Here is a 112,898-nt window from a genome sequence, read left to right on the forward strand (position 1 = left end):
CACACGACAGGACTGGACTTGGGCATCAGCGTCAGTTGCGGGCACTGCAGCACTTCCCGAACCTTGAACACGTTGATCCCGTAGAGCTGCTGACCGTCGAGACGGAACAACAACAGCTCCAGGCGATTCTGCCCCACCAGTTGCGTGCGCTGGTTCACCGAATCCATTACACCAGCCATGCCCAGACTCCTACACCAACGCCAAGTGTTGTTGCGACGCACATTCATTGCTAAACGGCACGGCGCTTGCTTTTTAACTCGTATGAACGCTCAAACGACATTTTTCCGACGCCTGACATCTCCCCTCCGCAGAGGGCTTTGCGCGATGTCCGCCGTTTGCCTGTCTTTCGCTGGCAGCCCTGCCGTTGCTGATGCGGTTACCATGCCTGACATGCTTATCGGCGTCACTCAGGGCTTTCTTGAATTCACCGTAGAAGACTATCTGGCCACCAGTCAAACGGAAGGCCGTTATGAAATCGAGGTCAACCAGCTCGATCCACGCATGCGCATGCCTATGTGCGACAAGGAATTGACAGCGACACTGGAGAGTCCGGCACGTCCACTGGGCCGTGTCACGGTCAAGGTCCGCTGCGAAGGCGCCTCCCCCTGGACGGTGTTCGTGCCCGCTCAAGTCCGCCTGTTTCGCGAGATTGTCACCACCACCCGGCCACTCAAGCGCGCCGGCATCATCGAGCCGCAGGACGTGACCTTGCGCGAGCGCGACGTCAGCACGATCAATCAGGGTTTCCTGACGTCGGTGGATGAAGCCATCGGCCAGAAATTGACCCGACCAACGGTAGCCGATCAAGTCATTACCCTGGTGCATCTGGAACAGGCGGAAGTCGTTCGCAAGGGCGATCAAGTGGTGATCACCGCCCGCAGCGGCACCCTCGCCGTACGGATGCCGGGCGAAGCGCTGGCCAACGGCGGCCTGAAAGAACAGATTCGAGTGAAGAACCTCAACTCCCAGCGGGTCATCAAGGCGCAGGTTGTGGCGCCCGGCCAGGTGGAAGTAGCGATGTAAGCGGCGAGTGAGCGGCAGGATGAACGGATATTTGAAAAGCCCCTGAGCGTTTGGCAGAAAACTGGCGCTGACCAGAGCTGTTCCCTAAACTGTGCCTCAGCAGGACCTGCAACGGCGCATGCAAGCTCATTGCTAAATGGGCCTAAAGTTTTCCAGGGGATGGCCGAGAACATGGCAAGCGTCCAAATTCCCAGAGGTTTTTAACATGGTCATCGATTTCAGCCGTTTGAACAGCTCCTCGTCACTTACGGGCAGTACACGTACCAGCAACGCCAAGGAAACCGCCGAAACCGGCACCTCCGCGCCGCTGAATACCCCGGCCGAACAGGCCAGTACCGCAAAAAGCGGGGAATCGGTACACCTCAGCAATGAGGCTCAACAGTTGCAGAAGGTCACTGACAAGCTGCGTGATCAGCCTGCCGTCGACAAGGCCCGCGTGGCCGAGTTGAAAGCAGCGATTGCCGATGGCAGCTACAAGGTCGACAGCAACCGTGTAGCCAGCAAACTGCTCAATTTCGAAGCCCAGCGCTAGGCCTCGGTCAGCGCCAGGCTTTTGGACGCTTAAAACCCAAGGCCAGCCATGCACGACACTAATTTATTGCAACTGATCATCGACGACTTTGCTCCAGCTCAACAATTGCTGGAGTTACTGCAAACCGAGTCCCTCGCCTTGCACGGTCGCGACATGCCTCTGCTGGAAGAAATTCTGGCGAACAAGCAGGCATTGATCATTCTGCTCGAACAGCATGGCCGCAAGCGCAGCGAAATCCTCGCCAGTCTCAATCTGTCGCTCGACCGCGCCGGCCTGGAACAACTGGCCAGCCAGTCGAGCATCGGCGACCAGTTGCTCAGCCAGAGCGATGTCCTGACCGATCTGATCGCTCAGTGCCAGGCAGCCAATGCCAGGAATGGCCAGTCGATCATCATGCAACAGGCCGCCACGGCCAATCAGCTGAAAATCCTCACCGGCGGCGAGCCACCCGCGCTCTACGATGCCAGTGGCACCTTCTCCAAACTGCAGAAACCGCGCGCGCTCAGCCAGGCGTGATGCTTTCTTCTATGCTTGCGCCCTATCAACGTGCGAAACATGCTGGCAAAATACTGGCCAGCCATAGTCAAATTTTGTCTGGAGATTGATTCAACGTGTCCAACGTCCTCAGCGCGGATGATGCTCCGCAGCCCCCAAAGGTGCTCACTACACCTCTGGAAATCTCCAGCAACCTGCGCCAGCTGCAAGAAAGCCATGATCCTCTGATCATCACCTTCCACGAGCGCAGCCAGCGCTTCCAGAGCTACCTGATCAAGGTTGACCGGGAAACCGCCACGATTGCCCTGGACGAAATGATCCCGCGCGATGGCGAACGCTTCCTGCTGGCTGGCGAGCCGTTCAAGGTCGAAGGTTTTCATGACGGCGTGCGCATTGCCTGGGAATGCAACGGCACGCTGAACATCGAAGAATCCAGTGGCGATCGTTTCTACACTGGCGACCTGCCCACCGAAGTGGTTTATCACCAGCGCCGCAATGCTTTCCGCGCCGCTTTGAAGCTGACCGACCTGGTCAGCGTCGAACTGGGCGGCGAAAAGCTCAAGTCGCCTATCGGCGGCAAACTGCTGGATATCTCCGCCACCGGCTGCAAACTGCGTTTCGAAGGCGACATCACCGACCGCCTGCAACTGGGCCAGGTTTATGATCGCCTGATCGCCGCGCCGCTGTTCGGCAACCAGCCCACCTCGGTCGAGCTGCGTTACCTGCACTTCGAAGAAAAACTCAACATCACCTTCGCCGGCCTGCGCTTTCACAACATCAGCGGCCCGGCGGCGCGCAACGTCGAGCGTTTCGTTTATCAACTGCAACGCGAAGCGCGTCGGTTCGATAAAGACGACCTCTGATCGACTGGCATTAAAAAACGGGCAGTCACTGCGGGGACTGCCCGTTTTTTTATGCCTGAATCACGGTCTGGCGGGGCTGATGTCCGGCCCCTCACCTTCGATTGTCGAATCGGTTGGCGCGACAGGTTCTGGCTCGGGTTCAGGTTCAGGCTCCGGAGCGACCGTATTCTGCATCTGCTCCTGCACCACTTGTTCATCGACCCGCGGATCAAGCGCAGCCACCAGCGGCGAGCTGGACATGCTGTCCGGCATCGCCACGTGATGCAGCGGTGCATCGTCGACCTGGTGCAGATTGGTCACGGCTTTCGGCCGGATCCGCCACACCAGCACCAGCGCGAAAAAGGTGAAGAACGCGTACAGGCTCTGCGGCCCGAACAGCTTCATCAGCACACCGGCCGCCAGCGGCCCGATACTGGCGCCCACGCCATAGGTCACCAGCAGCATCGCCGTCAGCGACACCCGACGCTCGCCTTCGACGTGGTCGTTGGAGAACGCCACCGCCAACGGGTACAGGCAGAACTGCACCAGCGAACAGAGGAAGCCGACCACGAACAGCACCTCCAGCGGCACCTGCGGCAGGATCGCCAACGGCAACGAAGCAACCGCGAGGAACAGCGCGAAACAGCGGATCAACAGCGCCCGGTCATAGCGGTCGGACAACCAGCCCAGCGGCCACTGCACCACCAGCCCGGCAAAAATGCAGCTACCCATGAACAGACCGACCTGCTCGGTGGACAGCCCCTGCTGCGAGGCATACAGCGGCGCCAGACCGTAGAACGAACCGATGATCAGCCCGGCCCCGAGCACCGTGCTCAGCGACTGCGGCACGCGCTTGATAAAGAAGCGCGGCTCCATCGGCGCCGGGTGCAACGGCGCCGGGTGAATCCGTCGAGTCAGCGCCACCGGCACCAGACACAGGGCGAAGCACAGCGCGACCAGCATCAACAGTTCCAGGCCAAGGCCCGGGTGCATGACCAGAATCAGCTGACCGAGCACCAGCCCCAGGTACGACGCGATCATGTAGCCGCTGAACACCAGACCGCGCTGATTGGCGTCGGCCTGCTCGTTCAGCCAGCTCTCGATGACCATGTATTGGCACATCATGCCGAGGCCGACGATGGTCCGTAGCACCAGCCAGGCCGGCAGCCAGTCCACCAGCCCATGACCGAGCACCGCCGCGCCGACGATCCCGGCACACGCCGAGTAGGCACGGATATGCCCGACCCGGGCGATCAGGCGGTGACCGATCTTGCCGCCCAGCACCAGACCGAAATAGTTGGCCGCCATCAACGCACCGACCCACAACCCGTCGACATGGTCGGCAGCCAGACGCAAAGCCAGATAAGTAGATAGAAGGCCCGAGCCGATCAACATCATCAGCGAGGCGAAATACAGCGCTCGAAAGGATTTCCAGATTTGGCGCATCGGCGTTCCGAGCGGCTCCTTGCAGTAAGTATCGGGCTATCAAACGATAGCCCGACGGCGACATTTCGTCAGGCCTGGGCTGCTAGAACACGGCGTTCCCAGGGAGTGATTTCATCAAAGAAACTGGTCAACTCCATGGTCTTCGAAGCGATGTAGCCTTCGATGAACTCCGTGCCGAACAGTTCCTTTGCAAGCTGGCTGCGTTTCAGACGTTCGAGCGCCGCGTGCAAGGTACACGGCAGCGAAAGATTGTCCGGCACTTCGAACTCGCCCTGAATCGCTTCGCTTGGTTCGAGTTCATGCTCGATGCCGTACAAGCCGGCGGCCAGGCTCGCGGCAATCGCCAGGTACGGGTTGGCATCGGCCCCCGGCAAACGGTTCTCGACCCGACGCGCAACCGGCGAACTGGCCGGAATGCGCAGGCCGGCGGCGCGGTTGTCGTGGGACCAGCAGGCGTTGTTCGGCGAGGCAAACGGATGGCACAGCCGTTGATACGAATTGACGTTCGGCGCAAACAGCGCGGTGAAATCAGCCATGCCCGCCTGCTGCCCGCCGATGAAGTGGCGGAACATTGCAGTCGGCTGACCGTCCGCGTCACTGAACACGTTCTTGCCGCTGCCGATTTCGACGATGCTCTGGTGAATGTGCATCGAACTGCCCGGCGTGTGCGCCAGCGGCTTGGCCATGCACACCACGGTCAGGCCGTGCTTGAGCGCGACTTCCTTGAGCAGATGCTTGAACAGAAAGGTCTGATCGGCCAGCAACAGCGGATCACCGTGCAGCAAGTTGATCTCGAACTGGCTGACGCCCATTTCGTGCATGAAGGTATCGCGTGGCAGGCCCAGAGCCGCCATGCATTTATAGACTTCACTGAAGAACGGTCGCAGACCGTTGTTGGAACTGACGCTGAACGCCGAATGACCGTCCTCGCGACGACCGTCGAGACCGACTGGCGGCTGGAACGGTTGGGTCGGGTCGGTGTTCGGAGCGAACACAAAAAATTCGAGTTCGGTCGCCACCACCGGTGCCAGACCGAGGGCTGCGTAGCGGGCAATGACTTTTTTGAGCTGGCCACGGGTCGACAGGTTGGAGCTTTCGCCGGTGAGCTCGTCGGCATCACAGATTGCCAAGGCCCGTGGCTCTTCACTCCATGGCAATGGGTGAATCTGCGCAGGATCGGCCACCAGCGCCAGATCGCCGTCATCGCTGCCATAGAATTTCGCGGCAGGATAACCGCCCATGATGCATTGCAGCAGCACCCCCCGGGCCAACTGCAGACGCCGCCCTTCGAGGAAGCCCTCGGCGGTCATTACCTTGCCCCGTGGCACGCCGTTCAAATCCGGCGTGACACATTCAATCTCATCAATGCCCGTCAATCGCTGCGCGAGTGAACGCTGGCCATCGGTTGTCATGACGCAATCCTTGTTATTGTGCGAGCCGCGAACGGCGACCCGGACAAAATAGGCTTCGGCTGTTCGGAATATCAAGCAGCAGCCAACAAAAAGAATTCCGGTCGATGAATCGGTGATTCAGGGCAGGTAAATACTGAACACGCCGCCGCCCAACGGGCCGCCATTGCGGATCTCGGTACGCCCGCCTACACCGTTGCGCTGATGCAGCGCAGCGATGCGCCCGGCGAAGTACAGACCCAGCCCAGTGCTGCCACTGCTGTGGTTGATGCCCTGCACGTAATCGGCCTGACGCTCAAGCATTTCGGCCGGGTAACCGTCGCCGTCATCGTTGATGCTCAACACCAGTTGCCCCGCCTCATCGCTGACGGTGATCAGCAGCGATTCGCGGGCGTAGCGGATCGCATTGTTGATGCAGTTGCCCAGCACCGAGGCGATCAGCTCACGGTCGAAGAAGCCCAGGGGACTGAGCGGATCGACTTCGTAAGTGGCGAGGATTCCACGACTGGCGAACACTTCCTGATGCGCCGCCAGTTGCGCCTCGATGAAGTCGTCCAGCTCGTGATAGGCCGGCTGCAACGGCATCTGATTCACCCCAAGCTTGTACAGCCCGAGCAGTTGCACCAGCATGCCGTTGAGGTGGGCGAACTCGAAGTCGATCACGCCCTGCTCCGCCCCCTGGCGCTGCGCTGCGGGCAAGCGCGCCAGCCATTGGCTGTGGGCCTGCATCAGCATCGCCAGAGAGTTTTTCATGTCGTGCACGGTGGAGGCGATCACCGTGGAAAAATCCAGTGCCTGCTCGTCTTGGTTCATTCGCCAAACGCCTTGCTTTTCAGCTTCTGATAACGCGGATAACGCGCGTCGGTATCGGGCATCATGCCCACCAGTTTCAGGCAGGCCCGACATTCTTCCAGCTCCGCCGACGGCACATTGGTGTCGGTGCCGTGCAGCAGCGACTGAGCCATGTTCAGCGCAATACTGATGTTCTTCGGTTGCATCTTCAGCGCCTTGCGGAACACCTCGCGAGCCTCCACCAGGTTGCCGGTCTTGTACACGCGCACGCCCTGACGGTTGAGGTCGGCGGCCGCGTTGCTGGAGCTGAGAATAGTCGGATCGTCAGTGAGCTTGGCGATGTCTTTCATCACCGTCGGGTCATCGCCGTAGATTTCCGCGCAGCTCTTGAGCATCGACGTACCCGCCTCGGCCTGACCGAGCATCTGCAATTGCTTGGCCACCAGCAAAGCGGCCTCGGGGCTCATGAACTGCTCCATGCCGTCGAGGCGCATCAGCGCCTGCTCGGTGAGTTTTTCGGCGGTCTCGGCATCGTTGAGCAGCAGGCTCGTGGCCTTCATCAGCCGCGCACGAATCTGCAGGCCCGGATCGGTCGGGTTTTCCTTGGCCACGGCACTGAGGGTGGTGTTGATCTCCAGACGCGTACGGGTGTCGAGCCCGCGTTCGCTGCCCTTACTGATCAAGGCATGCGCCAGGCCCAGATTGCTTTCCGGATCCTTGAACCGCGATTGCGCGCCCTGATTCACCGCCTGGCGATAAGCCCGGGAAGCGGTGTCGAAATCTTCGTTGGCCATCGCCAGCTTGCCCAGCAACGCCTGACGGCGCACCGCCAGCGGCGACAGGCGAATCGCTTCCTCCAGCACTTGCTGCGCGCCTTTGGTATCGCCTTCGGCGACCAGCACGTCAGCCATGCCGTCATACAGCGCCGGCATCATCGGGAAGACCTTCAGGGCTTTTTCGTAAACGCCCTTGGCCTGACTGACCTGCCCGCGCTTGAACAACAACTTGCCTAACCCGGCAAAGGCCCACGGCAACGGCCGGTCAGCGATGATGCTGTCGTAAAGGCGCTCGAGCGCTTCGTTCTGGTTCATGTCGCGCAACGCATCGGCGCGATAACGCAGGCACAGCGGCGAATAACGGATGTCCTGTTTACACAGGGCGATGCAGGCGTTGAGCACTTCCATCGGTTTGCCGCGGTCGAGGGCTTGCAGAATCGGCTTGAGCAGGGTCTTGCGCTGCTCCAGACGCTCCAGCCGCTGAGCGAGGCCGGAGCGATTGAACGGCTTGGTCAGGTACGCGTCCGGTTCGTGCTCCAGGGCACTGAGCACCATCGCCTGACTGGTCTCGGCCGTGACCATCACGAACACCGCTTCGTGGCTGATCAGCTTTTCCATCATCAGGTCTTCCAGCACCTGCTGACCGTTCTTCTTGCCATCACCGAGGTGGAAGTCCTGGAGGATGAAATCGTAGGACTTCTGCGCACACATTTTCAGCGCCTGCTCACCGGTGTCGGCGGTGTCCACGTCCTTGACGCCCAACTCGCGCAACATCGAACGCACGGAACTGCGGAAATCCGAGAAATCATCGACGATCAGAAAACTCTTTTGGTGATACGACAGCATCGAGGATTTCCAGGCAATTGAAGAAGATGGACCATTTCCAGGCGCGCAGATGATAGCTGCCGGCCAAATGCTATCAAGCGATTTCGCGCGACTCTGTAGTCACCGAACGGGTTATCGGCCGGATCAGTGGTTCTCTTGAAGCGGGGGTTCAAGATTCGTTGCGCAGTGACTTAATTGCGCGGCGGTTCTCAACTTCGAACGCGGGTACATCAAGGAATGCTGAATCGTGTCGGCCTGCAAGCTTGCATTTAACCTGCTCGCTCCAACCGCCAGACTGGACTGCACCAAAAACAAAAAAGCCCCACCAGATTTCTCTGCATGGGGCTTTTCAATTCAGGGCGCTTCTCAGACCTCCGCCACCAACACATCGGCAATCCGAATACTCAATGCCGCACCTGTCAGCGTCGGGTTCACGCAGGAGGACGATGGCATGACGCTCGTGCCTGCGATGAACAGGTTCGAATGGTCGTGACTGCGGCAATCGCGGTCCACCACCGAGTCTTTCGGGTCATCGCCCATGATGGTGGTGCCCATGATGTGCTGACGGTTCTGGAAGCCCGTGTCCGTGCTGAGGATGTCGGCGTCGAGCAGTTTTGCAAACTGCTTGAAGTCTTCCAGCGCCTTCTCTTTACCGGCGTGCCAGTAGTCGGGAACGCTGTAGTAGATCTCGGGAACCGGCAGACCGATGGCGTCGAACTTGGTCTTGCTCGGGGTGACCCGGTTTTCCGGCAGCGGCAAGGTTTCGAAGTCGACGGCCCAGTTCAGGGAGCGCGCCGATTGCAGGCGGATCTGCTCATCGAGCTTCGAGCCCAGCACGCCTTTGGCAATCAGGTTCGAAGTGATTTGCGACGTCGGCACGGTGTTGCGCACCTTGATCTTGTAGCTCGGGTAATCGTTGCGGAACGCGCCATCGCGGCTGTTCAGATAGACCAGCAATTGCGTCGGCCCTTCGCCCGGCCACATGTCTTCCTTGGTCATGACGTTCATGCTGATGCCGGTGTGGTCCATCAGGTTGCGCCCGACCTGATCCGAGGAGTTGGCAATCCCGTTCGGGTACTTTTCCGAGGTCGACATCAACAGCAGCTTCGGCGACTCGATACCGTATGCCGCCAGTACAAAGGCCCGGGCGGTCAGTTTGTGTTTGGACTTGTCGGGGCGCATGTACCAGATCGCAGTGATCTTGCCGTCGTCGCCCGCCTCGATCTTGTAGACGACAGAGTTGTCCAGCACCTTGGCGCCATGGCGCTCGGCTTCATCGATGTGCATCGAACCATCGTACTTGGCGGCAATCGGGCACACCGGGTTGCAGTTGTTGTTGCCGGCACAGGGAGGCCGTTTACCATAGGGGCGGGTCGCCCGGCCATTCGGCTCGAGGATCGGGTTATACCCGCCCTTGCCGAGCAATTCGGAAAGGCGCTTGAACATGTAGCTCGGCTTCAGGCCCTCCATCGGATAGGGAATCGAGCGCGGCGGATAGGCGTCCCCGCCCTGCCCGCTTTCGTCCTGGCCGTCGACGCCGGAAACGCCCAGTTCGATTTCAGCTCGAGCGTAATACGGTTCCAGTTCGTCATAACTGATGGGCCAGTCACGACCACGGCCATACAGCGACTTGAGACGAAAATCATTGGGCAGCATGCGCCACAGCGAGGAACCGAAGTGCCAGGTGGTGCCACCCACCACACGCAAATAAGAGGTGTTGTATTTCACCGGCCCTACCTGCTGCAGATAGTCGCCATAGGTAGAGGGCGCGTGGGGCAGGCTCGGATAGGGCGACCCGGCGCCCTGCAACTTGGCGTTGGCCAGCGAGAGTTTCACCGGAGCATTGCGGAACGTTTCCACCACATCACGCCGATTCACCCGGGGACCGGCCTCGAGCACGATCACCGACTTGTTCGCTTTGGCCAGGCCCGTGGCGATCAGACCGCCCATGACACCGGAACCGATGATCACCACATCGGCATCGAATTGATCGCTGCTCATACTGTCGAGTCCTGATTGACTGCTGGCTTGGGACCCCATGAATCCGGGCCGCCACCGTAGGTTGGAATGATGAGAATGCCGTGAGTGGGCTGATACATCATGGCGAGGGAATAGCTGATCAACTCGGCATCCGCCGGCTCACCGACGATGCCCAGATACCAGGCGGAAATGATGCTGGTGGCCGTAGCCCGCAGCGACGGATCCGGGTTCGGTTGCGCCAGGTATTCATCGACATGCTTGTAACCCTGTGCGCCGATCAATTGTTTCAGGGCAATCACGTTGGTCGAGAAATTCGGCGCGCGCTTATCCAGCGCGGCGTAGTAACGACCGGCCAGAACCGGATTGACCGCACGGCTGACCAGAAACTGCGACAGCGCAATGAAATCGTCGCTCGAAACCTGCGCTGCCAGCACCGACTGCCAGGGCAGCGCACTGCCGATCATCGCGGCCAGGCCCAGCGTCACGGAACCGCGCAACAGATTGCGGCGAGTGAGCCCAGTCGAGCTTTCGGTTTGAGTTTTTTCGTGTTTGTGCGTCATTGAAGTGTCCATTGCTCAGGCCTCCTTGCGCCGACGTGCAATCAAGGCCCATGCGCCCAGGCTGATCAACACGCACACGAGAATGATGACCGGGATCGTAAACTTCGCCATCACTGCCAGTGGCGCCTGGGGCCCACCGTTGCGTACCTGTGCCACATCGGCGGCGGTGACAACCGTGTCGGCATTGCCGTAGCGCGACAGCACGTAGTTGCTGACGTCGGCAATCTGCTGGTCGTTCAGGCGGTCGGTGAACAGCGCGTCCGGGCCGAAACCCGGCATGTCGATGGCCACACCGTCGACTTCACGATGCACGCCGTACACGATGGCCGCGATCAGGTTGTCGCTGCGACTGGTGGCGGTGTTGTGAAACAGCGATGGGTATTCCCGCGTGCCTTGACCGTTCGGCTGATGGCAGTTGGCGCAAGTGCCACTGAATATGTGCCATCCCGGATTGTCCCCCGGTTTGCCTCCGCGCAGCGTCAACTCATCGACCGAGGCCTGACCGTAATCGTGGCGGGCTTTGGTTTCCCCGTTGTTGATCGGCACCGTCTGCAACAGATAGGCCGCGATGGCTTTGAGATCCGCATCGCTCAGATGCTGCAGACTGTTCTCCACCGCCTCGGCCATTGGGCCTGCCGCCTGGGCCTTGCCCTCGACGTGACCGGTACGCAGATAGGCCACGATCTCGTCGCTCGACCAGGCACCGATGCCGCTGACTTTGTCGGAAGTGATATTGGGGGCATACCAACTGCCCAGTGATCCGCCGGCCAACGGTTTTGCGCTGTCGGCCGCCATCAGGACATTGCGCGGTGTGTGGCAGGTATCGCAGTGAGCCAGGCCGTTGACCAGATAGTCGCCACGGTTGACCTCGGCGGACTTGGCCGGATCCGGCGTAAAGCGCGCCGTGCTGTGGAACAGCGCGTTCCAGCCAATCATCGATGCGCGGATATTGAACGGGAAATCCAGAACGGTTTTCTGGTTCGGCGTATCGACCGGCGCCACTTCATGCATGAAGTAGTCGTAGAGCGCAGCAATGTCGCTGTCGGTCATCTTCGAATAGGAGGTGTAGGGCATCGCCGGGTAAAGCCGAGTGCCATCGGCCGCCACCCCGTCACGCACCGCACGGGCGAATTGCTCAGACGTGTAATTGCCGATGCCCGCCGTTTTCGAAGGCGTGATGTTGGTCGAGTAGATCGTGCCCATCGGTGAGCCGAGCGGATAGCCGCCCGCAAAAGCCCTGCCGCCTGGCGCCGTATGGCAAGCCACACAGTCAGCCGCTACCGCCAGACGCTTGCCCGCCGAGGCCGTGCTGTCGAGCGTCTCGCCGTACGCGGTGCCAGCTATGGCGATCAGCAGCGTAACCAATCCGGCAGAGGCGTACCCCCTGCGTTTCCCTTTATCAATGCGACGCGACATGAGTCCTACCCTAGGCTGCTTCGTTCTTTTTTTTCACGGTTCTGGAAATCACGAACACAGCGTCCTCGTCATCTTGAGCGACAAGGACGAAGAGGTACGATGTCGTACGTATTTATTGGAATATTCCACACAATGTAACACTTGGCAACAAATAGAAAAGGCCAAGTGCCATCTTTTGTATGTATGTGCTGAATGCTCTAAAACGCTGGTTACAAGGTGGTTTAATGCGGAATATATTTAGATAAGAAACAACTGGTAACCCTACAGTTGTGGACTCCGCAGCCGAAAGATGTACGACGACAAGCCATTTTCGTACGAGCTGCGCTCGATATTGCTCCGCCCCCACATGTCAGCAGGATGCCCCTTATGAGTTGGTTGAATGACGCAAGACTTTCCACGAAATTGATCACGGCCTTCGCGGCGTGCGCCTTCATCACCCTGGGGGTGGGCCTGCTGGGAAGCCGGGGAGTGACCGAACTCTCGACAAGCCTCAGATCGGTGTTCGGCAACAACCTCGTCGCCGTCGCCAACATCGCGCAGACCAAAATCAAGGCTGTCGGACAGACCCGTGACATGTATCGACTTTACGTCGCCACTGTCGCCAACCTGCCCCAGAGCACCAAAGACGAATTTCTCGCCTCGATGAGCGCCAACCAGGTGGCGAGTGAAAAAGCCTTTGCCGAATACCGGAAAACCGAGCTTGCCGACGACGAACGTGCAGCCGGTGACCGGATGGAGAAGGCCTGGCCCGTTTACCAGGCGATCGTGCAAAGGTATCTGGGCCTGATGAAGGCTGGCGACCTGGAAAATGGCCGCGAACTGCTGCTCGGCGACCTGCAGAAAAACTATCGCGTCGTCATGGACGAATTGACCATCATGACCAACTCCAACGACATGCAGGTCAGCGAAGCCGCAAAGCGATCGGTTCTGACGGAGTCCTCTGCCAAGACATCGCTGTACATCGGCATCGTGCTGGCCTTCGTCGCGGCGATTTTGCTTGGCCTGTTCATCAGCCGACTGATCAGCCGCCCCATCTCCAAAGCCGTTGAAAGCGCCCGAAGCATCGCTGGCGGCGACTTGACTCAAAACATCGTCAGCACCGGCCGCGACGAGGCCGGCCAGCTGCTCACAGCCCTGGCCGAGATGCAGGGCAGTCTGAAAAGCACTATTCAGCAGATCGCCAGCGCGGCGGATCAACTGGCTTCCGCCGCCGAAGAACTCACCGCCGTCACAGACAATGGAAGCCGCGGACTGATTCGTCAGAACGACGAGATCCAGCAAGCAGCGACGGCTGTCACGGAAATGACCTCCGCCGTGGAAGAAGTTGCCCGCAATGCGGTATCCACCTCCGAGGCCTCCCAGACCACCAGCCGGGAAGCCAGCAACGGACGCGATCAAGCGCGAAACGCCGTTGCCGCGATCAACCATGCAACCACGGAAATCGCCACCTCCACCACCATGGTCAAGGATCTGGCAGAGAAAGTACGGGACATCGGCAAGGTTCTGGATGTCATCCGGGGGATTGCCGAGCAAACCAATCTGCTGGCGCTTAACGCCGCCATCGAGGCTGCACGCGCGGGTGAGCAAGGTCGAGGTTTTGCCGTGGTCGCCGACGAGGTACGAGCCCTGGCGGCAAGAACCCAAGCTTCGACGGGGGAAATCGAAGGCATGATCAACGACGTTCGCAACAGTGCAGACGAAGCCGTCGGCGCCATGGGGAAAAGCCAGGCGCTGGTCAGCGAAACCCAGTCACTGGCGCAAGCGACCGGCCAGGCATTGGAGCTGATTGCCGACGGCATCTCGCAGATCAATGATCGCAACCTCGTCATCGCCACAGCCTCGGAAGAACAGGCACACGTAGCTCGGGAAGTGGACCGAAATCTGGTCAACATCCAGGATCTCTCCACCCAGACGGCGGCAGGCGCGCATCAGACCAGCGCCTCGACCCAGGAACTGTCCAACCTGGCGGCATCGTTCAACACTCTGGTCAGTCGCTTCCGCTTGTAAACTCGCGACAACAAAAAAGCCCCGCCAGATCACTCTGCGCGGGGCTTTTTCCATAGATGGTGTCCCAGGGCAGGTTCGAACTGCCAACCTTCCCCTTAGGAGGGGGATGCTCTATCCAATTGAGCTACTGGGACACAAATCTGTCGGTGCGACAGACGGCGTGCATGTTAACGGCCGGGCCCTGTTTTGTCATGTCGTCCGCAGGGCTTTTTAAGTGTAGGCAGGCGCCTTGCAAGGGTGCCGGACGTTTTACCGTGCAATTTGCATCATCCGCAAAAGCCATCATTGCAAAATGCAATGTACGGGGCTCGAAAAACCCTTCTAAATGCTTGTTTTTAAAGGACTTAACAGCGGTTAGACTGTTGGCACGACGGCTGCTTTACAGGTTCTTATACAAGAACAACCGGAGACTCGTCTCATGAACAGCGCCCTCGTGTTCGCAAACGCAATCGCACTGACTGTCCTGGTGGGCTTTCACTTCGCCCCCGAGGACAACGAGAAAGTGGCCGGGCGCATGCCGCACTACCTGCAAGTGCAGAAGGCGCCACAATGGGCGGTCTTGAGCGATCAAAGCTTCGCTCCACAAGCAGTCAGCGAGTCTGAACAGGCGTTGCCGACGCATTCGACTGAACGTCTGGTTTTTTGAAATATCTTCAGGAGTACAGCATGTCCAAGTCAGCTGCAGGATTTCTGATCCTCGCCTTATTGAGTGGCCTCGGGCATTTTTCGCTGTTCGAGGAAACCGAAATATCCCTGCCCCTGATCGGTTGCGGTGTGTTTACCGCGCTGTTCGTATTGGCGCTGGTGGCCGGGCGCAAGATCAAGTTTGATCCGGTATTGCGCTGAACCTGACCAGCTCCAGCAGATGATTGACTGCATCGGCCAGAGCGCCCGAGTTGTCGATCAGGTGCACAGGACTATCAGTTGAACGCCTGTCCTTGAACAGCGTATTGCGCGCCAGCCTCGCATCGATCTGCTCAAGCGTCTCCCGGCCACGCCGGAGCAGTCGCTCACGCAGGACATCCTCCCGAACCGTCAGCAACACCGGCACCAAAGTCGGGTAGCTTTCCAGTGCTTGCCGAAGGTTTGCCCGAGAGCCGTTTACCAGGACGTGTTTGCCGGCTTTCAGCCATTGATCCATTTCCACCGGAATGCCATAGGCGAGACCGTTAGCCTGCCACGCCAGTGAAAACTCGCCGGCACGCTGACGTCGCTCGAACTCCTGCGGCGTCACACCGATCGCATCCTCACCCACGGATTCGGCCGAACGGGTGATGACCCGGCGCATGACTTCACAATTCAACGCCCGCAAAGGTTCGCGCGCAGCCTCAATCAGGCTGTCCTTGCCGGAGCCGGAAGGTCCCATGAGATAAATCAAATTGCCATCCATCCTGAAAACGCCCTCCGGCGGGCAGTTGCCCCTAGTAAATCGGCCATTTGCCACTATCCTGTACAAGGTAAGGAACAACGATTCAACCCGCATAGCATGCACGTTCTGAGGCCTTCGGGCATCAGCCGACGTGCTTCAGGAGGCGGTCAGCGATACGGGCCGATGCATTCTTTTCAAACCAGTCCGCATTTCTGATAATTGGTGCTGGCATTACGCCTTTACCCGGATCAATATTTGTCACAGAATTGACGCCAATGATCTGGCAATTTTGAGGCATGATGCGCGCCTCTTAACAATTCAGGTTGAACCATTTGGCGCGGATGCTTGTCCTACCACACATCCTGCGGCCAATCCCGAGAACCGCTCCCCTGAACTAACCGGTTAAATATATGCGCCCATTGAAACAGGCAATTTATTCCAGCCGTACGGCTGACAAGTTCGTCGTACGTCTGCCAGACGGAATGCGTGAACGCATTGCCGAGGTGGCTCGCAATCATCACCGCAGCATGAACTCCGAGATCATTGCGCGCCTTGAGCAGAGTCTTATTCAGGAAGGTGCACTGGGCGAAGAACTGAGCATGCGCCTGGACAGCCCTGAGCTGTCGTTGCACGAACGCGAGCTGCTGCAACGCTTCCGCCAACTCTCCCATCGCCAGCAGAACGCGCTGGTGTCTCTGATCGCCCACGACGCCGAAATGGCCGCAGACGCATCCTGAGCCAAACCGAACATCTCAAGCCAGCATGAATGCTGGCTTTTTTTTGCCTGCAATTTGAGTTTTCCAAGGACGTAAAAAAGCCCGCCAATCGGCGGGCTGTTTCAATGCAGTCGGTCAGAGCAGGAAGATCGTCGCCAGCCCCAGAAAGATGAAGAAGCCGCCACTGTCGGTCATGGCCGTGATCATCACGCTGGCGCCCATCGCCGGATCGCGACCCATCTTCGCCAGGGTCATAGGGATCAACACCCCCATCAACGCTGCGAGTAGCAAGTTCAATGTCATGGCAGCCGTCATCACGACGCCTAGTGACCAGCTTCCGTAGAGCAAGTAAGCAACCACGCCGATCACGCCACCCCAGACCAGGCCGTTGATCAACGCCACGGCGAGCTCCTTGCGCATCAGACGCGAGGTATTGCCGGTGCTGACCTGATCGAGGGCCATGGCGCGAACGATCATGGTAATCGTCTGGTTGCCGGAGTTACCGCCAATGCCCGCCACGATCGGCATCAGCGCCGCCAGGGCCACCAGCTTCTCGATCGAACCTTCGAACAGGCCGATCACCCGCGATGCGACGAACGCCGTGATCAGGTTGATCGCCAGCCACGCCCAACGGTTGCGCAGGGATTTCCAGACCGAAGCGAAAATATCTTCCTCTTCGCGCAGACCCGCCATATTGAGGACTTCGCTTTCGCTCTCCTCACGAATCAAGTCGACCATTTCGTCGATGGTCAGACGGCCAATCAGCTTGCCGTTCTTGTCGACCACCGGGGCCGAGATCAAGTCGTAACGTTCGAACGCCTGAGCGGCGTCGTAGGCGTCTTCATCCGGGTGAAAACTCACCGGGTCACTGGCCATGACTTCGGAAACCTGCTTCTCCGGGTCATTGACCAGCAAACGCTTGATCGGCAGCACGCCCTTGAGCACGCCGTCGTAGTCAACCACGAACAGTTTGTCGGTATGGCCCGGCAGCTCTTTGAGGCGGCGCAGGTAACGCAGAACCACTTCGAGACTGACATCCTCACGGATGGTCACCATCTCGAAGTCCATCAGCGCACCGACCTGCTCCTCGTCGTAGGAGAGAGCAGAACGCACACGTTCGCGTTGCTGCTGGTCCAGAGTCTCCATCAGCTCATGGACGACGTCTCGCGGCAGCTCGGAGGCCAGGTCAGCAAGCTCGTCGGCATCCATGTCCTTGGCCGCAGCCAGGAGCTCGTGATCGTCCATGTCGGCGATCAGGGTTTCACGGACGGAATCGGATACTTCGAGAAGAATGTCGCCGTCGCGATCAGCCTTGACCAACTGCCAGAGCGTCAGACGATCGTCCAGCGGCAGGGCTTCAAGAATGTAGGCGACGTCGGCGGAGTGCAGATCATCGAGCTTGCGTTGCAACTCGACGAGGTTTTGCCGGTGGACCAGGTTCTCGACCCGGTCATGATGCGGGCCTTCCTGGCGATGAGTCAGGTCTTCGACGACCCGTTGGCGCTGCAGCAGCTCGACGACCTGAGCCAGGCGATCCTGCAGGCTTTCCTGTGTTTTCTTTACTTCGATTTCGGACATAGGCGAACTCCACTCCCAGCAGCGGGGCACGCCGGAAGGATCAATCAGTCAATTCATGATTGGTGAAACGGGTTACTGAATAACTACTGGGTAAGTCCATGGAGGTTTTCCATAAGCCCCGGCGGGGCTGACGGGCGCAATGATACACCGCCTGACGGTTTTAAACGTTAAAAAATCGTGGCTGAAACAAGCGCTTGCGAGACAAAGCTGAGCGCTGTCCTGATCCTTCACACTGCGACGACTCATCCTGAAAAGAAAACACACCGGCGGTGAAAAAACTGCCGGCTAAGCTTGAGAAGGATCGTCATGGAGGACGCCGAATGCCATCGAAAACATCCCGATTCATGCTGACCACCCTGCTCTGCCTGCCCACCATCGGGAACGCAACGACACTTCATCGCTGCGAAGCTTCTGATGGTAGCGTCACGTTCACAACGCTGAGCTGTGCGAACGACGAGCACCTTTCGTTGCAGGAAGTTCGCCCCTACTCGCCAGGCTCGACAGTCAACCTGATACCCGAAGCCCGGCATGAAGAAATATCCGGTATGAATATCAGAAAACGAGAAATGGCCGTCGTTGGGCGCACCCAGGACAAATGCGGAGATCTGATCGACGCACGACAGAAGCGCGAGGCGATCATCAATCAACGAATCATCGCCGGCATGAGCCAACAGGATGTTGAAAGCGCTTTGGGCAAACCCGACAAGGTGAGCATCCGCAATTCGGCAACGAGTTATCGTTACGACCTCAAGCGAGGGCGCAGTGCTCAAATCGATTTTGATGAGAAAGGATGCGTGACAGGAAAAGCCAAATCCAGGACAGCAAAAAGCCCGCGTTAAACGCGGGCTTTTCGGTATATGGTGCACTCGACAGGATTCGAACCTGTGACCGCTCGGTTCGTAGCCGAGTACTCTATCCAGCTGAGCTACGAGTGCAATTTGTGTTTTTAGACCAGACCACAACTGGCTGTAACCAAGTCATCCGCATCGCTGCAACTGACTCTTAAATGGTGCACTCGACAGGATTCGAACCTGTGACCGCTCGGTTCGTAGCCGAGTACTCTATCCAGCTGAGCTACGAGTGCATTTTGTGTTTTTAGACCAGATCACAACTGGTTGAAACCGAGTCATTTACATCGCTGCAATTGACTCTTAAATGGTGCACTCGACAGGATTCGAACCTGTGACCGCTCGGTTCGTAGCCGAGTACTCTATCCAGCTGAGCTACGAGTGCATTTGTTGCGCCGCATTATAGCCCGTCTAATCTCTATTCCAACCACTTTTTCTAATAAATTCAACAACTTACAGAAAAAGCCAGATTACAACGTACTAAGCAAATAATGGCGGAGAACGGGGGATTCGAACCCCCGACACCCTTTTGAGGTGTACTCCCTTAGCAGGGGAGCGCCTTCGGCCACTCGGCCAGCTCTCCGCAACACGGGGCGTATATTAACCACCTTCTTCCCCGTTTGCAAACATAAAAATCGATAAAAATTAATGGCTTGGTTCTTCGTCCTTCTCTTTCTTTATACGCAGATAGATTTCTTCACGGTGCACGGCCACCTCTTTCGGGGCGTTGACGCCGATACGCACTTGATTTCCTTTGACGCCGAGCACGGTCACGGTGATTTCGCCATCACCGATAATCAGGCTTTCTGCGCACCGACGAGTCAGAATCAGCATACCTTTCTCCTCACGCGAATCATTTCAGGGACAACAGTCTGCAAAAAAAAGGCACCCGACCTACAACCGGAGCGATCGTAGCCCTACATGCCTGAGTATTGACCAGCGCGAGCAAAAGAACAGTTCGGGGGCTCGCGCCATTCAAAAAATAAAGGGCGCGGTCAGACCGCGCCCTTCAGACAACGCATCACTCGCCCTGACGGGCCGGAGCGTCGAGCTCGAAAGCCGTGTGCAGGGCGCGCACGGCCAGTTCCAGGTACTTCTCTTCGATCACCACGGAAACCTTGATTTCCGAGGTCGAGATCATCTGGATGTTGATGCTTTCCTTTGCCAGGGATTCAAACATGCGGCTGGCCACGCCTGCGTGGGAACGCATGCCGACGCCGACGATCGAGACCTTGGCAATCTTGGTGTCGCCAACCACTTCACGGGCACCGATCTCGCGAGCGGTGTTTTCCAGCACGGTTTGCGCGGACTGGTAGTCGTTGCGGTGCACGGTGAAGGTGAAGTCGGTAGTGTTATCGTGCGCGACGTTCTGCACGATCATGTCGACTTCGATGTTCGCGGCACTGATCGGGCCGAGAATCTTGAACGCCACGCCCGGGGTGTCTGGCACGCCACGGATGGTCAGCTTGGCTTCATCGCGATTGAAAGCGATGCCGGAAATGATCGGCTGTTCCATGGTTTCCTCTTCATCAATAGTAATGAGGGTGCCCGGACCCTCCTTGAAGCTGTGCAGTACGCGCAGCGGAACGTTGTACTTGCCGGCGAACTCCACCGCGCGGATCTGCAACACCTTGGAACCGAGGCTGGCCATTTCCAGCATCTCTTCGAAGGTGATCTTGTCCAGACGCTGAGCAACCGATACCACGCGCGGGTCAGTGGTATAGACACCATCGACGTCGGTGTAGATCTGGCACTCATCAGCCTTCAGCGCAGCGGCCAGCGCCACGCCGGTGGTGTCGGAACCGCCACGACCCAGGGTCGTGATATTGCCGTGCTCGTCGACGCCCTGGAAACCGGCGACCACCACCACGCGACCTGCTTTCAGGTCACCGCGAATCTTCTGGTCATCGATCTGCAAGATACGCGCTTTATTGTGCGCACTGTCCGTCAGGATCCGCACCTGGTTGCCGGTGTACGACACCGCCGGCACACCGCGCTTGATCAGCGCCATGGCCAACAGGGCGATCGTCACCTGCTCACCTGTGGAAACGATCACATCCAGTTCGCGCGGAACCGGTTGATCTTCGCCACTGATTTGCTTGGCCAGATCGATCAGACGGTTGGTCTCGCCGCTCATTGCAGACAGCACAACCACCAGGTCATCGCCGGCATCGCGGAATTTCTTAACCTTGTCGGCGACCTGCTCGATTCTCTCGACAGTGCCGACCGAGGTGCCTCCAAATTTCTGTACGATCAAAGCCATTTCAAAGCCGCCTCTGCCCATGAAGGGCGCCCAATAATCACTCGAACAGCCGCCGGGCCCGCCACTAGACTGCGGGCCCGACGGGCCGTCTTATAAACCCTGCTCGACGAATGGAACGGTCAGCGCCAGTGCGCCATCCAGTGCGCCGGCGTCGACACCGCCGCCCTGCGCCATGTCCGGACGACCACCGCCCTTCCCGCCCACTGCCGCAGCAGCCTGTTTCATCAAATCACCGGCTTTGAGTTGGCCAGTCAGGTCCTTGGTCACGCCTGCGACCAGTACGACCTTTTCCTCATGGACACTGCCGAGCAGGATCACTGCGCGGCCGAGTTTGTTTTTCAGCTGATCGACCAGCGCCAGCAGCGCCTTGCCGTCCTGACCATCCAGACGCACGGCCAGCACTTTCACGCCCTTGACGTCCACAGCCGAAGCCGACAGATCGTCGCCCGCAGCGGCGGCAGCCTTGGCCTGCAACTGCTCGAGCTGCTTTTCAAGCGCACGGTTGCGCTCCAGCACCGCCGACAGCTTGTCGATCAGGTTGTCGCGGCTGCCCTTGACCAGGCTGGCCGCTTCCTTGAGTTGTTCTTCAGCAGCGTTCAAGTAAGCCAGCGCCGCAGCGCCAGTGACCGCTTCGATACGACGCACGCCCGATGCCACACCGCCTTCGCTGATGATTTTCAGCAGGCCGATGTCGCCGGTACGGTTGGCGTGGATACCGCCGCACAGTTCGACGGAGAAATCACCGCCCATGCTCAGCACGCGCACGTTGTCGCCATACTTCTCGCCGAACAGCGCCATCGCGCCTTTCTGCTTGGCGGTTTCGATGTCGGTTTCTTCGGTTTCAACGGCGGAGTTCTTGCGGATCTCGGCGTTGACGATGTCTTCCAGCGCCTTGATCTGCTCAGGCTTGATCGCTTCGAAGTGACTGAAGTCGAAACGCAGGCGCTGACTGTCGACCAGCGAGCCCTTCTGTTGAACGTGGTCGCCCAGCACTTTGCGCAGCGCAGCGTGCAGCAAGTGAGTGGCCGAGTGGTTCAGCGAAGTGGCGTGACGCACGTCGGCTTCGACGTGGGTTTCCACCGGTGCGCCAACGATCAGGCTGCCCGACGCCAGTACACCGTGGTGCAGGAACGCGCCGCCGGTCTTGGTGGTGTCGCGCACGTCGAAACGGCTGTTGCCGGCCTGCAGGTAACCGCAATCGCCAACCTGGCCGCCGGATTCGGCGTAGAACGGGGTCTGGTTCAGCACCACAACGCCTTCCTGCCCTTCACTCAAGACGTCCACGGACTGGCCATCTTTATAGAGCGCAACGACTTTTGCCGAACCGCTGGTGGCGTGGTAACCGGTGAATTCGGTGTCGACGTCTACCTTGACCAGGCTGTTGTAGTCCAGACCGAACGAGCTGGCGGAACGTGCACGGACGCGCTGGGCTTCCATTTCACGCTCGAAACCGGCTTCGTCGATGGTCAGGCTGCGCTCGCGGGCGATGTCCGCGGTCAGGTCCATCGGGAAACCGTAGGTGTCGTAGAGCTTGAACACCACGTCGCCCGGCACCACGTCGCCTTTGAGCTCGGCCAGATCCTGCTCGAGGATTTTCAGGCCCTGCTCCAGGGTCTTGGCGAACTGCTCTTCTTCGGCCTTCAGTACGCGCTCGATATGCGCCTGCTGGGATTTCAGTTCCGGGAACGCTTCGCCCATCTCGGCCACGAGTGCGGCAACGATCTGGTAGAAGAAGCTGCCCTTGGCGCCCAGCTTGTTGCCGTGACGGCAGGCGCGACGGATGATCCGGCGCAGCACATAACCGCGACCCTCGTTGGACGGCAGCACGCCGTCGGCAATCAGGAAGCCGCAGGAACGGATGTGGTCCGCCACGACTTTCAGCGACGCCTGATTGTCATTGCTGCAGCCGATGGCCTTGGCCGATGCGGCCAGCAGGCTCTGGAACAGGTCGATTTCATAGTTCGAGTGAACGTGCTGCAGCACGGCACTGATCCGCTCAAGACCCATGCCGGTGTCCACCGACGGCGCTGGCAGCGGGTGCAACACGCCATCGGCGGTGCGGTTGAACTGCATGAACACGTTGTTCCAGATTTCGATGTAACGGTCGCCGTCTTCTTCCGGCGAGCCCGGTGGGCCGCCCCAGATGTCGGCGCCGTGATCGTAGAAAATCTCGGTGCAAGGACCGCACGGGCCGGTATCGCCCATGGTCCAGAAGTTGTCGGACGCGTAAGGCGCGCCTTTGTTGTCGCCGATGCGCACCATGCGCTCGGCCGGCACACCGACTTCCTTGGTCCAGATGTCGTAAGCCTCGTCATCGCTGGCGTAGACGGTGACCCACAGCTTTTCCTTCGGCAGGTTCAGCCACTTCTCGGAGGTCAGGAAGTTCCAGGCGTAGGTGATGGCATCACGCTTGAAGTAGTCGCCGAAGCTGAAGTTACCCAGCATTTCGAAGAAGGTGTGGTGACGGGCGGTGTAACCGACGTTTTCCAGGTCGTTGTGCTTGCCGCCGGCGCGCACGCATTTCTGGCTGGAGACGGCGCGGGTGTACGCGCGCTTTTCCTGGCCCAGGAAGCAGTCCTTGAACTGGTTCATCCCCGCGTTGGTGAACAGCAGGGTGGGGTCGTTGCCCGGAATCAAAGAGCTGGAGGCTACACGGGTGTGGCCTTGCTCTTCGAAGAAGCGAAGGAAGGCTTCACGGATTTCTGCGCTTTTCATTAGGTTCTTCCACGGAGGCTGCGGCCAAAGGCCTGTACGAAACGTCAACAGACGAAACGACGGCAAAGGGCCGCATTATATCGGCCCTGCGCGCGGGGTACAGCGTGTTTATACGATAGAAACGGTCAATTGGGCCGCTAACGCTGTCACTTGCGCGAAAACTCGACGAATGTCGCGATCACTTGCTCGATTTGCGAGCGATTGACGTCCATGTGCGTGACCATCCGCAGCCGGGCGGCAGCGCTCAACTTGATCCCGCGCTCGGCGGCAAATGCCTTGATCGCCTCGGCACGGTCGCCCATCTGCACGTAAACCATGTTGGTCTGCACCGGCTCGACACTGAAACCGGCCTCGCGCAAGCCTTCAGCCAGCAACTGTGCGTTGGCATGGTCATCGGCCAGACGTTCGACATTGTGATCCAGCGCATACAGCCCCGCCGCCGCCAGCAGTCCGGCCTGACGCATGCCGCCACCGACCATTTTGCGCAGGCGCCGGGCCTTTGCAATCAACGCCGACGAACCGCACAGCACCGAACCGACCGGCGCGCCGAGGCCTTTGGACAGGCACACCGAGACCGAATCGAAATACTGGGTGATTTCCCGGGCATCGACTCCGAGCTTGACCGCCGCGTTGTACAGCCGCGCGCCGTCCAGATGCAGCTGAAGGCCATTGTCCTGAGTGAACTGACGGGCCCGGGCCAGATAGTCCAGCGGCAGCACTTTGCCCTGCATGGTGTTTTCCAGCGCCAGCAGGCGGGTGCGGGCGAAGTGGAAATCATCAGGCTTGATCGCCGCTGCCACCTGATCCAGGTCCAGCGAACCATCGGCCTGCACTTCCAGCGGCTGTGGCTGGATCGAGCCGAGCACCGCTGCGCCGCCACCCTCGTACTTATAGGTGTGCGCCTGCTGGCCGACGATGTACTCGTCACCACGCTCGCAGTGCGCCATCAAGCCCAGCAAATTGCTCATGGTGCCGGTCGGGACAAACAGCGCCGCAGCAAAACCCAGCCGTTTTGCCAGTTCGGCTTCCAGACGATTGACCGTCGGATCTTCGCCATACACGTCATCGCCGGTGTCGGCGCGGGTCATCGCGTCGAGCATGGCGGGGGTCGGTTGAGTGACGGTGTCGCTGCGAAGATCGATAACGCTCATGAACCTGGCCTCAAGTCAGCAGGGAAAATCCCTTTTCGAAGACGAATTACTGCGGGCATGGCGCGGATTAATCAACCCTTGCGCAAGGAAAAGTCGTTTTCACGCTTCGAATAATCCGATGGCAATCATCACAAAGGCGCAATGCACGGCCTGGCAATCTGTGTTAAAAACGCTGCGCCGCCCGATAAAGGGCGGCGAAACGTTCTCAGGGCGGGGTGCAATTCCCCACCGGCGGTAATTGCGCGCAATGCGCATAGCCCGCGAGCGCTTGGTGACGGGCACGGCAAAAGCCGTGAGCGGCGGCAAGGTCAGCAGACCCGGTGTGATTCCGGGGCCGACGGTCACAGTCCGGATGAAGAGAGAACGGGATTGACGCCAAAGGGCCGTCCGCCGTGTATGCGCGAGCGTGCGTACCCTTGAATCCCTTTCGATTCATAACGCCCTGTTTTTCACACAAACAGGAGTCAGAACATGCAACCCACCGCTATCGACAGCAAAAGCAAACACCCTCACGGCGAGCGCGTCGCGTTCATCCAGGCCTGCTGGCACAAGGAAATTGTCGACCAGAGCCGTAAAGGCTTCCTCGCCGAAATGATCGCTCAGGGCTATCAGGAATCGGACATCGATTTCTTTGAAGTCGGCGGCGCCTTTGAAATGCCCCTGCACGCCAAGCTGCTGGCCAAGACCGGTCGTTATGCCGGTATCGTTGCGGCGGCCCTGGTGGTGGACGGCGGGATCTACCGTCACGAGTTCGTCGCCCAGTCGGTGGTCAGCGGCCTGATGCAGGTGCAGCTGGAAACCGAAGTACCGGTGTTTTCGGTGTCGCTGACCCCGCACCACTTCCATGCCGGCGAAGAACACCAGAAGTTCTTCTTCGAGCATTTCGTGCACAAGGGTCAGGAAGCGGCGAAGACCTGCGCCGATACGTTGCAGAAAGTGCGTGCGTTGCGTCGTACCGAGCCGCGTGCAGTTGCGGTGTAAACCGATCCGGAACTGAGTGAGGTCTCAGCCTCACTCAAATCCAAATGTGGGAGCGGGCTTGCTCGCGAAGGCGGTGTGTCAGTAATAGATGTGTCACTGACACACCGCCTTCGCAAGCAAGCCCGCTCCCACAGTGGTTTATGTCGAACCGAAAATAGGGTCAGGCAAGATTTTCGTCAGTGGTCGGCACGATCAGAATGCCCGCTCGCAGGCCGTTCTTGACCTTGGGATTGGGGAAGATAATCCGCGCGCCCTGCTCTTCGATGATCCAGCGGGTATTGGCCAGATCTTCGGCCAGCACATAACCCACATCCAGTTCCGAAAAGTTTTCGATGTCCGCCGGCAGGTTCAGGCGGAACGCATCGCTGTGCTTGATGATTTCCCGGGCCACGCTGAACAGTTGCAGACCATCCAGACCCTGCTCGGCCATCTCTGGCTCGGTGCCTTCGATGATCTGCTTCAGACGGGTTTCCAGCAGCGACACATTGACCCCGGCGTTCTGCCCGAATGGTCGCGCCTTGCCCAGTTCCAGGGTAAAGGACTCGGCCCCCAGCTTGTCGTAGGTGTAGGAGCTGAACACGATCGACGGTTTGTTCTGCAACAGCACCGCTTCCATGCCGGCGGCGCGCAGACGGGCCAGTTCAAGACGGGAATGCTGGCGACCTTCCTTCCACGGATACAAAGCGAACTGCTCGATCTTCGAACCGCGAATCGCCGTGTGCAGGTCGTAGTGCAGGCGCTGACGATCAGGAAGACTGAAGAAACTCGCCGCCAGCCGTTCCAGCTCGCAGGCACGCAGGGCTTCGGAACCGCTGCTTTGTTCGTGACGGCCATTGAACAGCCGATTGACGTCCTGCTCGACGAAACGCTCGCCCTTGCGAATCGCTTCCGGGTTGCCGAACAGGAACAGAATACGTGCGCGCGGCTTCAGATCGCCGCGAGCGATGTCATGCAGCAACCGGTCGAGCAATTCGATCGGTGCCGTTTCGTTGCCGTGGATGCCTGCCGACAGCAGCAGGTCCAGGCCATTGTCGCGCGCTTCGGGTGGCCGGACTTCCAGCGCACCCTCGCTCAACCAGCGCATGCGCACGCCTTCGACAGTCAGTTGAGTCTTCTCCGCCGGTTCGCGGCCGGCGAGGGTCAGTTCAAGCAGTTTGCCGAGGGCGAGCATAGAGCGGTTTCCTTAGTGGTCGTGGTTGCAATCCGGGCCGTGCACGTGGCCGTCGTCGCCGAGGTCAGCCGGTTCCATCTCCAGTTGCAGACTTACCAGATTAGTCGCCAATGGGCGCAACAGCAGGTTGGCGTACTCTTCGTCGCCCTCTTCGACGTCCACGCCGATCAGCAGTTGGCCGCGGCCGTCCTGCTGGATCCACAGCTCTTTGCCTTGCCACATGACCGCGACGCGGGTGCAGGAAGTTTCCAGTTGCTTGCCGTCGGTGTCTTCAAGGATCAGCCGCAGGGAATCGCTCATGTCTTTTTTACGCTCTGTTGGGGGAGAAAAGCCGCGCGCCGCGTTCAGGCGGCGCGCCGGCCATCAATTGATCTGGAATGGATAAACCGCGCCCAGTTTAAGGATTTGCGTCAGTTCATCCAGTGCCGTCCGGCATTCAAGCAGCAACTGCGGATCCGCCAGATCGTTTTCGGTCAGGCGGTCGCGGTAGTGCTTTTCAACCCATGCGGTCAACGAACCGTACAACGGGGCGGTCATGATAACCCCTGGGTTGACGGCCGCCAGCTCGGTTTCGTTGAGCGCGACGCGCAGTCGCAGGCACGCCGGGCCACCGCCGTTCTGCATGCTTTGCTTGAGGTCGAAGACTTTCACTTCACGGATCAGGCCGCCGGAGCTGGTCAGGCCTTGCAGGTAATTCCACACGCGCTCGTTGCCACGGCATTCTTCCGGCACGATCAGCAGCATCGAACCGTCAGGGCGCGACAGCAGCTGGCTGTTGAACAGGTAGGAACGCACGGCGTCGTCCACGGTGACCGCCGAACGCGGCACACAGACCGACTGGAACTTGCCGCCGACCTTGGCCAGTTTGGCTTGCAGTTCGGCCAGCATCTGATCGGTGTCGAGGAACGCGTCCTCGTGATAGAACAGCACCTCGCCGTTGCCCACCGCGATCACGTCGTTGTGGAACACGCCTTGGTCGATAACGGCCGGATTCTGCTGCGCGTAGACCACGCCATCGTCACGCAGGCCGTGCAAACGAGCGACTGCTTGCGAGGCTTCGAGGGTCTGGCGCGCCGGATACTTTTGCGGTGCCGGATAGCGGGTGTCGAACGCACTGCGACCGAACACGAAGAACTCGACGCCAGCCTCGCCGTACTCACGGCAGAAACGCGTGTGGTTCGCTGCGCCTTCGTCGCCGAACTGCGCCACCGCCGGCAATGCGGCGTGGTGTGCGAAGTGCTGCTGGTTGGCGAACATCGCGCCCAGCACACGACTGGTGGTCGGGTGCTCGATGCTGCGGTGATATTTGCAGTTCAGGTTGGCGGCGGTGAAATGCACGCGACCGTCAGCGGTGTCGGCACTCGGGCTGACCGTGGCGGCGTTGGCCACCCACATGCTCGACGCCGAGCAACTGGCGACCAGCAGCGGCATCGCTTCTTTGGCGGCGCGCTCGATCACCTGAGCGTCGGTACCGCTGAAACCCAAACGGCGCAAAGCAGCCACGTCCGGACGCTCCTGCGGTGCGAGCACGCCTTGCTGAAAGCCCATTTCCATCAGCGCTTTCATTTTCGCCAGACCTTGCAGCGCCGCTTCCTTGGGGTTCGAGGATTGCTGGCTGTTGCTCTGGGACGCAACGTTGCCGTAGGACAGACCACCGTAGTTATGGGTCGGCCCCACTAGACCGTCAAAATTGACTTCATAGGATTTCATCAGCGAGGCTCCACGAGAATCTGTTTTTATAGGCATCAAATAACAATCGAGTGCAATCGAGGCGCGACGCGCCTCACACCATCTTCACGCCAGGCGTCAGGGCCGCCGGCAACACCAGGCTTGGAGTTTCCAGCGAGGCTACCGGGTACGCGCAGTAATCCGCCGCGTAGTAGGCGCTGGCGCGATGGTTGCCCGAAGCGCCGACACCGCCGAACGGTGCGCTGCTCGCAGCCCCCGTCAGTTGCTTGTTCCAGTTGACGATCCCGGCACGGCTTTCCAGCCAGAACTGCTGATAGCGCTCTTCGGAATCCGACAGCAAGCCAGCGGCCAGACCGAATGCAGTGTCGTTGGCTTCGGCAATCGCGGCTTCGAAATCGCTGTAGCGAATTACTTGCAGCAGCGGACCGAACAGTTCTTCGTCGGAACGATCGGCAACCGCCGTCACATCAACGATGCCCGGAGTCAGCAGCGCCGACTGCGCCTGCGGCTGAGTCATCGCCAGCAACGACACCGCGCCATTGGCCAGCAGATGCGCCTGGGCATCCATCAACGCTTTCGCCGCGCCAAGGGAAACCACCGAGCCCATGAATGGCGCCGGCTGCTGGTCGAACGCGCCGACCTCGATGGTCGAGCTGACTTCCACCAGACGCTTGAGCAGGCTGTCGCCCCACGCGCCTTGCGGCACCAGCAGACGACGGGCGCAGGTGCAACGCTGACCGGCGGAAATGAACGCCGACTGAATGATCGTGTAAACCGCCGCATCAAGATCAGCGACCTGATCGACCACCAACGGGTTGTTGCCGCCCATTTCCAGCGCAAGAATCTTGTCCGGACGACCGGCGAATTGCTGATGCAGGTGATTGCCGGTACGGCTGGAACCGGTGAAGAACAGACCGTCGATGCCCGGGTTCGCCGCCAGTGCGATACCGGTTTCGCGGGCGCCTTGCAGCAGGTTCAGGACACCGGCCGGCAGACCGGCTTCGATCCAGCACTTGACCGTCAGCTCGGCGACTTTCGGGGTCAGCTCGCTTGGCTTGAACAGCACGCTGTTACCGGCCAGCAGCGCCGGCACGATGTGGCCATTCGGCAAATGGCCAGGGAAGTTGTAAGGGCCGAACACCGCGACTACGCCGTGCGGCTTGTGGCGCAACACGGCGGTGGCGTCGCCCAACGGGCCGCTCTTCTCGCCGGTCCGTTCGCGGTAGCTCTGCACCGAGATCGCGATCTTGTTGACCATGCTGGTGACTTCGGTCGCGGCTTCCCACAGCGGTTTGCCGGTTTCCTCACCGATGGTGCGGGCCAGCTCATCAGCGTGGTTTTTCAGCGCGGCGGCGAACGCTTCGAGCACGCTGATGCGATCTTCCAGGGTACGACGGGCCCAGCTTGGGAACGCCTGACGCGCAGCCTGCACGGCCGACTCGACCTGAGTGGCAGTGGCGCCCTCCCCCGACCACAGCACTTGCTGGGTTACCGGGTTCAGCGATTGAAAGGCCTCGCCCTGACCGGCCAGCCACTCACCTGCGATGTATAGCGAATTCATTATTTCGACTCCCGGGCAGCGGACAACGCCACGGCGCGCACCTGATCGCCAGCGTTGAGTTGAAGACGTTTGGCGGTCAGCGGATCGACCACCAGGGTGCCGGCGGCCAGACGGGCCGGCGCCGCCGTGATGCGGCAATCTTCGCGTTTGCGGTTATGGATGATGAACGGCGTGGCGTCGTCGCCCGGCGTGCCGATGGCCAGCACCAGCGCCTCGCTGTCACGCACCGCGCGGATCTTGCTGGTCTCGCACTCGATGGCCGGGCCGGCGTCGAAGATGTCGACGTAACCCTGATAGCTGAAGCCTTCGCTCTTGAGCATCGCCAGCGCGGGCTCGGTGTCCGGGTGCACCTGGCCGATGACGTTGCGCGCGTCCGGCGACAGGAAGCAGGTGTACAGCGGGAATTTCGGCATCAGTTCGGCGATGAACGCCTTGTTGCCGACGCCGGTCAGGTAATCGGCCTGGCTGAATTCCATCTTGAAGAAGTGCCGGCCCAGGCTTTCCCAGAACGGCGAACGACCGGCGTCATCCGACACGCCGCGCATCTCGGCAATGATCTTGTTGCCGAACAGTTGCGGGAATTCGGCGATGAACAGCATCCGCGCCTTGGACAACATGCGGCCGTTGAGGCCGGTGCGGTAATCGGCGTGCAGGAACAGCGAGCACAGCTCGGAGTTGCCGGTCAGGTCGTTGGCCAGGAACAGCGTCGGGATCTCGCGATAGATGTTCAGCTCCTGCGAGGCGCTGACGGTCAGGCCGACGCGGAAGTTGTACCAAGGCTCGCGCAGACCGACGGCGCCGGCGATGGCGGAAATCCCCACCACGCGACCGTTGTCGTCTTCGAGCACGAACAGGTAGTCCGCGTCGCCACGGCCGGCTTCACCGCGAAAGGTCTTCTCGGCCCAGCCGACCCGGTGGGTCAGGCGCTCTTCGTTGGCCGGCAATGTGGTCAGGCCGGTGCCGGTGCTGCGGGCCAGGTCGATCAGAGCGGACAAATCGCTGCTGCGTACGGGACGAACAATCATGCTATCTCCTCAAACGGGCCGCCGTGGCCACCCGTGAAACTCGCTAAGGCGTTAAACCGCCACCAGGCGCACGCTGGCACCTTCACCGACGCCCAGGGCTTCGGCCGCTTCCAGATCCAGGGTCACCGGTTTGCCCGGCGCGTAATCCAGCTCCAGCAATACCGCGCGGTAATCCTGCAACTGGGCGTTGGCCACCAGATACTGGCGCCCGGCACCTTTGACCGGCTCGCCGAGCTTCACCGGCACCACACGGCTCTGGGCGATCGAACGGATCCCCGAAACACGCGCATGCAGGGTCGGGCCACCGTCAAAGATGTCGATGTAGTGATCGGTCTCGAAGCCTTCACGCATCAGGATGTCGAAGGTGATCTGCGCACGCGGGTGTACCTGGCCCATCGCTTCCTGAGCGGAGTCCGGCAGTAGCGGCACGTAGATCGGGTAGTGCGGCATCAGCTCGGCGAGGAACGTACGGCTTTTCAGGCCACACAGACGTTCGGCCTCGGCGTAGTTCAGATCGAAGAAGTTGCGACCGATGGCGTCCCAGAATGGCGAGTCGCCGTTCTCGTCGCTGTAACCGACGATCTCGGTCACCACCGAATCGGCGAACCGCTCCGGGTGGCTGGCGACGAACAGCAGACGGCCACGGGAGTTGAGCTCGGCCCACGGCGAACCCACCAGCTCGCGCTGCACGTAGAAACTGGTCAGCAAGCTGTTGCCGGTCAGGTCGTGGCATTGCGAGAGGACGTGGATCTTGTTGTGGATCTTCAGCTCGCGGGAAGCATGCACGAAGGTCTCGTTGCGAAAGCTGTAGAACGGCTCGGAATAACCGGCCGAAGCGACGATTGCCGAGCAACCCACCAGTTTGCCGGTAGCAGTGTCTTCGAGGACGAAGAAGTAACTCTCTTCGCCGTTGAAGCTCACTTCGGCCGCAAACGAGGCTTCGCTCGCAGCGATCTTGTCGCTCAAGCGTTCAACGTCATCCGGCAAGGAAGTGACACCAATCGGGCTGTCCGCAGCCAGACGCTGTACCTCGCCCAGATCAGCCATTTGCGCGGGGCGCATCACCAGCATGGTGTCACTCCTTTCTCTTATCAATTCACAGAAAAATAACCGGTCAGCTACTGCATACACAGAGATCAGTGTGGGAGCGGGCTTGCTCGCGAAAGCGGATTGTCAGTCAACATTTTCGCTGTCTGACCCACCGCTTTCGCGAGCAAGCCCGCTCCCACATTTGATTTTGCCCGGCATCAAAATTGGGTTCGGCGCCTGATCAAGTCAGACGCCGAAGGGTCTATCAGGCTTGCGTCAGTTTCGCCGCAGCACGTTCGAAGCGGTCCAGACCGGCGTCGATGTCCGCGTCTTCAACCACCAGGCTCGGGGCGAAACGGATCACGTCCGGGCCGGCCTGCAGAATCATCAGGCCTTCTTGTTCGGCGGCGTTGAAGATGTCCTTGGCCTTGCCTTTCCAGGCATCGCTCAGCACGCAACCGATCAGCAGACCGAGACCGCGCACCTGGGTGAACAGGCCGTACTTCTCGCCGATCTGCTGCAGGCGGGTCTTGAACTTGTCGTGCTTGGCGTTGACGCCGTTCAGCACCTCAGGGGTGTTGATCACGTCGATCACCGCTTCAGCCACGGCGCACGCGAGCGGGTTGCCGCCGTAGGTGGTGCCGTGAGTGCCGACGACCAGATGCTTGGCCAGCGCTTCGGTGGTCAGCATCGCGGCGATCGGGAAACCGCCGCCCAGGCTCTTGGCGCTGGTCAGGATGTCCGGAACCACACCGAAATGCTGGTAGGCGAACAGGTTGCCGGTGCGGCCCATGCCGGTCTGCACTTCGTCGAACACCAGCAGCGCGTTGTTGGCGTCGCACAGTTCACGGGCGCCTTGCAGGTAAGCCAGCTCGGCCGGCAGCACGCCGCCTTCACCCTGGATCGGCTCCAGAACAACCGCGCAGGTCTTGTCGGAAACAGCGGCTTTCAGCGCTGCCAGATCGTTGTACGGCACATGGGTGATGCCGGTGATTTTCGGGCCGAAACCGTCGGAGTACTTCGACTGGCCACCGACGTTCACGGTGAACAAAGTACGGCCGTGGAAGCTGTTGAGCGCGGCGATGATTTCGTACTTTTCGGTGCCGAAACGGTCGAACGCGACGCGACGGGCCAGCTTGAAGGCGGCCTCGTTGGCTTCGGCGCCGGAGTTGCAGAAGAACACGCGCTCGGCAAAGGTGGCGTCGATCAGCTTGTGCGCCAGACGCAGGGCCGGCTCGTTGGTGAACACGTTGGACACGTGCCACAGCTTGTTCGCTTGCTCGGTCAAGGCACCGACCAGCGCCGGATGCGCGTGACCCAATACGTTGACGGCGATACCGCCGGCGAAGTCGATCAGCTCGCGGCCGGCCTGATCCCAGACGCGGGAACCGGCGCCACGCACCGGAATGAAAGCGGCAGGCGCGTAGTTGGGAACCATAACCTGGTCGAAATCGGCGCGTTGTACCGCAGCGTGCTCAACGGACATCGGAGTCTCCTGATGAGGGCCACCCGCCTGAAACTGGCGAGCGATGGGGGGATTGTAAGGACAGTTTTGTGCCCGGCCTTGCCGCCAAGCGACAACTTCTTATAGCGCAAACCCCGGATTTTCCCGGGTTTACGGCAATGCGACATATACCGTCGCAAAGGCGCAGTTTAAACCGTCGACGACAATTGCAGCAGGCCTGCGAGGATATCAATTCCACAGCTTGTCGCTGCGATAACTATGTACCGCACTTCATCGTGCGCATTTTGATTCGCTTGGCACTTTTCCAGACGCCAAGGCGCAATCACCATGCAATCACCGACCGAAAAACCACCTGTGCCTCCTCTGGCTTCCGAGTACGCCCCGCTTCATTCGCCGCCACACTATCAACCCCTTCTCAATGGCATCCCTGAATGGCTGGGCAAGTCCTCGCAAACCAGGCGCGACGCACTGAAAAATGCGCGCAGAACAATTCCCGACACATTCAAGTTGGCACCACGGGCACAACACCTCGCGCTACGCGCCGCCATCGCAGATCACATGCAGGTGCAAAACAGTGTCGATCAGTTGCTGGAAGGCGTGCAGGACGCCCACACTTTTGCCGAACCCCTGCTGAAAACCGGGTTGAAATCACGCTACGGTCTTGAGCTGGATGTGAAGGAAACTTTCCTGCGCCTCTATATTCCGATCACGCCGCCCGGCCTTTCCATCCGCACCGGCGTACGGGTCTGGACGGTTTCCTTGCTGGACGCGGCGCTGCACAACTTCGAAGAACATGAAACACGAGCCGACGCCTACGACAGCGACTCCTGCTTCATCAGCAAACCGTCCGCCACGGGACAGTTCGAGACGCTGCCGGCGCTCGGCACACAAATTGGCATTCCTGCTTTCACTCGCCTGTGCCGGGAGCTGGATATCGGCGCAGGCTACAAGCGCTACCTTGAAACCAGCCTCGGTATCTCCGATCCTGCCGTGGCCGCTGAATTGACCCCGAAGGTCAAGGCGACCCAGATCGCAGGCCTCAAAGCCGCGCTTGAGCTGGCGCGCCTCAACCGGGATATCGACGAACGCTGGTATCGCCTGATCGGTGGCCTGAGCGACGGTTTGCAGGGCATGCGGGTGAACGGCCAAACCCTGCGCTGTCACGATCTGACGATGATGTCGGCAGAGCTGGCAGGTATCGTGATTTTTGCGCCGGACCTTGAACAGGCAAGCAGACCGGCTGGCGTGGTGGCCTACGTGCCAGACGACCCTGAACACCCGGTCAAATACTATGCCTCGACCGCCGATCTGGAGAAGGAACTCACCCGTCAGTTGCGCTCCCCGCAGTATCAGCGATTTTTCAGCGGATTCGTCGCCCATGACCAGCGGGGGCATTTCTTCTCCGAGCTGAACCGGCGCCTGAGCCAAGTGAAATGGCACGCCCCCGAACCCGGCAACCCGCAGCCCACTTGGCGCGATACCCCCATCGAGCACCCCAAGCTGCAACTGGCGATCAGCGCCATCGCTGGCGACCTGTCGGAACACCTTTACCAACGCAAGCTGAACAAGATACTCAACGATGCCGCCACCCTTGCCGTCCCGACCGCGGCCGTCGACCGCAATGCCCGCTGGGCACGATGGGATTCCTTTGTCAGCGTGGCGACGTCGATTCTCCAGATTGCCGCGTTTGTCGTGCTGCCCTTCGTGCCGTTCCTGGGTGAAATGATGATGGCTTACATGGCCTATCAGTTTCTCGACGAGGTATTCGAGGGCATTGTCGATTGGGCTGAAGGATCGGCCACCGAGGCCGGCGAACAGTTGTTCGCCGCGCTGGAATCCCTGGTGCAATTCGGCGCTTTCGGGATTGGCGGCAGTATCGCCCTGGCCGAACTTCCCAGGATACTGCCGGCCCCCGTCGTGGCCTTCATCGATCGTTTCCGGCCGGTCAAGTTGCGCAATGGCAAAACGCAGTATTGGAAGCCGGACCTGAAGCCCTATGAACAGCAGGCCCTGCCGCCCGATGGAAGCGTGCCGGACCCGTCCGGCCTGCATGAGTATCAAGGCCGCAAATGGCTGCCGGCCGAACAGGGGCACTACGCCGTCAGCCATTCGGGACAGCCGGACAAGTTGTACATCGAACATCCGAGCCGACCGGACGCGTATCGCCCTACCGTTTTCCACAACGGTGAAGGCGCCTTCCACACCGAGCTCGAGCGCCCGCTGGAATGGGACAGACCGACGGTATTGCAGCGCCTGGGTCCAAGTGTTGAATCGCTGCCCCCGGCGCGACGCGAACGCCTGCTCCAGGTCAGCGGTTGCGACGAAGACGTCCTGCGCAGGATGCACATGAACCGCGAGCCCATGCCGCCCTTGCTGGCCGACAGTCTCCAGCGTTTTCTGATTGATCGGGACTTGCAGGATTTCATCGACCGGATCGGCAGCAGCAAGGCCGAGGATTACCTCACCGCCGATCCGCTGATTCAACTCCAGCTTCTCAAGGATCAGCACCTGTGGCCCTCCGGCAGACGACTACGCCTGTTCAGCGAACAGGGCGACGTCGTCTGGCAATCCTCCACCGATCAACAGTTGCCGCTGACGGACATCCATGAGAACAGACTGACCGACGGCGACTTGCTCAAGACTCTGCTGCAGACACTCGACAACCACGAAATCAATACGCTGCTTGAAGAGGAATTCGGCCAGGTGATCGCCCTCGAAGTACGCACCCGAAACCTGCGTGCCCGTCTGACGCAGATCGCGACAACTGAACGCACGGCCTTGTTCGAGACGCGCTATCAGGCGCTTCAACACCGCGATGAACCGCTGGCAAGAACCGTGGCCCTGCACGAACCTCGCCTGCCGGCAAAAATCAGCGAAGCGCTGCTCAATACTGCCACGGGTTCAGAACTGTTGGAGATCGAAGCCGGAAACTGGCCCGCTCGGCAACAGGAACTGGCGCAAGAGGCCCGGCATGAACTGCGGGTGACTCGCGCCTACGAAGGGCTGGAGCTGGATTCGGTGCGCAATCCCGACTCCGACACCCTGGCGCTGCACAGCCTCCAGCGATTACCGGGCTGGTCTGGCGACGTACGTCTGGAGGTACGTTCCAGCTCCCCGCAAGGACAACTGCTCGACAGTACGGGGCCCGAATCGGCCGCCATCAGGAGGGTACTGGTACTCGACGCCAACGGTCGATGGAAGCCGTATGACCAGCAGGGCCTGGAGTTGCAGGGGACCGCCGATTTCTACACCTGCGTTCTGCAAGCCTTGCCGGACGCCCAGCGCCAGGCATTGAATCTGCACATCGGTGAAGGTGAAAAGCTCAGGCAGGCCCTGCGTGACAATCCGCTGCCACGCAGTGATCTGCGCCTGACGATTGTCGACGAGCCCCCTTCCCCGCCGGCCATCGAGACTCTGCGCCTGACCGGGGCACAAGGTTACGCCCGAGAAACGCCGCGCACCCCGCGCACTCTGGAAAACCGCATCAGGCAGGTGTACCCGAGACTGTTGCAGGGCGACTTGCAGGACATGGTCGCGCGACTGCAAGCCCACCCTGACGGGGCGAATGCAGAACTGTCGCGGCTCAGCCTCGAATACGCCCAGCTCGACAGCGACCTGAATCAGTGGATACACGCCGCTGCTCCCAACAATCCGGAAACCGGGCTCTCTCCGTCCCTCGCCCGACAGATGGCCACCCTGCGCGACCGCCAACTGTTCGCCCATCTTCTGCGCAAATGCTGGCGCAGAGAAACCCCGGAAGCGATCGGTTTCCGTCTGTTGTTTTCAGAGCCACTGCCGGGGGACTTGCCCGTCCTGAGCGCCAATTTCGATCACATCACCAACCTGGAACTGACCGGCACAGATAATCCCGGCGGCGTCGACGCATTTCTCCAGCGTTTCCCAAACTTGCAACGCCTGGCCCTGAACCATTTCGACCTGGACGACCTGCCGCAAAGTCTCCAGACGATGCCCTCGCTGCGACAACTGAGACTGCGCCAATGTGGCGTCGTTCTCACCCCACAAAACCAGCTGCTGCTGTCGTCACTCAACGAACTGACGGCGCTCGATCTGCAAGGTAACCCCTTGGGTATCACGATGGACGTCAACGGCCTTTCTGCGCTGACCTATCTCAATCTTATGGACACCGGTATTTCCGCACTGCCTGCCGGGCTGCTGGATCATCCGCGCATCAGAAGCGCCTGGCTGGCCGGCAATCAGATCACTTCGCTGCCCGATGTGCTGTTCGAGCTGTCGCCCAGCACCGGGGCGATATTCGATTTCGCCGGCAATCCACTTTCCAACGCCACGCGCGAACAGGTGAAAGTCTATTTCAACCGCACCGGCAATTACATGGGCGTGCGGCCAGAACAACCCGAGATCGACCGCACCAAAATGCTGTTCACCGACCTTAACGATCGGCAGGCCAGCGAGCTGATTTACCGACTTCCAGGCTCTCTCGCCCAAGGCCGGCTTCAGCTGGATCAATGGGAAGCCGAAATAACCCGTTTGACCGCGGACCTGACCAGCTGGGCCCGGGACATTCCGGACCGCAATCCACTCAGTGGCGAGACACTGACCTTCAATGAACGACTCGAAGAACACTTTGCCAGGGAAACGTTCGCCGGGCGCCTCGAACGGCTGTGGCGTCACCGATCCACGACTCAGCCGCTGGTACGGGCCGAAACCTTGACTGGGCAGGCAACATTCATGGGCGACATGCCCGTACTGAGTGCGGATTTCAGCCACATTCGCACGTTGTCCTTGAGTGGCAACAAATCGATCACCTCCACATCTTCATTCCTCGCCAGCTTCCCGCGGTTGACTACGCTGGTTCTGCGCGATTTCACACTTGACCGGATTGCGCAAACGCTCGCCCGCCTTCCAGCCCTCGAAGCGCTGGTCTTGAACAATTGCGGCGTGACTTTCAGTGCCGAAGCGCAAGCGGCACTGGCCGCCATGCCCGTGCTGGATTCCCTTGAGTTGCCCGGCAACCCATTGGGCGATTCACCCGATGTCGGCGCCTTGAGCCAACTCAACTACCTCGATCTTTCCAGCACGGGCATCAACGAAGCGCCAGTCGGCATGACTCGCCATCCGAACCTCAGAACGGCCATCGTCAGTGACAATCGGATCAGCGAATTTCCCGAGGACTTTTTTCAACTGCCGGCCACCGTCAGCGAAGGATTTGATTTTTCCGGCAACCCGCTGAGCGCTGAGACCCGGGAACGCATCAAGACCTACTCTCGGGAAATCGGTCCGGATTTCGGCGTACCTGCCGATGCAGCAGATATCGCAGCCACCAAAGCCCTGTTCCCCGCCCTGGACACCGAGGAAGCCAGCGACGTCTTCTATGGCTTGCCCGGCGACCTGGAACAGGGCCGCAGCCTGCTCAGGCACTGGAAGGCGGAAATCGAACAACTGGTCGCGGACCTCGAACAATGGAAGACCGCGATTCCCGCCTCACATCCGGTCAGCGGTCAACTGTTGAGCCCGGCAGAGATGTTCGTCGAGCACACCAGGAGAACAGCCTTTGCCGACCAACTGGAGCGGTTGTGGCACATGCGGTCTTCGGACAACCCCAGGCAGCGGCACGACACCCTGATAACGACGCTTACGTTCATCGGCGAGCTGCCTCGGTTGTCGGCGGACTTCAGCCATATTGCAGAGTTGTCAGTCCATGGAAGTACGACCCTGAGCGCCACCGACGCCTTTCTGGGTTCTTTCACCGGCTTACGCCATCTGGAGCTGCATGATTTCAACCTCGCAGAGATCCCGCGAGCCTGCGCACGAATGCCTTCGCTGCAACGCCTGATCCTGGAAAACTGCGGGTTGTCACTGACTTCGCCTGGCCAGACCATCCTTTCCCCTTTGAATGCCCTGCAGTATCTGAATCTGAGTCGCAACCCGCTGGGTGCGCCTCCACCTCTCGAGAGCCTACCGGCACTGACTCATTTGCGTCTGGTCGATACCCAACTGACCAGCGTGCCGGACGGCCTGCTCACACGCCCGCGCCTGACCGTCGCGATCCTCGATCGCAACCGGATCAGCGAACTGCCCGAAGACCTGTTCGATATTCCGGTGAACACCCCCCGACAATTCACCTTCGCCGACAACCCGCTGACCGCGGCCACTCGCGATCGGATCAAAGTCTGCTTCCAGCAGCACCGGCAGAACTTCGGCGTCTCAATGCCCAACGAAGATCTGGACCGGCTCATCGAACTGTTCCCGTCACTGGACCGCGAGGATGCCGAACGCGTCTTGTACCTGCTGCCGGGAACCATCGAGCAAGGGCGTGCACAAATTGCCCGCTGGGAATCAGAACGGCGGCAACTGGTCGACGAGCTGGACCGCTGGGTGAACGATATTCCCGAGCGTTTCCCCGCCACCGATGAAGTACTCAGTCAAATCGAACGCGATACCGAGCGTGCCGAACGCGAGGCCTTTCGCCTGGAACTCGAGGCGTTCTGGCGCGAACGACTGGAGGAAAATCCGGAAACACGGGCTGTAACACTGAGCCTCAATCTTGCGTTCATTGGCGACATGCCGTCCTTGAGCACTGACTTCAGCCACGTCACGGCGCTGTCGTTACACGGCAATTCACAACTGCGGATCAATGACAGCTTTCTGCACTGTTTTCCCGGCCTCGAAACCCTGGAGCTGCGGGAGCTGGCGTTGGGACGAATTCCACAATCGATCACCCGGATGCCTGCACTCGAGGAGCTGGCATTGAGTGACTGCGACGTGGTGCTGGACAGCGAAGGCCACACGGCTCTTGGAATGCTGACCCGACTCAAAAGCCTGGATCTCTATCGCAATCCGCTGGGCATGGTGCCTGACTTGCGCAACCTGCGAGCACTGGAGTACCTCGACCTGTCGGCGACGGCCATCACCGAACTTCCCACGGGACTGTTGAACCACCCCGCACTTGAAACGGTTGTACTCAACAACAACCGCATCACCGAGCTTCCCGAAGATGTCTTCGCCTTGCCGGCAGCCGTCGGCAATGGCTATGACTTCGGCGACAATCCCTTGAATGCCGCCACCCGTGACCGGATCAAGATTTACTATCGCCGTAACGGCGAAGACCTTGGGGTCATGGCCGAAATGACAGACCTGATCCGAGTCCAGACCCTGCACCCCGCCCTCGACGACGAACAGGCGAGCGCCTTCATCTACCGACTGGACGGCTCGCTGGCGGATGGGCGGAGCGAACTGACACGTCTTGAAACCGAACTGGCAACATTGCTGGGTGATCTTGCGGCATGGGAGGCCGACCTGCCGGTCCATGACATCAGCGGCCAGCCACTCAACGCCGCGGAGCGCCTGAAAGAAGAGCAAAACCGTGCGCGTTTCAAGGAGGAATTGCTGACCTGCTGGCGCAAGACACCGCTGGAAGGCGCGGATATCGAAGATCACCGCTTCGCGTCGAGCCTGCCGCTGCGAGGTGAACTGCCGACACTGACGGCGCAATTCGGCCACGTATCGGATCTGTACCTGCTCAGTGTCAGCGATCACTCGCCGCGCATCGGCCGTTTCCTGGAGGCGTTCCCCAGTCTTGATAGCCTCGATATCCGAGGCTACGACCTGAGAACCGTCCCCGAAGCCATCTTCAGGATGGGGCGTCTGACGTCGCTGAGCCTGCCGGAATGCAACATCACCCTGACGCCAAACGATGTGAACGGCTTGGCGGGGCTGCACACTCTCGAGCTCTTGCACCTGCAGGACAACCCGCTTGGACTGGCTCCCGACCTGAGCAACCTGCAGGCACTGACCGATCTGGACTTGAGCACGACCGGCATCCGCGAAATTCCCAGGGGTGCGCTTGGCAACTTCAACTGGATGGAAATCGATCTGTCAGGTAATGAAATCAGCGAAATGCCGGACGAACTGATGGAGGTACCGGCCTATGTCGGTGATCGCTACGATTTACGTGGCAACCCCTTTTCCATACGTGCGATGAACCGCATCCGAGCCTATTTCCAGGAGACGGGCAACACCCTGAACGTCGACGGTATTCTCGATCATCCGCCCCAGGTCATACGGCCCGGGGTCAATGTGGAGGACTGAGCAAGACCCGGAGCATCAGCTCTCTGGAGACGCTGATGCCCGGCATCAACCGCGCTCGGGCGGCACCGAGGACAATTCGAACGGGCTGCTGCTGCGCCGCTGGTTGCGGTCTTCCCGTGGCGTGGCGCCGAAGAAGTTGCGATAGGCGCTGGAGAAATGCGGCCCCGAGGAGAAACCGCACGACAGGCCGATCTGGATGATCGACTTGCTGGTCTGCATCAGCATCTGCCGGGCCTTGTTCAGGCGCAGTTCCAGGTAATACTGGCTCGGCACGCGGTTGAGGTATTGCTTGAAGATCCGCTCCAGCTGGCGACGGGACACGCACACGTGCTGGGCGATTTCGTCGGTGGTCAGCGGCTCTTCGATGTTGGCTTCCATCAGCAACACCGCCTGGGTGAGCTTCGGATGGCTGGAGCCGAGACGGTTCTGCAATGGAATGCGCTGACGCTCACCACCTTCACGAATGCGCTCGACCACCAGTTCTTCGGACACAGCACCGGCCAGTTCCGCGCCGTGATCACGTGCCAGCACTGCCAGCAACAGATCGAGCACCGACATGCCGCCGCACGCCGTCAGACGATCGCGATCCCAGTCGAACAGATGGCTGGTGGCGATGACTTTCGGGAAGCGCTCGGCGAAATCGTCCTGCCAGCGCCAGTGCACCGCTGCGCGATAGCCGTCGAGCAGACCGAGGTGCGCCAGCGGATACACGCCAGCCGACAAACCACCGATCACACAACCGGCGCGTACCAATTGCTTGAGCGCGCTGCTGAGTGCCGGCGCCAAAGTCGTCGGTGGCTCATCGGCGAGCAGGAACAGTTTCTGGAAGTTTTCGAGTTTGCCGGCCCAGGGTTCGCCGGGCAGTTGCCACTCACCGTCAGTCGGTGCTTCGGCCTGCAGGAACGACAATTCGTAAACCACATCCGGATGCACACGCTGGGCAACACGCAAGGCCTCCTCTGCCAGCGCCAAAGTCAGAGCTTTAGTGCTGGGCCAAATCAGGAAACCAATTCGATGGGCAGTCATGGGCGGGCGATCCGAAACGTAAACAGAGGGAAAAACCGAAATCGGCTGCAACCAAATTAGACCATCTGGCGCGCTGCGCAGCATGACCTAATCTGGTGCATAACGGGAGCGATTACTTGAGGCTGCCCGAGAGGAATTGTTGCAAACGTTCCGATTGCGGATTGACCAGCACTTCACGCGGGTTGCCGCTTTCTTCCACGACGCCTTTGTGCAGGAACACCAACTGGTTCGACACTTCACGGGCGAAGCCCATTTCGTGGGTCACCACCACCATGGTGCGGCCTTCCTGAGCGAGGGCCTGCATGACTTTCAGCACGTCGCCGACCAGTTCCGGGTCGAGGGCCGAAGTCGGTTCGTCGAACAGCATCACTTCCGGCTCCATCGCCAGCGCACGGGCGATTGCCACACGCTGCTGCTCGCCACCGGACATGTGCCCCGGGAACGCGTCCTTACGATGGGCCACACCCACCTTGTTCAGGTAGTGTTCGGCTTTCTCGCGGGCTTCGGCCTTGGACACGCCGAGGACATGAACCGGCGCTTCCATGATGTTTTCCAGCGCGGTCATGTGCGACCACAGGTTGAAATGCTGGAACACCATCGACAGGCGCGAACGCATGCGTTGCAGTTGCTTCGGATCAGCGGCTTTCAGCGCGCCGTCCTTGTTCGCCACCAGTTTCAGCTCTTCGTTGTTGAGCAGGATCTTGCCCGCGTGCGGCTGCTCGAGCAGGTTGATGCAGCGCAGGAAAGTACTTTTGCCGGAGCCACTGGAGCCGATGATGCTGATCACATCGCCGGCCGCCGCTTTCAGGGAAACGCCCTTGAGCACTTCGTGACTGCCATAGCGTTTATGCAGGTCTTGGACTTCAAGTTTGTACATGCGGTCGGTTCTCACAAAAACAGTCAGTCGTTGAGCAAAGGGCCGTCGCGCAGCGCATCGCGCCCCGCCACTTTGGCCAGCCAGAAACCGGGTTGGGCGTAACGCAGCCGCTCAATGGCAAACAGCACCCCGGACGTACCAGCACACACCGTGCTGACCCGATCCGACAGCGGATCGATCACTTCGAAAATCTTGTCACCGGCTTCAACCCACTCGCCGGGCTTGCGCAGAAAACTCACCACCCCCGGATGCGGCGGCAGGAGCAATTCAGTGCCCTCGAACGGCATGCCTTCGCACGGCTCGTGCGCCGCGCTCGGCCACTCGCCACGGATCAGGCCCTGCTCGGCGAGGAACGCCAGAATGCCTTCGGCCCAGGCTTCGGCCTGCGTCGGCGTGGTGTCAGCCTGACCGCCGAGTTCGACGGTGGTCGCCAGGCACGCCAGTGGAATCTGCGCGTCCGGGAACAGCCGCGACAGGCGCAGCCACGGCAGCGAACAGGCCTCGTCGAACGAGCTGCCGCCGGAGTCTTCCGCCAGCAAACCGACCTTCACGTCCAGGTGCGCGGCGAGCGAACGCCACTGCGGCCAGTGTTGCGGCAAGGCGTACATGTGCAGCGCGGCTTCGCAGTCGCAATGCAGGTCCAGCACCACATCGGCGGTGGCGGCATGTTGCAGCAGGATGCGCTGCATGCCTTGCAACTGGCTGCTGGCCTCGGGCAATGCGGCCAGGTGATCGGCCATTGCCTGACGGATCAGACGGATGTTGGCGTGCGGATCATCACCGAGTTGTCCTTCCAGCCTGGCGGCCACGGGGGCGCTGAGCTCGACGAAATCACGGTTGAAATTCTTGCCGCTGCCGGCCTCGAAACGGCCCTGATGATTGCCTTGCAGCAACTGGCCGAGACCCAGCGGGTTGGCCACCGGCACCAGTTCGATGACGCCGTTGAGCAGGCCCTTGGCTTCGAGTTCGCCGAGGCGTTTTTTCAGTTCCCAGGCAGTGCGCATGCCGGGCAGTTCGTCAGCGTGGAGGCTGGCCTGGATGTAGGCCTTGCGCTCGCCGCTGCCGAAACGAAAAACCGAAATCCGGCGCTCGCTGCCCAAGTGGCTCCACGGCAGAACGTGGTCGATGCGTTCCATATCAGTGCTTCCTCGGGGCCAGGTAGCTCAGCCAGCGACGCTCGGCCAGCTTGAACAGGCGCACCAGAATGAAGGTCAGGCACAGGTAGAACACGCCGGCGGTGATGTACGCCTCGAACGGCAGGTAGAACTGCGCGTTGACGGTACGGGCCGCGCCGGTGATGTCGATCAGGGTCACGATGGACGCCAGACTGGTGGTCTGCAGCATCATGATCACTTCGTTGCTGTACTGCGGCAGCGCCCGACGCAGGGCCGATGGCAGCAGGATGCGCTTGTACATCTTGAAGCGCGACATACCCATGGCCTTGGCCGCTTCGATCTCGCCGTTCGGCGTGGCCTTCAGGCTGCCGGCGATGATTTCGGCGGTGTAGGCGCTGGTGTTGATCGCGAACGCCAGGCACGCACAGAACGTTGCGCTGGACAGCCACGGCCACAAGAAGCTTTCACGCACCGCTTCGAACTGGGCCAGACCGTAGTAGATCAGGAACAACTGAACCAGCATCGGCGTGCCGCGAATCACGTAGGTGTACAGCCAGGCCGCGCCGTTGACCACGGCGTTCTTGGACACACGCATCAGCCCCAGCGGCAGGGCCGCGAGCAGACCGAAGAACAGCGACAGCGCGAGCAACTTGAGGGTCGTGACCAGACCGCCGAAGTACAGCGGCAGGGCCTCCCAAATGACGTTGTAGTCGAAGATCATAGATCAGCCGCCCTTACGCCTACCGAGTAGCGCTTCTCAAGGTGACGCAGCGCCAGCAACGAGACACTGGTGATCACCAGGTACATCGCCGCCACTGCGAGGAAGAAGGTGAAAGGCTCGCGGGTGGCGTCGGCCGCCTGCTTGGCCTTGAACATCATGTCCTGCAGACCGACCACGGAAATCAGCGCGGTGGCCTTGGTCAATACCAGCCAGTTGTTGGTGAAGCCCGGAATCGCCAGACGGATCATCTGTGGCACCAGCACGCGGAAGAACACCTGGAAGCTGCTCATGCCGTACGCCATGCCCGCTTCGGCCTGACCTTTGGGGATCGCCATGAACGCGCCGCGGAAGGTTTCCGACAGGTACGCACCGAAGATGAAACCAAGGGTGCCGATACCGGCGGCCAGCGGGTTCAGGTCGATGTAGTCGTCATAGCCGAGCATCGGTGCGACGCGGTTGAGCAGGTCCTGACCGCCGTAGAAGATCAGCAGGATCAGCACCAGGTCGGGAATCCCGCGAATCACCGTGGAATACAGATCGCCCAGCCACGCCAGCCAGCGCACCGGCGACAGGCGCAACGCGACGCCGATCAGCCCGAGAACGATGGCCAGGGCCATGGACGACAAGGCGAGCTGAAGCGTCAGCCAAGCGCCATCGAGGATGACAGCCCCGTAGCCTTTCAACATGATTCAGGTCCTCGAAAGTTGGGATGAAAAAATGGCGCAAACCGCAGAGATCCTGTTGCTTGCGCCATTTCGGACGGGTCGAGCGACGTCTTTACTTGCCGTAAATGTCGAAGTCGAAGTACTTGTCCTGGATTGCCTTGTACTTGCCGTTCTCGCGGATGGCCGCGATGGCGGTGTTGATCTTGTCTTTCAGGGCGTCGCCCTTGCGTACCGCGATGCCTACGCCGTCGCCGAAGTATTTGACGTCGGTGAACGCCGGGCCCACGAACGCGAAGCCTTTGCCGGCGTCGGTTTTCAGGAAGCCGTCATTCAACAGCGTAGCGTCCGCCACGGTGCCGTCGAGGCGGCCGGCGGCCACGTCGAGGTAGATTTCGTTCTGCGAGCCGTACGGCTTGATCTCGGCACCCAGCGGGGCCAGGACTTCGCGGGCGAAACGCTCGTGGATCGAACCACGCTGCACACCGATGTTCTTGCCTTTCAACTCAGCCAGACCTTCGCTGACCTGAGTGCCTTCCTTCATCACGAGGCGGGCCGGGGTGTTGTAGTACTTGTTGGTGAAGTCCACGGACTTCTTGCGGTCGTCAGTGATCGACATGGACGACAGGATCGCGTCGATCTTGCGCACTTTCAGTGCCGGGATCAGACCGTCGAACTCTTGCTCGACCCACTGGCACTTGACCTTCATTTCTTCGCACAGCGCGTTGCCGATGTCGTAGTCGAAACCGACGATGCTGCCGTCCGGGGCTTTGGAGGCGAATGGAGGGTAAGCCGCTTCGATACCGATTTTCAGAGGCTTTTCATCGGCGAATGTCGGCAGGGACAGCACGGACAGTGCCAGGGCGCCAAGCAGCACAAGTTTCTTCATCTTGGGACTCCATCGGTAAAGGGCAAAAACGGCAGAGTGAGCGACAGCCCAATATGCGAATGGGTGTAACGAAATCGGTTGCTGCGTGCGTGGGACAGTTCCAGTCAAAACCGCGAAGGCTTCAACGCAAGCCACGACGAGCGAGTGATCGGCATTCTAACGACAGGCCCGAAGCCGATATTTCTTCAATGCGACAACTAATTACAGATGCACCGAGAAACCCGCCTGAGCACATTGACAGCCCTGCAATTTCATGCAAGAGCGAAAGACAATGAACCGATCTATGCTGCAAATTGCGGGCCTATTATTCGCAAACCCTTCTAATCCGGCAAGCGCGGGGTTATGTCTTATTTTTCACCGAGTGTTTTGAGGCTCTAAAACGGGGCGATGCGTTTCTCATTGCCCCGTTGCGGGGCGGGCGGTTACACATTCGGTTACTTGAAGGCGAACGGGTAACAGTGGGAATGTTCTGACAAGTGAAACCGATAATTATTGGCTGGACGCCGATGAGGTAAGACAGCGGAACACTGCGGAGAATGACAGGCCGTCTTCGCGAGCAAGCCCGCTCCCACACTTGATCCGCGCCAAACACAATCCCAATGTGGGAGCGGGCTTGCTCGCGAAGAGGCCCACCCCGACGCTACAAAAACATCAGACACAAAAAAGCCCCACCCGGCGAAACCGGACAGGGCTTTCTGCACTTCAGACCCGCCGCTTACGCGACGTTCATAGTCTTGTGCGTATCGATCAGATGCTGCACCACACCCGGATCGGCCAGGGTGGAGATGTCGCCCAACCCTTCGTATTCAGCCGTGGCGATCTTGCGCAGGATGCGGCGCATGATCTTGCCCGAACGGGTCTTCGGCAGCCCCGGCGCCCACTGAATCACGTCCGGCGAAGCGATCGGACCGATCTCCTTGCGCACCCAGTTCTTCAGCTCCAGGCGCAGTTGCTCGCTCGGCTCTTCGCCATTTTTCAGGGTGACGTAGACATAAATGCCCTGCCCCTTGATGTCGTGCGGCACACCGACCACCGCCGCTTCGGCGACTTTCGGATGAGCAACCATCGCGCTTTCGATCTCGGCAGTACCCATGCGGTGGCCGGAGACGTTGAGCACGTCGTCCACGCGACCGGTGATCCAGTAGTAACCATCGGCATCACGGCGCGCACCGTCCCCGGTGAAATACATGCCACGGAAAGTCTTGAAGTAGGTATCGACGAAACGGTCGTGGTCGCCGTACAGGGTGCGCGCCTGACCTGGCCACGAATCGAGAATCACCAGATTGCCCTCGGCCTCGCCCTCGATGATGTTGCCAAGGTTGTCCACCAGCGCCGGCACCACACCGAAGAACGGACGTGCCGCCGAACCCGGCTTCAGCGCATGGGCGCCCGGCAGCGGGCTCATCATGTTGCCGCCGGTTTCGGTCTGCCACCAGGTATCGACGATCGGGCAACGGGATTTGCCGACGTTCTTGTAGTACCAGTCCCAGGCTTCCGGGTTGATCGGCTCGCCCACCGAACCGAGCAGACGCAGGCTGCTGCCGTCCGCGCCTTCAACAGCCGCTGTGCCGGAGGCCATCATCGCGCGGATCGCGGTCGGCGCGGTGTAGAGGATGTTGACCTTGTGCTTGTCGACGATCTTCGCCACCCGGGTGATGTCCGGATAGTTCGGCACGCCTTCGAACAGCAGCGTGGTCGCGCCGTTGGCCAGCGGGCCATAGACAATGTAGGAGTGACCGGTGACCCAGCCCACGTCGGCGGTGCACCAGTAGATTTCGCCCGGACGGTAGTCGAATACGCGCTCGTGGGTCATGGCCGCGTACAACAGGTAACCGCCGGTGGTGTGCTGCACACCCTTCGGCTTGCCGGTGGAGCCGGAGGTATAAAGGATGAACAGTGCTTCTTCGGCGCCCATCTCTTTCGGCGCGCAAACGGTGCCCGCCACTTTCATCAGGTCTTCGTACCAGATGTCGCGATGCTGGTTCCACTTGATGTCGCCGCCGGTGCGCTTGCACACGATGACTTTCTGGATGCTGCTGGTTTCCGGGTTGGTCAGGGCGTCGTCGACGTTGGCCTTGAGGGAAATCTTCTTGCCGGCACGGATGCCTTCGTCAGCGGTGATCACCACTTTCGAGCGGCAGTCGATGATGCGACCGGCCAGGGCTTCCGGCGAGAAACCGCCGAACACCACCGAGTGAATCGCGCCGATCCGGGTACAGGCCAGCATGGCGACCACGGCTTCGGGGATCATCGGCATATAAATGGTCACCACGTCGCCGCGGTGCACGTCCTGGCCACGCAGGGCGTTGGCGAGTTTGCACACTTGTTCGTGCAGTTCGCGGTAGGTGATGTTGCGGCTTTCGCAAGGATCGTCGCCTTCCCAGATGATGGCGACCTGGTCGCCGCGCTCGGCCAGATGACGGTCGAGGCAGTTGTAGGAAACGTTCAGGGTGCCGTCGGCAAACCACTTGATGTCGACATGGTGATCGTCGAACGAAGTCTGTTTCACCGTGGTGAAAGGCTTGATCCAGTCGAGGCGCTTGGCTTGTTCACGCCAGAAGCCGTCAGGATTGACGACCGACTGTTGGTACATGGCTTTGTAGGTCGCCTCGTCGGTCAGCGTATTGGCCAGAACCTCGGGACGAACGGGATACAGGGAAGCCGCACTCATCTTTCCTACCTCGGTGTAATAGTTGTTTTTGTATGACCCTGTTGTAGCCGGGGCGCCCGTATAGAACCATTCGACGATGGTAGTAACAAGCCCCTACAAAACATCCAGAAATGCCACAGACACCCCTGAAGCAACCCCCGCAACCCTTGTGGGAGCTGGCCTGCCAGCGATTCGGACGACCCGGTTTCCCGAGAAAGCCGCAGCGCTGGTAACACCCTCTCCAAGGATTGTTACCAAATCTGCCAAAGGTGTTTATCAAAACCAGGTCTGTTTACCCCTGCCCCGCCTCCCTAAAATTCACCTCGCCGACAAGGCAAAGCGATTAACAAGGTTACAGCCCCCACGAAGGCCGTTAATCCAGTTCTGAAGTAACAAAGCAAAACGATGAAGTTCCACACGCAACCCCAAAAAGGTTGCGTGACCCCACTCGACCTCAAGAAGGTAAATTTCAAATGAAAGCTTTATTGGTTCTGGCCCTCAGCAGTCTGTGCGCAACCGCCATGGCAGACGAGGTTCCGACTGATGTCGCACAGCAACAACCGGCTATCGAGGAATACACTTACTCCACTCACCTGGACATCGCCAAAGTTGTATCGATGAGCGAAGTTCCAAATGTCTGCGAAGTTGTTCCTGCAAAAATGGAGTACGACGACTCCAAGGGTCAGCGTCACATTCTGCGTTACAGCATCATGGGTAACGGCTGCACCAATTGATGCGTTGAGACTGCACCGAATCGGATCACTCAGCGCAACATCGAGGGTCGATTCCAGCCCGGCTTTGGTCGGGCTCAGTTGTGTTTGAAGCGGCGCAAAAGGGTTGCAAAACACAAGATATAGTGAAAAACGCGTTTTTTTGCTCGTTTTTTGAGCAATCAATCACACGCCAAAAAATTAATGAAAAAAAATTCTCCGGGGCCAATCCCGGCGAAAGCCCTGTAAACCCTCGCTCCGATCGAAATCACCCGCGCGCTCGACCGCCCTGCGCTGTTTCGCCCTCCCCCACGCCCGTGTTTTTTTCCCTATAATGCCGCCCTAATCGGGTCAGCAATATTCCCTTACAGGGATCAAAGCCATTCTGAAGCCCCGCAGCAGCGACAACGCTGGCCTGCGCCCGTCAGAGGCTCTCGGAAACCCGTAAAAATTTTCTGTTTATTGCCTGCGTAGCACCGCTGCAAAAAACGACATCCAACGCGGCCTGTACGGCCGTGTGAAAAACCAACAATCAGTTTTCACACGGGCACAGGCCCTCACGCAGGAGACGACACGTCATGCTGAGCTGGGACGAATTCGACAAAGAAGACAGTGAAGTAGCAGCAGTGAAAGGCGCCAATGCCGGCCACGCTAGCGAAGCCAACATGGACCGCCTCGACAGCGCCGGCGGTGCCGCCGCCCTCGAAGCCCGCGCCGTGACCGCCGAAGACTCGGCCGCCGTGGCCCGCGCCAAGGCTGCACTGGATTCCCTCGACGTCGCCGAAGGCCTCGCCGAACTCGAAGGCTCCGCCGCCCGTGTCGCCGTTGACGAAAAGCGCATGATCAACTGCCGCGCCGACCTCAACCAGCTCGTGCCATTCAAGTACGACTGGGCCTGGCAGAAATACCTGGACGGCTGCGCAAACCACTGGATGCCGCAAGAAGTCAACATGACCGCCGACATCGCCCTCTGGAAAAACCCGGAAGGCCTGACCGACGACGAGCGCCGCATCGTGATGCGCAACCTCGGCTTCTTCTCCACCGCCGACTCCCTGGTGGCCAACAACCTGGCCCTGGCCGTGTACCGCCTGATCACCAACCCGGAATGCCGCCAGTACATCCTGCGCCAGGCGTTCGAAGAGGCGATCCACACCCACGCCTACCAGTACTGCATCGAATCGCTGGGCATGGATGAAGGCGAGATCTTCAACATGTACCACGAGATCCCGTCGGTCGCGAAAAAAGCCGCCTGGGGCCTGAAATACACCCGCGCCATCTCCGACCCGGAATTCAACACCGGCACCGTAGAGACCGACAAAGAACTGCTGCGCAACCTGATCGCCTACTACTGCGTTCTGGAAGGCATCTTCTTCTACTGCGGCTTCACCCAGATCCTCTCCATGGGCCGCCGCAACAAAATGACCGGCGTCGCCGAGCAGTTCCAGTACATCCTGCGCGACGAATCCATGCACCTGAACTTCGGCATCGACGTGATCAACCAGATCAAAATCGAAAACCCACACCTGTGGGATGCCGAAATGAAGGAAGAAGCTTCGCAGATGATCCTGCAAGGCACTCAGCTGGAAATCGAATACGCGCGTGACACTATGCCTCGCGGTGTGTTGGGCATGAACGCTGCGATGATGGAGGACTACCTGAAGTTCATCGCTAACCGTCGTCTGTCGCAGATCGGTTTGAAGGAAGAGTACCCAGGGACGACTAACCCGTTCCCTTGGATGAGCGAGATTATGGACTTGAAGAAAGAGAAGAATTTCTTTGAGACTCGGGTTATTGAGTATCAGACTGGTGGTGCGTTGAGCTGGGATTGACAGTGGCGTAACGCCATGCAATAAGAGTCTACCTTACATGGTTGTTAGGGTAGCTAAAAAAGGCCCTGCTCATGCAGGGCTTTTTTTTAGCTAAGGAACTGGCATGAACGAGTCCGTGCATAACCCTGACCAATACATGTTTGGCTTTCGCCAGATCATAACCAATGGCAAGAAAAAAATTGGGATACTCCTCGGCGCTGGAGCTCCTGTGAGCATTAATGTAGGAAAAGATGCATGGGAGCCGCTGATCCCAAACGTTGTAGGTCTAACAAAAGCTATTAAATCAGATTTATCCCCCGAAGACTTGAAAGTCTTCGAAGAAATCGAATCATCGATAGAAGACAAAAACTTTGAGAAAGTCCTCTCAAAAATTAGAGCGCTCGCTGATGTTATAGGGGCTTCTAAAGTATATGGCTACGACAGCAATGACTTTACAAGCCTGACTGACAACATATGCAATTCTATTAGAAAAGTGGTTGATCGAGAGCTACCCTGCAGTCCAACACCTTATTGCGAACTAGTTTCCTGGGTTAACGGCATTAATAGAAAGCACGGCATAGAGGTTTTTACTACAAATTACGACCTACTTTTAGAGCAGGCGCTAGAGCGAGTTAAAACTCCTTATTTTGATGGATTTAGCGGCTCCAGAAATGCATTTTTTGATCCATCTAGCATATCAAGAAATGATCTTCCACCAAGATGGGTGAGAGTATGGAAACTGCATGGCTCAATCGGCTGGGAAATTGGACCGAGCAATGAGGTCATTAGGTTACCTCACTCGCAAAACACCAGCATGGTCTATCCCTCACATATCAAGTACGATCAGACTCAAGCGGCTCCATTTTCCTCGCTTTTTGAAAGGTTTAAAAACTTCCTGTTGGAGCCAGACACGCTTTTGATTTGTTCTGGTTTTTCTTTTGCTGACGCACATATATCTTCCAAAATAATAGAAAGCTTGATCGCCAATCCATCAGCAGCATTATTTGCCTTCCAATATAACAAATTATCCGACGAACCATATGCACGCGAAATTGCCTTGAAATGCCCTAATGCAAGCATCTTCTGTAGGGACGGTGCGATAATTAATGGAGTGGAGGCAAAATGGCGAACAGGAATATTACCAGCCAAAAACTGGGAATCAATTAGAGAAGAATATTACATAGACGAAAAGTTCCTACTTGGTGACTTCAAAACACTGACACGCTTTTTGGCAACTGCCGGTGGGGAATTCGGAGTTAAATTTGAAGATATACCGCTAGAGAGCCTAAGCCAAGTACTCGATCTTTTTCCTCCTCAAAAAATTGAGGAAGATAACCAAAATGCGTAGCCCAACACTTTTAGGCAGTATAAGCTCAGTATCTAGCTCTTCCTTAGCGGTTGAACTTGCCGACAGTATGAGTTCTGGAATAACTATACTGGAAGGTAAAAACTACAGAATTGGACAAGTAGGAAGCTTCGTAAAAATTCCGCTTGGATACAATCAGCTGTTTGGCGTGATTTCCGAATCCAATGAGTCCTCAAGTTTAGAAAATGACCAAAAATTTCTCAGCCAAAGGCGCTGGATACGGGTGGAGTTGATTGGAGAAATCATAGGTGGTGAATTTGACAGGGGTATCAGCGAGTACCCTAGCATCGGCGATGATGTGCATATTGTTGTCGATAGTGACTTACTAAAGGTCTTTGGAAAATCAGATAAAAGTCAATTTAGAATCGGAAAGCTTTCAAGCTCTGACGGCATCGATGTCAGTATTGATCTAGACAAACTGGTATCTAGGCATTCCGCCATACTAGGCTCTACCGGCTCCGGAAAGTCTACAAGCACTGCCTCAATTTTAAGGTCACTCGTACTACATGACGATCTAATAAAACTCCCATCATCCAGGGTACTATTAATTGACATTCACGGCGAATATGCCTCCGCACTAGGAGACATCGCTAAAGTTTTTTCGGTAACTCCAGAAAGCGAGAATAAACTTTTTATTCCGTACTGGTGCATTTCCCCCGAAAGCCTTATCGACTTCTTATGCGGAAATTTAAATGAATCCGCCAAGACTCAATACCTAGACAAAACGATTGAGGAAAAGAAGCTTTCACTTACCACAAACAAAATCAAAGGGATTGATCCAGAAAAAATAACTGGCTTCACTCCCTTGCCGTACAGAATAAAAAAAATCTGGTACGACCTTTATCACGACGACACTGTAAATTGGAATGATGACGCGCAAACAGATCCAGCTTATACATCGAAAGGTGACTTTGATACGTTAGTATCACCGAAATTCACACCGCCAGGTGCCGGAAGAAGCCCGCCACAGAAAGGTGGGCCCGGAGTGATCAAAAAACAGCTCGAGTTGATGAAGTCTAGACTGCTTGATTCTCAATACTCATTCCTTCTAAACCCAGGTCCTTGGAATCCAGACAAAGATGGAGCAATTCAGAAAGACTTAGATCAGCTTTTAGCTGAGTGGCTAGGGCACGACAAACCAATAACAATTCTAGATTTATCTGGAATGCCATCCACGCGACTAAGCCTACTTCTTGGTTCAATTTTAGATATCTTATTCGAGTCAGCGCTATGGGGAAGAAACCTTTCTTCCGGCATGAAAAATCGTCCCCTACTGGTAGTACTTGAAGAAGCACACAGATACCTTTCGAAATCCGAGAGCGGATTGGCGAAACATATGGTTCAAAGAATTGCTAAGGAAGGGAGAAAGTTTGGCATAGGCGCTATGATTGTAAGCCAAAGACCATCAGAAATAGATGAAACAATTTTATCGCAATGCGGAACGATCATCGCCCTTCGAATTAACAACTCAACAGATAGAGGAATTGTAAAATCTGCGATGTCAGAGGGACTTGCAGGAATAATCGACTCTCTCCCTGTTCTCAGAACAGGCGAAGCCGTAATAGTTGGAGAGGCTGCAAAACTTCCAACACGATGCAGAATAAGCATATTACCTCCCGACAAATATCCAAACAGTAAAGATCCAGATGTATCAAAAAACTGGTCTACTGAACGAAAACAGGAAAATTATGAAATATTAGTATCGGCCTGGCGAAACCAGGAAACGCTAAAGGAGAAAACGTAAATGGAAAGAACACCCGTTAGCTCAAGCAATATTGCCAGCGTGGGTTATGACGCAGGCACCTCAACCCTACAAGTCGAGTTCAACAATGGGACAATATATGATTATTACGATGTTCCAGAACATACTTATACAGATTTAATTGATGCTAGCTCTGTAGGCTCATTCTTTCACGCAAACATTAGAAACATATACAGTTTCCAGCAAGTTTGACATCCACCGAAACATACGTCCGCATATCTGCGGACGTATTCAAAACTCTGTCTTGACCAAATACTTGTAAAGCAATAGTCTTCAAAAAGGTGCCTAAGAAACACCTCACACAGCGGACTCACCGCACCCGACAGTCGCGGCTTTTTTGTGCCTACGGTTTCCCCGTGCGCATCAAAAAACTCTGTTATGCCGGGAGTGGGCGAATACAAGACCCGAAAGGGAAATATGTCCGGCCCTCTGTGTGGGGTTTCTTAGCTCCCGGCACCCAGCCTTAAGAAAGCTGACATCACACAGAGGTAAATGGATATGCCTAAAAATATCTCCTTCGGCACGAAGGAAATCTGCTTCAGCCTCAACATCATCTGCATGCATCCAGCACTGGAGGCCTGCCATGTCTGAACCTCACAGTTCCACGGTCTTCACTCTGCACAAACTCTCTCTCCATGCCCTCCTCCTTGAAGGCCAGCCATGGTTTTGCGCACGCGATATTGGTCGCTTGATGGGCGTCCATCTCAGTGATCGGATGGTCAGCAAACTGGACAAGGATCAACATCGTTTTCTGTGGATTGAGTATCACCGGCAACCTGAGAAGCAACTTATGCTCAGTGAGTCCGGTGTGTATGCGCTGTTGGTGTATCACTACGTCCCAGGGAATCGGCTATTGCGCGAGTGGCTGACCCATCAAGTGGTTCCAGCCTTACGCGATGCTGCGTCCTCGGAAAATCCGGATCTACCTATGCTTAGTTTTTTGAAATGGCCTGAGATGTCTGTGAGTCTGTTGCATTGGCAGGATGAAAGCTGGATTCGGCTACGAGATATGCCATACCTGTTGCAGGGCCAGACACAGCAGCGAGCGACTGCCCCGAAGTCTTGGTGGCGGAAGGCTGCAGAGGTATTTCAGTCGTCGAAGCATCTGATGAGTTAGGTGCTGCTTGTGAGATCACTTGCGAGAACTGTCGCAAATCTCTGTAGGAATTTTCCTAGACAGCCGTAATGGCCACTCAGTATCGTCCGAGGGTTTTCAACCCTCGGCGATTTTATGGATACGGAAAAGGAAAATAGTGGCTGGACGGATGAGGAGCTTGACGCTTCGGTCGATGGCTATCTCGATATTCGGGCTCGCTACCCAAATGATCAAAAATTTAATAAGTCCTTGGAACACAGGCGTCTGCAGAACGGCGTACTCGCCGGGCGAAACATCAAGTCGATTGACTATCGACTGCAGAACATTACCGCTCTGTTCGAAGATCTTGGGCTGAAAACGATCCCTAGCTACAAACCAAAGGTGAATCTCGGTTCAGGGATTACCGCGCGCCTGATGAAAATCCTAGAATCGAAAGGCCTCATTACGCTGGATTCCGGTACACCTTCCACGCAAGAAGAATCATCACGTCGAAATGTACAACGAGCGAAACAGCGTGATTTTGTGAGTGAGCCAGAGGGTGTGCAGATACCTCAGCAAATCGTCAGGACAACCAAAACCTACGCCCGCATATCCCAAGTCAAAGATTGGATTCTGTTCAACGCCAAGGGTGTCTGTGAGGGATGCGGACAAACAGGTCCTTTTGAAATGAATGGAGAACCTTACCTTGAGGTTCACCACGTTAAGCATCTGTCGGACAACGGGACGGACTTCAAGACCAACACCGTAGCGCTGTGCCCAAACTGTCATCGACGCTGCCACCATTCTGACGACAGAGAGGCTTTCACTGCTTGGCTGTATGACAACGTTGGAAGACTCGAAAAGGAATAATCGCGGTCTATCTGACTAACCGTATTTGCTGTTCTTGGGACTGCTCCGTCCCCCAGCGGGAGCAAGCTCCCTCGCCACAGGGTGATGCTCGGCCTGCGATGTCGGTGTGAGTAATGAAATCTGGTTGATGCCGAGAATCGCCAGCAGCCTGACTCCCACAGATTCCGCATCATCCTGAAAACAATCAGTGCAACCCGCCCCGCCTCCCGCTATTAATACCCCTCCCCCACTCAAGGATCCGAGCCCCACCATGAAATTCGATCTCGCCTACTGCCTCAGCCTCGACGACAAACTGTCGATCTATGACGTTCGCGATCTCAATTTCGATGAGACGGTGGCGTTCGATTCTGCGAAGGAACACTTCCAGTGCCCCAACGACACCTGTCGTTCGGCATTCGATGCCTCCAACGAGTTGGGTACGTTCAACGCCAAGAACGTGAATTACGTACGCACGCCGCACTTCAAGAATCTGCCCGGTACGCAGCATGTGGCGGGTTGTCCGTATGTGAGTTTGAAGACGTCGGCGTCGGGGGTTGAGGCGGCGGATGGGGAATTGGATGACGGGCGGGAGGAGCATTTTCCGTCGGAGTTGTTGCTGACGCGTCGTGAGTATGTGCGCAAGCCTGCCGCGCCAGCGGGGGCGGCGGATGTGTTGCGGGATGATCCGGTGCGGGTGGCGACTTCCCCCTCAAAAGAATCGCCGGGTCGTGAGTCGGCGCCGGACAAGACCAGTGTTTTCGCTCACCCCGTGGAGTGTTTTGTGTCGAACTTCGCGGACAAGGATTTGCTCAAGCGTATGCCGTTGAAGATTGGCGAGCATACGGCGCCGTACAGTTCGTTCTTCAAGAAGATCGAGTACTTGATGGACAACAAGGGGCTGATTTACTGGGGCCGGATCAAGAAGATCGAGGACTTTCACAGCGCCAGTTTCCGGATCGATTTCGAGGACAAGGTCTGGTTCAAGAAGCCGGATGACAGCAAGAAGAAGCGTTATCCGGTCAGTGTCTATCTCAACAAGAAGCTGATCGACAACTACCGCAAGCGCAAGGCGTTTCTGGAGGAGATCAAGCACGCGGTCGACAGTGATAAGGAGTTGTTCTGCTTCTTTTATGGTGTGACGCCGGAGTTGAAGCAGGTGCCAGGCAAGAAGAACCCCGAAAAGCCTTTCGAGGTCTTCAATGCCAATATCGAGAACCTGGATCACTTCATCATTCGTGAAGCGCCGGGTCTGGCGTGATGGTTAGTTTTGGGGCAGTTGCAGTTGGACGGCGCCGGGGTGTTGTTTGACGACTGAGTACGGCAGGATCGACCAGTCGGGTTCATCGCAACCACGTTGCACTCGCGGGAAGTACGGCCCCAGGTAAATGCCCTTGGCGGTGAAGTACCAATCGAAAACGCCCCAGACGTTTTCATCGGTGTAGTCGCAGCTGTCTTCATCACCTTCGGCTGGCTTCTTCATTTCGTCGGGATACAGCGAGGTGAACTGCTTTATAAGCCATTGCGCAAACTCTTCCCTCTGTTTACCTTCGCTTGTTCCAGTCGAAGTGCCCTCCCCTCCACCCACTGCCAAAACGTCTTCCAGCTTTATCGCTTGCCCAGTATGAGCATTGAGATTGATCGGGGAGTTGCCGACATCCGGATGCGCGCCGCCACAGTCGTAACCGGTGTTGATGTTCAGGCTGACGATATCGGACGACAGAAACGTGGGCGCGACGCTTTGCCATTGCTCGGCATTCTCACCACCTTGCAGCATGCAGGCGTGATAACTGATGACCTCTTTCCAGAGCCGTCCCAACAATTGCTCGTTGATCCGCTGTTGCTCCTGTTTGGGATAACCGGACTCAATACTGAAGAAAGAGATTTTCGACTCCGGCTCCGCCCACCATTGCAGGTCGTAGCCCATGAACTTGTCTTTCTTCCCCGGTTTGAGCTTGAGCCCCTGTAAGCGCAAATACTCGTAGGGATCGTCTTTCGGCAACGTGGCAATGACGGGCAACGTCGTTGCAGTCGGCGCGGGAAGTCTGGCCTCGACCAGTTGTACCGGCAGCTTTTTGCCCTTCGGGTTTTGCCATTCACCCTGCCAGCCGTTGGCGGTTTCTTCCAGCTTGAGGGTCGGCAAAGGCTTGTCATCGCCGTAGCGATTATTGCCCTCGACCAACGTCAGCGTGCTGTCCTGCAACGCACCGCTCAGAGGCAGGTCGCGATGGTATTTCTCATAGAAGTAGCGACCGGTCACTTCATCCGGCTGCTGTGTATTGAGCTCAACCACAATCGGCGTCTTGCCCAGCGTGCCGGTGAACACACGTCTGCCGTCGTCAGCCTGAGCGGTGGAAAGCAGTGAAAACAACGCGGCGGCATATGGCGCCAGGCGCAACAGTCCCTTGAGCATGGATCGATCCCTGAGTGAATAAGGCTGCGGAGTATGCAGAGGATGCGCGCAGGAATCGAGGTGCTACTTCAGTGTCATGCCCAGCATCACGATGATGAGTAGCGCGATATACACCCACGCATGCACCCGATCCGGTATCCGCCCGATCCACCGTGTGGCCAGTCGAATCCCCAGCATCGAGCCCAACGTCAGCACCGCGAACGCCAGCAGATCCACATACCCGATAAACCATGGCCCGAGTTCTGTCTCGCTGAACCCCGCCAACAACATGTAAGTCAGCGTCCCCGCCAATGCCACAGGCACGCTCAATGGATTGGCCATCGAAGTCGCCTGCGACATGCTCAACCCGCAACGCCGCAACAACGGCACAGTCATGACGCTTCCTCCTACACCGAGGAAGGTTGCGATGGCGCCGATGCCTACACCGCCGCCGGACGTTTCCACCGTTCCCAATCGCCGTGGGATGGCGCCTTCGGACTGCGTAAGAAAGCCGCGTCGCAGCAGGCAATCGACAATCGTCACGCCGAGGTAGGCGATGAAGGCATAACGAATGATTTCGCCGCTGACCCACACCGCGGCGATTGCGCCGACGACTGCGCCCAATCCGATGAACCCGCCCAAGGGCCACAGGTAATCACGGATGAGGTTGCCGGCGCGGCGGTGTTTGTCGGTGGCGACCAGGGCGTTGACGATCATCACGCAGGTCGAGGTGGCGACCGCGATGTGCATGGCGGATTGGCTGATCGGGTCGCCGGCGCCGTGGCTGGCGGTGAGCATGCGGTATAGCAACGGCACGACGACGAAGCCGCCGCCGAAGCCGAATAGCACGGCGGTGACGCCGGTCAGGCAGCCGAAGAGTGTCAGCAGGAGGTAGAACATGGCGCGTCGTCCGTTGTTGGGGAGCGGTCGACGATAGTGCGGCGGCGCTTGGCCTGCTTCAGCAAGTCAGCCAATAATGTTTGCGTTTACGCCAACCGCTGGATGCCGCTCGATGCGCAATGTTTCGATCAATCTGCTGGATGACACGCCGCGCCCGGTGGTGGCGATCGGTACGGATTATTCCCACGGCTATCTGTTGCCACGTCATACGCATCGGCGGGCGCAATTGTTGTACGGCGCGACCGGGGTGATGCAGGTCAGCACGCATGACGGCAACTGGGTGGTGCCGCCGCAGCGGGCGGTGTGGATTCCGCCGGGGGTGGCGCATGAGGTGTTGATGCTGGGGGTCAGCACGCGCAGTTTGTATATCGAGCCGGGGGCGGTGGATCTGGGTGAGCGTTGTCAGGTGATCAGTGTGTCGTCGCTGATGCGGCACTTGCTGATGGAAGCAGTGGAGCTGCCGCTGGCCTATGACCTGACCGGGCGTGACGGCGTGCTGATCGACTTGTTGCTGCATGAATTGCTGCGCAGTACACCGCTTCCGTTGCATATCCCGCTGCCGTCTGACGGAAGACTGGTCGAATTGTGTCAGACCTTTCTGCATCAGCCGAATGCTCACCAATCACCCCAGCATTGGGCCGATCAGCTGCACGTAAGCTTACGCACCTTCAACAGAATGTTTCGTCAGCAGACCGGCTTGAGTTTCAGTCAATGGCGCCAGCGCGCCTGCGTGGTATTGGCACTGGCACGGCTGGCGGCGGGTGAAGCAGTGACGCGGATTGCCCTGGATTTCGGCTATGACAGCCCGGCGGCGTTCTCGACGATGTTCCGTCGGACCCTCGGTCAGGCACCGTCCGTCTGGTTGGAGGCGGCGAACTAGGGCAAATCAAAAAATGCGTTTGATCCCGGTCGAAAACAACTGTACAAAAACACAGTAAATTTTCCATCAGCACTCTCGAGCCCGGAGCACACCATGGCCTCTTCAGCGATGAACCTCATCCTCGAACGTATCGCCCTTTTCCAGTTCACCCCGACCCATTGCGCCCAGGCCCGAGGGATGTTGGGCTGGAGCATTGAACAGTTGTCGCGGGAGGCCAAGGTTTCAGTAGACGACATTCAGCGGTTCGAAGCGCAGCTGGACGTGGCGGATGAGGTGCGGCTGGCGTTGACCTATCGGTTTGAAGCGCAGGGGTTGGTGTTCTTTCCGGGGTTTGCGCCGGGGCGTTCGACAAGCAATGGTTCGACAGCCGAATCAGTGCGTGGGGATTATGCGATGGCGGAGTGATTCGGTTCGCCTGATGGAGGCGAACCTGCACCAGTGAGTTAGGCCCCTTGGACCACCGCCTCACTCTCCCCTTCAACCGCCAACCACCACGCACTCCCGCGTTGCGGCTGTGCCAAGTTGAAAGCCTCGCCCATTTGCGGCGTGGTGATGGAAACACTGCGCTCCCAGGCCAGCGCAAGAATGCGGTCAAACGGCTCATGCCAGGCATGCATCGCCAGGTCGAACGTGCCGTTGTGGATCGGAAACAACCAGCGGCCCTTGAGATCGATGTGGGCTTGCAGGGTCTCTTCCGGCTGCATGTGCACGTGGGGCCATTCGACGTTGTAGGCGCCGGTTTCCATCAGGGTCAGGTCGAACGGGCCGTATTGTTCGCCGATGCGTTTGAAACCGTCGAAGTAGCCGCTGTCACCGCTGAAGAAAATCCGCGTATCGCCGTCGATGATGACCCAGGATGCCCAAAGGGTCTGGTTGCCATCGAACAGGCCGCGCCCGGAAAAGTGCTGCGACGGAGTGGCGATGAAGCGGATGCCGGCGACTTCGGTGCCCTGCCACCAGTCGAACTGGCGGATCTTGCTGGCATCGATGCCCCATTTGATCAGGGTGTCACCGACGCCCAGCGGGGTCAGGAACACGTTGACCTTGTCCGCCAGTTTCAATACGGCCTCGTAGTCGAGGTGGTCGTAATGGTTGTGCGACAGGATCACAGCTTCGATCGGCGGCAACTCGTCAATGCTGATCGGCGGCTGGTGAAAGCGTTTCGGTCCGGCCCATTGCACAGGCGAGGCGCGCTCGGCAAACACCGGGTCGGTGATCCAGAACTTGTCTTGCAGCTTCAACAGCAAGGTCGAGTGGCCGAGGCGGTAGACACTCTGGTTGGGAGCGGCGATCAGGTCGGCGCGGGTCAGTGGCTGCACCGGGATAGCTGCCGCCGGCCGAGTGTTACGTGGTTTGTGGAAGATCATGTTCCACATGATGCGCAGCATCTTGCGCAAACCTTCGCGCTGCACCGGCGCGTGGTTACGGAAAGTCCCCTCGGCCTGGCGCGAAGCTTCAGGTGCTGGACTAACCGCGGAAGAAATTGATTTGGCCATGACTGAAAGACTCCAGGTAAACCGCGCAATTCACGGCTTTCCACGGTGGGACGATAAATGGCCAAGGCACGCACGCATTAGCCGGACATCTGTTTTTAGGGTGCACCGATTAAGGCAACATTACACTGTTCGGTGTACTTTCTAGGTTGCATCAAACCCGGTGGCAAGTAAACTGCCGAGTGTAATTTCACCTTTTTTCTGCCGAATCGAATTTATGACAGCTCCAACGCGCCTCACCGACCGTAAACGAGAAGCCATCATCCAGGCCGCGATCGCCGAATTCCGTACCAACGGGTTTGAGGTCACCAGCATGGACAAGATCGCGGCCACGGCCGGGGTTTCGAAGCGCACGGTGTACAACCATTTCCCCAGCAAGGAAGAGCTTTTCGCCGAAATTCTCAACCAGTTGTGGGCACGGATCAGTACTGAGCAGGCCGTGTCGTATCAGCCCGATCAGCCCTTGCGGGATCAGTTGCGAACGATGCTGTTGGCCAAGTTGCAAATGATGGCGGACGACAACTTCATGAATCTGGCCCGTGTCGCCATCGCGGCTGCGATCCACTCGCCGGAACGCGCGCAGAACATGGTGGCGCGCATGGGCGAACGTGAGGAAAGCGTGACCGTGTGGATTCGTGCCGCACAGGCGGATGGTCGATTGAAACCGGTCGATCCAGAGTTCGCCGCCCATCAAGTGCAGGGGCTGCTGAAGACGTTTGCCTTCTGGCCGCAGATCTCCCTGGGCCAGCCCTCGCTCGAGAGCACGATGCAAAATGCCGTGGTCGATTCTGCAATCGACATGTTCCTGGCCTGCTACCAGCTCTAGATCAGGCCTGCGCCACAGTAAATGGCTCACAAGGACACTGAATTTTCCCGCTGGAATAAATGACAATGCCTGCCATTGGCCGATGAACGGTCACGCTGAAGAATTACACTGCAAAGTGTTTCAGAATGAATCTGGCGCAGAACACCATGGAAAACCAACGCGGCAAAGGCTTGTCATTCGCCAGACGCATTTACCTGCCGCGAGCCATCGGGCTTGGCATCGGCTTCTTCAGCGTGGGCGCCGCGGTGTATCCGTTGAACATGCCGTCCTGGCTATGGACCTTGTTGCTGTTTAACGGCTTTCTCTGGCCGCATGTGGCCTATCAATGGTCGACCCGCTCGGCCTTTCCCTATCGCGCCGAACGCCGCAACCTGCTCTATGACTCGGTGTTCGGCGGTTTCTGGACCGCGTGTTTCCAGTTCAACCCACTGACCACCGTGACCATTCTGTCGATGATGACCATGAACAACGTGGCCGCCGGTGGCGTGCGCCTGTTCTGGCTCGGCGCGCTCGCCCAGGTGATCGGCGTGCTGCTGGGCTGGTCAATGTTCGGGGTCAAGTTCACTCTGACGGCCACGCAGACTCAGGTCTGGGCCTGCCTGCCGATGCTGACGCTTTATCCGCTGGCTTTGGGAATGGTTTGCTACCGGTTGGCGATCAAACTCGCCGAACACAAACGCACTCTAAGCGCCCTGAGCCGAACCGACAGCCTGACCGGCCTGCTCAACCACGGCGCCTGGAAAGACCTGCTGCATCTCAAGTTTCAGCAGTGCCGACAGCACAATTCCCAAGCGATTCTGGCGCTGATCGACATCGATCATTTCAAGTCGATCAACGACAGTTACGGACACATCGTCGGCGATGCGGTGCTGCGGCAATTGAGTCACGAGCTGAAGTTCGTGCTCGACGGAAGCGAGCTGGCCGGACGATACGGCGGCGACGAATTCTGCGTGATCCTGCCTAACCTGCCCCTGAGCAAGGCCGAAGCGCTGATGAAGCAACTGCGTCAGGGAATAGATCGTTACCGCCATCCCGACGTCCCCGAGCTGCGAGTCAGCCTGAGTATCGGGCTTGCTCGCTATCAAACCTCGTACGCCGATGCCCTTGAGTGGTTCGAAGATTCCGACAAGGCGCTGTACACGGCCAAGCACACGGGACGTAACACAATCAGCGTAGCGTTGAGCCGATCACCCGCCTGAAAAAACTTGTACAAAATTGAGAAAAATCGACTTCTTGTACAAGTTTATAAAGTTTTGTATAAGTTAATCCGCCAGCCGGGATGCTGGCACACTGCTTCCAGCCATCGAGATATCTGGCTGGCTGACGCGGAAACAGGGACCCCACCTTCAGTCCTATTTCCAGAGTGCCATGAACATGATTTTCAACCGCCACAAGACTGCCCTCGTCGATCTCCAAAACACCATCAACCAACAAGCCGGCCTGCTGGAGGCGATCAACCGCTCCATGGCAGTGATCGAATTCGATGTCGACGGTGTGGTTCTGCGCGCCAACGACAACTTCCTGAAAACCATGGGTTACACCCGCGAACAGGTGATCGGGCAGCCCCATCGCCATTTCTGTTCTCCCGAGTTTGCCCGTGGCAATCAGTACACCGAGTTGTGGTCGCGATTGAAAAGCGGCCAATTCCAATCTGGCACCTTTGAACGCATCGACAGCCAGGGCCGTCCGATCTGGCTCGAAGCCAGCTATAACCCGATCAAGGATGACTCGGGTCGCGTGGTGAAAGTGGTCAAGTACGCCATGGATGTCACCGCCAAAGTGCAGCAGGAAAGCGAAGCCAATGCGAAATTGCAGGCGATCGACCGCGCCATGGCGGTGATCGAATTCGATCTCGACGGCAATATCCTCACCGCCAATCAGAATTTTCTGACGCGCATGGGCTACACCCTCGCCGAACTCAAAGGCAAACATCACCGTTTGTTCTGCCCCGCGCAGCTGGTCAACAGCAGCGCCTACCAGGATTTCTGGCGCCGACTGAATCAGGGCGAACTGTTTCAGGGCCAGTTCGAACGCGTCGACAAACGCGGGCAGACCGTGTGGCTTGAAGCCAATTACAACCCGGTCTACGACGCCGCCGGCCGCTTGTGCAAAGTGGTGAAGTTCGCGTCGGACGTGACCGCCCGGGTCGAGCAGCACGAGCAGGATGCGCGCAGTGCCAGCGCCGCCTATCACATCTCGGTGGCCACCCGAAAAGTCGCTGAGCAAGGTACGCAAGTGATTCAGCAAGCGGCCAGTGAAATGCGCGAAATTGCCGACGACATCGCCGAATCCTCAACCCTGATCGCACAACTCGGCGAGCGCTCCGAGCAGATCACCGCCATCGTCAACACCATCCGCGCGATTGCCGATCAGACCAATCTTTTGGCCCTGAACGCCGCCATCGAAGCCGCGAGAGCCGGTGAGCAGGGTCGCGGTTTTGCCGTGGTGGCCGATGAAGTACGGCAACTGGCGGCGCGCACCAGCGGCTCGACAGCGGAAATTTCCAACATGATCGGCCTGATCCAGACCGAAACCCGTCAGGCGATCAAAAGCATGGATGGCACCCGTGGTCGCGCGGCGCAGGGTGTTGAGCTGGCGGATCAGGCCGGTACGGTGATTTTGCAGATTCGTGACGGCGCCAGCGAAGCGGTGGAAGCCGTGAGCATGTTCGCCAATGACCGGGCGCCGGGATAAACGCGATCACGGCCACCGCAGCGCCCGCCCCAGTTCATCGAACAGCGTGACCACCGAGCGCAATGCGCGGCAGTCGGGGCGGGTGAGCAACCACAACGCGGTGTCGTAACCGTGCAAGGGTTCGCTCAGGGCTTGCAGCCCTTCGTTGATGAGAAAGTCCGGCAACGCCGCCACGCCCAGTCCGGCGCGGACCAGTTCCGTGACAGACAGCATGCTATTGCAGCGATAGCTCGGCGTCACACCGGGCAACTGCTGACGGCGCCAGGTGACGGTCGGGTGATCAGGCAAAAAGTCGTCAGGGGCGATCCAGGTCAGCGCCGCCAGATCGGTCGCTTCAACCTTTTGTAGATAACGCTGACTGGCGCAGACCCGGTAGGAAATCTTCGCCAGCTCCCGTCCGACCAGATGCTCCGGCGGTGTGCGTGTCAGACGCAGGGCGATGTCGGCATCGCGGCGGCTGAGGTTGGCGAAATCGTTGGAGGTGCTCAGCTCGATGGTCAGTGCCGGATAGTTCGGCATGAACTGCGCGAGCGCCGGCAGCAGCAGACCTTGCAACACCGAATCGGTACAGGTCAGGCGCACCGTGCCGCTGACCACTTCGCCGCCCTGCTCCACACCGATACGCGCCGCTTCCAGTGCTTGCTCGGCACGTTCGGCCTGCTCGGCCAAGGTCTGCGCGAGGCTGGTGGGCAAATAACCGGCGCGGCTTTTTTCGAACAGTTGCTGGCCGAGTGACGCTTCCAGTCGGCGCACGGCGCGAAACACCGTCGACACATCGACCCTCAACAGCTGCGCGGCCCGGGCCAGAGAGCCGCCGCGCACTAAAGCGAGGATCAGGGCCAGATCCGGGAAATCCAGTTGGTATTGCGTGGCTGCATTGATCACTTGGGCAAACGCCAATTTCGAGTGCGTGAACGCCAATCTATAGTGAGCTTCGTCCCTCAACAAGCACAGCGAGTCCTCATGGAATCCAGAGCCCTGCGCATCGCCCTGATCGGTGATTTCGACCCGCAAGTCACCGCCCACCAAGCCATCCCGGTCGCCCTTGGACTGGCGGCGGAACACCATCGCCGTCCGATCGATTTCGAATGGTTGGCCACCGACCGAATCCTGCCGGAGACACCGCTGGAACATTTCGACGGCTTCTGGTGTGTGCCGGCCAGCCCCTATAAAAGTGAAGACGGGGCCCTGCGGGCCATCCGCTTTGCCCGCGAGCAGCAGCGCCCTTTCCTCGGCACCTGCGGCGGTTTTCAGCATGCGGCGCTGGAGTTTTCCCGCCACGTGCTGGGCTGGGCCGACGCCGAGCATGGCGAAACCTCGCCAGACTCCAGCCGCGCGGTGCTCACACCGCTGACCTGCTCGCTGGTGGAGGCAGTGGACAGCATTCATCTGGTGCCCGGTTCGTTGATGGCCAGGGCGTACGAAACGTCGGAAATTCGCGAAGGCTATCGCTGCCGCTACGGTGTGAATCCGCAGTTCGAAAGGGAGTTGCTGACCCATGAACTACACGCCGTGGGTCACGATTCGGCAGGCGATCTGCGCGCCATCGAACTGCAAAACCATGTGTTCTTTGTCGCCACACTGTTCCAGCCGGAGCGTGCGGCGCTCAAGGGGAACTTGCCACCGCTGGTGCGAGCGTTTGTCGAAGCCTGCTCGGAGCACTGTCGATGAATCCGAACACTGCGTGTTTCGCCGTGATCTTCACTTCGACCCGCACCGAGGGCGATAACGGCTATGCCGAGGCCTCCGAGCGCATGATGCAATTGGTTGCCGAGCAACCGGGTTTTCTCGGCGTCGATTCGATCCGGGGCGCGGACGGGGTGGGGATTACGGTTTCGTACTGGGAGAGTGAGGCGGCAATTCTGGCGTGGCGCGAGCATCCGGAGCACCGGATGATTCAGGCGCGTGGACGGGCCGAGTGGTATTCGGCGTATCAGACGCGGGTGTGTCGGGTGGAGCGGGAATATCGGTTCGGCCAGTGACTATTAAGGTGTACTCACTGGCCCCTTCGTCGGAACGCCGCCCGGAGCAAGCCCGCTCCCACAGGGTACTGCGTTGTTCTCAAGATCACGCGGTACCTGTGGGAGCGGGCTTGCCCGCGAAGGGGCCGGAACAGTCGCAGCAGAATCTCAGCCCTTCACCAGACTACGCACCGCCTCAATCTCCGGCACTTCGCGTTTATTCATATAAACGCGCAACGGCTCGGTGATGTTGATCCGGTCATCGATGTTCTGGTCCAGCAGCAACTGGATCAGTTCGCGCTTGAGGGTCATGGTCTGTTCGGTGGTCGGTGCCCAGACGAATTCGCTGCACGGGATGATGTCGTCATCGGCCACGTCCATGCCGAACGAGTCCTCACTGAAGCGCACGATGTACTGGCCGGTCTTGCGGTTGAGGCCGACGAAGCCTTTGAGGTCGTCGGCGGCCTGGCAGATGAGTTGCGATGTGATGCGCATGGTAAACCTCACGAAAAGAATCGATGGTCTACACGCAGGGCAATGGGTGGCGCGCCCTCTTCCGGGGCGGTTGCCGTGGCCAAGCGTACTGCAAACGAACGCACAAAAGTGCGCAAATTTTCGCTTTCAGTACGTTTATGTCGGTCTCGCGATAGCAGGTTTTCGTTTGAGTTGCTAAAAGGTACATCTTTGAAAATGCCTGCGAAAGGAACTCGATAATGCCCGCCACTTTCACCAAAAGCGCACTGCTGCTGAGCCTGATGCTCGGCCTCGCTCAGGCCCACGCCGCCAACCAGTCGAGCCCCGTCGCACTGGCCGCCACTCAAGGCATTCCGCACCCGGCGGTGATCGCCCACCGTGGCGCCTCCTTCGATGCCCCGGAATCCACCGCTGCGTCCTACAAACTGGCCCGCGACCTGGGCGCCGATTACCTGGAAATGGATTTGCAACGCAGCAAGGACGGCGTGCTGTTCGCCCTGCACGACGACAACCTGCAACGCACCACCGATGTCGCCACCAAATTCCCGGAGCGCAAGGACAGCCCGGCCAATGCCTTCACCATGGCCGAACTGAAGACCCTCGACGCCGGCAGCTGGTACAACGCCAAGTACCCGGATCGCGCCCGCCCGTCCTATGTCGGTCTGAAGATTCTGACCCTCGACGAAATCATCGACATCGCCCAGGCCAACCCAAAGCACAAACCCGGCCTGTACATCGAAACCAAGGAACCGAAGCTGTTCCCGGGGATCGAGCATGACCTGAAGGAAAAACTCCAGGATCGCGGCTGGTTGAGCCCGGCCGGTTCGAAACTGGCGAAAAGCGCCCTCGGTGTCGGTCAGGGCAAAGGCAAGGTGATCCTGCAAACGTTCGAGAAGAGCAGCCTGGAAATGCTGCAGAAGGAAATGCCGCAGGTGCCGAAAATCCTGTTGCTGTGGGTGGGCGAAGGCAGCATCGAGCCGAAATCCAAAGTGACCTTTGCCGAATCCGGCGAGAAGGACAAGAACGCGTTCTACGGCAAGCAGGAGCCGAAATCCGAAGCCGAGTTCAAGCAGTGGATCGACTACGCCAAGGCCCAGGGCGCGATCGGCACCGGCCCTTCGGCGAAGCTGACCCACGGCGGCGATCAGAGCTATTCGGATCTGGTGCAGCCCTGGATGAACCAGTACACCCACGATCAGGGCCTGCTGGTGCACGTCTACACCGTGGATGAGCCGGTGGACTTCGAGAAAGTCATGGCCGCCGGCGTCGACGGCATCTTCACCAACCGCGCCAGCGAACTGCTGAAGTTCTACAAACGCCCGGCCGCCGCCAGTGTGGATCAGGTGTTGAAGAACAACGGCTTCTGATCTGCAAATTCGGGCGTCAGTATCGCGAGCAGGCTCGCTCCCTCGGGGAGTCCGGCCTGCTCGCTGCGTTTTAAGGGTGAATTAAGTTGCGGCGATTAACCTGAACTCACTTAAACGAATCACCCAAAGGAATAACCGATGAAAACTTTGACTGCCCTGTTTACCGCTGCCGCCCTGACCCTCACCGCTGGCCTGGCCCAGGCTGACGTTCGCGTTGACCAGATCCCGCAACTGGTCAAGGAAGGCAAGATCAAATCGCTGGAGTCGATGAACGCAGAAGCGCTGAAACTGCATCCGGGTGCGACCATTACCGACACCGACCTGGATAACCACTTCAATGGTTATGAGTACGAAGTTGAACTCAAAACTGCCGATGGCAAAGAATTCGATGTGGACTTCGATGCCACCACCGGCAAAGTGTTGAGCAACAAGCAAGACACTTGATTCACCCCAACAATCCCCGTGGGAGCGAGCCTGCTCGCGATAGCGCTGGATCAGTCAATATTGAATCGGCTGACCGGACGCCATCGCGAGCAGGCTCGCTCCCACATTGTTTTGTGGTGACCTTAAGCTGAGGTGCTGACCAGCGAGCCGGAAGTACCGCTGTCCGAATCCTGCAACGCCGCCAACAACGCCGCCGTCGCCGTCTGCAACGAAGCCGACGTCGTCGCGATCTGCGATTGCGCAGCCGCGACATCCGCAGCCTTCGCATCCTGACTTTCCTGCTTGGCCTGAGCCGCTTGCAACGCCTGCTGCTCTTCCTGCAACTGCTTCTGCAGCTCGGCAATCTGCTTGCGCAGTGCTTTCACGGTGTCCGATTCATCGCTGCTGGAACTGCTGTCGCCCGCCGGCGCCGCGCCACCGCCCGCCGCCACTTTGCTGGTGTCGGCCTTCACACCGTTGCTGGCCGCCGCGGTGGTCGAAGTGTCGTCGCCCGTGTCGGCAATCGAGGTTTTGCTGGTAGACGTAGTGACGGTCTGATTGATCGAAACAGACGTGATGCTGACCATGGGAAATCTCCAATGCCGGTGATAGATAACCGGGCATCGGCGGCGGTCTGCACGAATTGAGATCGACTGTGTACCGACTCGGTATCCGAAACGGTACACAGTCATTGGCCGGTCAGACGCTCAGGCGAGCGGTGACGTCGTTCAGTTGGCCGGACAGGCCATGCAGGTTCTGGCTGGCGCTTTCAGTGCGCTGCACGTTGTCGAGGTTGGTGCTGGCGATCGAGGTGATCTCGGTCAGGTTGCGCGAGATGTCTTCGGCCACCGAGGTCTGCTCTTCGGCTGCCGTGGCGATCTGACGGTTCATGTCGCGGATCGCTTCCACCGCGTGGGTGATGCGCTCGAGCATGGCGCCGGCCTGGGTCACTTGCTCGACGCTTTCATCGCTGCGGGTCTGGCCGCTGTCGATGGCGTGGGCCGCATCCACCGCGCCGGTCTGCACGCTGTGGATGATCTGGTTGATCTCGATGATCGACTCCGCCGTACGCTGCGCGAGGTTGCGAACTTCGTCGGCGACCACCGCAAAACCACGCCCGGCTTCACCGGCCCGGGCCGCTTCGATGGCGGCGTTGAGCGCCAACAGGTTGGTCTGCTCAGCGATCCCGCGAATCACTTCCAGCACCTTGCCGATGCGGCCGCTGTCGGCTTCCAGACGGCGGATGACCGTGGCGATGTTGGCGATTTCGCCGCGCATCTGGGTGATGCTGTGGATGGTGCTCTGCATGACCTTCTCGCCCTGTTGCGCGGACTGATCGGCATCGTCGGCAGCACGAGCGGCGTCGGCCGCATGACGGGCGACTTCCTGGGCAGTGGCGGACATTTCGTTCATCGCGGTGGCCACCTGATCGGTGCGGTTGAACTGTTCGTTGGTGCCGCCGGCCATCAGCGTGGCGATGGCATTCAACTCGCCGCTGGCGTTGTCCAGATCCTTGGCGCTGCGTTGCAGATGATTGAAGGTTTCGGCGAGGAAATCGCGCAGGGTGTTGGCGGCAGCCGCCAGGTTGCCCAGTTCGTCCTGACGGTCGCTGACCACGCGCTCGACCAGACGGCCCTTGCTCAACTGGGTGACATAGTCGATGAGTTTGCGGATCGGCTCGACCAGGTTGCGGTTGACCAGCCACAGGCTGAGCAAACCGATCAACAGACCGGACGCGAGCATCACCAACAGCCCCAGCCACACGGTGCGGTCAGCACTGGCGCTGATCTGCGCCGATTGCTCGGTGCCCTGCTTGCGCAACTCGGCGACCAGTTCGCTCATCTGATCGCTGGCGGCACGGTCAACGCCTTTGACGGCAGCATCGCCAGCAGTCGGATCGGCACCGGCGGCGACGTAGGCAACACGACCCTTCTGGTACGCAGCGCCGAGCAGACGATGTTCTTCGCGCAGGCGTTCGATGCGGGTTTTCAGCGCAGGCTCGAGGCCTTTCTGGTTGGCCAGCTCACCGAGGATGCCCTGCACATCGCGCTGACGGTCTTCGAACTGGCCCCAGTACTTGACCAGATCCGCCGGTTGCTTGCCGCGCAGTAGGACGTTTTTCCACTCCTGGACCTGCACCTTGAATTGCAGGTTGGCTTCGTCGATCAGTTGCGAAGTGTGCAAGGGGCCGGCGATCAACTGGCTGTAACTCTGCACGCCGTTGGACAGGAAGTGAAAGCAGGCCAGCGCGATCAACAGCATCGCCAGCAGGCTGCCGCTCAGCAGGGCGAGAATTTGCGCTCTCAGGGATTTTTGCAGCATTGCAGGTACTCGGGACAGGGATGAGGCACGTCCGGTAAGACGTGATTTTTTAGCCGGACATCCGTGTCGGCGGACCTTGGCTCTTGGCCGAAGGCGCGCAACCTAACTCATGCGTGATCGGCGTGCCAGAGGCCTTCTTGAGTCATTTCCGACGGCCGGTAACGCGTTGATTTGACGTCATTTTGCTGTCACACAAGCGTCATGTGACATTGCGATGATGCGGCTCAGGTGAATCTGCAAATCCCGCGACAGACGCCTCCTCGCAGCGAGCCTTCATGAACCACAGCCTCGATATCAGCCATCGCGATCCTGACCTGTTCGGCCTGCTTTACGGCTTTCGATTTCGCCCCGGCGAACGCGGGCGCGAGGTGGATTCGGCGACCGCCCTGCGCTGCCTGCAAGACGATAGCGACAGCGATGAGTTTCTCTGGCTGCACCTGAACCTGGCCCACGCCGCGTGCGAGCGCTGGATGAAAAGCCATCTGCAGTTGCCCGAAGAATTTTTCGAAGCGCTGCACGAAGGTTCGCGTTCGACCCGCATCGAGCATGTCGATTCGGCGTTGCTGGCGGTGGTCAACGATGTGGTGTTCAACCTCAGCAGCATGGTTTCTTCAGACGTTTCGACGTTGTGGGTCTGCGTGCGCAGCAAACTGATCGTCAGTGCGCGTCTGCAACCGCTGCACTCAGTGGACAAGCTGCGTTCGTCGGTGAAGTCCGGCGAGTGTTTTCGTTCGCCGCTGGAACTGCTGGTGCACCTGCTGCGCGATCAGGGCGAAGTGCTGACCCAGATCGTGCGCAAGACCAGCATGAGCGTCGATCAGGTCGAGGACGAATTGCTCTCCTCGCGGCTGTCGACCAACCGCGCCGAACTCGGTGCCAACCGGCGAGTGCTGGTGCGCCTGCAACGACTGCTGGCGCTGGAACCGGGTTCGCTGCTGCGCCTGCTCAATCGGCCGCCGCCGTGGCTGCAGAAGGAAGACGTGAAGGAGCTGCGCAAGTCCACCGAGGAGTTCGCGCTGATCATCAACGACCTCACGGCTCTGGGCGAGCGGATCAAGCTGTTGCAGGAAGAGATCGCCGCCAACCTCAACGAACAGAGCAACCGCACGCTGTTCACCCTGACCGTGGTCACGGTGCTGGCGCTGCCGATCAACATCATTGCCGGTTTCTTCGGCATGAACGTCGGCGGTGTGCCACTGGCCACCGACCCGGAGGGGTTCTGGATTCTGGTGGCGCTGGTGGCAACGTTTACCGTGATCGCCGGGCGCTGGGCGTTTCGCAAACGCCGGGATTATTAAGACCGGCGGCGCGGCTAATCCGCCAAACACTGATCTGTCGCAGCCTCTCTGTAATATTTAGCAACGATCATGGGCGACACTCCTTCCCCCGCTCAGGATTGTCCGCCCATGGCTACTCCCTCCCTGACCGTCAGCCCGGCCTCCGCTGCCAGTGGCAGGCCGGCGCTCGACAAAAAAACCGGCCCCTTCACTTACGTGGTGTTCTTCGCCGTGCTGGCCATGGGAATGCTGTTCACCGCCTACAGCCTGATGCACGACATGCACGAACTCGGCACGGTGGTCACCACCTGGACCCCGTTCCTGCTGCTCGGCGTGGCGCTTCTGATTGCGCTGGGCTTCGAGTTCGTCAACGGCTTCCACGACACCGCCAACGCCGTGGCCACGGTGATCTACACCCACTCTCTGCCGCCGAATGTGGCCGTGGTGTGGTCGGGATTCTTCAACTTCCTCGGCGTGCTGCTGTCCAGCGGTGCAGTCGCGTTCGGCATCATTGCGCTGCTGCCAGTAGAGTTAATTCTGCAGGTCGGCTCGTCCGCCGGTTTCGCGATGATCTTCGCCCTGCTGATCGCGGCGATCCTGTGGAACCTCGGCACCTGGTGGCTGGGCCTGCCGGCCTCGTCGTCGCACACGTTGATCGGTTCGATCATCGGCGTCGGCGTGGCCAACGCGCTGATGCATGGTCGCGACGGCACCAGCGGTGTGGACTGGGCCCAGGCGACCAAGATCGGTTACGCGCTGCTGCTGTCGCCGCTGGTGGGTTTCGGTTGCGCGGCGCTGTTGCTGCTGGCGCTGCGTGCGTTCGTGAAAAACCGTTCGCTGTACAAGGCACCGGAAGGCAACACCCCGCCGCCGTGGTGGATTCGTGGTCTGCTGATCCTGACCTGCACCGGCGTGTCCTTCGCCCACGGTTCCAACGACGGCCAGAAAGGCATGGGCCTGATCATGCTGATTCTGGTCGGCACCCTGCCGATGGCTTATGCGCTGAACCGGACCATGCCGGAAGAACAGTCGCTGCAATTCGCCGCTGTCGCCCAAGTGACCCAGCAAGCGCTGGTGAAAAGTGCGCCACTGCCGGCACCGGCCGATCCACGTGCCGTGCTCTCCGACTACGTGCGCAGCAAGGAAGCCACGCCACAACTGATCCCGGCCCTCGCCGTCCTGACCGGGCACATCGGTGAAGAAGTCAAAGGCTACGGCTCGCTGGCGAAAGTCCCGGCCGAGGCCATGGGCAACGTGCGTAACGACATGTACCTGGCCAGCGAAACCATTCGCCTGATGGACAAGAACAAGGTCGGCACCTTCGACGCCGACACCAGCGGCAAGCTGCAACTGTTCAAGCAACAGATCGACAACGCCACGCGGTTCATTCCGCTGTGGGTGAAGATCGCGGTGGCGATTGCGTTGGGGCTGGGCACCATGGTCGGCTGGAAGCGGATCGTGGTCACGGTCGGCGAGAAGATCGGCAAGACCCACCTGACCTACGCCCAGGGCGCTTCGGCTGAAACCGTGGCGATGTTGACCATCGGCGCCGCCGACATGTTCGGTCTGCCGGTGTCGACCACTCATGTTTTGTCCTCGGGCGTGGCCGGGACCATGGTCGCCAACGGTGGCGGTTTGCAGATGAAGACCATCCGCAATCTGCTGATGGCGTGGGTCCTGACATTGCCGGCGGCGATTCTGTTGTCGGGCAGCCTGTATTGGCTGTTTACCCAGATTTTCTGATCCAGCCGAATCCCTGTGAGAGCCGTTGCTCCCACAGGGATTTGCGGCATGAATCAAAGCGTCGAGCGAATCAAATCCCCCAGCCAGTCCATGAACACCCGCACCCGCAACGGCAGCTGCCGCTGCCTCGCGTACAACAGTGAAATGCCCATCGCCGGCGCGGTGTATTGCGGCAGCACGGTGACGATCTCACCGCTGTCCAGATAGGTGTTCATCCCGGTGCGCGGCACCTGGATCAGACCAAACCCGCCCAGACATGCCGACTCGTACGCATCGGTGCTGTTGACCGTCACACTGCCGGCCATCGGCACCCGGTGGACCTGTCCGTCCTGCTCGTAGACAAACCCTTCTGAACGCGAACCCAGCACACCGACGTAGTGGACCAGTCGATGCTGCGCCAGATCTTCAATGGTCTGCGGCACGCCGTAGCGCTCCAGGTACGCGGGGCTGGCGCAGTTGATCATGCTGAAATCCCCCAGGTGCCGCGCCACCACCGATTGATCGGGCTGCGCGCCGATGCGCAGCACGCAATCGAAACCTTCGGCGAGCAGGTCGACCCGGCGATCGGTGCTGCTGATTTCCAGTTCCAGGTTCGGATGACGGGCCATGAATTCCGGCAACTTCGGCATGATCAGCCGCCGCGCCAGGATGTTCGGCATGTCAATCCGGATCCGCCCGGTCAGCGACGCTTCGTCCTGACGGAACAGGTTTTCAATTTCGTCCATGTGCGACAGCAGATCCTTGCTCCGCTCATACAGCGCGAGGCCGTCCTGAGTCGCCTGGACCTTGCGCGTGGTGCGTTGCAGCAGGCGCGTGCCGAGCAGGGTTTCCAGCGCCTGCACCTGCTCGGATACCGTTGAGCGCGGCAGCCCCAGACTCTCCCCCGCCATCGTAAAACTCGACAATTCGCTGACCCGGACGAAGGTGCGCAGCAGTTCCAGTTTGTTCATGGGCCACCCATTGATTGTTCGGACATACCGACCAGTGATTCCGGTTTCAGTCTGTTTATCACCTCACAGCGGATAAATAAACTTTGCTCCATCAACCGTCACCGCCATCGAGGAAGACCCATGAACCGCAAAATCGCATTGATCACCGGTGCCAGCCGTGGCCTCGGCAAGAATGCCGCCCTGCACCTCGCCGCGCAAGGCGTGGACATCATCGGCACCTACAACAGCCGCGCCGATGAAGCCCAGGCGCTGGTGCAGGAACTGCAAACACTCGGCGCCAACGCCGTGATGCTGCAACTGGATGTCGGGCGCAGCGAAGGCTTTGCCGATTTCGCCGTGAAAGTCGAACAGGCACTGCAACAGCTCGAGCGTCCGCGCTTCGATTTCCTGATCAACAACGCCGGAATTGGCGTGCATGCGTCGTTCGCCGACACCACGCCGGAGCAGTTCGACCTGCTGATGAACGTGCAGTTGAAAGGGCCGTTCTTCCTGACTCAGCAACTGCTGCCGCTGATCAACGATGGCGGGCGGATCATTAACATCTCCAGCGGTCTGGCGCGCTTCACCCTGCCGGGTTATGCCGCTTACGCTGCGATGAAAGGCGCGATGGAAGTGCTGACCCGTTATCAGGCCAAGGAGTTGGGGGCGCGGCAGATCGCTGTGAATATCCTGGCACCGGGTGCCATCGAAACCGATTTCGGCGGCGGCGCGGTGCGCGACAATTCGGCACTGAACGCCATGGTCGCCAGCAACACCGCGCTGGGCCGTGCCGGGCAGCCGGATGACATTGGCGGTGCGCTGGCGCTGCTGCTGTCGCCGGGGGCGCAGTGGATCAACGGTCAGCGGATTGAAGCGTCCGGCGGGATGTTTCTCTAAACCCGGCAAAAATCCAGGACAAAAAAAATCGCTGCCCTCACAGGCGGCGATTTTTTGCTTTCAGTTCTGGCAAACGCTGCGCATCACCAGCCGCTCGCGCACCACGTCATAACCCCAGTGATAAACGTAGGTGTATGGCAGGAAGAACAGCAGCACGCCGATGTCGAGCAGGAACGCCTGCCACAGGCTGACCGACAGCCACCAGGCAATCAGCGGCACGCCCATCACAATCAACCCGCCCTCGAACAGCAGCGCGTGCGCCACTCGCACCCAGGCATTGTGGGCGATGTTCCAGCGCTTGAGCAGGCGGTCGAAGAAGGCGTTGAACACCACGTTCCAACCCAGGGCCAGCAACGCGATGAAGAGAGTGACGGCGCCCATTTCGACCAGCGGTTTGCCCATGATCCACGCCAGCAACGGGGTACAGATCAGGATCGCCAGCAGTTCGAAACCGATGGCCTGGAAGATACGCTCAGTGATGGATTTGTTGGCAGTCATGGCCGAAGTCCTCTGTGAAGATGGTTGTCATGATCCAGCACCACACCGATACTTCATAACCAATAACCATCGATCAAGGCGATAGTTCATGGCGTCTCAGGAAGTGTTGCTGGCGTTTGTTCAGGCCGCCACTCAAGGCTCGTTTTCGGCGGCCGCGCGCAAACTCGGGCGCAGTCAGTCGACCGTGAGCGCGGCGGTGGCCAGTCTGGAGATTGATCTGGATCTGGTGCTGTTCGACCGCAGCAGCCGCAAGCCGACGCTGACCCCGGCCGGGCACGTGATGCTGCAACGGGCCGAAGCGATTCTGTCGGCCAACAGCCGCCTGGAAATGACCGCCCGGCAATTGGCTCAGGGCGTCGAGCCGAAACTCACGGTGGCGATTTCCGACACTTATCAGTCCGACCGCTTCGAAGCGGCACTGGTGGGGTTCGAGCAGCGTTATCCGGATCTGGAGCTGGAATGCCTGATCGCCGAGTGCGATGACCTGATCGAACTGGTGCAGCGCGGTCGGGCGCACCTGGCGTTCGCCGAGATGCAGGAAAACTACCCACCGGGTCTGGCGAGCGCGACCGTCGCCGAGCGTACGGAAATCGCCTTGTTCGTGGGACGTGGCCATCCGTTGGCGACACAGGAATCCATCGATCAAACGGTCCTTGAACAGCATCGCGAGCTGCGCCTGGCCACCATCGTCAATCCCTATGACAGTCGCGGCAAAGGCCGGGTGTGGTCGGCGCCGAGTTATCTGATGTTGCTGGAAATGGCCGAGAAAAGTTTCGGCTGGGCGCCGCTGCCGCGCTGGCTGGTGGAGCGTTTCGGCAATGACTTGCTGGTGGAACTGAAGGTGCGCGGCTGGCCGAAACCGGTGTTCGTCGATGCGCTGTGGTCGCGGCTGTACCCGCCGGGGCCGGCGGGAAGCTGGTTGCTCAGCAAGATGCTGGAATAGCTCAGGCCGCCTCGATGGCTGCCGGGCGATTGACCTGAAAATACTCGTGCAACCCACGCATCGTCGGCAACTCCAGCGCCTGCGCCGCGTAGCACAATCCCACCCGCCGGGTCGGCGCCGGCAGGTGCAGCGCTCTTACAACGATGCGCTCGTGCCCGCTCACCAGCGACTGCGGCAACATCGCCACGCCGACACCCGCCGCCACCATGTGCAACGCCTGTTGCAGTGAACCGGCATGCCCGGCCACTACTTCCGGCGAGCGTCCGTACAGCGCCATCAACCGTTGATGCGAAGGATGTTGCGGACAGGTGATCCAGTCTTCGATCGGCGCCCAGCCTGCCTGCGCGTTGGCCATCGGATGGTCGAGAGGCAGCGCCATCACATACGACTCTTCCCACAGCGGCAGGAACAGTTCGTCCTCGCAGCACATGTCCTCGACCGCCAATCGACCATCGCCGTGACAGCCCTCCTCCAGGGTCAGCAGCAGATTGGGCAACGCCTGATGGGCCATCCGCACGAAGGCTTCGATGTGGCTGGCGGCGATGTCGCCCTCGATGCCGAGGGTCAGCGGTACGCGATTTTCGCGGCCGCGAAACATCCGGCTCAGCGCCTCGGATTCGGCCACCATCCGGCGTGCCTGCGGGTACAGCAGTCGCGCTTCGTCGCTGACGTCCACACCACGGGGCTGACGCACGAACAGCGTCGCGCCCAGTTCTTCTTCCAGCTGTTTGATGGTCACCGACAACGTGGGCTGACTGATGAACAGCCGTTGCGCGGCAGCGGTGATGTTGCGTTCCTCGAACACCGCGAGGAAGGCTTTGAGATGACGGATATCCATAGGAGATTCCGATAGCAGACAGAGGAATAAGGCATTTTTCAGCCTCCAGCGGGCTAAATATACTGCGTCACGAATCTGGTTATTTGTTTTTCTTATCTCAGGAGTTCAACCATGAGCAAGCCCTTGATCATCATCACCGGCGCCAGCTCGGGCATCGGCGAAGCCACCGCCCGCCGCTTGAGCGCTGCCGGCCATCCACTGCTGTTGCTGGCGCGGCGCATCGAACGCCTTGAAGCACTGGCCCTGCCGAACACCCTCAGCCGCCGCGTCGACATCACCGACCGCGCCGCTTTGCTGGCCGCTGTCGCCGAGGCGGAAGCGCAATTCGGGCCGGCCGATGCGCTGATCAACAACGCCGGGGTGATGCTGCTGGGCGAGATGAGCAAGCAGGACCCGGCGCAGTGGGACCAGATGCTCGATGTCAACGTGAAAGGTCTGCTCAACGGCGTGCACGCGGTGGTCGCCGGGATGATCGAGCGCAAGCACGGCACGATCATCAACGTCAGCTCGGTGGCCGGGCGCAAGACCTTCCCCAACCATGTGGCCTATGTCGGGACCAAGTTCGCGGTGCATGGATTGTCGGAAAACCTGCGTGAAGAGTTGTCTCCGCATAACGTACGGGTGACCACGATTGCGCCGGGTGCGGTAGAGACCGAGTTGCTGAGCCACACCACGGATGAGGCGATCAAGACCGGGTATCAGGCGTGGAAACAGGACATGGGCGGCACGGTGCTGAGCGCCGAGGATGTGGCGACGGCGATTGCTTATGCGTATGAGCAGCCGCAGGGGGTTTGTATTCGCGAGATTGTGATGGCTGCCACGCGCCAGCAAGCCTGATCCATTGTTACAGACCTTAACGGCCCCTTCGCGGGCAAGCCCGCTCCCACATTTGATCGCATTCCAATTGTGGGAGCGGGCTTGCCCGCGAAGAGGCCAATATTGCCAACGATCCTTTCGGATCAGTCCAATGCTCTAAGCCGCCCCTCGATAAACCGCCGCTCCGGCTCCTGCCGGGTCAATTCCAAGACACGCCGATAAGCCACCCGCGCCTCCTCAACCCGCCCCAACTGCCGACAAAACTCCGCCCGCGCCGAATGCGCCAGGTGGTAATCCTGCAACTCCCCACGCCCCAGAATCCCCTCGATCAAGGTCAACCCCGCCAGCGCCCCGTCACGCTTGGCCACCGCCACCGCCCGGTTCAATTCGATCACCGGCGACGGCACCGCTCGCAGCAACACGTCATACAGCCCGACGATCTGCGCCCAGTCCGTTTCCCCCGCCGTCGGCGCTTCGGCGTGCACCGCCGCAATCGCTGCCTGCAGGCAGTAAGGCCCAAAGCGTCCCGTGGTCAGCGCCTTTTCCACCAGATCACAGCCTTCGGCGATCAGCTCGGCATTCCACAATCCGCGATCCTGATCATCCAGCAGAATCAGTTCTCCATCCGGCGTCGACCGCGCCGAGCGCCGCGATTCATGCAGCAGCATCAACGCCAGAAGCCCCATGACTTCCGGGTCCGGCAACAACTCCAGCAGCAACCGCCCGAGGCGGATCGCCTCACGGGTCAGGTCTTCGCGGGTCACCTGGGCGCCACCGGATGCCGAGTAGCCTTCGTTGAACACCAGATAAATCACCCGCAACACGCTGTCGAGGCGTTCGGGCAATTCGCTCAGGCTCGGTACTTGATAAGGGATTTTCGCGTCGCGGATCTTGGCCTTGGCCCGCACGATGCGCTGGGCAATCGCCGCCGGGGCCGAGAGGAATGCCCGGGCGATTTCCTCGGTGGTGAGGTCGCAGACTTCACGCAGGGTCAGCGGCACTTGCGCGTCCGCCGCCAGCGCCGGGTGGCAGCAGGTGAAGATCAGGCGCAGGCGATCGTCTTCCACGTCTTCGGCGTCCCATTCGGACTGTTCCAGTTCTTCCAGTTGCGCCAGCAACAACGGTTGCGAGGCCTTGAACCGTGCGCGCCGACGCAACACGTCAATGGCCTTGAAGCGCCCGGTGGACACCAGCCAGGTCCGCGGATTGTCCGGCACGCCGTCGCGCTGCCAGCGTTCGACCGCGACGAAGAACGCCTCGTGCAAGGCTTCTTCGGCGAGGTCGAAATCGCCGAGCAGGCGGATCAGGGTGGCAAGGATCCGCCGCGAGTCTTCGCGATAGACCTGCTCGACCCGCGCCCTGACTTCAGACATTCAACTGGCGCACGGGACGCACTTCGACGCTGCCGACCCGGGCCGCCGGAATGTTGCCGGCGACCTGAATCGCTTCGTTGAGGTCCCGCGCGTCGATCAGGTAGAAGCCGGCCAACTGCTCCTTGGTCTCGGCGAACGGGCCGTCGGTGATCGACAGCTTGCCGTTACGCATGCGCACCGTGGTGGCGGTCTGCACCGACTCCAGCGCTTCGGCGGCGACCATTCGGCCGCTGCCCTGGATCGACTCGGCGTAGGCCCAGCATTCGGCGTCCTCCGGGCTGTCGGGCGACGAATGCAGCAGACGCTCATCGCTGTAGACCAGGCATAAATACTTCATGGCGTTCTCCTGAATCGGACGAATCAACTATGGCTGAAGATCAGGGTTTCGCATCGAACAGGGTCGAGCCGGTCATCGGATCGAACGGCGCCGACCAGTGCTCGTGGGCAATTTTCCAGGCACCGCCGACCAGCCGATAACAGGCGGTGGCGCGCATCCAGCAACTCTGGGTTTCGCCCTGTTCATTGGTGCCGCCGCAGTTGGCAACCCAGTGGGCGAAGGCGATGTTGTCGCCTGTTTCGATCGCGATTTCGTGGAACTCGAAGATGTGCGGGCCGGGGCACATTTCCATGCAATCCACCCAGTGCGCGCGGTAGGCCGGTTTGCCCTTGAATTGCAGGGCCTTGATCGCATCGAACGAGAGGATGTCGTCGGCGTACAGCGCCATGACTTTCTCGACGTCCTTGGTCATGACGGCTTCGCGGTAGGTGTTGATCAGGGTCTGGATATCGCTTTGTGCGCTCATGGTGTTCTCCGTGGTTTTTGTTGTGAAGACACCCTTAGTCGTTCGGCGATTTGCCGGATCGACAGCTGAAACAAAAAAAATCCAGCGAACGCAAAGTCGCTAGAATCCGAGGCTCATCTTTGTAGGAAAAAGGAAATTCCCTTGTCAGCCAAACTCGTGCCGTACGAGAGCCTTAACGCCTTGCAGCGCCAACAGGTCGAAGCGATTGAAATCCACGCCGAGCAGATCAAGTTCTCCGGCGACATCCACGGCGCCCTGCACACGCTGCTGTCGAAACCCGGCCCTGGCGTGAAGGGTTTTGCGCTGCTGGCAGAAGATAAGCCAGTGGCGTTCCTGCTGCTCAAGCGCCCGCCGGTTTTGCCGGAATGGGCCGATGAGCACAGCGCCACCCTGCATGCGTTGCAGGTCGATCACCGCGCCCAGGGCAAGGGTTACGGCAGAGCCTGCCTGCTGGCGTTGCCGGAAGTTGCGCGCCAGGCCTGGCCGGAAATCAAAGGGCTGGAACTGTCGGTGGACGCCGACAACGACGCCGCGATTGCGCTGTACGCCAAGTACGGTTTCGTTGACAGCGGCGAAGCGTACAAGGGCCGCATCGGTTACGAGCGGCGCATGGGGCTGTTCTTCTAATCGTCGAGGGAGCAACGATGATCGATTCAATCGAAGCGCTGGAAGCCATCTACGGCTTGCCCCACGAACGGGCGGTGCGCAAACAGATCGATTTTCTCAACGAGGACTATCAGGCGATGGTCCGGGTTTCGCCGTTGGTGATTGTCAGCTCGGTGGGTGCCGATGGCATCGACGGTTCCCCGCGCGGTGATGCGCCGGGGTTTGTGCGGATCATTGACAAGCGCACTCTGGCTTTGCCGGATCGTCCGGGCAACAACCGCATCGATACCTTGCGCAACGTGTTGCACGATCCGCGGGTGTCGCTGCTGTTCATCATTCCGGGGATTGGCGAAACGTTGCGGGTCAACGGCACGGCGACCATCAGCGCTGATCCCGAGTTGCTGGAAAGCTTCGCGGTGAATGGCAAACCGGCGCGCACGGTGTTGCTGGTGAGGGTGGAGGCGGCGTTCTTTCATTGCTCCAAGGCATTCGTGCGTTCGGATGCGTGGAATCCTGAAACGCACTTGCCACGCTCGGCGCTGCCGACGGCGGGCGCGTTTCACAAGCGTCTGAATGATGGGCAGTTTGATGCCGAGGCTTACGACCGCGAGGCCCCGAAGCGAGTGCTCGACACGCTGTACTGACCAAAACTTGCAAACACCATTTTCCCTTGTGGGAGCGGGCTTGCTCGCGAAGGCGGTGGGTCAGTCAAACTAAATATCGACTGACACGACGCCTTCGCGAGCAAGTCCGCTCCCACAGGGGATTTGCAGTGTTCTTCAGAGAGTCAGGATCATCTCGTGCCACGCCATTCCACCGTGGTCGGATTCGGACGGTTTGATGTAGGCAAAACCGAATCCGGCGTACAGCGGGATGTGCCGTTCCTTGCACATCAGGTGAATCGTCGCCTTGCCCTGCTCGCGCATGCGTTCGATGAATTCCCCCAGCAGACGCTTGGCCAGGCCCAGGCCTTGATAATCCGGGTGTACCACCACCGACATGATCACCACGTTCGGCCCGGCCGGGTCGTGGCCGATCAGTTCCTTGAACGCCTCGTCGGACATCTGCACGTCAAACGCTGCACCGGAGTTGATGAACCCTGCCACCTGCCCGTCCACCTCGGCGACGATGAAACCGTCCGGCCAGGTGGCGATGCGCGTGGCGATCTTCTCGCGGGTCGCGGCTTCGTCGCCCTCGTAGGCGAGGGTTTCGATGGCGTAGCAGCGATCCAGGTCGGCGGCGGTGACGTGGCGGATGACGGTGTTCATGGCGGCTCGAAATCAGTGGAAACAAGGCCGCCAAGGATAAAGGAATAAGGTGTTCATATCGATCCGCGCAGGGGGCGTAAAGCCTGCGTATAAGCGCTTTTCTTCGGATTCGGGACGGTCTATTTCTGGTGCCTGTCTCTGATCACCCGAGGGGGGAACCGTTTATGAGCAGCGTGGAAATCGGTTTGTTGATGGTGTTGGGCATCAGCTTCTTCGGCTTCATTACCCTGGGCATCGACCTGTTGCGGGCACGACGGATCAAGGGCAAGTAAGGCTCGACCGGCAGCGCGAAGCGGGTTCGCGCTGCCGGTTGCCGATCAGGTTTTCTTTTCCACCGGGACGCAGATTTCCAGCTTGCCGGTATTGAGCTTCGGATTGAAGTCGGCGCTGTAGCGTTCCAGCTCCGGGGCGTTGAGCCCTTTGTATTCGGATGCCGGCAGCCAGGTTTTGTAGATGTAATCAATGGTCTGCGGCAACTGATCCAGCGAACCCTTGTGTTCGAACACCGCGTACTGGCGTGGCAGGATTTCGATCCACGGATATTTTTCCTGCGGGAAATCGTCCAGCTTCCTGATCTCGACCCCGGCCATGTAATCGAAACCGCCGTTGCCGTCGAAATTGCTGCAGACACCGTAGGTCACTTCGCCCTTCTGCCCCGGAATATGTCCGATGTGCGGGATCAGTTTTTCCCACAGCGCAGGGATGTCCTGAACGGTCTCTTTGGTGAAGCGATCGCGAAAACCTGCAATCAGCAGGAAGTGTCCATGTTCGAAGCGAGGTTCAGCCACTTCGACGCGTTTTTGCTCATCCATGACTCGACTCCTTGAACGAAAAAAGTGGGTTCGGCTGGGAGTATAGAAGCCAAACCCGATTCGCACATTTACAGCGTATGCAGGGCCTCGGCGGCCCCGGAGCCGACAAACTCGTTATAACCGGATACGATCACGTAGACCGCGAAATAGCAGAAGATCGCGGCAGATGCCATGTACGAATAGCGCAGCAGTTTGTCGCCCAGCAACTTGCCGCCATGGCTCGCGGCGAAACACAGTCCCGCCGACCACAGCAGCCCGGCGCACAGGAAACCACCGAGAAACAGCGCAGAGCTGAGTGGACCGCCGCCACCGGAACGGGCGATCAACGTACCACCCACCGCCGCAAACCAGAGGATGGCGCTTGGCGACGACATGGCCAGAAAGATCCCACGGAAGAACTCTTTGCGATGGGAGTTCTGGCCCACTTCGGCGGTCGCCGCCAATTGCGCTTCGTGGTGGATCGCCGAATAGATCATCTTCGCCGCGAAGTAGATCAACAGCGCCGAACCACCGATCCACAGCACCCAGCGCACGGTTTCGTATTGCAGCAGAACGGTCATTCCGGCCAGCGCCAGCACCGCGTAAACCAGGTCACCGACGCAGGTGCCGAGGCCCAGTGCAAAGCCTTGAAAATAGCCGCGCTGCATCGCCAGCGTGATCATCGCGATGTTGGCCACGCCGATATCCAGGCACAGCGAAAGGCTCAGCAAGAAGCCGCTGGTAAATTCCATCAACCGGTTTTCCTTGAGAAAAATTTGTTTACAAAGGCTCTGGACAGTATGCCATCGCTGACCTTATCGTCCGCCACAGGTCACCGCAGTGACCAGCGTCGCTCGGACGGTTCCGGGCGCTTACGTTATCCGAGGCAACAATGGCTGAACAAGGTTCGCCGCGCCGCTTTGCGCGCATTGATCGACTCCCCCCTTACGTTTTCAACATCACTGCCGAGCTGAAGATGGCCGCCCGACGTCGTGGCGAAGACATCATCGACTTGAGCATGGGCAACCCCGACGGCGCCACGCCGCCGCACATTGTTGAAAAACTGGTGCAGGTTGCACAGCGCGAAGACACCCACGGCTACTCCACGTCCAAGGGCATTCCGCGCCTGCGCCGGGCGATTTCCAACTGGTACAAGGAACGCTACGCGGTCGAGATCGACCCGGAAAGCGAAGCCATCGTCACCATCGGTTCCAAGGAAGGCCTGGCGCACCTGATGCTGGCGACCCTGGATCAGGGCGACACCGTACTGGTGCCCAACCCGAGCTACCCGATTCACATCTACGGTGCCGTGATTGCCGGCGCCCAGGTGCGGTCGGTGCCGCTGGTGCCGGGCGTGGACTTCTTCGCCGAGCTGGAGCGGGCGATTCGCGGCTCGATCCCGAAACCGAAGATGATGATCCTCGGCTTCCCGTCGAACCCGACCGCGCAGTGCGTGGAGCTGGACTTCTTCGAACGGGTGATCGCCCTCGCCAAACAGTACGACGTGCTGGTGGTGCACGACCTGGCCTACGCCGACATCGTCTACGACGGCTGGAAAGCCCCGTCGATCATGCAGGTGCCGGGCGCCAAGGACATTGCGGTGGAGTTTTTCACCCTGTCCAAGAGCTACAACATGGCGGGCTGGCGCATCGGCTTCATGGTCGGCAACCCGGAGCTGGTCAGCGCCCTGGCGCGGATCAAGAGCTACCACGACTACGGCACCTTCACCCCGCTGCAGGTGGCCGCGATTGCTGCGCTGGAAGGTGATCAGCAATGCGTGCGCGACATCGCCGAGCAATATCGCCAGCGCCGCAACGTGCTGGTCAAAGGCCTGCATGAACTGGGCTGGATGGTCGAAAACCCGAAAGCCTCGATGTACGTCTGGGCGAAGATTCCCGACGCCTACGCGCACCTCGGTTCGCTGGAGTTCGCCAAGAAGCTGTTGGCCGAGGCCAAGGTCTGCGTCTCGCCGGGTGTCGGCTTTGGTGAGTACGGCGACGATCACGTGCGCTTTGCGCTGATCGAAAACCAGGACCGGATTCGCCAGGCGGTACGCGGGATTCGCGGGATGTTCCGGGCGGATGGTCTGGTGACCAAATCCTGAGGTGATGATCGTTCCCACGCTCTGCTTGGGAACGATCAATCCACCAAGCACAAAAAAACCGCATCGCTGCGGTTTTTTTGTGTCTTGCGTTCGAGGTTAAACGAACAGCGACAACAACAGAATGAAGCCCAAACCCACCACCGACAGGATGGTTTCCATCGCGGTCCAAGTCTTGAAGGTCTCGGCGACGGTCATGTTGAAGTACTGCTTCACCAGCCAGAAACCGGCGTCGTTGACGTGGGACAGAATCAGCGAGCCGGCACCGGTGGCCAGCACCAGCAGCTCACGGTTCACGCCCGGAATCATCCCCACCACCGGCACCACAATGCCTGCACCGGTGATGGTCGCCACGGTGGCCGAACCGGTCGCGATGCGGATCACCGCGGCCACCAGCCATGCCAGCAGGATCGGCGAGATCTGCGCGCTGACCGCCATGTGGCCGATCACGTCGCCCACGCCGCTGGTCACCAGCATCTGCTTGAATCCGCCGCCGGCACCGATGATCAGGATGATCGCGGCAGTCGGCGCCAGGCTCGCGTCGAGCCATTTGAGCATCTGCTGAGAACCAATGCCCTGCTTGTGACCGAAGGTGTACAGCGACAGCAGCAATGCCAGCAGCAGTGCCGAAATCGGGTGACCGATCATGTCCATCCAGGTGCGGAAGAAATGACCGTCCGGCAGCGCCACGTCGGCGAAGGTTTTCAACAGCATCAGGAACACCGGCAGCAGCACGGTGACCAGGGTGATGCTGAAGCTCGGCAGATTGGCCGAATCGTTTTCACGGGCCAGTTGATCGACCAGTTCCTGGTTCGGATGACCCGGAATGTGCTTGGCGATGAACGTACCGAAGATCGGACCGGCGATGATGGCGGTCGGCAGTGCGACGATCAGACCGTAAAGAATGGTCTTGCCGATGTCGGCACCGAACACGCCGATGGCCAGCAGCGGGCCCGGGTGCGGCGGCACCAGACCGTGCACGGCGGACAGGCCGGCGAGCAGCGGGATACCGATCTTGATGATCGACACACCGGTTCGGCGAGCCACGATGAACACCAGCGGAATCAGCAGCACGAAGCCGATTTCGAAGAACAGCGGAATGCCCACCAGGAACGCGGCGAACATCATCGCCCACTGAACCTTGTCCTTGCCGAAGGCGCGGATCAGGGTCTGGGCGATCTGATCGGCACCGCCGGATTCGGCCATCATCTTGCCGAGCATCGTACCCAGCGCGAGGATGATGCCGACGAATCCGAGCACGCCACCGAAGCCGTCCTGGAACGCCTTGATGATGGTGCCGATCGGCATGCCGGAGGTCAGGCCGAGGAACGCGGCGGCGATGGTCAGGGCAATGAAGGGGTGAATCTTGAATTTGGTGATCAGGACGATGAGTCCGATCACCGTAACCACTGCATCGAGCAGCAGGTAGGCGTCATGGGACATGCCAAACATGAGGGGGTGTCTCCTGGTTTGTTGTTGTTATTAAAGCGGGTTAATCAGAAGTCGCATGGACAGCGCTATCTTCGCAATCACACTCATACCGCCTGTTTCAGGCCATGGGCCTGCCACCAGACGTGGGCTTGCGATGCGAGCTCTTCAACGCTGTGGATCGAAGCATTCAGGGCCAGGGTCAACGGCTCGCCCTTGGGCGATTCGAGGGTGGCGAACTGGCTTTCGATCAAGGTGGCCGGCATGAAGTGGCCCGGACGGTGGGACACACGTTCGGCGGCGACTTCAGGCGTCAATTCGAGGAACACGAAACCCAGGCCCGGCAAGGCGCTGCGCAGCACTTCGCGATAACTGTGTTTGAGGGCCGAGCAAGTCAGCACCGGGCGTTCGCCCAGGGCGTCGACGCGGCGCAGTTCGTCGCACAGGCTGTCGAGCCAGCCGGCACGGTCTTCGTCGTTCAGGGGGATCCCCGCGCTCATTTTTTCGATGTTCGCGGCCGGATGGAAAGTATCGCCTTCAATGGCAGTGGCGCCGCTCAATTGGCACAGGGCCTCGCTGACGCACGTCTTGCCGCAACCGGCAACGCCCATGATGACCAGGGCGGTGATGGGATGATTCATGTAACACCTCAGCGCGCAGACAGCGCTACCTTTGCTAGCTATGACTCTAGTGCACAGGCAGAAGTTGCCGACGCCTTCTTGTCGTTTTTTTGGGTTGCAGCAGGTTTTGTCCGTACGCCAAAAAGCGAAGATCAGGCAGGACCTCGCTTACGCATTTGCAGCTGCATAAGGACAGCGCTACCTTAGTGCCTTGATTTTTGTTTGGCAAGCCGCCCGATGACCACCCCTAAAAACGATAAAAACACCCGCACCACCGGCCGTCCCACCCTCAATGAAGTCGCCCGTCTGGCCGGCGTCAGCCCGATTACCGCCTCCCGCGCGCTGCGTGGGGTCAGCACGGTCGCCATCGAACTGGTGGAAAAAGTCCAGAAAGCCGCGCTGGAACTCAACTACGTGGTCAACCCCGCCGCCCGCGCCCTGGCCTCGGCCCAGAGCCATTCGGTGGTGGTTCTGGTGCCTTCGCTGTCCAACCTTTTATTCATCGACACCCTGGAAGCCATTCATCGGGTACTGACGCCCAAAGGCTTCGAAGTGCTGATCGGCAACTTCCACTATTCCCGCGATGAAGAAGAAAACCTGCTGCGCAACTATATGGCCTATCAGCCACGCGGTTTGCTGCTGACCGGTTTTGACCGCACCGAAAGTTCGCGGCGGATGATCGAGGCCAGCAACATTCCCTGCGTGTACATGATGGAACTGGACAGCGCCGCCGGGGTGAACTGCGTCGGCTTCTCGCAGCTCAGCGCCGGCGAAACGGCTGCCGAACATTTGCTGTCCCGTGGCCGCAAGCGCCTGGCGTACATCGGTGCGCAGCTCGATCAGCGCACCCTGCTGCGCGGTGAAGGCTTTCGCAAGGCGTTGCAGAAGGCCGGGCGCTACGACCCGGATCTGGAAGTGCTGACCCCGCGTTCATCGTCCGTAGGTCTGGGAGGCGAGTTGTTCCTGCAATTGCTGGCGGCGCATCCGGATGTCGATGCGATCTTCTTCGGCAATGACGACCTGGCTCAGGGCGCCCTGCTCGAAGCGCTGCGCAACGGGATCAGGATCCCCGAGCAAGTGGCAATCCTCGGCTTCAACGACCTGCCGATGTCCGAGCACATGGTGCCGCGCCTGAGCAGCATCAACACACCCCGCGAAGCGATCGGCAAGCGTGCGGCGGAGCAGATGCTGACGCTGATGGCCGGCAACAGCGTGGCGCGACCGGTGGAGGACATGGGCTTCGAACTCAAAATCCGCGAGAGCACCTGACCCCGCATCACTCCCAGACTTTGATCGTTCCCATGCAGAGCGTGGGAAAGATCACCTCACTTCCCAAGCAACTCCACCAGAGCCAGCGCGCCCTTCTGCAACGGCTGGCTCTTGAGCCATACCGCATGCACCGGCAGCACCAGGCCGTTTTCGATGTTGCGGAAATTCAGCCGTTTCAGCCGTCCGCTATCAAGCCAGGGCTGCACCACCGACAGCGGAAAATTGCCCCAGCCCAACCCTGCCTCGACCATCTCCAGCGCCGTTTCCAGGTTGTCGGTGCGCCAGTGGGACTCGGCCACCAGCGGCCGGGTTTCGCTGATCGGCAAATCACGACTGCCGACGACGATCTGCCGCACATGCACCAGATCCTCGAGAAACAGATCCTGTCCCTGCAACAGCGGGCTATCCGCCGCCAGCGTGGCGATCATTCGCTCACTGCCGACGAACTGAAACCGTTCCAGCACATTCACGCTCAACCCGGCGAACGCCAGGCACACGCTGACCCGGCCACTGTGAAGCATTGCCAGCACATCATCCTGCGGCGCAGTCAGCACTTCGATGTCGAGCAGCGGATGACGCTCGCTGAGGTCCTTGATCGCCGTCAGCAACCGTCGGCGATCAATATCCGCCGCCACGCCGATCGACAACTTGCTCTCCAGCCCCAGCGACAACTGCACCGCGTGTACCTGCAATTGCTTGAGCTGATCGGCGATCAGCCGCGCATGGGGTACCAGCGACAGCGCCATCGCAGTGGGTTGCGGTTCGCGATGGCTGCGATCAAACAGCGAGTAACCGAGTTCGGCCTCCAGATTGCCGATGGCCATGCTCACCGCCGACGGGACTTTGCCTAATGCCCTGGCCGCGGCGGAAAACGAGCCGCGCTCGATCACGGCAAGAAACAGCTCGATGCTTTCACTGTTGAAATTCACGTCTCACACCTGTCAATAAAACTGAAAACTACTGACTTTTTCTGTCACCTCTATTGAAGCTATCTTTCGTCGCCTTCGCCAGTCCCACTGGCCACAAGTCGCAAGAAAGAGGCAATTCCCCATGCAAGGCGTTAAACGCAAACTGGTCTATGTTTCGCTCTATGAAGTGATCGGCATGACCTTCTCGGCCCTTGGCCTGGCCCTGTTGTCCGGCACTTCGCCCGGCAGCACCGGCCCGCTGGCGGTGATCATCACCACCATCGCCGTGACCTGGAACTTTATCTACACCTCGCTGTTCGAGCGCTGGGAAAGCCGTCAGGTGTCGCGCACCCGCACGGTGAAACGGCGCATCGCCCACGCCGTCGGCTTCCAGCTGACGCTGATCGTGTTCCTGATTCCGCTGATCGCCTGGTGGATGAACATCAGTCTGGTGCAGGCCTTTTTGCTGGATCTGGCGCTGATCGTGTTCATCCCTTGCTACACCTTCGCGTTCAACTGGCTGTTCGATAAGGTGTTCGGCCTTCCGGCCTCGGCATTGCCGGATCCGCAGCCCGCGACATAAATCGTTAATTGGTAAGCGGATATTGCAAGAAATCGGCGGTTTTACTGCGCCAACCGCCGATATAAACAATCCTTGATTTCCGATAGCAGGCTAAGCTTTTCCATCAATAAAAAATGGATCAGCCCATGACTGCACACGCCCCCGCCGCGCAATGCGACGGCATCGACCCGATACGCGCCGCCGAGATCTCCGCCCGCATCGACCGCCTCCCGGCAGTCGCCACCCTCTGGCGGCTGGTGGCGCTGCTGTCGATCGGTGGTTTTTTCGAACTCTACGACCTGTTCCAGACCGCCTACATCAGCCCCGGCCTGATCCGCGATGGCATCTTCGCCACCGGCAATCAGGGCGTGTTCGGTTTCTCCGATCAGGCTGCGTTCGCCTCAGCGACGTTCCTCGGTTTGTTTCTCGGCGCCAGTCTGCTGAGCCCGATGGCTGATCGGTTCGGTCGGCGCGCGATCTTCACCTTCGCGCTGGTCTGGTACACCGTGGCCACGGTACTGATGGGCGTGCAGAGTTCGGCGTTGGGGATCATCTGCATGCGTTTTCTGGTGGGCATCGGCCTCGGCATCGAACTGGTGACCATCGACGCCTACCTCTCGGAACTGGTGCCCAAGCGCATGCGCAGTTCGGCGTTTGCCTTCGCATTTTTCGTGCAGTTCCTGTCGGTGCCGGCAGTGGCGTTGATGTCCTGCTGGCTGGTGCCGCAAGCGCCGTTCGGGGTGTCCGGCTGGCGTTGGGTGGTGTTGGCCAGCGCAGTGTTTGCACTGTTCATCTGGTGGCTGCGCAAACGTCTGCCGGAGTCGCCGCGCTGGCTGGCGCAGCATGGCCGCTTCGATGAGGCGAACCGGATTCTCGATAACATCGAGGCGCGCTGCGAGAAGGATCACCGCAAGCCACTGGATGCACCGGAAGCGGTAGCCGTCGATGTCGAAGGCAAGGGCCGTTTCGCCGATATCTGGCTACCGCCCTATCGCCGCCGCGCGTTGATGCTGATCGTCTTTCACATTTTCCAGGCCATCGGTTTCTTCGGCTTCGGCAACTGGCTGCCGGCGTTGCTTTCCGGTCAGGGCGTCAGCGTCACTCACAGCTTGATGTACGCGTTCATCATCACCCTCGCCTACCCCCTCGGCCCGCTGCTGTTCGTCAAATTCGCCAACCGTTTCGAGAACAAGTGGCAGATCGTCGGCTCGGCCCTCGGCGCCATGACCTTCGGCACCTTGTTCGCCCTGCAGACCAGCGCCTTTGGCCTGATCTTCTGCGGTGTGATGATCACCTTCTGCAACGCCTGGCTGAGCTTCAGTTATCACTCCTATCAGAGCGAGCTGTTCCCCACCAACATCCGCGCCCGGGCGGTGGGCTTCTGCTATTCGTTCAGTCGCTTGTCGACGGTATTCAGCAGCCTGTTGATCGGTCTGTTCCTCGACCACTTCGGCACACCGGGCGTGTTGGCGTTCATCGTCGCCAGCATGTTGATCGTGATGCTGACCATCGGCTATTTCGGCCCCCGCACCCGAAACCTGGCGCTGGAAAACATTGCCCATCGCTGACGGACAACGGTCATCCTCTGCCGCCCACTGGCAAGGGATGACCGCTTTGCCTGTTCACAAAAAACCACAAGCCGTTGATAAATATGAATTTATTCAACAGGCACGGTAATTGCTGCCTAGGGCTGACAGTCATTACCTACAGGTTCATTCATCATGTTGGTCAGTGCAAAACAACAACAAATCATTCATCTACCCAAGCAGCTGAATGACGATGCAACCGCCACCGCCGCAGCCGGACTGCAAGGCGGCCTGCACGGCGCGATGCTGCAAACCCTGCAAAACCAGGCCCAGGCGCAAACCGCCGAAGCCACCGCCAAGGTGCAGGAATCGGCCTCGCAACTGGCGACCCAGCAAGTCAGCGAAGCCACGCGCATCAGCGACAACGTCGACGAAGCGTTCGCCAAGACCCGTGTCGCTCTGCAAACCTCCGATTCTTCGCAGACCAAATCCACGGGCTCATCGGCTATGGATGAGTTCAAGGACTACATGAGCAAAACGCCGGAACAGCGTCTGCGCGACAGTATCCTCCAGGAAATGGGCCTGACCGAGGACGACATCAAAGCCATGCCGCCGGAGAAACAACTGGCCATCGGCAAAGAAATCGCCGAGCGACTGCAGGACAAGATGAAGCTGGCCGAAGCCGAGAAGCAGAACAAGCAAGACGCCAACTCGGCGAAGATCAGCGACGAGTCGGCGGACAAGTTCCTCGCCTCACTTTAATACCCGTAGACAGTACTCAATCGAGTACTGTCTGCTCTGTTTCCCGGTGTTTATCTCGCACACTACCTTGACCACTCATCGGAAAGAACGACTTACCTGTCAGATATGACAGTAGCCATCGTCAGATCAGATCCGTTTAATCGAGCTGGTAGCTGCCATGCATCTACACAAAGATTAATGACGCTGAGCAGGAGTTCATCATGAGAAGGGATGGTTTCGTTGGTCATTTAAAAGCAAAGAGTTTCTTCAACAACGTGGACTTGGGAAAGGACTATGATTCGGAGCGTATCGAATTCACCGTTGATCAGTTCCTTGCCTACGCACCAGTCGGCAATGTGGTCATCGTTTATGGCGTCCCGATCTCGGAGGGCCTCAACACCATCCGGGTGGGGACGGGCCACAATGGCCTCATGACATATCTGGGATACCATTGCGACGGGGAGGTAAGGTTGACAGTTGATCCTACTTTCGCTCATCACACTGCGACTTTCACTGTGTACTATTACGATGGCATAGGCCGGCTCTTGAAGTTAGAGGGAGAGTTTGACGGAACGTATGACCTACTGTAACAAGCATCAAGGGCTCTGAATGTTGCCAGAGCCCTTGATTCTAATCGAGGCTTACTGAACGAGCGGCATTACCATCACTCGCAGACTTAATTAATTTAGCTGCAACGTCTCGTTGAACTGGCTGATCGCATCCACCACATGCCGCGAGCCCTGCTGAATCTCCCGAATCGCATCCCCCGCCTCGTTCGCCAGTTCCACCCCGAGCCCGGTGCGGCTCAGGCTCGACTGCATGCTCGACACTGCGCTCAATGACAACTCGTGGTTCTTGCGCACCACATCAACGATCTCCAGGGTTGCCTGACTGGTCCGCGCCGCGAGGCTGCGCACCTCGTCCGCCACCACGGCAAAACCCCGCCCGTGCTCACCCGCCCGCGCCGCTTCAATGGCGGCGTTGAGCGCCAGCAGGTTGGTCTGATCGGCAATGCCGCGAATGGTCTGAACGATGGTGCCGATGATGTCCGACTGTTTGCTGACCGCATCGATGCTCAGCGCCGCTTCGTTGAGGTCGCGGGAAATGTCCTGAATGATCTGCACCGTTTGCTGCACGACCTGTGAGCCTTTTTGCGCACAGGCGTCGTTTTGTACCGAGGTGCTGTGAGCCGATTCCGCAGCAGTCTGTAAGGTAGTCATCTGGTGGGTGATGTCGCTGGCGAACTTCACCACTTTGTACAACCGGCCCTTGGCGTCGAACAGCGGGTTGTAAGAAGCTTCGAGGTAAACGGTCTGCCCGGACTTGTTCTTGCGCTCGAAGCGGTGCGAGTGATATTCGCCGCGATTGAGCGAAGCCCAGAACGCCTTGTATTGCGCGGATTCGGCTTCGACCCGGTGACAGAACAGACTGTGGTGATGGCCGACGATTTCGTTGAGCGAGTACTGCATGGTTTTGAGAAAGTTGTCGTTGGCCGTGATCACATTGCCTTCCGGGGTGAACTCGATCACCGCCATAGAGCGACCGATGGCGGCCAGCATGCTCTCCTCTTCCTTCTCCTTGTTCACTCGCGCGGTGATGTCCGCCGCCACTTTGATCACACTTCGGACCTGTTTGTCCGGGCCATACACCGGCATGTAACTGGCTTCGAGCCAGATCTCCCGACCGCTTTTGTTCAAACGCAGGAAAGTGCCGCTGATGGGTTCGCCCCGGGCCAGGTCACGCCACAATTTGGCGTATTCCTCGCTGCGGTAAAACTCCTCTTCACAAAAGATCCGGTGGTGTTTGCCACGCACTTCATCGGCGCTGTAGCCCATGGTCTTGCAGAAGTTGTCATTGGCATCCAGAACGATGCCCTCGGGGGTGAATTCGATCATTGCCATCGAACGGCTGATCGCCGCCAGCTTGGCGTTGGCTTCGGTCAGGGCACAGCTGAAACGTTCGATTTCCTGCAGATCAGCCTTGTGATGTAGGTTGAACATGTCTCTATCACCTTCCGCGCGTTCTTTTGATTTGATGAAAGTTCAGGTCTTTCAGAATCCACCACTACGTTCCACAGAACAGGCACACGCCTTCCTCCACGGGAGGAAGTTGTCAGGTGATAAACGATGACTAATCAAAGAGTCCATGCAGCGACGCTCTAATCAAGACATCCTTTTCTTGATAGCCCGCAGGCGGGCCATTCCTAACATGCAGAAGAACTTCCATTTAAAAAACAGCTCCTTGTCGGTCAAGTGTCGGTGCCTTGGATTGCGCACTCTGGCAGCTTTGTTCACGGCTAACCGATTGCCGCCGGAGCGCTTTGAATGGCGGTCGACATAGTTAGTTATGAATGAGCATAGACAGCGCAAGGCCTTGCGCAAGGCCACTAGTCGGCCAGTAATGCGGGAGTTCGGACAGGAAGCGGACGAGAAACGGTTCAGCGCAAAAACGTTTTTGCCGGTCGGACGCCATCGCGGGCAAGCCGCGCTCCCACAGGTACCACGCTGGCTTTAACATTGCGCACAACCCTGTGGGAGCGGGCTTGCCCGCGATGGCGTCGGTGCAGCACTACAGAAATATCGGAAAAGAACTACAGACTCCCACTCACCTTGTTCGCCACATCACCCGGCACCCAAGGCTTCCACACTTGCGGTTGATCGCGCAGGAACGCCTCGGCCACCTGCCGTGGCTGCTGGCGCTTTTCGCTCATCCCGGCCAGAGTCTGGTTCAGCAGATCGATCGGCAAGTCGACCTTTTCAAAGAACGTCACCAGCTCCGGATACTGCGCCTTGAACGGCGCCGACACGCCAATCGCCAGGCTCGCCGGCATCGAACGGGTGCCTCTCGGATTGGGGTTGTTGGCATCGGCCAGGGTTTTCCAGGCTTCGGCGTCGAACGGTGGCTCTTCCAGCTTCACCAGTTTGAAGCGACCGAGCAGCGGCGTCGGCGACCAGTAGTAGAACAGCACCGGTTTGCCCCGCTTGATCGACGACGCCACCTCGGCATCCAGCGCCGCGCCGGAGCCGGTGCGGAAGTTGACGTAACTGTCGTTCAACGCATACGCCTTGAGTTTCTGGCTGTTGACGATTTCAGAAGTCCAGCCGGTCGGGCTGTTGAGGAAGCGCCCGCGGCTCGGGTCTTCCGGGTCCTTGAACACATCCTTGTAGCGCGGCAGATCGGCCACGGATTTCAGTTCCGGCGCCAGCGGTTTGATCCCGCGCTCCGGGTCACCCTTGATCACGTATTCCGGCACCCACCAGCCTTCGGTGGCGCCTTTTACCGTGTCGCCGAGGCCGAACACCTTGCCCTCGGCGGCGGCCTTGACCCACGCGGGACTACGCCCGGCCCACTCTTCGCCGATCACCTGAATATCGTTTTTCGCCAGCGCCGCCTCCAGGCTGACGGTGCTGCCCGGCAGCGTATCGGTCGGGTAGCCGTAGCCTTTCTCGACGATCAGGCGCAGCACTTCAGTGATGAAGCTGCCGCTTTCCCAGGTGATGTCGCCGAAGTGGATCGGCGCGGTTTTTTCCGCTGCCACGACGTGGCCGGCGGTCAGGGTCAGGGCCAGCAGCGAACTGCCGAGCAGGGTTTTGAGCGATCTCATGCGGACCTCTTGTTCTGGGAGGAAATCAGGGTTTGGTTGGCGCTGTGGCGGTTGCACAAGGCCTGGGAGCGGGTCATGTACAGGCTCACCGAACGTTGGGAGATACCCAGTTCAGCGGCGATTTGCGGGTAGGTCAGGCCGTCGATTCGCGCCAGCAGGAAGGTCGAACGGACTTTGCCCGGCAGGCGCTGGAGCGTCCGGTCCAGGTGCTTGAGGCTCTGCGACAGGTCGGCGAGTTCTTCGGGAGACGGCGGGTGGTCGAAGTCACCCTGATGAAGCTGATGCAAATGCCGACGCTCCAGATCACGCCGCCGCCAGCGCTCGTACAGCAGGCGTTGGGCGATGGTGGTGAGCAAGGCGCGGGGTTCACGGATGGCGGTCAGGCCCGGCGCTTCGAGCAGTTGCGCGAAGGTTTCGGCGGCGATGTCTTCGGCGGTGGCCGCATCATTCGATTGCCGACGCAGACGTGTGCACAACCACTGGTAATGGTCGCCAAACAACGTGTGCACATGATTGCGATGGGATGAGTCGGCGCCGGACATGGGGGCTCCTTGGTCAAGGGTCGCTGAATGTCCGGTCGTCCGGTGGCGCGATCCTAGCAAGGCGCCTTATGCGTTAAAAATACTTAAAAAGAATTTTTATATTCCATTAGTGAATTACAAGAGACTGCTAGCGCAAGCGGCCATAACCCAGTTCTTCGGCCTCGCGCTGATAATCCTGCAGGACGAGGTAATCACTTTCACTGGCGGGCAGGACTTCGGGCAAACCGAGGATGCGGGCCACATCGGGCAGGTCTTGAAGGCTGCGATTCATCGCCCGGCGCAGGTGTTCAATCTGTTCGTCCGTCGTGCTGGCAGCGGTGATGAAGGGCAAGGTCGGGCTGAACGCACTGCGTGCCACCACCCGCAAGCCGCTGACCTCTGCGGCGGCGTATTGCGCCAGATACGCAAAGGTCACGCTGTCGATGGCTGCCAGATCGGCGCGGTCTTCGCGCAACCAGCGCAGGCTTTCGCGATGCCCGCCACTGATGCCCACAGAGGCGAAAAACTGACCGTCCCGATGCAGCGGCGCCAGACGCTGACGCAACAGGTTCATGCCGCTGTTGGAGTCCTCGCTGTTGATCACCCCGCGACTGTCGAAGAACTCCGCCAGATTGCGGCGCGGATCATCGGCACGGGTGAGGATCAGGCTGCAATGATTGCCGGCAGTGGCGTCAGGCAATTCGTAACGCGGACGACCGACAATCCTGACCTGCCCACGCAGCGCGGTCATCAGCGGATAGCCGCAGGTCTGGGTCAGCAACAAATCAGGCGAGCGCCAAAGTTCAAGCAACGACAAGCCGTCGGCATCGAGCCGCGAACGGCCGAGGTGTTCGAGAATCCGCGCCAGCCACTGCTCGTTCGCCGCGCGAATCGGCTCGGGTGCGATGTACATCAACAGTTCTGCGTAACCTGACGTCATGGTCGCCTCAAATAAACGGATGCTGCGGGCTGTCGATCGGCTTGATGCCGTGCCGGCGCCACAGTTGCCCATAACCTTGCACCAGAAACCCGCCGCTGCGCGCCACCCACTGTTCCCGGCGCATGCGGTAGGCCTCGGGCAAGTCGTACCACGAAAGCTTCGGCAAGTCGTGGTGCACCAGATGGAAATTCAGGTTCAGGAACAGCCAGCGCCACGGCCATCCGGCTTCGTTGAGCACCGTGCGCTGCTCCGGTTGCGTGTGCGGTCGGTGTTCATAGTAGGAGCGAACCATCGCGATCGACAGCGCCGGGACGCTGATCAAAAACAGGTAATGCCACACCGGCAACACGCTGTAGCGGGCGATGAAAAAAAGCATCAGCACGGTCAGGGCGCCGTGGGTCAACCACATCAGCCAGGCCTGGCGCTCGCCGCTTTTCAGACGTTGCAGTTCTTCACCGGCCAGCGCCAGCAACGCCAGCGGCGCGCCAAGAATGAATCGGCCCAATACGGTTTTGTTCAGCCAGTGCAGGCTGCGTTCGAACAACGAACGGCCCTGCCAACGCTCGGCGCTCAGGTAACGGCTTTCGGGATCGACGCCGGGAATCGTCAGGTCTTCATCGCGATGGTGCTGCAAATGGCTGTCGCGATAGAGCGTGTAGGGATACCACACCGCGAATGGCGCATAGCCGAGGATTTTGTTGACGAAGGTCCAGCGCGTCGGATGACCGTGGAGCAATTCGTGCTGCACCGACAGCCACAGCACCAGCAACGGAATCAGCAGCAGCGTGCTCCACCAGACGCCGAGCCATTCGCTGCCCAGCACAATCGCGAACCAGCCCCCATATACGCCAATCAGCAGCAGCCAGGTCGGCCACTCGGTGCGGGCGGTGAAGCGCTGGCGCAGGGTTTCGATCTGTAGGCGATGGGCATCGTCGAAATAGTGGGGCATGGCGTGGCTCGGAACGAGGGTCTGATCGTTCTGTGCAACACCAACGGGAAATCTTGCAGATTATTTTTGCGGGCTGTTTTCAAGGCAAGACAGGAGCCCGGATCCGGGCTCCCGAACGGCGTGATCAATGGCCAAAGATGTCGACTTTTTTCGCCCTCTTCTCGTGGCGTTTTTCGATGGCGGTCTTGGCCGGTTTCTTCTTCGCGGCTTTTTTCGAATCCATACCTTTGGACATGATGCGTACTCCACTCAGGGGGGATGTGAGATCAGGTATACACCTATCCCGGCGGGCACGTTGTTTTATAATCCGCAGCTTTTGCACCGGCAGTCCGATTCATGACCGACATCCGTTACAGCCAGCTCGACGACCTCTCCTGGCCGTTGATGAACAAGTTCTACCGCCAGCATCAATCGTCGATGAAAGCCGTGCGCGAGGCGCAATTGTGGGTGGCGCGGCGGGAGGAAATCGTGGCGGCGCTGTGCCTGCGGCCGGTGTTCGGCGGACATTGGTTGACCGGGTTGTTCGTCGATCCGGCCTGCCGTGAGCAAGGCATTGCCGCACAGCTGATTGCCGAAGCGGTGAAGGACGTCGAGGGGCCGGTGTGGTTGTTCTGCCACCCGGACTTGCGCGGATTCTACGAGCGGCGCAGCTTCACCTTCGACCCCGCCCTGCCCCAGGCCATGGCCGAACGCTTGAGCCGGTATGCGCGGAGCAAGCCGATGATTGCCATGGAACTGGCACCGCGCGCGGGCTAGTCAGTCGTCAGCGTTGGGATCGAGATCCGGAAACATCACTTCGGTAAAACCGAACTTGCTGAAATCGGTAATGCGCGACGGGTACAGCCGCCCGATCAGGTGATCGCATTCATGCTGTACCACCCGCGCATGGAACCCTGAGGCCACCCGCGAGATCGGCTCACCCTTGGGGTCGACGCCTTCGTAACGGATCCGCTGGTATCGATCCACCGCGCCCCGCAGGCCCGGCACCGACAGGCAGCCTTCGAAGCCCTCTTCCATCAGCGGACTGAGCGGCGTGATCAGCGGGTTGATCAGGATCGTCTGCGGCACTGCTTCGGCGTCCGGATAACGCTCGCTGTGCTCGAAACCGAAGATCACCAGTTGCAGATCGACACCGATCTGCGGCGCGGCCAGGCCAACGCCGCCGACGCTTTCCATGGTCTGGAACATGTCGTCAATCAATTGCCACAGCTCGGGACTGTCGAGCATTTCGGCGGGCACCGGCGGCGCGATGCGCAGCAGGCGTTCGTCGCCCATCTTCAGGATTTCACGGATCATGATCAGGCTTCGTCAGTGTTCGGCTTGAGCGAATGATCGCGCCCGAGGCCGGAAACGTGTTGTTTGGGATGTTCATCGAGTTCGCCGGGGACTTTCTCGCCCGAATCCTTGCCCTCGCTGGACATGTGTTCGATCACCGCATTCATCTCCGCACCGAGCAACAACACGGCGGCGGAAATGTAGAAATACAGCAACAGCACGATGATTGCACCGATGCTGCCATACATGGCGTTGTAGTTGGCGAACGTCTTGACGTAGAACGCGAAGCCCAGGGACGCGATGATCCACACCACCACCGCCAGCACCGAGCCCGGCGTGATGAAGCGGAATTCCTGTTTGACGTCGGGCATCACGTAGTAGATCAGCGCCACGGCCACCATCATCAGGATCACGATCACCGGCCAGCGGGCGATGGTCCACAAAGTGACAATGACTTCTTCCAGCCCGACCTGCGCGGCGATCCAGCCCATCACCTGCGGCCCGAGCACCATCAGCGCCGCGGCCACCAGCAACATGCCGGCGATGCCGACGGTGTAGATGATCGACAGCGGAAAGCGCTTCCACAGGGGCCGCCCCTCGACCACGTCGTAGGCGGCGTTCATCGCGCTCATCATCAGGCGCACGCCGGCAGACGCGGTGTACAGGGCGATGACGATACCCACCGAAAGCAGGCCGCCCTTGGATTGCTGCAGTTGATCGATCACCGGGTTGACCTGCTCCAGCGCCTGGGGCGGCAACACCAGCTCCGATTGCAGGCGCAGCCAGGAGAAGAAGTCCGGCAGGTGCAGGAAACCGATCAGGGCAATCAGAAACAGAATGAACGGGAACAGCGAGAACAGCATCTGGTAGGCCAGTGCCGAGGCGTAGGTCGACATCTCGTCGTCGACGAATTCGGTGACCGTGCGCACCATCACCCGGTGCAGGGGCAGACCTTTCATGTCCGGAAAAATCATTCGCGTCTCCTTTCGCCGCAAAACAGGTTGAAGTCGTGGCGACTCAGGGGCCGTTTTTCTCTCATCAAAGTAGCTTACTTGGCGACTTTGAAACACTGTGTTCCTTGACCGCATGTGAGCGGGATACGAAAACGGCCATCCTTGGATGGCCGCTTCGCTGTTTCGTTCAAGGCCTGATCAGGCCTTGTCGACGCCTTTCTTGACCGCGTCCTTGGCTTTGCCCACCGCTTGCTGGGCCTCGCCTTTCTTCTCTTGCACTTTGCCTTCGGCCTGCAGTTTGGTGTTATCGGTGGCTTTACCGACACCTTGCTTGACGTTGCCGACCGCTTCGTTGGCCATGCCTTTCACTTTATCGCTCGTGCTACCCATGGTGATTCTCCTTGGAACATTAACGGGGAAAGTCAGTACGTAATGATTGACTGACCCGGTTTGCGCCAAGTTTCATTTATTTTCAGGGCTTCATTTCGTCGCGGTGTGCAGGTTGGGCTTTATGTTTACGAGCGTACCCCCGAGAATGCCCATCAAAAGGGCGCCAGGCGCCACAGAACCGACCCCGCAGGAATGTTATGAAACTCGATAAAAAGCAGGCCATCGCCCGTCGCAACCAGGAATTGGGCGGTGCCGTGCTCGGCACCAACAACTGCCACTTCGCCGAACTGAACCGTAACCGCAACATCTGGTGGTTCGACCTGCCGGTGTCGCGCCTGGCGATCGGTCAGTACGAGTGGATTCACCTGTTGATGCACACCCCGGCCACCGACGAACTGCTGCACCTGAAAGTGCCGACCGTGTTCCTGCGCGAGAAACTCGAAGGCCTGGTGATCCGAAACGAAGGCAAACGCAAGGCGGCCCTGAGCCTGGAACTGAGCGCCGACAAGGACTCGTACCTGCAGGACATGCGCCCGGCGGGGACCAACGTGAACTTCGCGCCGTTCCGCCAGTAGCAGAAAAAGCTTCGCGAGCAAGCCCGCTCCCACATTCGCCTGTATTCCAATTGGAGGAACGCGGTTGAATGTGGGAGCGGGCTTGCTCGCGAAAGCGACCTCACAGTCACTACAAATCTACAACCTGCACTAACAAAAAGCCCCGCATCTGCGGGGCTTCCTGTTTTACGCGGCGTTCTTCGCCTTGATCTTCTTCAGCTCTTCGTCACGCAGTTCGCGACGCAGGATCTTGCCGACGTTGGTGGTCGGCAACGCATCGCGGAACTCCACGGAACGCGGCACCTTGTAGCCGGTGACGTTGGCGCGCATGTGCTCCATCACCTGTTCCTTGGTCAGGGTGACACCCGGTTTGGCGACGATGAAGATCTTGATCGCCTCGCCGGATTTTTCGTCCGGAACGCCGATGGCTGCGCACTGCAACACGCCCGGCAGGGCCGCCAGCACGTCTTCCAGTTCGTTCGGATACACGTTGAAACCGGACACCAGAATCATGTCTTTCTTGCGATCGACGATGCGCATGTAGCCGTCCGGCTGGATCAGCGCGATGTCACCGGTCTTCAGCCAGCCTTCGCTGTCGAGCATTTCATCGGTGGCTTCCTGACGCTGCCAGTAGCCTTTCATCACTTGCGGGCCCTTGACGCACAGCTCGCCGATTTCGCCCAGCGGCTGCTCGACACCGGCGTCGTCAATGACTTTGCACAGGGTCGACGGCACCGGAATGCCGATGGTGCCGATCTGGATGTTCTGGATCGGGTTGACCGTGGCCACCGGGCTGGTTTCGGTCATGCCGTAACCTTCGCAGATCGGGCAACCGGTGACCGCTTTCCAGCGCTCGGCTGCGGCCAGTTGCAGGGCCATGCCGCCGGACAGGGTGACTTTCAGCGCCGAGAAATCCAGCTTGCGGAAACCTTCGTTGTTGCACAGGGCCACGAACAGCGTGTTGAGGCCGACGAAGCCGCTGAACTTCCACTTCGAGAGTTCCTTGACCATCGCCGGCAGGTCGCGCGGGTTGCTGATCAGGATGTTGTGGTTGCCGATCAGCATCATCGCCATGCAATGAAAGGTGAACGCATAGATGTGGTACAGCGGCAGTGGCGTGATCAGGATCTCGCAACCTTCATTGAGGTTGGAACCCATCAGCGCCTTGCACTGCAGCATGTTGGCGACGAGGTTGCGATGGGTGAGCATCGCGCCCTTGGCCACGCCGGTGGTGCCGCCGGTGTATTGCAGCACCGCGACGTCGCCGCTGTCCGGGTTGGCTTCTGCCACCGGCTGGCCCTGGCCCTTGCTCAGCACGTCGTTGAACTTGACGGCTTTTGGCAGGTGATAGGCTGGAACCATTTTCTTCACGTACTTGATGACGCTGTTGATCAGCAGGCGCTTGATCGGCGGCAGCAGGTCGGCGACTTCGGTGACGATGACGTGTTTGACGCCGGTTTTCGGCACCACGGCTTCGGCCAGGTGCGCCATGTTCGCCAGGCACACCAGCGCCTTGGCACCGGAGTCGTTGAATTGGTGTTCCATTTCCCGCGCGGTGTACAGCGGGTTGGTGTTGACCACGATCAGCCCGGCACGGATGGCACCGAAGACGGCGACCGGGTACTGCAGCACGTTGGGCAGTTGCACGGCGATTCGATCACCGGGCTGCAAATCGGTATGCTGTTGCAGATAAGCGGCAAACGCACCGGACAATTCGTACAGTTCACCGTAGGTGATGGTCTTGCCCAGGTTGCTGAACGCCGGTTTGTCGGCGAAGCGTTGGCAGGATTGCTTCAACACTGCCTGAATATTCGGGTACTCGTCTGGATTGATGTCGGCAGCAATTCCAGCGGGGTACTTATCCTTCCAAAAGTCTTCGATCATGGAAGCCCACTCCTCAGCAACGCGAATTCAGCACCGCATTTGATGCGATTATTATTGGTGTTTGTTTATTGGTGAGTCTGGCTTTTTACAAGGCCGAGAAGTCACAAAGCGCGCCGAGAGTAGCAGCTTTGCCAAGGGTCGACTAGAGCCAAAAGCGGCCCCTACAGTCATTTTCATGACTCAAGAACTACTGGCAGTCATTTTAGAGCAAAAATCCTATAACACCTTGAAAGTCCCGGTTTTCGGGGGCTTGAAACAAAAAAATCGCGAGCGGGCTCGCTTCCACAGGTTCACTGATGATCCTGTGGGAGCGAGCCCGCTCGCGATAGAGTGAAGCGCAATTCTTTTATGCGATATCGCGTAACTCTCTGCGCAGAATTTTCCCGACAGGCGTCATCGGCAACGACTCACGCAGCACGATGTGTTTTGGCACCTTGTAAGCGGTGAAATTTTCTTTGCAGTAGGCCTTCAGCTCTTCCAGGCTGACTCCAGTTTCCCGCGCCACCACAAACAGCTTCACCGCCTCGCCGGAACGCTCGTCCGGCACGCCGATCACTGCGCAGTTGGCAACTTTCGGGTGGGCCATCACCACGTCTTCGATTTCGTTCGGATACACGTTGAAACCGGAGACGATGATCATGTCTTTCTTGCGGTCGACGATGCGCACGAAACCGTCCGGGTCGATGACTGCAATGTCGCCGGACTTGAACCAGCCCTCGGCATCCAGCACTTCGGCGGTGGCCTCGGGCTTGTTCCAGTAGCCCTTCATGATCTGCGGGCCCTTGATGCACAACTCGCCGCGCTCGCCCAGCGGCTGCTCGACGCCGTCGTCGTTGATGACTTTCAACAAAGTGCCCGGCACCGGCAGACCGACCGTGCCGATCCGCGACAGCTCGCCGTACGGGTTGGTGCAGGCCACCGGCGAGGTTTCGGTCAGGCCGTAACCTTCGGTAATCCGGCAACCGGTGATCTGCTCCCAACGCTCGGCGGTGGCCTTGACCAGCGCGGTGCCGCCGGAGTTGGTGAGCTTGAGGGTGGAGAAATCCAGGGTCTTGAAGTCCGGATGATCCATCAGCGCGACAAACAGCGTGTTGAGCCCCAGCAGCGCCGAGAACTTCCAGTTCTTCAGCTCCTTGATGAAGCCGCCGATGTCACGCGGGTTGGTGATCAGTACGTTGTGGTTGCCCGACACCATCATGCACATGCAATTCGCGGTGAAGGCATAGATGTGGTACAGCGGCAGCGGCGCAATCATCACCTCCTGCCCTTCGCGCAACAGCGGCTGGCCGTCGCTGCCGAACTGACCAAGGCAGGCGCGCACCTGCTGCATGTTCGCCACCAGATTGCCGTGGGTGAGCATCGCGCCCTTGGCCAGGCCGGTGGTGCCGCCGGTGTATTGCAGGACGGCGATGTCATCCAGGCCGACCTTCAGCGGCTTGATGCCCAGGCCCCGGCCCAGGCGCAGAGCGCTCTTGAAGGAAGTCGCCTGGGGCAGCGAATACGCCGGCACCATCTTCTTCACTTTGCTGACCACAGTGTTGACCAGCCAGCCCTTGGCGGTGGGCATCAGGTCGCCCATCTTCGCTTCGATCAGATACTGGATGTCGGTGTCCGGCAGCACTTCCTGGACCTTCTGGCCGAACATGTTCAGGTACACCAGCGCCCGGGCGCCGGAGTCCTTGAACTGGTGGCGCATTTCCCGCGCGGTGTACAGCGGGTTGGTGTTGACCACGATCAGCCCGGCGCGCAACGCGCCGAACACGGCAATCGGATAATGCAGGACGTTGGGCAACTGCACCGCGATGCGATCCCCCGGCGCCAGATCGGTGTGGGCTTGCAGATAACCGGCGAACGCGGCGCTCTGGCGCTCCAGCTCGGCGTAGGTCAGGGTCACGCCCATGTTGCTGAACGCCGGGCGATCAGCGAATTTCTTGCAGGAACGCTCGAACACCTCGATCACCGACTTGAATTCACCCGCGTCGATGTCCAGGGGTACGCCCGCCGGGCGTTTGTCATTCCAGAAATCAGGTTGCATTGTTCTTGTCCTCTTTACCTGAGCCGATCCGGGGCCGCTTCGCTGTCATTTCTTTCTGTCCCTGAAAAAGCCGAGAGCAAAAAGCGGGGCTTCACGGACACTAGCAGCTATGGTCAATCAGGCAAATATGGGCAAGGTCGTCATTGATCGTGTGAATCTTCCTGCCGTGGCGTGAGCTGATCGGACGCGCTATACAATGCAACCTCTGCACGACGCTTGAGCAAAAACAGGCCGCAAAAGGAATCGCCATGATCCACGACACCTTCTGGCTGGACGCGAGTGACCGCAGCCGTCTCTTCGTCAACCTGTGGCTGCCGAACGCGCCGCTGAAAGCGGTGATTCTGCTGGCCCACGGCATGGCCGAACACAGCGCCCGCTACGCTCGGCTGGCAGAGGCGTTCTGCGCCGAAGGCTACGGTGTGTACGCTCTTGACCAGCGTGGCCATGGCAAAACCGCCGATCATGGGACGCTCGGGCATTTCGCCGATGACGACGGCTGGTGCAAGGTGGTTGGAGATATCGCGAGCCTCAACCAGTTCCTCGGCCAGCGTCATCCAGGGGTTCCGATCGTGCTGCTCGGGCACAGCATGGGCAGTTACATTGCCCAGGCTTATTTACTGCATCACAGCGCCAGCCTGCATGGCGCGATTCTCAGCGGCTCGAATTTCCAGCCGGTTGCGCTGTACCGCGCGGCCCGGCAGATCGCCCGGTTTGAAAAGCTGCGCCAGGGCGCCAAGGGTCGCAGCGCGCTGATCGAATGGCTGTCGTTCGGCTCGTTCAACAATAAATTCAAACCGGCGCGCACCGCATTTGACTGGCTGAGTCGCGACCCGGCCGAGGTCGACAAGTACGCCACCGACCCGCTGTGCGGCTTTCGCTGCACCAATCAGATGTGGATCGACTTGCTCGGCGGGTTGCAGCAAATCAGCAAAGCGTCCAATCTCGCCCAGATTGATCCGGGCCTGCCGCTGCTGGTGATCGGCGGCGAATGTGATCCGGTGAGCGAAGGCAAGCGTCTGACTGATCTGGCCAATGCCTTGCGCGCGGCCGGCAGCCAGAACCTGCAAATCACGATCTACCCGCAGGCGCGGCACGAATTGTTCAACGAGAGCAACCGCGACGAAGTGACCGCCGATGTGCTGGCCTGGATCGACCAGGCCCTGAGCCATCGCCGGCCGCACCGCAGCGAATAATTTTTTGTGGATTCATTTCATCCGTCACAGGAATTCAGACCCATGACCCAGGTTACCAACATCCCTTACGAAGCCCTCGAAGTGGGCCAGACCGCGAGCTACAGCAAGACTGTCGAGGAACGCGACATTCAGCTGTTCGCCGCGATGTCCGGTGACCACAACCCGGTGCACCTGGACGCCGAGTTCGCCGCCGCCAGCATGTTCAAGGAACGCATCGCCCACGGCATGTTCAGCGGTGCGCTGATCAGTGCGGCCGTGGCTTGCGAGCTGCCTGGACCGGGCACCATTTATATTGGCCAGCAGATGAGCTTCCAGAAGCCGGTGAAGATCGGCGACACCCTGACAGTACGTCTGGAGATTCTGGAGAAACTGCCGAAATTCCGCGTGCGTATTGCCACGCGCGTATTCAACCAGCGCGATGAGCTGGTGGTGGATGGCGAAGCCGAGATCCTGGCCCCGCGTAAACAGCAAACCGTTACCCTGCCGACCTTGCCGGCCATCAGCATCGGCTGATGGTCCCCCGGTTAAATCCGGACACAAAAAAACGCCAGACCAGCTGGCGTTTTTTGTGGGCTTCGAACGCTTACGAGCGTGCGCGAGCCTGGTTACGCAGCGCCTTCACCTGATCGTGATTGCGTTGCACGCCGTGGTACTGGCGCTCCACCAGGTCACGAATGCCGACCAGGTTGTGCTTGTTGATCTTCTCGATCGCTTCACGATAAGCCTTCAGCGCATGGTCTTCACCGCGCTCGGCTTCGTTGAGCACAGCCTCTTCGTCCTTGCCGGTGAACATCGCTTTGACGTCGACCCAGCGACGGTGCAGATCACCGCTGACGCTGGTCGAGGTTTCCGGATCGCCGCCCATCGAACGCACGGCCGCCTGTAACTCGGCCGCCGCCGTGGCGCAATCGGCAGAGCGCTGGGTGAACAGGGCTTTCAGTTCTGGGTGCTTGATGTCTTCAGCGCAGGTCTTGAAGCCTTCCTGACCGTCCTTGCTGGTTTCGATCAGGTCGTTGAGGACGGAGATGGCTTCTTTATTCATGTCAGTCATTTTTCAATTCCTTGCGTGGTGAAAGATACAAGGAGTGTTGCAGTGGTCGTGCCAGCTTTTCGAAAAGAAATTAATCGTTAATTTTCAACGACTTAAAAATAAAACGAAAATCTGTATGCCTGTTATTTGCATGATCTGTCATTTGGCCTGCATGCAGAATGCCTGTATTTTCCAACGTGTTTTCAAACCCAGACGATTTCAACGATGAACCCTGAAAAGCTCGAACTGCTGATCACCCGCGAAATGCCCTTCGGCAAGTACAAGGGCCGGATCATTGCCGACCTGCCGGGCCCGTACCTGAACTGGTTCGCCCGGGAAGGTTTTCCCCATGGAGAACTGGGCGGGCTGCTGGCATTGATGCAGGAAATCGATCACAACGGCCTGTCGGAACTGCTCGAACCGCTGCGCGCCAAACATGGCAAGCCTGCCCCGCGCCACTGAGGCGTCATCCTGATCCGAGTCGAGTCGACCATGCCCGATAACACCCGCCGCGCCCGAGACGAAGCCTTCTGGCAAACCTTCGCCGACCGTTACGATCGCCACCCCGGCCCCGTGAACCTGGAGAACGGCTACTTCGGACGGATGTCGCGCACCGTGATCGAGGAGTATCAGCGCAACGTCGAGCTGATCAACAACAGCAACTCGATCTACGTGCGCCAACGTTTCGAACAGCACGACCTCCTCGACATCCGCGCGCAACTGGCCGAGCTGATCGGCGTCCGCGCGCAAAGCGTGGCGTTCACCCACAACGCCACTGCCGGCCTGCAATCGCTGATCCGCAACTACAACCGCCTGCAGCCAGGCGACCAGGTGCTGATCTGCGATCTGGAGTACGACACGGTCAAGGGCGCCATGCGCTGGCTGGCGCAGCATCGCGGGGTCGAGGTGATCGAGATCGAGCACGCCCACCCGGCCAGCTTCGACAGCCTGCTGGCGACTTACCGCGAAGCCTTTACCCGCTATCCGAAGCTCAAATTGATGGCTTTGACTCACGTCACCCACCGCACCGGGCTGGTGATGCCGGTGCAGGCCATTGCCTCGCTGGCCAAGGAGCATGGCGTCGATATCATCCTTGATGGCGCCCATGCTCTCGGGCAGATCGAGTTCGACCTCGAAGCGTTGGGCATCGCCTTCGCCGGGTACAACCTGCACAAGTGGATCGGCTCGCCGCTGACCCTCGGCTTTATCTACATTGCACCGCAGCGCCTGGCCGACATCGACCCGGACATGGGCGAGATGCATTTTTCGGCTGACGACATCCGTTCGCGCACGCCTTACAGCACGCCGAACATTCCGGCGTTGATGACCTTGCCACTGGTGTTCGAGGAACACCGCGCACTGGGTGGCGCGGCCGCCAAAGGCGCGCGGATGAATTACTTGCGCAACCTGTGGGTGAGCGCCGTGCGCAATCTGCCGGGCATCGAAGTCACGACCCCGGACGATCCGCGTCTGTATTGCGGCATCACCTCGCTACGTTTTACCCGTCATGCCGACCAGCAGGCGATGGTCGAACGCCTGCTCAACGACTACAACCTGTTCACCGTGGTGCGCAACGGCGCGGCCTGTGGGCCATGCATCCGTATCACGCCGTCGCTGACCACCACGGCGACGGAAATCCAGCTGCTGGTTCAGGCGCTGAACGAACTGCGTTAAACCGTGTACTTGTCGAAGTCCTCGGGCTTGATCTGCGACGACACCGCAAAGGTGTCGATGCCGATCGTGAGGTGGCCAAAGTAGCCGTCCTCGTGCGAGTCGCGGCCGATCGGCCAGACGGTCAGGGTCGATGCTTCTCCGCCCATAGTGGTGTAGTAGGCATCGTCGGCGTTACACACCGGCGCCGAGCCTCGCCCGCGATAGGCCTTGTTATTGAGCACGCCGCGGGAGACCACCTCCGGGAAATACAGTTGGCCGACCCAGGCTACATTGCGCTCCTCCAGATATTCATTGCCGGCAACGATGCGCACCGCCACGTGAATGTGCAGGGCTCGCCCGGCGTAGAAACCCGGATAGATCGTGGTGAAGCGCACCCTGCCCTTGTGGTCGCTGAACTGACCGCCGCGCAGGTAGGTGTCATCGTCGGTTCGCGGGATCGAGCCGATATCCTCGACGTCGACTTCCAGATCCGGGTTGACCCGACTCCAGCCGGAATACGCGCCGCGTGCGTTGCAGTGCCAGATATCCACCAGCGCACCACTGACCGGCTCGGCGGTCATGGCATCGACGATGGTCAGGCGCAGCAGCAACGGCAGGCCCTCGGCGCCTTCGCTGATGTTGCGGCGCAGCAGTTTGGGATTGCGAAAATAAGGCCCCGCGACTTGCTCGGGGGCCAGTTGATAAATCGATGGAGCTGAAGACTGGTTGTCCATGACGCATTCTCTCTTCCATAAGATGAACGCAGGTTAGCGCCACACGCGAGGCCGGGTGCGGTAACTATGTATCTCGAGATAACGAAGGTTTTTTCGGGCAAAAAAAAACGGCGCACCGACCAAGCGCACCGTTAAAGCCGTAGAACACACAACGAAGTGTAGGGTTGCAACTAATTGAAAAGTATCAGTCCAGCAGCGCCAACGCCTCGGCAGTGCATTCCTGAATGCGGGCCCAGTCGCCGTTCTTGATCCACTCCGGATCGAGCATCCAGCTAC

At 59.3% G+C, this 112,898-nt stretch carries 106 protein-coding genes, 5 tRNA genes, 3 pseudogenes and 1 riboswitch (2 of these 115 running past the window's edge); of the genes and pseudogenes, 48 read left to right on the plus strand and 66 right to left on the minus strand.

The window, feature by feature from the left end:
* Positions 1–179 carry the 5' portion of a chemotaxis protein CheV gene (locus CAG25_RS05540; protein ID WP_011335509.1) on the minus strand. 754 nt of this gene lie to the left of the window's left edge, so only the first 179 of its 933 coding nucleotides appear in the window; it begins with the start codon at positions 177–179; its stop codon lies off the left edge, out of view.
* 82 nt (positions 180–261) lie between these two features.
* Between CAG25_RS05540 and flgA the strand changes: the two genes are divergently transcribed.
* From flgA to CAG25_RS05560, 4 genes are all read left to right on the plus strand, one after another.
* Positions 262–1,023 (plus strand): flagellar basal body P-ring formation chaperone FlgA, encoded by a 762-nt coding sequence (gene flgA / locus CAG25_RS05545; protein WP_064598681.1) that lies wholly within the window; start codon positions 262–264, stop codon positions 1,021–1,023.
* A 205-nt stretch (positions 1,024–1,228) separates the two neighbouring features.
* A complete protein-coding gene (gene flgM, locus CAG25_RS05550) occupies positions 1,229–1,555 on the plus strand; it encodes a flagellar biosynthesis anti-sigma factor FlgM (protein ID WP_007960324.1) in 327 nt (108 codons plus the stop codon).
* Between the two features lie 48 nt (positions 1,556–1,603).
* Positions 1,604–2,071, plus strand: coding sequence for a flagella synthesis protein FlgN (locus CAG25_RS05555; protein ID WP_039772108.1), 468 nt, complete (start codon positions 1,604–1,606; stop codon positions 2,069–2,071).
* A gap of 95 nt (positions 2,072–2,166) precedes the next feature.
* Positions 2,167–2,913: a flagellar brake protein gene (locus CAG25_RS05560; protein WP_039772106.1), complete on the plus strand. Its 747-nt coding sequence runs from the start codon at positions 2,167–2,169 to the stop codon at positions 2,911–2,913.
* A 60-nt stretch (positions 2,914–2,973) separates the two neighbouring features.
* Here CAG25_RS05560 and CAG25_RS05565 read toward each other — a convergent pair whose 3' ends face one another.
* The 7 genes from CAG25_RS05565 to CAG25_RS05595 form a co-directional block, all read right to left on the minus strand.
* Positions 2,974–4,338, minus strand: a complete 1,365-nt coding sequence (locus CAG25_RS05565; protein ID WP_085610720.1) for an MFS transporter — start codon at positions 4,336–4,338, stop codon at positions 2,974–2,976.
* Between the two features lie 68 nt (positions 4,339–4,406).
* Positions 4,407–5,648: a glutamine synthetase family protein gene (locus tag CAG25_RS05570; RefSeq protein ID WP_178076447.1), complete on the minus strand. Its 1,242-nt coding sequence runs from the start codon at positions 5,646–5,648 to the stop codon at positions 4,407–4,409.
* A gap of 219 nt (positions 5,649–5,867) precedes the next feature.
* Positions 5,868–6,560: a sensor histidine kinase KdpD gene (locus CAG25_RS05575; RefSeq protein ID WP_085610722.1), complete on the minus strand. Its 693-nt coding sequence runs from the start codon at positions 6,558–6,560 to the stop codon at positions 5,868–5,870.
* Positions 6,557–8,161, minus strand: coding sequence for a tetratricopeptide repeat-containing response regulator (locus tag CAG25_RS05580; protein WP_064598688.1), 1,605 nt, complete (start codon positions 8,159–8,161; stop codon positions 6,557–6,559). The genes CAG25_RS05575 and CAG25_RS05580 overlap by 4 nt, the downstream gene beginning before the upstream one ends.
* Before the next feature lie 345 nt (positions 8,162–8,506).
* On the minus strand, positions 8,507–10,141 hold the full coding sequence (locus CAG25_RS05585) for a GMC family oxidoreductase (protein WP_064383602.1): 1,635 nt from the start codon (positions 10,139–10,141) through the stop codon (positions 8,507–8,509).
* The gene (locus CAG25_RS05590; protein WP_085610723.1) at positions 10,138–10,692 is read right to left on the minus strand and encodes a sugar dehydrogenase complex small subunit; all 555 of its coding nucleotides are present in this window, start codon (positions 10,690–10,692) and stop codon (positions 10,138–10,140) included. The genes CAG25_RS05585 and CAG25_RS05590 overlap by 4 nt, the downstream gene beginning before the upstream one ends.
* 3 nt (positions 10,693–10,695) lie before the next feature.
* Positions 10,696–12,096, minus strand: a complete 1,401-nt coding sequence (locus tag CAG25_RS05595; protein WP_085610724.1) for a cytochrome c — start codon at positions 12,094–12,096, stop codon at positions 10,696–10,698.
* Positions 12,097–12,462: 366 nt separating this feature from the next.
* Between CAG25_RS05595 and CAG25_RS05600 the strand changes: the two genes are divergently transcribed.
* On the plus strand, positions 12,463–14,103 hold the full coding sequence (locus CAG25_RS05600) for a methyl-accepting chemotaxis protein (protein WP_085610725.1): 1,641 nt from the start codon (positions 12,463–12,465) through the stop codon (positions 14,101–14,103).
* Positions 14,104–14,160: 57 nt separating this feature from the next.
* Here CAG25_RS05600 and CAG25_RS05605 read toward each other — a convergent pair.
* A tRNA-Arg gene (locus tag CAG25_RS05605) sits at positions 14,161–14,237 on the minus strand.
* A gap of 284 nt (positions 14,238–14,521) precedes the next feature.
* On the opposite strand from CAG25_RS05605, the gene CAG25_RS05610 reads away from it, so the two are divergent.
* Both CAG25_RS05610 and CAG25_RS05615 read left to right on the plus strand, forming a co-directional pair.
* Positions 14,522–14,749, plus strand: coding sequence for a hypothetical protein (locus CAG25_RS05610; protein ID WP_085610726.1), 228 nt, complete (start codon positions 14,522–14,524; stop codon positions 14,747–14,749).
* Between the two features lie 20 nt (positions 14,750–14,769).
* Positions 14,770–14,949, plus strand: a complete 180-nt coding sequence (locus CAG25_RS05615; protein WP_085610727.1) for a PA3371 family protein — start codon at positions 14,770–14,772, stop codon at positions 14,947–14,949.
* Here CAG25_RS05615 and phnN read toward each other — a convergent pair.
* Positions 14,924–15,493 (minus strand): phosphonate metabolism protein/1,5-bisphosphokinase (PRPP-forming) PhnN, encoded by a 570-nt coding sequence (phnN, locus tag CAG25_RS05620; protein WP_085610728.1) that lies wholly within the window; start codon positions 15,491–15,493, stop codon positions 14,924–14,926. The genes CAG25_RS05615 and phnN overlap by 26 nt on opposite strands.
* A gap of 389 nt (positions 15,494–15,882) precedes the next feature.
* On the opposite strand from phnN, the gene CAG25_RS05625 reads away from it, so the two are divergent.
* Positions 15,883–16,209, plus strand: a complete 327-nt coding sequence (locus CAG25_RS05625) for an Arc family DNA-binding protein (RefSeq protein ID WP_003178899.1) — start codon at positions 15,883–15,885, stop codon at positions 16,207–16,209.
* Between the two features lie 114 nt (positions 16,210–16,323).
* Here the strand turns inward: CAG25_RS05625 and mgtE are convergent, their stop codons facing one another.
* Positions 16,324–17,766 (minus strand): magnesium transporter, encoded by a 1,443-nt coding sequence (mgtE, locus tag CAG25_RS05630; protein ID WP_007960287.1) that lies wholly within the window; start codon positions 17,764–17,766, stop codon positions 16,324–16,326.
* Positions 17,767–18,086: 320 nt separating this feature from the next.
* Between mgtE and CAG25_RS05635 the strand changes: the two genes are divergently transcribed.
* Positions 18,087–18,605 (plus strand): cell envelope protein SmpA, encoded by a 519-nt coding sequence (locus tag CAG25_RS05635; RefSeq protein WP_085610729.1) that lies wholly within the window; start codon positions 18,087–18,089, stop codon positions 18,603–18,605.
* Positions 18,606–18,624: 19 nt separating this feature from the next.
* On the opposite strand, the gene CAG25_RS05640 is transcribed toward CAG25_RS05635, so the two are convergent.
* The 8 genes from CAG25_RS05640 to ltaE all read right to left on the minus strand — a co-directional run bounded on the left by CAG25_RS05640 (position 18,625) and on the right by ltaE (position 24,743).
* Positions 18,625–18,701, minus strand: a tRNA-Arg gene (locus CAG25_RS05640).
* A gap of 72 nt (positions 18,702–18,773) precedes the next feature.
* Positions 18,774–18,850 (minus strand) — tRNA-Arg (locus CAG25_RS05645).
* 72 nt (positions 18,851–18,922) lie between these two features.
* Positions 18,923–18,999, minus strand: a tRNA-Arg gene (locus CAG25_RS05650).
* A gap of 107 nt (positions 19,000–19,106) precedes the next feature.
* Positions 19,107–19,197, minus strand: a tRNA-Ser gene (locus CAG25_RS05655).
* A 62-nt stretch (positions 19,198–19,259) separates the two neighbouring features.
* Positions 19,260–19,448: a carbon storage regulator CsrA gene (gene csrA / locus CAG25_RS05660; RefSeq protein ID WP_002554426.1), complete on the minus strand. Its 189-nt coding sequence runs from the start codon at positions 19,446–19,448 to the stop codon at positions 19,260–19,262.
* A 187-nt stretch (positions 19,449–19,635) separates the two neighbouring features.
* On the minus strand, positions 19,636–20,877 hold the full coding sequence (locus CAG25_RS05665; protein ID WP_007951048.1) for an aspartate kinase: 1,242 nt from the start codon (positions 20,875–20,877) through the stop codon (positions 19,636–19,638).
* A gap of 90 nt (positions 20,878–20,967) precedes the next feature.
* Positions 20,968–23,592 (minus strand): alanine--tRNA ligase, encoded by a 2,625-nt coding sequence (gene alaS / locus CAG25_RS05670; protein ID WP_039772080.1) that lies wholly within the window; start codon positions 23,590–23,592, stop codon positions 20,968–20,970.
* Positions 23,593–23,738: 146 nt separating this feature from the next.
* Positions 23,739–24,743, minus strand: coding sequence for a low-specificity L-threonine aldolase (ltaE, locus tag CAG25_RS05675; RefSeq protein ID WP_085610730.1), 1,005 nt, complete (start codon positions 24,741–24,743; stop codon positions 23,739–23,741).
* A 197-nt stretch (positions 24,744–24,940) separates the two neighbouring features.
* Positions 24,941–25,112: riboswitch (FMN riboswitch) on the plus strand.
* A gap of 102 nt (positions 25,113–25,214) precedes the next feature.
* Between ltaE and CAG25_RS05680 the strand changes: the two genes are divergently transcribed.
* Positions 25,215–25,724 (plus strand): 6,7-dimethyl-8-ribityllumazine synthase, encoded by a 510-nt coding sequence (locus tag CAG25_RS05680; protein ID WP_039772077.1) that lies wholly within the window; start codon positions 25,215–25,217, stop codon positions 25,722–25,724.
* Between the two features lie 160 nt (positions 25,725–25,884).
* Here CAG25_RS05680 and astE read toward each other — a convergent pair whose 3' ends face one another.
* The 7 genes from astE to CAG25_RS05715 all read right to left on the minus strand — a co-directional run bounded on the left by astE (position 25,885) and on the right by CAG25_RS05715 (position 33,685).
* Positions 25,885–26,895: a succinylglutamate desuccinylase gene (gene astE, locus CAG25_RS05685; protein ID WP_007951052.1), complete on the minus strand. Its 1,011-nt coding sequence runs from the start codon at positions 26,893–26,895 to the stop codon at positions 25,885–25,887.
* A 12-nt stretch (positions 26,896–26,907) separates the two neighbouring features.
* On the minus strand, positions 26,908–27,195 hold the full coding sequence (locus CAG25_RS05690) for a topoisomerase II (RefSeq protein WP_085610731.1): 288 nt from the start codon (positions 27,193–27,195) through the stop codon (positions 26,908–26,910).
* A 63-nt stretch (positions 27,196–27,258) separates the two neighbouring features.
* On the minus strand, positions 27,259–28,605 hold the full coding sequence (astB, locus tag CAG25_RS05695; protein ID WP_085610732.1) for an N-succinylarginine dihydrolase: 1,347 nt from the start codon (positions 28,603–28,605) through the stop codon (positions 27,259–27,261).
* Positions 28,606–28,678: 73 nt separating this feature from the next.
* Positions 28,679–30,148, minus strand: coding sequence for a succinylglutamate-semialdehyde dehydrogenase (gene astD, locus CAG25_RS05700; protein ID WP_178076448.1), 1,470 nt, complete (start codon positions 30,146–30,148; stop codon positions 28,679–28,681).
* Entirely contained in the window at positions 30,145–31,170 is a 1,026-nt protein-coding gene (gene astA, locus CAG25_RS05705) for an arginine N-succinyltransferase (RefSeq protein WP_064598805.1), read from the minus strand. The genes astD and astA overlap by 4 nt, the downstream gene beginning before the upstream one ends.
* A gap of 51 nt (positions 31,171–31,221) precedes the next feature.
* Positions 31,222–32,241, minus strand: a complete 1,020-nt coding sequence (gene aruF / locus CAG25_RS05710) for an arginine/ornithine succinyltransferase subunit alpha (protein WP_064598807.1) — start codon at positions 32,239–32,241, stop codon at positions 31,222–31,224.
* A 223-nt stretch (positions 32,242–32,464) separates the two neighbouring features.
* Complete coding sequence (locus CAG25_RS05715) at positions 32,465–33,685, minus strand: aspartate aminotransferase family protein (protein ID WP_064598809.1); 1,221 nt, start codon at positions 33,683–33,685, stop codon at positions 32,465–32,467.
* Between the two features lie 537 nt (positions 33,686–34,222).
* On the opposite strand from CAG25_RS05715, the gene CAG25_RS05720 reads away from it, so the two are divergent.
* Entirely contained in the window at positions 34,223–41,731 is a 7,509-nt protein-coding gene (locus tag CAG25_RS05720; RefSeq protein WP_256575313.1) for a dermonecrotic toxin domain-containing protein, read from the plus strand.
* A 45-nt stretch (positions 41,732–41,776) separates the two neighbouring features.
* Here CAG25_RS05720 and argR read toward each other — a convergent pair whose 3' ends face one another.
* The 7 genes from argR to acs form a co-directional block, all read right to left on the minus strand.
* Positions 41,777–42,757, minus strand: coding sequence for a transcriptional regulator ArgR (argR, locus tag CAG25_RS05725; RefSeq protein ID WP_085610735.1), 981 nt, complete (start codon positions 42,755–42,757; stop codon positions 41,777–41,779).
* A gap of 112 nt (positions 42,758–42,869) precedes the next feature.
* Positions 42,870–43,634, minus strand: a complete 765-nt coding sequence (locus CAG25_RS05730; RefSeq protein WP_003227281.1) for an ABC transporter ATP-binding protein — start codon at positions 43,632–43,634, stop codon at positions 42,870–42,872.
* A 23-nt stretch (positions 43,635–43,657) separates the two neighbouring features.
* On the minus strand, positions 43,658–44,770 hold the full coding sequence (locus CAG25_RS05735; protein ID WP_085610736.1) for a succinylglutamate desuccinylase/aspartoacylase family protein: 1,113 nt from the start codon (positions 44,768–44,770) through the stop codon (positions 43,658–43,660).
* A gap of 1 nt (position 44,771) precedes the next feature.
* On the minus strand, positions 44,772–45,470 hold the full coding sequence (locus tag CAG25_RS05740; protein ID WP_039772064.1) for an ABC transporter permease: 699 nt from the start codon (positions 45,468–45,470) through the stop codon (positions 44,772–44,774).
* Positions 45,467–46,156, minus strand: coding sequence for an ABC transporter permease (locus tag CAG25_RS05745; protein WP_007951063.1), 690 nt, complete (start codon positions 46,154–46,156; stop codon positions 45,467–45,469). Before CAG25_RS05745 ends, CAG25_RS05740 begins: the two co-directional genes overlap by 4 nt.
* Before the next feature lie 91 nt (positions 46,157–46,247).
* Complete coding sequence (locus CAG25_RS05750) at positions 46,248–47,021, minus strand: ABC transporter substrate-binding protein (protein ID WP_011335541.1); 774 nt, start codon at positions 47,019–47,021, stop codon at positions 46,248–46,250.
* A gap of 715 nt (positions 47,022–47,736) precedes the next feature.
* The gene (acs, locus tag CAG25_RS05755; protein WP_085610737.1) at positions 47,737–49,692 is read right to left on the minus strand and encodes an acetate--CoA ligase; all 1,956 of its coding nucleotides are present in this window, start codon (positions 49,690–49,692) and stop codon (positions 47,737–47,739) included.
* 452 nt (positions 49,693–50,144) lie between these two features.
* Between acs and CAG25_RS05760 the strand changes: the two genes are divergently transcribed.
* The 8 genes from CAG25_RS05760 to CAG25_RS05795 all read left to right on the plus strand — a co-directional run bounded on the left by CAG25_RS05760 (position 50,145) and on the right by CAG25_RS05795 (position 58,499).
* Positions 50,145–50,405 carry a DUF2790 domain-containing protein gene (locus CAG25_RS05760; protein WP_011335542.1) on the plus strand — a complete coding sequence of 87 codons (261 nt, stop codon included), beginning with the start codon at positions 50,145–50,147 and terminating at the stop codon, positions 50,403–50,405.
* Positions 50,406–50,959: 554 nt separating this feature from the next.
* The gene (locus CAG25_RS05765; RefSeq protein WP_007951068.1) at positions 50,960–52,210 is read left to right on the plus strand and encodes a ribonucleotide-diphosphate reductase subunit beta; all 1,251 of its coding nucleotides are present in this window, start codon (positions 50,960–50,962) and stop codon (positions 52,208–52,210) included.
* Between the two features lie 103 nt (positions 52,211–52,313).
* Complete coding sequence (locus tag CAG25_RS05770; protein ID WP_085610738.1) at positions 52,314–53,537, plus strand: SIR2 family protein; 1,224 nt, start codon at positions 52,314–52,316, stop codon at positions 53,535–53,537.
* The gene (locus tag CAG25_RS05775; RefSeq protein ID WP_085610739.1) at positions 53,530–55,299 is read left to right on the plus strand and encodes an ATP-binding protein; all 1,770 of its coding nucleotides are present in this window, start codon (positions 53,530–53,532) and stop codon (positions 55,297–55,299) included. Before CAG25_RS05770 ends, CAG25_RS05775 begins: the two co-directional genes overlap by 8 nt.
* A complete protein-coding gene (locus tag CAG25_RS05780) occupies positions 55,300–55,509 on the plus strand; it encodes a KTSC domain-containing protein (protein ID WP_085610740.1) in 210 nt (69 codons plus the stop codon).
* A 391-nt stretch (positions 55,510–55,900) separates the two neighbouring features.
* Positions 55,901–56,434: a Bro-N domain-containing protein gene (locus CAG25_RS05785; RefSeq protein ID WP_085610741.1), complete on the plus strand. Its 534-nt coding sequence runs from the start codon at positions 55,901–55,903 to the stop codon at positions 56,432–56,434.
* Positions 56,435–56,548: 114 nt separating this feature from the next.
* Positions 56,549–57,262, plus strand: a complete 714-nt coding sequence (locus CAG25_RS05790; RefSeq protein ID WP_085610742.1) for an HNH endonuclease — start codon at positions 56,549–56,551, stop codon at positions 57,260–57,262.
* 250 nt (positions 57,263–57,512) lie between these two features.
* Positions 57,513–58,499, plus strand: coding sequence for a hypothetical protein (locus CAG25_RS05795; protein ID WP_085610743.1), 987 nt, complete (start codon positions 57,513–57,515; stop codon positions 58,497–58,499).
* Between the two features lie 3 nt (positions 58,500–58,502).
* On the opposite strand, the gene CAG25_RS05800 is transcribed toward CAG25_RS05795, so the two are convergent.
* A complete protein-coding gene (locus CAG25_RS05800) occupies positions 58,503–59,651 on the minus strand; it encodes a hypothetical protein (RefSeq protein WP_085610744.1) in 1,149 nt (382 codons plus the stop codon).
* A 63-nt stretch (positions 59,652–59,714) separates the two neighbouring features.
* The gene (locus CAG25_RS05805; protein ID WP_085610745.1) at positions 59,715–60,530 is read right to left on the minus strand and encodes a sulfite exporter TauE/SafE family protein; all 816 of its coding nucleotides are present in this window, start codon (positions 60,528–60,530) and stop codon (positions 59,715–59,717) included.
* A 112-nt stretch (positions 60,531–60,642) separates the two neighbouring features.
* Here CAG25_RS05805 and CAG25_RS05810 point away from each other — a divergent pair, with 112 nt between their 5' ends.
* Both CAG25_RS05810 and CAG25_RS05815 read left to right on the plus strand, forming a co-directional pair.
* Positions 60,643–61,410, plus strand: a complete 768-nt coding sequence (locus tag CAG25_RS05810; RefSeq protein ID WP_085610746.1) for a helix-turn-helix domain-containing protein — start codon at positions 60,643–60,645, stop codon at positions 61,408–61,410.
* A gap of 93 nt (positions 61,411–61,503) precedes the next feature.
* The gene (locus tag CAG25_RS05815; RefSeq protein ID WP_085610747.1) at positions 61,504–61,815 is read left to right on the plus strand and encodes a hypothetical protein; all 312 of its coding nucleotides are present in this window, start codon (positions 61,504–61,506) and stop codon (positions 61,813–61,815) included.
* Positions 61,816–61,853: 38 nt separating this feature from the next.
* Here CAG25_RS05815 and CAG25_RS05820 read toward each other — a convergent pair whose 3' ends face one another.
* The gene (locus CAG25_RS05820; RefSeq protein ID WP_085610748.1) at positions 61,854–62,906 is read right to left on the minus strand and encodes an MBL fold metallo-hydrolase; all 1,053 of its coding nucleotides are present in this window, start codon (positions 62,904–62,906) and stop codon (positions 61,854–61,856) included.
* 214 nt (positions 62,907–63,120) lie between these two features.
* On the opposite strand from CAG25_RS05820, the gene CAG25_RS05825 reads away from it, so the two are divergent.
* The 4 genes and pseudogenes from CAG25_RS05825 to CAG25_RS29045 form a co-directional block, all read left to right on the plus strand.
* Positions 63,121–63,729, plus strand: a complete 609-nt coding sequence (locus CAG25_RS05825) for a TetR/AcrR family transcriptional regulator (protein ID WP_085610749.1) — start codon at positions 63,121–63,123, stop codon at positions 63,727–63,729.
* A gap of 146 nt (positions 63,730–63,875) precedes the next feature.
* On the plus strand, positions 63,876–64,928 hold the full coding sequence (locus tag CAG25_RS05830; RefSeq protein WP_085610973.1) for a diguanylate cyclase: 1,053 nt from the start codon (positions 63,876–63,878) through the stop codon (positions 64,926–64,928).
* Between the two features lie 265 nt (positions 64,929–65,193).
* A pseudogene (locus tag CAG25_RS29040) lies at positions 65,194–65,877 on the plus strand (PAS domain-containing protein); the annotation flags it as partial.
* A gap of 108 nt (positions 65,878–65,985) precedes the next feature.
* Positions 65,986–66,423: pseudogene (locus tag CAG25_RS29045) on the plus strand (methyl-accepting chemotaxis protein); the annotation flags it as partial.
* Positions 66,424–66,429: 6 nt separating this feature from the next.
* Here the strand turns inward: CAG25_RS29045 and CAG25_RS05840 are convergent.
* Positions 66,430–67,371: a LysR family transcriptional regulator gene (locus tag CAG25_RS05840; protein ID WP_085610750.1), complete on the minus strand. Its 942-nt coding sequence runs from the start codon at positions 67,369–67,371 to the stop codon at positions 66,430–66,432.
* Between the two features lie 15 nt (positions 67,372–67,386).
* On the opposite strand from CAG25_RS05840, the gene CAG25_RS05845 reads away from it, so the two are divergent.
* Complete coding sequence (locus tag CAG25_RS05845; RefSeq protein WP_085610751.1) at positions 67,387–68,094, plus strand: CTP synthase; 708 nt, start codon at positions 67,387–67,389, stop codon at positions 68,092–68,094.
* On the plus strand, positions 68,091–68,405 hold the full coding sequence (locus CAG25_RS05850; RefSeq protein ID WP_085610752.1) for an antibiotic biosynthesis monooxygenase: 315 nt from the start codon (positions 68,091–68,093) through the stop codon (positions 68,403–68,405). Before CAG25_RS05845 ends, CAG25_RS05850 begins: the two co-directional genes overlap by 4 nt.
* 147 nt (positions 68,406–68,552) lie before the next feature.
* On the opposite strand, the gene CAG25_RS05855 is transcribed toward CAG25_RS05850, so the two are convergent.
* Positions 68,553–68,879: a DUF2025 family protein gene (locus CAG25_RS05855; RefSeq protein WP_085610753.1), complete on the minus strand. Its 327-nt coding sequence runs from the start codon at positions 68,877–68,879 to the stop codon at positions 68,553–68,555.
* A 218-nt stretch (positions 68,880–69,097) separates the two neighbouring features.
* Here CAG25_RS05855 and CAG25_RS05860 point away from each other — a divergent pair, with 218 nt between their 5' ends.
* Positions 69,098–70,225, plus strand: a complete 1,128-nt coding sequence (locus CAG25_RS05860; protein WP_085610754.1) for a glycerophosphodiester phosphodiesterase — start codon at positions 69,098–69,100, stop codon at positions 70,223–70,225.
* A 138-nt stretch (positions 70,226–70,363) separates the two neighbouring features.
* Complete coding sequence (locus CAG25_RS05865; RefSeq protein WP_007963131.1) at positions 70,364–70,669, plus strand: PepSY domain-containing protein; 306 nt, start codon at positions 70,364–70,366, stop codon at positions 70,667–70,669.
* 122 nt (positions 70,670–70,791) lie between these two features.
* On the opposite strand, the gene CAG25_RS05870 is transcribed toward CAG25_RS05865, so the two are convergent.
* Positions 70,792–71,235 carry a hypothetical protein gene (locus CAG25_RS05870; RefSeq protein WP_085610755.1) on the minus strand — a complete coding sequence of 148 codons (444 nt, stop codon included), beginning with the start codon at positions 71,233–71,235 and terminating at the stop codon, positions 70,792–70,794.
* 112 nt (positions 71,236–71,347) lie between these two features.
* Positions 71,348–72,970, minus strand: a complete 1,623-nt coding sequence (locus CAG25_RS05875; protein WP_085610756.1) for a methyl-accepting chemotaxis protein — start codon at positions 72,968–72,970, stop codon at positions 71,348–71,350.
* 275 nt (positions 72,971–73,245) lie between these two features.
* On the opposite strand from CAG25_RS05875, the gene CAG25_RS05880 reads away from it, so the two are divergent.
* Together CAG25_RS05880 and CAG25_RS05885 are read left to right on the plus strand one after the other, a co-directional pair.
* Positions 73,246–74,268: a transporter gene (locus CAG25_RS05880; RefSeq protein WP_064598851.1), complete on the plus strand. Its 1,023-nt coding sequence runs from the start codon at positions 73,246–73,248 to the stop codon at positions 74,266–74,268.
* Positions 74,269–74,376: 108 nt separating this feature from the next.
* Positions 74,377–75,990, plus strand: coding sequence for an inorganic phosphate transporter (locus tag CAG25_RS05885; RefSeq protein ID WP_064598853.1), 1,614 nt, complete (start codon positions 74,377–74,379; stop codon positions 75,988–75,990).
* A 53-nt stretch (positions 75,991–76,043) separates the two neighbouring features.
* Here the strand turns inward: CAG25_RS05885 and CAG25_RS05890 are convergent, their stop codons facing one another.
* Positions 76,044–76,940 (minus strand): LysR family transcriptional regulator, encoded by an 897-nt coding sequence (locus CAG25_RS05890; protein WP_085610757.1) that lies wholly within the window; start codon positions 76,938–76,940, stop codon positions 76,044–76,046.
* A 120-nt stretch (positions 76,941–77,060) separates the two neighbouring features.
* On the opposite strand from CAG25_RS05890, the gene CAG25_RS05895 reads away from it, so the two are divergent.
* Positions 77,061–77,816 carry an SDR family NAD(P)-dependent oxidoreductase gene (locus CAG25_RS05895; RefSeq protein ID WP_085610758.1) on the plus strand — a complete coding sequence of 252 codons (756 nt, stop codon included), beginning with the start codon at positions 77,061–77,063 and terminating at the stop codon, positions 77,814–77,816.
* A gap of 60 nt (positions 77,817–77,876) precedes the next feature.
* Here the strand turns inward: CAG25_RS05895 and CAG25_RS05900 are convergent, their stop codons facing one another.
* Entirely contained in the window at positions 77,877–78,314 is a 438-nt protein-coding gene (locus tag CAG25_RS05900) for a multidrug/biocide efflux PACE transporter (protein ID WP_085610759.1), read from the minus strand.
* Between the two features lie 88 nt (positions 78,315–78,402).
* Here CAG25_RS05900 and CAG25_RS05905 point away from each other — a divergent pair, with 88 nt between their 5' ends.
* Complete coding sequence (locus tag CAG25_RS05905) at positions 78,403–79,257, plus strand: LysR family transcriptional regulator (protein ID WP_085610760.1); 855 nt, start codon at positions 78,403–78,405, stop codon at positions 79,255–79,257.
* 1 nt (position 79,258) lies between these two features.
* Here the strand turns inward: CAG25_RS05905 and CAG25_RS05910 are convergent, their stop codons facing one another.
* Positions 79,259–80,095: a LysR family transcriptional regulator gene (locus CAG25_RS05910; protein ID WP_085610761.1), complete on the minus strand. Its 837-nt coding sequence runs from the start codon at positions 80,093–80,095 to the stop codon at positions 79,259–79,261.
* A 111-nt stretch (positions 80,096–80,206) separates the two neighbouring features.
* Between CAG25_RS05910 and CAG25_RS05915 the strand changes: the two genes are divergently transcribed.
* A complete protein-coding gene (locus tag CAG25_RS05915) occupies positions 80,207–80,932 on the plus strand; it encodes an SDR family oxidoreductase (protein WP_085610762.1) in 726 nt (241 codons plus the stop codon).
* A gap of 122 nt (positions 80,933–81,054) precedes the next feature.
* Here CAG25_RS05915 and CAG25_RS05920 read toward each other — a convergent pair whose 3' ends face one another.
* Genes CAG25_RS05920 through CAG25_RS05930 form a run of 3 tightly spaced genes read right to left on the minus strand, consistent with a single transcriptional unit; the run spans position 81,055 to position 83,087 of the window.
* Positions 81,055–82,284 carry an RNA polymerase sigma factor gene (locus tag CAG25_RS05920; RefSeq protein ID WP_085610763.1) on the minus strand — a complete coding sequence of 410 codons (1,230 nt, stop codon included), beginning with the start codon at positions 82,282–82,284 and terminating at the stop codon, positions 81,055–81,057.
* Complete coding sequence (locus CAG25_RS05925; RefSeq protein ID WP_007951101.1) at positions 82,277–82,621, minus strand: YciI family protein; 345 nt, start codon at positions 82,619–82,621, stop codon at positions 82,277–82,279. The genes CAG25_RS05920 and CAG25_RS05925 overlap by 8 nt, the downstream gene beginning before the upstream one ends.
* Positions 82,622–82,661: 40 nt before the next feature.
* The gene (locus CAG25_RS05930; protein ID WP_085610764.1) at positions 82,662–83,087 is read right to left on the minus strand and encodes a nuclear transport factor 2 family protein; all 426 of its coding nucleotides are present in this window, start codon (positions 83,085–83,087) and stop codon (positions 82,662–82,664) included.
* 141 nt (positions 83,088–83,228) lie between these two features.
* Here CAG25_RS05930 and CAG25_RS05935 point away from each other — a divergent pair, with 141 nt between their 5' ends.
* Both CAG25_RS05935 and CAG25_RS05940 read left to right on the plus strand, forming a co-directional pair.
* Positions 83,229–83,714 carry an N-acetyltransferase gene (locus CAG25_RS05935; RefSeq protein ID WP_085610765.1) on the plus strand — a complete coding sequence of 162 codons (486 nt, stop codon included), beginning with the start codon at positions 83,229–83,231 and terminating at the stop codon, positions 83,712–83,714.
* 17 nt (positions 83,715–83,731) lie between these two features.
* The gene (locus tag CAG25_RS05940) at positions 83,732–84,337 is read left to right on the plus strand and encodes a pyridoxamine 5'-phosphate oxidase family protein (protein WP_085610766.1); all 606 of its coding nucleotides are present in this window, start codon (positions 83,732–83,734) and stop codon (positions 84,335–84,337) included.
* Between the two features lie 135 nt (positions 84,338–84,472).
* Here CAG25_RS05940 and CAG25_RS05945 read toward each other — a convergent pair whose 3' ends face one another.
* The 3 genes from CAG25_RS05945 to CAG25_RS05955 form a co-directional block, all read right to left on the minus strand.
* Positions 84,473–84,961 (minus strand): GNAT family N-acetyltransferase, encoded by a 489-nt coding sequence (locus tag CAG25_RS05945; RefSeq protein WP_007951113.1) that lies wholly within the window; start codon positions 84,959–84,961, stop codon positions 84,473–84,475.
* A gap of 317 nt (positions 84,962–85,278) precedes the next feature.
* Positions 85,279–85,773, minus strand: a complete 495-nt coding sequence (locus CAG25_RS05950) for a GyrI-like domain-containing protein (RefSeq protein WP_064598873.1) — start codon at positions 85,771–85,773, stop codon at positions 85,279–85,281.
* Between the two features lie 68 nt (positions 85,774–85,841).
* The gene (locus tag CAG25_RS05955) at positions 85,842–86,504 is read right to left on the minus strand and encodes a LysE family translocator (RefSeq protein WP_064598875.1); all 663 of its coding nucleotides are present in this window, start codon (positions 86,502–86,504) and stop codon (positions 85,842–85,844) included.
* Between the two features lie 140 nt (positions 86,505–86,644).
* Here CAG25_RS05955 and alaC point away from each other — a divergent pair, with 140 nt between their 5' ends.
* Positions 86,645–87,856, plus strand: coding sequence for an alanine transaminase (alaC, locus tag CAG25_RS05960; protein ID WP_085610767.1), 1,212 nt, complete (start codon positions 86,645–86,647; stop codon positions 87,854–87,856).
* A gap of 96 nt (positions 87,857–87,952) precedes the next feature.
* Here the strand turns inward: alaC and CAG25_RS05965 are convergent, their stop codons facing one another.
* Positions 87,953–89,305 carry a GntP family permease gene (locus tag CAG25_RS05965; RefSeq protein WP_085610768.1) on the minus strand — a complete coding sequence of 451 codons (1,353 nt, stop codon included), beginning with the start codon at positions 89,303–89,305 and terminating at the stop codon, positions 87,953–87,955.
* An 83-nt stretch (positions 89,306–89,388) separates the two neighbouring features.
* Positions 89,389–89,922 carry a gluconokinase gene (locus tag CAG25_RS05970; protein ID WP_064598881.1) on the minus strand — a complete coding sequence of 178 codons (534 nt, stop codon included), beginning with the start codon at positions 89,920–89,922 and terminating at the stop codon, positions 89,389–89,391.
* A gap of 216 nt (positions 89,923–90,138) precedes the next feature.
* Between CAG25_RS05970 and CAG25_RS05975 the strand changes: the two genes are divergently transcribed.
* Entirely contained in the window at positions 90,139–91,170 is a 1,032-nt protein-coding gene (locus CAG25_RS05975) for a LacI family DNA-binding transcriptional regulator (RefSeq protein WP_085610769.1), read from the plus strand.
* Positions 91,171–91,226: 56 nt separating this feature from the next.
* Here the strand turns inward: CAG25_RS05975 and CAG25_RS05980 are convergent, their stop codons facing one another.
* Positions 91,227–92,099 (minus strand): LysR family transcriptional regulator, encoded by an 873-nt coding sequence (locus CAG25_RS05980; RefSeq protein WP_085610770.1) that lies wholly within the window; start codon positions 92,097–92,099, stop codon positions 91,227–91,229.
* 121 nt (positions 92,100–92,220) lie between these two features.
* Here CAG25_RS05980 and CAG25_RS05985 point away from each other — a divergent pair, with 121 nt between their 5' ends.
* The 4 genes from CAG25_RS05985 to CAG25_RS06000 all read left to right on the plus strand — a co-directional run bounded on the left by CAG25_RS05985 (position 92,221) and on the right by CAG25_RS06000 (position 95,497).
* On the plus strand, positions 92,221–92,661 hold the full coding sequence (locus CAG25_RS05985; protein WP_064598890.1) for a PACE efflux transporter: 441 nt from the start codon (positions 92,221–92,223) through the stop codon (positions 92,659–92,661).
* Positions 92,662–92,786: 125 nt separating this feature from the next.
* Positions 92,787–94,208 carry an MFS transporter gene (locus CAG25_RS05990; RefSeq protein ID WP_085610771.1) on the plus strand — a complete coding sequence of 474 codons (1,422 nt, stop codon included), beginning with the start codon at positions 92,787–92,789 and terminating at the stop codon, positions 94,206–94,208.
* Between the two features lie 153 nt (positions 94,209–94,361).
* On the plus strand, positions 94,362–94,928 hold the full coding sequence (locus CAG25_RS05995; protein ID WP_085610772.1) for a hypothetical protein: 567 nt from the start codon (positions 94,362–94,364) through the stop codon (positions 94,926–94,928).
* A gap of 200 nt (positions 94,929–95,128) precedes the next feature.
* Positions 95,129–95,497 (plus strand): hypothetical protein, encoded by a 369-nt coding sequence (locus CAG25_RS06000; RefSeq protein WP_085610773.1) that lies wholly within the window; start codon positions 95,129–95,131, stop codon positions 95,495–95,497.
* 90 nt (positions 95,498–95,587) lie between these two features.
* On the opposite strand, the gene CAG25_RS29050 is transcribed toward CAG25_RS06000, so the two are convergent.
* From CAG25_RS29050 to CAG25_RS06025, 6 genes and pseudogenes are all read right to left on the minus strand, one after another.
* Positions 95,588–96,127, minus strand: a complete 540-nt coding sequence (locus CAG25_RS29050; protein ID WP_371320920.1) for a methyl-accepting chemotaxis protein — start codon at positions 96,125–96,127, stop codon at positions 95,588–95,590.
* A 9-nt stretch (positions 96,128–96,136) separates the two neighbouring features.
* Positions 96,137–96,907 (minus strand): annotated as a pseudogene (locus CAG25_RS29055) (PAS domain-containing protein); the annotation flags it as partial.
* Between the two features lie 590 nt (positions 96,908–97,497).
* Entirely contained in the window at positions 97,498–98,511 is a 1,014-nt protein-coding gene (locus CAG25_RS06010) for an ABC transporter substrate-binding protein (protein WP_085610774.1), read from the minus strand.
* On the minus strand, positions 98,508–99,053 hold the full coding sequence (locus CAG25_RS06015) for a sigma-70 family RNA polymerase sigma factor (RefSeq protein WP_085610775.1): 546 nt from the start codon (positions 99,051–99,053) through the stop codon (positions 98,508–98,510). Before CAG25_RS06015 ends, CAG25_RS06010 begins: the two co-directional genes overlap by 4 nt.
* 127 nt (positions 99,054–99,180) lie before the next feature.
* Positions 99,181–99,972 carry a phosphate/phosphite/phosphonate ABC transporter substrate-binding protein gene (locus tag CAG25_RS06020; RefSeq protein ID WP_085610776.1) on the minus strand — a complete coding sequence of 264 codons (792 nt, stop codon included), beginning with the start codon at positions 99,970–99,972 and terminating at the stop codon, positions 99,181–99,183.
* A 7-nt stretch (positions 99,973–99,979) separates the two neighbouring features.
* Positions 99,980–100,921: a fatty acid desaturase gene (locus tag CAG25_RS06025; protein WP_085610777.1), complete on the minus strand. Its 942-nt coding sequence runs from the start codon at positions 100,919–100,921 to the stop codon at positions 99,980–99,982.
* Positions 100,922–101,257: 336 nt separating this feature from the next.
* Here CAG25_RS06025 and CAG25_RS06030 point away from each other — a divergent pair, with 336 nt between their 5' ends.
* Entirely contained in the window at positions 101,258–101,677 is a 420-nt protein-coding gene (locus CAG25_RS06030) for a GNAT family N-acetyltransferase (RefSeq protein WP_085610778.1), read from the plus strand.
* On the opposite strand, the gene def is transcribed toward CAG25_RS06030, so the two are convergent.
* The 3 genes from def to CAG25_RS06045 all read right to left on the minus strand — a co-directional run bounded on the left by def (position 101,678) and on the right by CAG25_RS06045 (position 103,539).
* On the minus strand, positions 101,678–102,217 hold the full coding sequence (gene def, locus CAG25_RS06035) for a peptide deformylase (protein ID WP_064598909.1): 540 nt from the start codon (positions 102,215–102,217) through the stop codon (positions 101,678–101,680).
* 2 nt (positions 102,218–102,219) lie between these two features.
* Positions 102,220–103,170 (minus strand): YihY/virulence factor BrkB family protein, encoded by a 951-nt coding sequence (locus CAG25_RS06040; protein WP_039766115.1) that lies wholly within the window; start codon positions 103,168–103,170, stop codon positions 102,220–102,222.
* Positions 103,171–103,347: 177 nt separating this feature from the next.
* Positions 103,348–103,539, minus strand: coding sequence for a CsbD family protein (locus CAG25_RS06045; RefSeq protein ID WP_064598911.1), 192 nt, complete (start codon positions 103,537–103,539; stop codon positions 103,348–103,350).
* Between the two features lie 197 nt (positions 103,540–103,736).
* Between CAG25_RS06045 and CAG25_RS06050 the strand changes: the two genes are divergently transcribed.
* The gene (locus tag CAG25_RS06050; RefSeq protein ID WP_007951149.1) at positions 103,737–104,114 is read left to right on the plus strand and encodes a hypothetical protein; all 378 of its coding nucleotides are present in this window, start codon (positions 103,737–103,739) and stop codon (positions 104,112–104,114) included.
* Between the two features lie 165 nt (positions 104,115–104,279).
* Here the strand turns inward: CAG25_RS06050 and fadD1 are convergent, their stop codons facing one another.
* A complete protein-coding gene (gene fadD1, locus CAG25_RS06055; protein WP_074688296.1) occupies positions 104,280–105,977 on the minus strand; it encodes a long-chain-fatty-acid--CoA ligase FadD1 in 1,698 nt (565 codons plus the stop codon).
* 346 nt (positions 105,978–106,323) lie between these two features.
* Entirely contained in the window at positions 106,324–108,012 is a 1,689-nt protein-coding gene (gene fadD2 / locus CAG25_RS06060; protein WP_085610779.1) for a long-chain-fatty-acid--CoA ligase FadD2, read from the minus strand.
* A 248-nt stretch (positions 108,013–108,260) separates the two neighbouring features.
* Between fadD2 and CAG25_RS06065 the strand changes: the two genes are divergently transcribed.
* Positions 108,261–109,205 carry an alpha/beta hydrolase gene (locus CAG25_RS06065; RefSeq protein ID WP_085610780.1) on the plus strand — a complete coding sequence of 315 codons (945 nt, stop codon included), beginning with the start codon at positions 108,261–108,263 and terminating at the stop codon, positions 109,203–109,205.
* Positions 109,206–109,247: 42 nt separating this feature from the next.
* Complete coding sequence (locus tag CAG25_RS06070; RefSeq protein ID WP_003227420.1) at positions 109,248–109,718, plus strand: MaoC family dehydratase; 471 nt, start codon at positions 109,248–109,250, stop codon at positions 109,716–109,718.
* A gap of 70 nt (positions 109,719–109,788) precedes the next feature.
* On the opposite strand, the gene CAG25_RS06075 is transcribed toward CAG25_RS06070, so the two are convergent.
* The gene (locus CAG25_RS06075) at positions 109,789–110,256 is read right to left on the minus strand and encodes a PA2169 family four-helix-bundle protein (RefSeq protein WP_064598919.1); all 468 of its coding nucleotides are present in this window, start codon (positions 110,254–110,256) and stop codon (positions 109,789–109,791) included.
* A 204-nt stretch (positions 110,257–110,460) separates the two neighbouring features.
* Between CAG25_RS06075 and CAG25_RS06080 the strand changes: the two genes are divergently transcribed.
* The gene (locus CAG25_RS06080; protein WP_003213031.1) at positions 110,461–110,697 is read left to right on the plus strand and encodes a DUF3820 family protein; all 237 of its coding nucleotides are present in this window, start codon (positions 110,461–110,463) and stop codon (positions 110,695–110,697) included.
* A 30-nt stretch (positions 110,698–110,727) separates the two neighbouring features.
* A complete protein-coding gene (locus tag CAG25_RS06085) occupies positions 110,728–111,909 on the plus strand; it encodes an aminotransferase class V-fold PLP-dependent enzyme (protein WP_085610781.1) in 1,182 nt (393 codons plus the stop codon).
* Here the strand turns inward: CAG25_RS06085 and CAG25_RS06090 are convergent.
* Together CAG25_RS06090 and CAG25_RS06095 are read right to left on the minus strand one after the other, a co-directional pair.
* Positions 111,906–112,622, minus strand: coding sequence for an intradiol ring-cleavage dioxygenase (locus CAG25_RS06090; protein ID WP_085610782.1), 717 nt, complete (start codon positions 112,620–112,622; stop codon positions 111,906–111,908). The genes CAG25_RS06085 and CAG25_RS06090 overlap by 4 nt on opposite strands.
* 184 nt (positions 112,623–112,806) lie before the next feature.
* Positions 112,807–112,898, minus strand: partial view of a bifunctional 4-hydroxy-2-oxoglutarate aldolase/2-dehydro-3-deoxy-phosphogluconate aldolase gene (locus tag CAG25_RS06095; protein ID WP_064598929.1) — the 3' portion only. It continues 574 nt past the right edge of the window; 92 of the gene's 666 nt are visible here — the last part of the coding sequence; its start codon lies off the right edge, out of view; its stop codon occupies positions 112,807–112,809.

This window comes from Pseudomonas sp. B16(2017) (assembly GCF_002113205.1).
GTDB classification, from domain to species: domain Bacteria; phylum Pseudomonadota; class Gammaproteobacteria; order Pseudomonadales; family Pseudomonadaceae; genus Aquipseudomonas; species Aquipseudomonas pharyngis.

Coding starts and splice junctions, on each gene's coding strand:
- CAG25_RS05610 (WP_085610726.1), top strand. CDS start 14,522: ATGAACAGCGCCCTCGTGTTCGCAAACGCAATCGCACTGACTGTCCTG.
- CAG25_RS05625 (WP_003178899.1), top strand. CDS start 15,883: ATGCGCCCATTGAAACAGGCAATTTATTCCAGCCGTACGGCTGACAAG.
- CAG25_RS05805 (WP_085610745.1), bottom strand. CDS start 60,530: ATGTTCTACCTCCTGCTGACACTCTTCGGCTGCCTGACCGGCGTCACC.
- phnN (WP_085610728.1), bottom strand. CDS start 15,493: ATGGATGGCAATTTGATTTATCTCATGGGACCTTCCGGCTCCGGCAAG.
- CAG25_RS05885 (WP_064598853.1), top strand. CDS start 74,377: ATGGCTACTCCCTCCCTGACCGTCAGCCCGGCCTCCGCTGCCAGTGGC.
- CAG25_RS05790 (WP_085610742.1), top strand. CDS start 56,549: ATGGATACGGAAAAGGAAAATAGTGGCTGGACGGATGAGGAGCTTGAC.
- CAG25_RS05910 (WP_085610761.1), bottom strand. CDS start 80,095: ATGGATATCCGTCATCTCAAAGCCTTCCTCGCGGTGTTCGAGGAACGC.
- CAG25_RS05920 (WP_085610763.1), bottom strand. CDS start 82,284: ATGTCTGAAGTCAGGGCGCGGGTCGAGCAGGTCTATCGCGAAGACTCG.
- CAG25_RS05915 (WP_085610762.1), top strand. CDS start 80,207: ATGAGCAAGCCCTTGATCATCATCACCGGCGCCAGCTCGGGCATCGGC.
- CAG25_RS05930 (WP_085610764.1), bottom strand. CDS start 83,087: ATGAGCGCACAAAGCGATATCCAGACCCTGATCAACACCTACCGCGAA.
- csrA (WP_002554426.1), bottom strand. CDS start 19,448: ATGCTGATTCTGACTCGTCGGTGCGCAGAAAGCCTGATTATCGGTGAT.
- CAG25_RS05735 (WP_085610736.1), bottom strand. CDS start 44,770: ATGGAACGCATCGACCACGTTCTGCCGTGGAGCCACTTGGGCAGCGAG.
- alaS (WP_039772080.1), bottom strand. CDS start 23,592: ATGAAAAGCGCAGAAATCCGTGAAGCCTTCCTTCGCTTCTTCGAAGAG.
- CAG25_RS05975 (WP_085610769.1), top strand. CDS start 90,139: ATGACCACCCCTAAAAACGATAAAAACACCCGCACCACCGGCCGTCCC.
- CAG25_RS05800 (WP_085610744.1), bottom strand. CDS start 59,651: ATGCTCAAGGGACTGTTGCGCCTGGCGCCATATGCCGCCGCGTTGTTT.
- CAG25_RS05600 (WP_085610725.1), top strand. CDS start 12,463: ATGAGTTGGTTGAATGACGCAAGACTTTCCACGAAATTGATCACGGCC.
- CAG25_RS05820 (WP_085610748.1), bottom strand. CDS start 62,906: ATGGCCAAATCAATTTCTTCCGCGGTTAGTCCAGCACCTGAAGCTTCG.
- CAG25_RS05950 (WP_064598873.1), bottom strand. CDS start 85,773: ATGGATGAGCAAAAACGCGTCGAAGTGGCTGAACCTCGCTTCGAACAT.
- CAG25_RS06070 (WP_003227420.1), top strand. CDS start 109,248: ATGACCCAGGTTACCAACATCCCTTACGAAGCCCTCGAAGTGGGCCAG.
- CAG25_RS05715 (WP_064598809.1), bottom strand. CDS start 33,685: ATGTCCGTTGAGCACGCTGCGGTACAACGCGCCGATTTCGACCAGGTT.
- CAG25_RS05810 (WP_085610746.1), top strand. CDS start 60,643: ATGCGCAATGTTTCGATCAATCTGCTGGATGACACGCCGCGCCCGGTG.
- CAG25_RS05865 (WP_007963131.1), top strand. CDS start 70,364: ATGAAAACTTTGACTGCCCTGTTTACCGCTGCCGCCCTGACCCTCACC.
- aruF (WP_064598807.1), bottom strand. CDS start 32,241: ATGCTGGTGATGCGCCCCGCGCAAATGGCTGATCTGGGCGAGGTACAG.
- CAG25_RS29050 (WP_371320920.1), bottom strand. CDS start 96,127: ATGACTACCTTACAGACTGCTGCGGAATCGGCTCACAGCACCTCGGTA.
- CAG25_RS05635 (WP_085610729.1), top strand. CDS start 18,087: ATGCCATCGAAAACATCCCGATTCATGCTGACCACCCTGCTCTGCCTG.
- CAG25_RS05740 (WP_039772064.1), bottom strand. CDS start 45,470: ATGATCTTCGACTACAACGTCATTTGGGAGGCCCTGCCGCTGTACTTC.
- CAG25_RS05785 (WP_085610741.1), top strand. CDS start 55,901: ATGTCTGAACCTCACAGTTCCACGGTCTTCACTCTGCACAAACTCTCT.
- CAG25_RS06085 (WP_085610781.1), top strand. CDS start 110,728: ATGCCCGATAACACCCGCCGCGCCCGAGACGAAGCCTTCTGGCAAACC.
- flgA (WP_064598681.1), top strand. CDS start 262: ATGAACGCTCAAACGACATTTTTCCGACGCCTGACATCTCCCCTCCGC.
- astB (WP_085610732.1), bottom strand. CDS start 28,605: ATGAAATCCTATGAAGTCAATTTTGACGGTCTAGTGGGGCCGACCCAT.
- CAG25_RS05860 (WP_085610754.1), top strand. CDS start 69,098: ATGCCCGCCACTTTCACCAAAAGCGCACTGCTGCTGAGCCTGATGCTC.
- CAG25_RS06030 (WP_085610778.1), top strand. CDS start 101,258: ATGACCGACATCCGTTACAGCCAGCTCGACGACCTCTCCTGGCCGTTG.
- CAG25_RS05970 (WP_064598881.1), bottom strand. CDS start 89,922: ATGAATCATCCCATCACCGCCCTGGTCATCATGGGCGTTGCCGGTTGC.
- argR (WP_085610735.1), bottom strand. CDS start 42,757: ATGACTGCCCATCGAATTGGTTTCCTGATTTGGCCCAGCACTAAAGCT.
- astE (WP_007951052.1), bottom strand. CDS start 26,895: ATGCTCGCCCTCGGCAAACTGCTTGAACTGACCCTCGCCGGCCGCGAA.
- CAG25_RS06080 (WP_003213031.1), top strand. CDS start 110,461: ATGAACCCTGAAAAGCTCGAACTGCTGATCACCCGCGAAATGCCCTTC.
- CAG25_RS05880 (WP_064598851.1), top strand. CDS start 73,246: ATGAACCACAGCCTCGATATCAGCCATCGCGATCCTGACCTGTTCGGC.
- CAG25_RS05985 (WP_064598890.1), top strand. CDS start 92,221: ATGCAAGGCGTTAAACGCAAACTGGTCTATGTTTCGCTCTATGAAGTG.
- CAG25_RS05575 (WP_085610722.1), bottom strand. CDS start 6,560: ATGAACCAAGACGAGCAGGCACTGGATTTTTCCACGGTGATCGCCTCC.
- CAG25_RS05615 (WP_085610727.1), top strand. CDS start 14,770: ATGTCCAAGTCAGCTGCAGGATTTCTGATCCTCGCCTTATTGAGTGGC.
- CAG25_RS05995 (WP_085610772.1), top strand. CDS start 94,362: ATGTTGGTCAGTGCAAAACAACAACAAATCATTCATCTACCCAAGCAG.
- CAG25_RS05925 (WP_007951101.1), bottom strand. CDS start 82,621: ATGAAGTATTTATGCCTGGTCTACAGCGATGAGCGTCTGCTGCATTCG.
- CAG25_RS05845 (WP_085610751.1), top strand. CDS start 67,387: ATGGAATCCAGAGCCCTGCGCATCGCCCTGATCGGTGATTTCGACCCG.
- fadD2 (WP_085610779.1), bottom strand. CDS start 108,012: ATGCAACCTGATTTCTGGAATGACAAACGCCCGGCGGGCGTACCCCTG.
- CAG25_RS06050 (WP_007951149.1), top strand. CDS start 103,737: ATGAAACTCGATAAAAAGCAGGCCATCGCCCGTCGCAACCAGGAATTG.
- CAG25_RS05565 (WP_085610720.1), bottom strand. CDS start 4,338: ATGCGCCAAATCTGGAAATCCTTTCGAGCGCTGTATTTCGCCTCGCTG.
- CAG25_RS05775 (WP_085610739.1), top strand. CDS start 53,530: ATGCGTAGCCCAACACTTTTAGGCAGTATAAGCTCAGTATCTAGCTCT.
- CAG25_RS06025 (WP_085610777.1), bottom strand. CDS start 100,921: ATGCCCCACTATTTCGACGATGCCCATCGCCTACAGATCGAAACCCTG.
- CAG25_RS05690 (WP_085610731.1), bottom strand. CDS start 27,195: ATGAGCGATTCCCTGCGGCTGATCCTTGAAGACACCGACGGCAAGCAA.
- CAG25_RS05680 (WP_039772077.1), top strand. CDS start 25,215: ATGCAACCCACCGCTATCGACAGCAAAAGCAAACACCCTCACGGCGAG.
- CAG25_RS05595 (WP_085610724.1), bottom strand. CDS start 12,096: ATGTCGCGTCGCATTGATAAAGGGAAACGCAGGGGGTACGCCTCTGCC.
- CAG25_RS06090 (WP_085610782.1), bottom strand. CDS start 112,622: ATGGACAACCAGTCTTCAGCTCCATCGATTTATCAACTGGCCCCCGAG.
- CAG25_RS05590 (WP_085610723.1), bottom strand. CDS start 10,692: ATGGACACTTCAATGACGCACAAACACGAAAAAACTCAAACCGAAAGC.
- CAG25_RS05875 (WP_085610756.1), bottom strand. CDS start 72,970: ATGCTGCAAAAATCCCTGAGAGCGCAAATTCTCGCCCTGCTGAGCGGC.
- CAG25_RS05945 (WP_007951113.1), bottom strand. CDS start 84,961: ATGAACACCGTCATCCGCCACGTCACCGCCGCCGACCTGGATCGCTGC.
- mgtE (WP_007960287.1), bottom strand. CDS start 17,766: ATGTCCGAAATCGAAGTAAAGAAAACACAGGAAAGCCTGCAGGATCGC.
- CAG25_RS05940 (WP_085610766.1), top strand. CDS start 83,732: ATGATCGATTCAATCGAAGCGCTGGAAGCCATCTACGGCTTGCCCCAC.
- CAG25_RS05870 (WP_085610755.1), bottom strand. CDS start 71,235: ATGGTCAGCATCACGTCTGTTTCGATCAATCAGACCGTCACTACGTCT.
- CAG25_RS05580 (WP_064598688.1), bottom strand. CDS start 8,161: ATGCTGTCGTATCACCAAAAGAGTTTTCTGATCGTCGATGATTTCTCG.
- CAG25_RS05570 (WP_178076447.1), bottom strand. CDS start 5,648: ATGACCGCCGAGGGCTTCCTCGAAGGGCGGCGTCTGCAGTTGGCCCGG.
- CAG25_RS05850 (WP_085610752.1), top strand. CDS start 68,091: ATGAATCCGAACACTGCGTGTTTCGCCGTGATCTTCACTTCGACCCGC.
- CAG25_RS05765 (WP_007951068.1), top strand. CDS start 50,960: ATGCTGAGCTGGGACGAATTCGACAAAGAAGACAGTGAAGTAGCAGCA.
- CAG25_RS05730 (WP_003227281.1), bottom strand. CDS start 43,634: ATGTACAAACTTGAAGTCCAAGACCTGCATAAACGCTATGGCAGTCAC.
- CAG25_RS06045 (WP_064598911.1), bottom strand. CDS start 103,539: ATGGGTAGCACGAGCGATAAAGTGAAAGGCATGGCCAACGAAGCGGTC.
- CAG25_RS05890 (WP_085610757.1), bottom strand. CDS start 76,940: ATGAACAAACTGGAACTGCTGCGCACCTTCGTCCGGGTCAGCGAATTG.
- CAG25_RS05750 (WP_011335541.1), bottom strand. CDS start 47,021: ATGAAGAAACTTGTGCTGCTTGGCGCCCTGGCACTGTCCGTGCTGTCC.
- CAG25_RS05825 (WP_085610749.1), top strand. CDS start 63,121: ATGACAGCTCCAACGCGCCTCACCGACCGTAAACGAGAAGCCATCATC.
- CAG25_RS05665 (WP_007951048.1), bottom strand. CDS start 20,877: ATGGCTTTGATCGTACAGAAATTTGGAGGCACCTCGGTCGGCACTGTC.
- CAG25_RS05720 (WP_256575313.1), top strand. CDS start 34,223: ATGCAGGTGCAAAACAGTGTCGATCAGTTGCTGGAAGGCGTGCAGGAC.
- CAG25_RS06075 (WP_064598919.1), bottom strand. CDS start 110,256: ATGACTGACATGAATAAAGAAGCCATCTCCGTCCTCAACGACCTGATC.
- ltaE (WP_085610730.1), bottom strand. CDS start 24,743: ATGAGCGTTATCGATCTTCGCAGCGACACCGTCACTCAACCGACCCCC.
- CAG25_RS05905 (WP_085610760.1), top strand. CDS start 78,403: ATGGCGTCTCAGGAAGTGTTGCTGGCGTTTGTTCAGGCCGCCACTCAA.
- CAG25_RS06010 (WP_085610774.1), bottom strand. CDS start 98,511: ATGAGATCGCTCAAAACCCTGCTCGGCAGTTCGCTGCTGGCCCTGACC.
- CAG25_RS05855 (WP_085610753.1), bottom strand. CDS start 68,879: ATGCGCATCACATCGCAACTCATCTGCCAGGCCGCCGACGACCTCAAA.
- flgM (WP_007960324.1), top strand. CDS start 1,229: ATGGTCATCGATTTCAGCCGTTTGAACAGCTCCTCGTCACTTACGGGC.
- acs (WP_085610737.1), bottom strand. CDS start 49,692: ATGAGTGCGGCTTCCCTGTATCCCGTTCGTCCCGAGGTTCTGGCCAAT.
- CAG25_RS05830 (WP_085610973.1), top strand. CDS start 63,876: ATGGAAAACCAACGCGGCAAAGGCTTGTCATTCGCCAGACGCATTTAC.
- alaC (WP_085610767.1), top strand. CDS start 86,645: ATGGCTGAACAAGGTTCGCCGCGCCGCTTTGCGCGCATTGATCGACTC.
- CAG25_RS06000 (WP_085610773.1), top strand. CDS start 95,129: ATGAGAAGGGATGGTTTCGTTGGTCATTTAAAAGCAAAGAGTTTCTTC.
- CAG25_RS05780 (WP_085610740.1), top strand. CDS start 55,300: ATGGAAAGAACACCCGTTAGCTCAAGCAATATTGCCAGCGTGGGTTAT.
- CAG25_RS05795 (WP_085610743.1), top strand. CDS start 57,513: ATGAAATTCGATCTCGCCTACTGCCTCAGCCTCGACGACAAACTGTCG.
- CAG25_RS06065 (WP_085610780.1), top strand. CDS start 108,261: ATGATCCACGACACCTTCTGGCTGGACGCGAGTGACCGCAGCCGTCTC.
- CAG25_RS06040 (WP_039766115.1), bottom strand. CDS start 103,170: ATGATTTTTCCGGACATGAAAGGTCTGCCCCTGCACCGGGTGATGGTG.
- CAG25_RS05990 (WP_085610771.1), top strand. CDS start 92,787: ATGACTGCACACGCCCCCGCCGCGCAATGCGACGGCATCGACCCGATA.
- def (WP_064598909.1), bottom strand. CDS start 102,217: ATGATCCGTGAAATCCTGAAGATGGGCGACGAACGCCTGCTGCGCATC.
- CAG25_RS06015 (WP_085610775.1), bottom strand. CDS start 99,053: ATGTCCGGCGCCGACTCATCCCATCGCAATCATGTGCACACGTTGTTT.
- CAG25_RS05815 (WP_085610747.1), top strand. CDS start 61,504: ATGGCCTCTTCAGCGATGAACCTCATCCTCGAACGTATCGCCCTTTTC.
- CAG25_RS05745 (WP_007951063.1), bottom strand. CDS start 46,156: ATGTTGAAAGGCTACGGGGCTGTCATCCTCGATGGCGCTTGGCTGACG.
- CAG25_RS05770 (WP_085610738.1), top strand. CDS start 52,314: ATGAACGAGTCCGTGCATAACCCTGACCAATACATGTTTGGCTTTCGC.
- CAG25_RS05895 (WP_085610758.1), top strand. CDS start 77,061: ATGAACCGCAAAATCGCATTGATCACCGGTGCCAGCCGTGGCCTCGGC.
- CAG25_RS05760 (WP_011335542.1), top strand. CDS start 50,145: ATGAAAGCTTTATTGGTTCTGGCCCTCAGCAGTCTGTGCGCAACCGCC.
- CAG25_RS05900 (WP_085610759.1), bottom strand. CDS start 78,314: ATGACTGCCAACAAATCCATCACTGAGCGTATCTTCCAGGCCATCGGT.
- CAG25_RS05555 (WP_039772108.1), top strand. CDS start 1,604: ATGCACGACACTAATTTATTGCAACTGATCATCGACGACTTTGCTCCA.
- CAG25_RS06020 (WP_085610776.1), bottom strand. CDS start 99,972: ATGACGTCAGGTTACGCAGAACTGTTGATGTACATCGCACCCGAGCCG.
- CAG25_RS05585 (WP_064383602.1), bottom strand. CDS start 10,141: ATGAGCAGCGATCAATTCGATGCCGATGTGGTGATCATCGGTTCCGGT.
- CAG25_RS05965 (WP_085610768.1), bottom strand. CDS start 89,305: ATGTTTGGCATGTCCCATGACGCCTACCTGCTGCTCGATGCAGTGGTT.
- astA (WP_064598805.1), bottom strand. CDS start 31,170: ATGATTGTTCGTCCCGTACGCAGCAGCGATTTGTCCGCTCTGATCGAC.
- CAG25_RS05955 (WP_064598875.1), bottom strand. CDS start 86,504: ATGGAATTTACCAGCGGCTTCTTGCTGAGCCTTTCGCTGTGCCTGGAT.
- fadD1 (WP_074688296.1), bottom strand. CDS start 105,977: ATGATCGAAGACTTTTGGAAGGATAAGTACCCCGCTGGAATTGCTGCC.